This is a genomic window from Aestuariibaculum marinum, from assembly GCF_014596975.1.
Classification (GTDB): Bacteria; Bacteroidota; Bacteroidia; order Flavobacteriales; family Flavobacteriaceae; genus Aestuariibaculum; species Aestuariibaculum marinum.
Map to the genome: position 1 here is coordinate 57,672 of NZ_JACVXD010000004.1, position 115,343 is coordinate 173,014.

Annotated in this window: 122 protein-coding genes (2 of these 122 cut by a window edge); 68 read left to right on the forward strand and 54 right to left on the reverse strand. The window is 34.9% G+C overall.

The window, feature by feature from the left end:
* Both ICJ85_RS08990 and ICJ85_RS08995 read right to left on the reverse strand, forming a co-directional pair.
* Positions 1-472: the start of a mechanosensitive ion channel domain-containing protein gene (locus tag ICJ85_RS08990; RefSeq protein WP_188223465.1), read on the reverse strand. 2,033 nt of this gene lie to the left of the window's left edge; the window shows 472 of its 2,505 coding nt (coding positions 1-472); its start codon is at positions 470-472; the stop codon falls past the left edge of the window.
* A gap of 57 nt (positions 473-529) precedes the next feature.
* Positions 530-1,417 (reverse strand): dienelactone hydrolase family protein, encoded by an 888-nt coding sequence (locus ICJ85_RS08995; RefSeq protein ID WP_188223466.1) that lies wholly within the window; start codon positions 1,415-1,417, stop codon positions 530-532.
* 76 nt (positions 1,418-1,493) lie between these two features.
* Here ICJ85_RS08995 and radC point away from each other — a divergent pair, with 76 nt between their 5' ends.
* The 4 genes from radC (at position 1,494) to ICJ85_RS09015 (ending at position 5,198) form a co-directional block, all read left to right on the forward strand.
* Entirely contained in the window at positions 1,494-2,192 is a 699-nt protein-coding gene (gene radC / locus ICJ85_RS09000; RefSeq protein ID WP_188223467.1) for a RadC family protein, read from the forward strand.
* Positions 2,193-2,222: 30 nt separating this feature from the next.
* The gene (locus ICJ85_RS09005; RefSeq protein ID WP_188223468.1) at positions 2,223-3,524 is read left to right on the forward strand and encodes a polysaccharide deacetylase family protein; all 1,302 of its coding nucleotides are present in this window, start codon (positions 2,223-2,225) and stop codon (positions 3,522-3,524) included.
* Positions 3,514-4,203: a YjjG family noncanonical pyrimidine nucleotidase gene (locus tag ICJ85_RS09010; RefSeq protein WP_188223469.1), complete on the forward strand. Its 690-nt coding sequence runs from the start codon at positions 3,514-3,516 to the stop codon at positions 4,201-4,203. The genes ICJ85_RS09005 and ICJ85_RS09010 overlap by 11 nt, the downstream gene beginning before the upstream one ends.
* A 137-nt stretch (positions 4,204-4,340) precedes the next feature.
* Entirely contained in the window at positions 4,341-5,198 is an 858-nt protein-coding gene (locus ICJ85_RS09015) for a hypothetical protein (protein WP_188223470.1), read from the forward strand.
* A 45-nt stretch (positions 5,199-5,243) separates the two neighbouring features.
* Here the strand turns inward: ICJ85_RS09015 and ICJ85_RS09020 are convergent, their stop codons facing one another.
* Positions 5,244-6,521: a replication-associated recombination protein A gene (locus ICJ85_RS09020; protein WP_188223471.1), complete on the reverse strand. Its 1,278-nt coding sequence runs from the start codon at positions 6,519-6,521 to the stop codon at positions 5,244-5,246.
* 202 nt (positions 6,522-6,723) lie between these two features.
* On the opposite strand from ICJ85_RS09020, the gene ICJ85_RS09025 reads away from it, so the two are divergent.
* Complete coding sequence (locus ICJ85_RS09025; protein WP_188223472.1) at positions 6,724-7,464, forward strand: rhomboid family intramembrane serine protease; 741 nt, start codon at positions 6,724-6,726, stop codon at positions 7,462-7,464.
* A 1-nt stretch (position 7,465) separates the two neighbouring features.
* Here the strand turns inward: ICJ85_RS09025 and rlmB are convergent, their stop codons facing one another.
* From rlmB to ICJ85_RS09065, 8 genes are all read right to left on the reverse strand, one after another.
* A complete protein-coding gene (gene rlmB / locus ICJ85_RS09030) occupies positions 7,466-8,203 on the reverse strand; it encodes a 23S rRNA (guanosine(2251)-2'-O)-methyltransferase RlmB (protein ID WP_188223473.1) in 738 nt (245 codons plus the stop codon).
* A gap of 65 nt (positions 8,204-8,268) precedes the next feature.
* On the reverse strand, positions 8,269-9,069 hold the full coding sequence (locus tag ICJ85_RS09035) for a hypothetical protein (RefSeq protein ID WP_188223474.1): 801 nt from the start codon (positions 9,067-9,069) through the stop codon (positions 8,269-8,271).
* Between the two features lie 32 nt (positions 9,070-9,101).
* Positions 9,102-10,514 carry a SusD/RagB family nutrient-binding outer membrane lipoprotein gene (locus ICJ85_RS09040; protein WP_206688037.1) on the reverse strand — a complete coding sequence of 471 codons (1,413 nt, stop codon included), beginning with the start codon at positions 10,512-10,514 and terminating at the stop codon, positions 9,102-9,104.
* Between the two features lie 63 nt (positions 10,515-10,577).
* The gene (locus ICJ85_RS09045) at positions 10,578-13,745 is read right to left on the reverse strand and encodes a SusC/RagA family TonB-linked outer membrane protein (RefSeq protein ID WP_188223476.1); all 3,168 of its coding nucleotides are present in this window, start codon (positions 13,743-13,745) and stop codon (positions 10,578-10,580) included.
* Positions 13,746-13,969: 224 nt separating this feature from the next.
* The gene (locus ICJ85_RS09050; RefSeq protein ID WP_188223477.1) at positions 13,970-14,698 is read right to left on the reverse strand and encodes a hypothetical protein; all 729 of its coding nucleotides are present in this window, start codon (positions 14,696-14,698) and stop codon (positions 13,970-13,972) included.
* A 24-nt stretch (positions 14,699-14,722) separates the two neighbouring features.
* Positions 14,723-16,339 carry a RagB/SusD family nutrient uptake outer membrane protein gene (locus tag ICJ85_RS09055; RefSeq protein WP_188223478.1) on the reverse strand — a complete coding sequence of 539 codons (1,617 nt, stop codon included), beginning with the start codon at positions 16,337-16,339 and terminating at the stop codon, positions 14,723-14,725.
* Between the two features lie 28 nt (positions 16,340-16,367).
* Positions 16,368-19,496: a SusC/RagA family TonB-linked outer membrane protein gene (locus tag ICJ85_RS09060; protein ID WP_188223479.1), complete on the reverse strand. Its 3,129-nt coding sequence runs from the start codon at positions 19,494-19,496 to the stop codon at positions 16,368-16,370.
* Between the two features lie 164 nt (positions 19,497-19,660).
* Positions 19,661-21,355 (reverse strand): POTRA domain-containing protein, encoded by a 1,695-nt coding sequence (locus tag ICJ85_RS09065; protein WP_317173066.1) that lies wholly within the window; start codon positions 21,353-21,355, stop codon positions 19,661-19,663.
* Positions 21,356-21,533: 178 nt separating this feature from the next.
* Between ICJ85_RS09065 and rpsL the strand changes: the two genes are divergently transcribed.
* From rpsL to ICJ85_RS09245, 36 genes are all read left to right on the forward strand, one after another.
* Positions 21,534-21,908: a 30S ribosomal protein S12 gene (gene rpsL / locus ICJ85_RS09070; RefSeq protein ID WP_027138488.1), complete on the forward strand. Its 375-nt coding sequence runs from the start codon at positions 21,534-21,536 to the stop codon at positions 21,906-21,908.
* A gap of 22 nt (positions 21,909-21,930) precedes the next feature.
* The gene (rpsG, locus tag ICJ85_RS09075) at positions 21,931-22,407 is read left to right on the forward strand and encodes a 30S ribosomal protein S7 (RefSeq protein ID WP_188223480.1); all 477 of its coding nucleotides are present in this window, start codon (positions 21,931-21,933) and stop codon (positions 22,405-22,407) included.
* 6 nt (positions 22,408-22,413) lie between these two features.
* A complete protein-coding gene (fusA, locus tag ICJ85_RS09080) occupies positions 22,414-24,540 on the forward strand; it encodes an elongation factor G (protein ID WP_188223481.1) in 2,127 nt (708 codons plus the stop codon).
* Positions 24,541-24,551: 11 nt separating this feature from the next.
* Positions 24,552-24,857: a 30S ribosomal protein S10 gene (gene rpsJ, locus ICJ85_RS09085; protein ID WP_188214800.1), complete on the forward strand. Its 306-nt coding sequence runs from the start codon at positions 24,552-24,554 to the stop codon at positions 24,855-24,857.
* 128 nt (positions 24,858-24,985) lie between these two features.
* Positions 24,986-25,603, forward strand: coding sequence for a 50S ribosomal protein L3 (gene rplC / locus ICJ85_RS09090; protein WP_188223482.1), 618 nt, complete (start codon positions 24,986-24,988; stop codon positions 25,601-25,603).
* Positions 25,603-26,232 carry a 50S ribosomal protein L4 gene (gene rplD / locus ICJ85_RS09095; protein ID WP_188223483.1) on the forward strand — a complete coding sequence of 210 codons (630 nt, stop codon included), beginning with the start codon at positions 25,603-25,605 and terminating at the stop codon, positions 26,230-26,232. Before rplC ends, rplD begins: the two co-directional genes overlap by 1 nt.
* A 5-nt stretch (positions 26,233-26,237) precedes the next feature.
* A complete protein-coding gene (rplW, locus tag ICJ85_RS09100) occupies positions 26,238-26,528 on the forward strand; it encodes a 50S ribosomal protein L23 (RefSeq protein WP_188214803.1) in 291 nt (96 codons plus the stop codon).
* A 10-nt stretch (positions 26,529-26,538) separates the two neighbouring features.
* On the forward strand, positions 26,539-27,363 hold the full coding sequence (rplB, locus tag ICJ85_RS09105; RefSeq protein ID WP_188223484.1) for a 50S ribosomal protein L2: 825 nt from the start codon (positions 26,539-26,541) through the stop codon (positions 27,361-27,363).
* Positions 27,364-27,366: 3 nt separating this feature from the next.
* The gene (gene rpsS, locus ICJ85_RS09110; protein ID WP_188223485.1) at positions 27,367-27,645 is read left to right on the forward strand and encodes a 30S ribosomal protein S19; all 279 of its coding nucleotides are present in this window, start codon (positions 27,367-27,369) and stop codon (positions 27,643-27,645) included.
* A 6-nt stretch (positions 27,646-27,651) separates the two neighbouring features.
* On the forward strand, positions 27,652-28,059 hold the full coding sequence (rplV, locus tag ICJ85_RS09115; RefSeq protein WP_188223486.1) for a 50S ribosomal protein L22: 408 nt from the start codon (positions 27,652-27,654) through the stop codon (positions 28,057-28,059).
* 9 nt (positions 28,060-28,068) lie between these two features.
* The gene (rpsC, locus tag ICJ85_RS09120) at positions 28,069-28,785 is read left to right on the forward strand and encodes a 30S ribosomal protein S3 (RefSeq protein ID WP_188223487.1); all 717 of its coding nucleotides are present in this window, start codon (positions 28,069-28,071) and stop codon (positions 28,783-28,785) included.
* A gap of 19 nt (positions 28,786-28,804) precedes the next feature.
* Positions 28,805-29,224, forward strand: coding sequence for a 50S ribosomal protein L16 (rplP, locus tag ICJ85_RS09125; RefSeq protein WP_188223488.1), 420 nt, complete (start codon positions 28,805-28,807; stop codon positions 29,222-29,224).
* A 13-nt stretch (positions 29,225-29,237) separates the two neighbouring features.
* Positions 29,238-29,429 (forward strand): 50S ribosomal protein L29, encoded by a 192-nt coding sequence (rpmC, locus tag ICJ85_RS09130; protein WP_188223489.1) that lies wholly within the window; start codon positions 29,238-29,240, stop codon positions 29,427-29,429.
* Between the two features lie 12 nt (positions 29,430-29,441).
* Positions 29,442-29,699, forward strand: coding sequence for a 30S ribosomal protein S17 (gene rpsQ / locus ICJ85_RS09135; protein WP_044637136.1), 258 nt, complete (start codon positions 29,442-29,444; stop codon positions 29,697-29,699).
* Positions 29,700-29,701: 2 nt separating this feature from the next.
* Positions 29,702-30,070, forward strand: a complete 369-nt coding sequence (gene rplN / locus ICJ85_RS09140; RefSeq protein WP_188223490.1) for a 50S ribosomal protein L14 — start codon at positions 29,702-29,704, stop codon at positions 30,068-30,070.
* 15 nt (positions 30,071-30,085) lie between these two features.
* Positions 30,086-30,397 (forward strand): 50S ribosomal protein L24, encoded by a 312-nt coding sequence (gene rplX, locus ICJ85_RS09145; RefSeq protein WP_188223491.1) that lies wholly within the window; start codon positions 30,086-30,088, stop codon positions 30,395-30,397.
* 2 nt (positions 30,398-30,399) lie between these two features.
* Complete coding sequence (rplE, locus tag ICJ85_RS09150) at positions 30,400-30,951, forward strand: 50S ribosomal protein L5 (RefSeq protein WP_188223492.1); 552 nt, start codon at positions 30,400-30,402, stop codon at positions 30,949-30,951.
* Between the two features lie 3 nt (positions 30,952-30,954).
* A complete protein-coding gene (gene rpsN / locus ICJ85_RS09155; RefSeq protein ID WP_188223493.1) occupies positions 30,955-31,224 on the forward strand; it encodes a 30S ribosomal protein S14 in 270 nt (89 codons plus the stop codon).
* A gap of 72 nt (positions 31,225-31,296) precedes the next feature.
* A complete protein-coding gene (rpsH, locus tag ICJ85_RS09160) occupies positions 31,297-31,695 on the forward strand; it encodes a 30S ribosomal protein S8 (protein WP_188223494.1) in 399 nt (132 codons plus the stop codon).
* Positions 31,696-31,706: 11 nt separating this feature from the next.
* Positions 31,707-32,249, forward strand: coding sequence for a 50S ribosomal protein L6 (rplF, locus tag ICJ85_RS09165; protein WP_188223495.1), 543 nt, complete (start codon positions 31,707-31,709; stop codon positions 32,247-32,249).
* Positions 32,250-32,259: 10 nt separating this feature from the next.
* Positions 32,260-32,616, forward strand: a complete 357-nt coding sequence (gene rplR / locus ICJ85_RS09170; RefSeq protein WP_188223496.1) for a 50S ribosomal protein L18 — start codon at positions 32,260-32,262, stop codon at positions 32,614-32,616.
* Positions 32,617-32,621: 5 nt separating this feature from the next.
* A complete protein-coding gene (rpsE, locus tag ICJ85_RS09175) occupies positions 32,622-33,146 on the forward strand; it encodes a 30S ribosomal protein S5 (protein WP_188223497.1) in 525 nt (174 codons plus the stop codon).
* Positions 33,147-33,158: 12 nt separating this feature from the next.
* Positions 33,159-33,338, forward strand: a complete 180-nt coding sequence (gene rpmD, locus ICJ85_RS09180) for a 50S ribosomal protein L30 (RefSeq protein ID WP_188223498.1) — start codon at positions 33,159-33,161, stop codon at positions 33,336-33,338.
* A gap of 16 nt (positions 33,339-33,354) precedes the next feature.
* On the forward strand, positions 33,355-33,807 hold the full coding sequence (gene rplO / locus ICJ85_RS09185) for a 50S ribosomal protein L15 (protein ID WP_188223499.1): 453 nt from the start codon (positions 33,355-33,357) through the stop codon (positions 33,805-33,807).
* 15 nt (positions 33,808-33,822) lie between these two features.
* On the forward strand, positions 33,823-35,166 hold the full coding sequence (gene secY, locus ICJ85_RS09190; RefSeq protein ID WP_188223500.1) for a preprotein translocase subunit SecY: 1,344 nt from the start codon (positions 33,823-33,825) through the stop codon (positions 35,164-35,166).
* A 10-nt stretch (positions 35,167-35,176) separates the two neighbouring features.
* Positions 35,177-35,392, forward strand: coding sequence for a translation initiation factor IF-1 (infA, locus tag ICJ85_RS09195; RefSeq protein ID WP_007094967.1), 216 nt, complete (start codon positions 35,177-35,179; stop codon positions 35,390-35,392).
* Positions 35,393-35,396: 4 nt separating this feature from the next.
* Positions 35,397-35,513 (forward strand): type B 50S ribosomal protein L36, encoded by a 117-nt coding sequence (gene ykgO, locus ICJ85_RS09200; protein WP_013305171.1) that lies wholly within the window; start codon positions 35,397-35,399, stop codon positions 35,511-35,513.
* Positions 35,514-35,621: 108 nt separating this feature from the next.
* Entirely contained in the window at positions 35,622-35,996 is a 375-nt protein-coding gene (gene rpsM, locus ICJ85_RS09205; RefSeq protein WP_188223501.1) for a 30S ribosomal protein S13, read from the forward strand.
* 98 nt (positions 35,997-36,094) lie between these two features.
* Complete coding sequence (gene rpsK / locus ICJ85_RS09210) at positions 36,095-36,487, forward strand: 30S ribosomal protein S11 (RefSeq protein ID WP_188214822.1); 393 nt, start codon at positions 36,095-36,097, stop codon at positions 36,485-36,487.
* Between the two features lie 175 nt (positions 36,488-36,662).
* Positions 36,663-37,268 carry a 30S ribosomal protein S4 gene (gene rpsD, locus ICJ85_RS09215; protein ID WP_188223502.1) on the forward strand — a complete coding sequence of 202 codons (606 nt, stop codon included), beginning with the start codon at positions 36,663-36,665 and terminating at the stop codon, positions 37,266-37,268.
* Positions 37,269-37,375: 107 nt separating this feature from the next.
* Positions 37,376-38,368 carry a DNA-directed RNA polymerase subunit alpha gene (locus ICJ85_RS09220; RefSeq protein ID WP_188223503.1) on the forward strand — a complete coding sequence of 331 codons (993 nt, stop codon included), beginning with the start codon at positions 37,376-37,378 and terminating at the stop codon, positions 38,366-38,368.
* 61 nt (positions 38,369-38,429) lie between these two features.
* Positions 38,430-38,903, forward strand: a complete 474-nt coding sequence (rplQ, locus tag ICJ85_RS09225; RefSeq protein ID WP_188223504.1) for a 50S ribosomal protein L17 — start codon at positions 38,430-38,432, stop codon at positions 38,901-38,903.
* 89 nt (positions 38,904-38,992) lie between these two features.
* Entirely contained in the window at positions 38,993-40,099 is a 1,107-nt protein-coding gene (gene carA, locus ICJ85_RS09230) for a glutamine-hydrolyzing carbamoyl-phosphate synthase small subunit (protein ID WP_188223505.1), read from the forward strand.
* A gap of 152 nt (positions 40,100-40,251) precedes the next feature.
* A complete protein-coding gene (gene eno, locus ICJ85_RS09235) occupies positions 40,252-41,541 on the forward strand; it encodes a phosphopyruvate hydratase (protein WP_188223506.1) in 1,290 nt (429 codons plus the stop codon).
* 180 nt (positions 41,542-41,721) lie between these two features.
* Complete coding sequence (locus ICJ85_RS09240; protein WP_188223507.1) at positions 41,722-43,008, forward strand: citrate synthase; 1,287 nt, start codon at positions 41,722-41,724, stop codon at positions 43,006-43,008.
* Positions 43,009-43,082: 74 nt separating this feature from the next.
* Positions 43,083-43,997, forward strand: coding sequence for a dimethylarginine dimethylaminohydrolase family protein (locus tag ICJ85_RS09245; RefSeq protein WP_188223647.1), 915 nt, complete (start codon positions 43,083-43,085; stop codon positions 43,995-43,997).
* Here the strand turns inward: ICJ85_RS09245 and ICJ85_RS09250 are convergent.
* Complete coding sequence (locus ICJ85_RS09250; RefSeq protein WP_188223508.1) at positions 43,987-44,889, reverse strand: cation diffusion facilitator family transporter; 903 nt, start codon at positions 44,887-44,889, stop codon at positions 43,987-43,989. The genes ICJ85_RS09245 and ICJ85_RS09250 overlap by 11 nt on opposite strands.
* Before the next feature lie 154 nt (positions 44,890-45,043).
* On the opposite strand from ICJ85_RS09250, the gene ctlX reads away from it, so the two are divergent.
* On the forward strand, positions 45,044-45,979 hold the full coding sequence (gene ctlX, locus ICJ85_RS09255; protein ID WP_188223509.1) for a citrulline utilization hydrolase CtlX: 936 nt from the start codon (positions 45,044-45,046) through the stop codon (positions 45,977-45,979).
* Here ctlX and ICJ85_RS09260 read toward each other — a convergent pair whose 3' ends face one another.
* Complete coding sequence (locus ICJ85_RS09260) at positions 45,980-48,049, reverse strand: tetratricopeptide repeat-containing sensor histidine kinase (protein ID WP_188223510.1); 2,070 nt, start codon at positions 48,047-48,049, stop codon at positions 45,980-45,982. It abuts the gene before it with no gap.
* Positions 48,050-48,535: 486 nt separating this feature from the next.
* On the opposite strand from ICJ85_RS09260, the gene argS reads away from it, so the two are divergent.
* Entirely contained in the window at positions 48,536-50,320 is a 1,785-nt protein-coding gene (argS, locus tag ICJ85_RS09265) for an arginine--tRNA ligase (RefSeq protein ID WP_188223511.1), read from the forward strand.
* A gap of 388 nt (positions 50,321-50,708) precedes the next feature.
* Here argS and ICJ85_RS09270 read toward each other — a convergent pair whose 3' ends face one another.
* The 6 genes from ICJ85_RS09270 to rsfS form a co-directional block, all read right to left on the reverse strand.
* Positions 50,709-50,978 carry an acyl-CoA-binding protein gene (locus ICJ85_RS09270; RefSeq protein ID WP_188223512.1) on the reverse strand — a complete coding sequence of 90 codons (270 nt, stop codon included), beginning with the start codon at positions 50,976-50,978 and terminating at the stop codon, positions 50,709-50,711.
* Complete coding sequence (locus ICJ85_RS09275) at positions 50,971-51,627, reverse strand: phosphatidylserine decarboxylase family protein (protein ID WP_188223513.1); 657 nt, start codon at positions 51,625-51,627, stop codon at positions 50,971-50,973. The genes ICJ85_RS09270 and ICJ85_RS09275 overlap by 8 nt, the downstream gene beginning before the upstream one ends.
* Positions 51,617-52,435, reverse strand: coding sequence for a phosphatidate cytidylyltransferase (locus ICJ85_RS09280; protein ID WP_188223514.1), 819 nt, complete (start codon positions 52,433-52,435; stop codon positions 51,617-51,619). Before ICJ85_RS09280 ends, ICJ85_RS09275 begins: the two co-directional genes overlap by 11 nt.
* Position 52,436: 1 nt before the next feature.
* Positions 52,437-53,045, reverse strand: coding sequence for an LUD domain-containing protein (locus ICJ85_RS09285; RefSeq protein WP_188223515.1), 609 nt, complete (start codon positions 53,043-53,045; stop codon positions 52,437-52,439).
* A 118-nt stretch (positions 53,046-53,163) separates the two neighbouring features.
* On the reverse strand, positions 53,164-55,107 hold the full coding sequence (ftsH, locus tag ICJ85_RS09290; protein ID WP_188223516.1) for an ATP-dependent zinc metalloprotease FtsH: 1,944 nt from the start codon (positions 55,105-55,107) through the stop codon (positions 53,164-53,166).
* Between the two features lie 5 nt (positions 55,108-55,112).
* The gene (gene rsfS / locus ICJ85_RS09295) at positions 55,113-55,484 is read right to left on the reverse strand and encodes a ribosome silencing factor (RefSeq protein WP_188223517.1); all 372 of its coding nucleotides are present in this window, start codon (positions 55,482-55,484) and stop codon (positions 55,113-55,115) included.
* A gap of 94 nt (positions 55,485-55,578) precedes the next feature.
* On the opposite strand from rsfS, the gene ICJ85_RS09300 reads away from it, so the two are divergent.
* Positions 55,579-56,310 carry a biotin--[acetyl-CoA-carboxylase] ligase gene (locus ICJ85_RS09300; protein WP_188223518.1) on the forward strand — a complete coding sequence of 244 codons (732 nt, stop codon included), beginning with the start codon at positions 55,579-55,581 and terminating at the stop codon, positions 56,308-56,310.
* Here the strand turns inward: ICJ85_RS09300 and ICJ85_RS09305 are convergent.
* Together ICJ85_RS09305 and pyrE are read right to left on the reverse strand one after the other, a co-directional pair.
* A complete protein-coding gene (locus ICJ85_RS09305) occupies positions 56,307-56,702 on the reverse strand; it encodes an SRPBCC domain-containing protein (protein ID WP_188223519.1) in 396 nt (131 codons plus the stop codon). The two genes, ICJ85_RS09300 and ICJ85_RS09305, sit on opposite strands and share 4 nt — an antisense overlap.
* 34 nt (positions 56,703-56,736) lie before the next feature.
* Entirely contained in the window at positions 56,737-57,381 is a 645-nt protein-coding gene (pyrE, locus tag ICJ85_RS09310) for an orotate phosphoribosyltransferase (protein ID WP_188223520.1), read from the reverse strand.
* 134 nt (positions 57,382-57,515) lie between these two features.
* On the opposite strand from pyrE, the gene ICJ85_RS09315 reads away from it, so the two are divergent.
* The 3 genes from ICJ85_RS09315 to ICJ85_RS09325 all read left to right on the forward strand — a co-directional run bounded on the left by ICJ85_RS09315 (position 57,516) and on the right by ICJ85_RS09325 (position 60,366).
* Entirely contained in the window at positions 57,516-58,100 is a 585-nt protein-coding gene (locus tag ICJ85_RS09315) for an NUDIX hydrolase (RefSeq protein WP_188223521.1), read from the forward strand.
* A gap of 126 nt (positions 58,101-58,226) precedes the next feature.
* Positions 58,227-58,622, forward strand: a complete 396-nt coding sequence (locus ICJ85_RS09320) for a hypothetical protein (RefSeq protein WP_188223522.1) — start codon at positions 58,227-58,229, stop codon at positions 58,620-58,622.
* A gap of 76 nt (positions 58,623-58,698) precedes the next feature.
* Entirely contained in the window at positions 58,699-60,366 is a 1,668-nt protein-coding gene (locus tag ICJ85_RS09325) for a SulP family inorganic anion transporter (protein WP_188223523.1), read from the forward strand.
* An 88-nt stretch (positions 60,367-60,454) separates the two neighbouring features.
* Here ICJ85_RS09325 and coaD read toward each other — a convergent pair whose 3' ends face one another.
* Together coaD and ICJ85_RS09335 are read right to left on the reverse strand one after the other, a co-directional pair.
* Positions 60,455-60,910 (reverse strand): pantetheine-phosphate adenylyltransferase, encoded by a 456-nt coding sequence (gene coaD, locus ICJ85_RS09330; RefSeq protein ID WP_188223524.1) that lies wholly within the window; start codon positions 60,908-60,910, stop codon positions 60,455-60,457.
* Between the two features lie 31 nt (positions 60,911-60,941).
* Positions 60,942-61,916 carry a D-alanine--D-alanine ligase gene (locus ICJ85_RS09335; protein WP_188223525.1) on the reverse strand — a complete coding sequence of 325 codons (975 nt, stop codon included), beginning with the start codon at positions 61,914-61,916 and terminating at the stop codon, positions 60,942-60,944.
* Between the two features lie 228 nt (positions 61,917-62,144).
* Here ICJ85_RS09335 and ICJ85_RS09340 point away from each other — a divergent pair, with 228 nt between their 5' ends.
* From ICJ85_RS09340 to ICJ85_RS09355, 4 genes are all read left to right on the forward strand, one after another.
* Positions 62,145-62,699 (forward strand): PASTA domain-containing protein, encoded by a 555-nt coding sequence (locus ICJ85_RS09340; RefSeq protein WP_188223526.1) that lies wholly within the window; start codon positions 62,145-62,147, stop codon positions 62,697-62,699.
* A gap of 3 nt (positions 62,700-62,702) precedes the next feature.
* A complete protein-coding gene (locus ICJ85_RS09345; protein ID WP_188223527.1) occupies positions 62,703-63,761 on the forward strand; it encodes an RluA family pseudouridine synthase in 1,059 nt (352 codons plus the stop codon).
* 124 nt (positions 63,762-63,885) lie between these two features.
* Positions 63,886-64,644: a peroxide stress protein YaaA gene (gene yaaA / locus ICJ85_RS09350; protein ID WP_188223528.1), complete on the forward strand. Its 759-nt coding sequence runs from the start codon at positions 63,886-63,888 to the stop codon at positions 64,642-64,644.
* 106 nt (positions 64,645-64,750) lie between these two features.
* Positions 64,751-65,479 (forward strand): PLDc N-terminal domain-containing protein, encoded by a 729-nt coding sequence (locus ICJ85_RS09355; protein ID WP_188223529.1) that lies wholly within the window; start codon positions 64,751-64,753, stop codon positions 65,477-65,479.
* A 4-nt stretch (positions 65,480-65,483) separates the two neighbouring features.
* Here ICJ85_RS09355 and ICJ85_RS09360 read toward each other — a convergent pair whose 3' ends face one another.
* A complete protein-coding gene (locus tag ICJ85_RS09360; protein ID WP_188223530.1) occupies positions 65,484-65,618 on the reverse strand; it encodes a 30S ribosomal protein THX in 135 nt (44 codons plus the stop codon).
* A gap of 177 nt (positions 65,619-65,795) precedes the next feature.
* Here ICJ85_RS09360 and ICJ85_RS09365 point away from each other — a divergent pair, with 177 nt between their 5' ends.
* Entirely contained in the window at positions 65,796-66,389 is a 594-nt protein-coding gene (locus ICJ85_RS09365) for a DUF502 domain-containing protein (protein WP_188223531.1), read from the forward strand.
* A 53-nt stretch (positions 66,390-66,442) separates the two neighbouring features.
* Positions 66,443-66,985 carry a membrane lipoprotein lipid attachment site-containing protein gene (locus ICJ85_RS09370; protein ID WP_188223532.1) on the forward strand — a complete coding sequence of 181 codons (543 nt, stop codon included), beginning with the start codon at positions 66,443-66,445 and terminating at the stop codon, positions 66,983-66,985.
* A 68-nt stretch (positions 66,986-67,053) separates the two neighbouring features.
* Here ICJ85_RS09370 and ICJ85_RS09375 read toward each other — a convergent pair whose 3' ends face one another.
* On the reverse strand, positions 67,054-67,860 hold the full coding sequence (locus ICJ85_RS09375) for a transporter (RefSeq protein WP_188223533.1): 807 nt from the start codon (positions 67,858-67,860) through the stop codon (positions 67,054-67,056).
* An 83-nt stretch (positions 67,861-67,943) separates the two neighbouring features.
* The gene (locus ICJ85_RS09380) at positions 67,944-68,288 is read right to left on the reverse strand and encodes a potassium channel family protein (protein WP_188223534.1); all 345 of its coding nucleotides are present in this window, start codon (positions 68,286-68,288) and stop codon (positions 67,944-67,946) included.
* A gap of 366 nt (positions 68,289-68,654) precedes the next feature.
* On the opposite strand from ICJ85_RS09380, the gene ICJ85_RS09385 reads away from it, so the two are divergent.
* The 11 genes from ICJ85_RS09385 to ICJ85_RS09435 all read left to right on the forward strand — a co-directional run bounded on the left by ICJ85_RS09385 (position 68,655) and on the right by ICJ85_RS09435 (position 88,123).
* Positions 68,655-69,212, forward strand: a complete 558-nt coding sequence (locus tag ICJ85_RS09385; RefSeq protein WP_188223535.1) for an RNA polymerase sigma factor — start codon at positions 68,655-68,657, stop codon at positions 69,210-69,212.
* 86 nt (positions 69,213-69,298) lie between these two features.
* Positions 69,299-70,486, forward strand: a complete 1,188-nt coding sequence (locus ICJ85_RS09390) for a FecR family protein (protein WP_188223536.1) — start codon at positions 69,299-69,301, stop codon at positions 70,484-70,486.
* A 161-nt stretch (positions 70,487-70,647) separates the two neighbouring features.
* A complete protein-coding gene (locus tag ICJ85_RS09395; RefSeq protein WP_188223537.1) occupies positions 70,648-74,256 on the forward strand; it encodes a SusC/RagA family TonB-linked outer membrane protein in 3,609 nt (1,202 codons plus the stop codon).
* 13 nt (positions 74,257-74,269) lie between these two features.
* Positions 74,270-75,703, forward strand: a complete 1,434-nt coding sequence (locus ICJ85_RS09400) for a RagB/SusD family nutrient uptake outer membrane protein (protein ID WP_188223538.1) — start codon at positions 74,270-74,272, stop codon at positions 75,701-75,703.
* Between the two features lie 12 nt (positions 75,704-75,715).
* Positions 75,716-76,852, forward strand: coding sequence for a hypothetical protein (locus tag ICJ85_RS09405; protein ID WP_188223539.1), 1,137 nt, complete (start codon positions 75,716-75,718; stop codon positions 76,850-76,852).
* 15 nt (positions 76,853-76,867) lie between these two features.
* A complete protein-coding gene (locus tag ICJ85_RS09410; protein ID WP_188223540.1) occupies positions 76,868-78,355 on the forward strand; it encodes a hypothetical protein in 1,488 nt (495 codons plus the stop codon).
* Between the two features lie 27 nt (positions 78,356-78,382).
* A complete protein-coding gene (locus tag ICJ85_RS09415) occupies positions 78,383-81,112 on the forward strand; it encodes a M16 family metallopeptidase (RefSeq protein ID WP_188223541.1) in 2,730 nt (909 codons plus the stop codon).
* 168 nt (positions 81,113-81,280) lie between these two features.
* Positions 81,281-82,525 (forward strand): thioredoxin family protein, encoded by a 1,245-nt coding sequence (locus ICJ85_RS09420; RefSeq protein WP_188223542.1) that lies wholly within the window; start codon positions 81,281-81,283, stop codon positions 82,523-82,525.
* Positions 82,526-82,544: 19 nt separating this feature from the next.
* A complete protein-coding gene (locus ICJ85_RS09425; protein WP_188223543.1) occupies positions 82,545-83,885 on the forward strand; it encodes a thioredoxin family protein in 1,341 nt (446 codons plus the stop codon).
* 18 nt (positions 83,886-83,903) lie between these two features.
* Positions 83,904-85,232 (forward strand): thioredoxin family protein, encoded by a 1,329-nt coding sequence (locus tag ICJ85_RS09430; RefSeq protein WP_188223544.1) that lies wholly within the window; start codon positions 83,904-83,906, stop codon positions 85,230-85,232.
* A gap of 86 nt (positions 85,233-85,318) precedes the next feature.
* Positions 85,319-88,123, forward strand: coding sequence for a M16 family metallopeptidase (locus ICJ85_RS09435; protein WP_188223545.1), 2,805 nt, complete (start codon positions 85,319-85,321; stop codon positions 88,121-88,123).
* A gap of 78 nt (positions 88,124-88,201) precedes the next feature.
* On the opposite strand, the gene ICJ85_RS09440 is transcribed toward ICJ85_RS09435, so the two are convergent.
* The 21 genes from ICJ85_RS09440 to ICJ85_RS09540 form a co-directional block, all read right to left on the reverse strand.
* Positions 88,202-88,615, reverse strand: coding sequence for an MFS transporter (locus ICJ85_RS09440; protein WP_188223546.1), 414 nt, complete (start codon positions 88,613-88,615; stop codon positions 88,202-88,204).
* A 23-nt stretch (positions 88,616-88,638) separates the two neighbouring features.
* Positions 88,639-88,902, reverse strand: coding sequence for a hypothetical protein (locus ICJ85_RS09445; protein ID WP_188223547.1), 264 nt, complete (start codon positions 88,900-88,902; stop codon positions 88,639-88,641).
* A 212-nt stretch (positions 88,903-89,114) separates the two neighbouring features.
* A complete protein-coding gene (locus tag ICJ85_RS09450; protein WP_188223548.1) occupies positions 89,115-89,540 on the reverse strand; it encodes a hypothetical protein in 426 nt (141 codons plus the stop codon).
* Positions 89,541-89,687: 147 nt separating this feature from the next.
* Positions 89,688-90,305, reverse strand: a complete 618-nt coding sequence (locus ICJ85_RS09455; protein ID WP_188223549.1) for an alpha-ketoglutarate-dependent dioxygenase AlkB family protein — start codon at positions 90,303-90,305, stop codon at positions 89,688-89,690.
* Positions 90,306-90,308: 3 nt separating this feature from the next.
* Complete coding sequence (locus ICJ85_RS09460; protein WP_188223550.1) at positions 90,309-90,812, reverse strand: GNAT family N-acetyltransferase; 504 nt, start codon at positions 90,810-90,812, stop codon at positions 90,309-90,311.
* A 5-nt stretch (positions 90,813-90,817) separates the two neighbouring features.
* A complete protein-coding gene (locus ICJ85_RS09465) occupies positions 90,818-91,219 on the reverse strand; it encodes a hypothetical protein (RefSeq protein ID WP_188223551.1) in 402 nt (133 codons plus the stop codon).
* 112 nt (positions 91,220-91,331) lie between these two features.
* Positions 91,332-92,636 carry an APC family permease gene (locus ICJ85_RS09470; RefSeq protein ID WP_188223552.1) on the reverse strand — a complete coding sequence of 435 codons (1,305 nt, stop codon included), beginning with the start codon at positions 92,634-92,636 and terminating at the stop codon, positions 91,332-91,334.
* A 3-nt stretch (positions 92,637-92,639) separates the two neighbouring features.
* A complete protein-coding gene (locus ICJ85_RS09475) occupies positions 92,640-93,677 on the reverse strand; it encodes an HAD family hydrolase (RefSeq protein WP_188223553.1) in 1,038 nt (345 codons plus the stop codon).
* A gap of 88 nt (positions 93,678-93,765) precedes the next feature.
* Positions 93,766-94,116: a DUF2200 domain-containing protein gene (locus ICJ85_RS09480; RefSeq protein WP_188223554.1), complete on the reverse strand. Its 351-nt coding sequence runs from the start codon at positions 94,114-94,116 to the stop codon at positions 93,766-93,768.
* Between the two features lie 4 nt (positions 94,117-94,120).
* Positions 94,121-94,762: a YdeI/OmpD-associated family protein gene (locus tag ICJ85_RS09485; protein ID WP_241739521.1), complete on the reverse strand. Its 642-nt coding sequence runs from the start codon at positions 94,760-94,762 to the stop codon at positions 94,121-94,123.
* 92 nt (positions 94,763-94,854) lie between these two features.
* On the reverse strand, positions 94,855-95,481 hold the full coding sequence (locus ICJ85_RS09490) for a hypothetical protein (RefSeq protein WP_188223555.1): 627 nt from the start codon (positions 95,479-95,481) through the stop codon (positions 94,855-94,857).
* A 138-nt stretch (positions 95,482-95,619) separates the two neighbouring features.
* On the reverse strand, positions 95,620-96,144 hold the full coding sequence (locus tag ICJ85_RS09495) for an outer membrane beta-barrel protein (RefSeq protein WP_188223556.1): 525 nt from the start codon (positions 96,142-96,144) through the stop codon (positions 95,620-95,622).
* A 137-nt stretch (positions 96,145-96,281) separates the two neighbouring features.
* Positions 96,282-97,115, reverse strand: a complete 834-nt coding sequence (locus ICJ85_RS09500) for an endonuclease/exonuclease/phosphatase family protein (RefSeq protein ID WP_241739522.1) — start codon at positions 97,113-97,115, stop codon at positions 96,282-96,284.
* 176 nt (positions 97,116-97,291) lie between these two features.
* Positions 97,292-98,671 carry a S41 family peptidase gene (locus ICJ85_RS09505; protein ID WP_188223557.1) on the reverse strand — a complete coding sequence of 460 codons (1,380 nt, stop codon included), beginning with the start codon at positions 98,669-98,671 and terminating at the stop codon, positions 97,292-97,294.
* A gap of 204 nt (positions 98,672-98,875) precedes the next feature.
* Positions 98,876-99,346, reverse strand: a complete 471-nt coding sequence (locus tag ICJ85_RS09510; RefSeq protein ID WP_188223558.1) for a DinB family protein — start codon at positions 99,344-99,346, stop codon at positions 98,876-98,878.
* Between the two features lie 323 nt (positions 99,347-99,669).
* Positions 99,670-100,167: a GNAT family N-acetyltransferase gene (locus ICJ85_RS09515; protein ID WP_188223559.1), complete on the reverse strand. Its 498-nt coding sequence runs from the start codon at positions 100,165-100,167 to the stop codon at positions 99,670-99,672.
* Positions 100,168-100,394: 227 nt separating this feature from the next.
* Positions 100,395-101,459, reverse strand: coding sequence for a ribosome small subunit-dependent GTPase A (gene rsgA / locus ICJ85_RS09520; protein ID WP_188223560.1), 1,065 nt, complete (start codon positions 101,457-101,459; stop codon positions 100,395-100,397).
* 215 nt (positions 101,460-101,674) lie between these two features.
* Positions 101,675-102,100 carry a PH domain-containing protein gene (locus ICJ85_RS09525; RefSeq protein WP_188223561.1) on the reverse strand — a complete coding sequence of 142 codons (426 nt, stop codon included), beginning with the start codon at positions 102,098-102,100 and terminating at the stop codon, positions 101,675-101,677.
* A 166-nt stretch (positions 102,101-102,266) separates the two neighbouring features.
* Positions 102,267-102,974, reverse strand: coding sequence for a DUF1963 domain-containing protein (locus tag ICJ85_RS09530; protein WP_188223562.1), 708 nt, complete (start codon positions 102,972-102,974; stop codon positions 102,267-102,269).
* Positions 102,975-103,128: 154 nt separating this feature from the next.
* The gene (locus tag ICJ85_RS09535) at positions 103,129-103,668 is read right to left on the reverse strand and encodes a hypothetical protein (RefSeq protein WP_188223563.1); all 540 of its coding nucleotides are present in this window, start codon (positions 103,666-103,668) and stop codon (positions 103,129-103,131) included.
* A gap of 171 nt (positions 103,669-103,839) precedes the next feature.
* On the reverse strand, positions 103,840-104,406 hold the full coding sequence (locus ICJ85_RS09540; RefSeq protein ID WP_188223564.1) for a hypothetical protein: 567 nt from the start codon (positions 104,404-104,406) through the stop codon (positions 103,840-103,842).
* A gap of 454 nt (positions 104,407-104,860) precedes the next feature.
* On the opposite strand from ICJ85_RS09540, the gene ICJ85_RS09545 reads away from it, so the two are divergent.
* Positions 104,861-105,505: a DUF6266 family protein gene (locus tag ICJ85_RS09545; protein ID WP_262891403.1), complete on the forward strand. Its 645-nt coding sequence runs from the start codon at positions 104,861-104,863 to the stop codon at positions 105,503-105,505.
* Positions 105,506-106,074: 569 nt separating this feature from the next.
* On the opposite strand, the gene ICJ85_RS09550 is transcribed toward ICJ85_RS09545, so the two are convergent.
* The 4 genes from ICJ85_RS09550 to ICJ85_RS09565 all read right to left on the reverse strand — a co-directional run bounded on the left by ICJ85_RS09550 (position 106,075) and on the right by ICJ85_RS09565 (position 111,631).
* Positions 106,075-106,290 carry a helix-turn-helix domain-containing protein gene (locus ICJ85_RS09550; protein WP_188223566.1) on the reverse strand — a complete coding sequence of 72 codons (216 nt, stop codon included), beginning with the start codon at positions 106,288-106,290 and terminating at the stop codon, positions 106,075-106,077.
* Positions 106,291-106,494: 204 nt separating this feature from the next.
* The gene (locus tag ICJ85_RS09555) at positions 106,495-108,069 is read right to left on the reverse strand and encodes an arylsulfatase (RefSeq protein WP_188223567.1); all 1,575 of its coding nucleotides are present in this window, start codon (positions 108,067-108,069) and stop codon (positions 106,495-106,497) included.
* A 238-nt stretch (positions 108,070-108,307) separates the two neighbouring features.
* Positions 108,308-109,861 carry an arylsulfatase gene (locus tag ICJ85_RS09560; protein ID WP_188223568.1) on the reverse strand — a complete coding sequence of 518 codons (1,554 nt, stop codon included), beginning with the start codon at positions 109,859-109,861 and terminating at the stop codon, positions 108,308-108,310.
* A gap of 231 nt (positions 109,862-110,092) precedes the next feature.
* Positions 110,093-111,631, reverse strand: coding sequence for an arylsulfatase (locus ICJ85_RS09565; RefSeq protein WP_241739523.1), 1,539 nt, complete (start codon positions 111,629-111,631; stop codon positions 110,093-110,095).
* Between the two features lie 326 nt (positions 111,632-111,957).
* On the opposite strand from ICJ85_RS09565, the gene ICJ85_RS09570 reads away from it, so the two are divergent.
* From ICJ85_RS09570 to ICJ85_RS09580, 3 genes are read left to right on the forward strand one after another with little or no spacing between them, the layout of a single operon-like run.
* Positions 111,958-113,235, forward strand: coding sequence for a DEAD/DEAH box helicase (locus ICJ85_RS09570; RefSeq protein ID WP_188223569.1), 1,278 nt, complete (start codon positions 111,958-111,960; stop codon positions 113,233-113,235).
* 41 nt (positions 113,236-113,276) lie between these two features.
* Positions 113,277-113,492: a DUF6500 family protein gene (locus ICJ85_RS09575; RefSeq protein WP_188223570.1), complete on the forward strand. Its 216-nt coding sequence runs from the start codon at positions 113,277-113,279 to the stop codon at positions 113,490-113,492.
* Positions 113,492-113,719, forward strand: coding sequence for a VF530 family protein (locus tag ICJ85_RS09580; protein WP_188223571.1), 228 nt, complete (start codon positions 113,492-113,494; stop codon positions 113,717-113,719). The genes ICJ85_RS09575 and ICJ85_RS09580 overlap by 1 nt, the downstream gene beginning before the upstream one ends.
* A 316-nt stretch (positions 113,720-114,035) precedes the next feature.
* Here ICJ85_RS09580 and ICJ85_RS09585 read toward each other — a convergent pair whose 3' ends face one another.
* The 3 genes from ICJ85_RS09585 to ICJ85_RS09595 form a co-directional block, all read right to left on the reverse strand.
* A complete protein-coding gene (locus ICJ85_RS09585) occupies positions 114,036-114,446 on the reverse strand; it encodes a DUF805 domain-containing protein (RefSeq protein ID WP_188223572.1) in 411 nt (136 codons plus the stop codon).
* Between the two features lie 104 nt (positions 114,447-114,550).
* On the reverse strand, positions 114,551-114,958 hold the full coding sequence (locus ICJ85_RS09590; protein WP_188223573.1) for a DUF805 domain-containing protein: 408 nt from the start codon (positions 114,956-114,958) through the stop codon (positions 114,551-114,553).
* A 107-nt stretch (positions 114,959-115,065) separates the two neighbouring features.
* On the reverse strand, positions 115,066-115,343 hold the end of the coding sequence (locus ICJ85_RS09595; protein ID WP_188223574.1) for a bifunctional GNAT family N-acetyltransferase/carbon-nitrogen hydrolase family protein. The gene runs 1,246 nt beyond the window's last position; only the last 278 of its 1,524 coding nucleotides appear in the window; its start codon lies off the right edge, out of view; its stop codon occupies positions 115,066-115,068.

Sequence of the window (115,343 nt, forward strand, 5' to 3'; positions counted from 1 at the left end):
CAATCGTTTCAAGTAAGCGGGTGTTGCGTGAAACAAAGTTATTAACATCATCTTCTATACCTGTTAAGTAAATTCGATTTCCATTCCATTTGGTATATAGGTTTTCAATTTTCTGTCTGTTTGGATTTGAAGCGAGAACTTTTTCAGTTTGTTCCTGTTGTTTATCAATATATGTGGCATAAGTAGGGTATAAAGAATCTACTTTATGCACAGCTTTGTTAGCCTCCAGCTTACGTTCAATAAGTTTTAAATCATCATTGGTTTTTTGAATGTTTTGAATAATTGCTGTTAACGGTATAGCCTTGGGAGCATTAACAATTATAGAGTCGATGGTATTGTCTGAATCTTGTGCCTGTATGTCATTAAAACTGAAACATAGCACAATGAATGAAGTTAATAATGTTTTAAGCGAAACCGATGATAAAGAAAAATGCATAAAGTTATAGTTGACTTGTGCTATAAATTTATGCATAAAATGTAAATAAATTAAATGATTTTTAACTTATAAAAGTCGACATAGAATTCTATGTTATTGCAGTTTTTCTTTAAAAAAGTCTATCGTTCTTTTCCATGCTAAAGTAGCTGTAGCCTCATTGTATCTTGGAGTTGTATTATTATGGAAACCATGGTTAACTTCAGGGTAGATATGTGTTGTGTATTCGATGTTATTTGTTTTTAAGGCGGCTTCATAAACCTCCCAACCTGCATTAACGCGAGTATCTAATCCTGCATACTGAATGAGTAAGGGTGCTTTAATGTTAGCCGTTTCTTCAGTTGAAGGTTGCCCGCCATAAAATGGCACAGCTGCAGATAAAGAAGGCACTTTAACCGCCATCATATTGGCAATCCATCCGCCAAAACAAAAACCGACCACACCAACTTTTCCGCTACAATCATTATGTTTTTTTAAATAGTTGTAAGCTGCAATAAAATCTTCCAGCATTTCATTGCGATCTCGTTGCCGCTGCAAAGCACGTCCGTCATCATCATTACCAGGATATCCTCCGAGTGGGGTTAGTGCGTCTGGAGCTAAGGAAATAAACCCTTCTAAGGCTGCACGCCTGCCAACATCCTCAATGTATGGGTTAAGTCCGCGATTTTCATGAACCACTATAATTCCAGGTAGTTTACCTTTTGCTTTTTTAGGTTTAGAAAGTAATCCTTTGATGGAGCCACCGCCGTTAGGAGATTCGTAAGTAATAAATTTGGAATCTAATTTAGGATCATTGGGGTTAACCAATAATGTATCGTTATAGTTAGGTGTTATAAAACTTAACAGCGAAGACACGGTAATGCCTCCGACCGCAAAAACCGATAACTTTTCAACAAATTGGCGTCTGTTTATTTTATTGTGTGCATAATCATCGTATAAATCGTAAATGTCCTGATTGATATCTTCTTTTTTTAATGGTTTCATTTAGTTGATGTGTTAAGGTTTGATTTTCAGTGGTTCAAATGTTGAAATATAAATTTACAATATTTATATTTACTCTATGCACGAAAAATCAACATCGTTTTCTATTAAAAGCTGGAGTCAGGACGATCGGCCCCGCGAAAAATTACTCTACAAAGGAAAATCAGCTCTGAGTGATGCCGAATTGGTTGCCATTTTAATTGGTTCGGGTAATCGAGAAGAGAGTGCTGTGGCTTTGTGTAAACGTATATTGGGAAGTGTAGATAATAATCTAAGCGCACTTGGGAAACTGTCGGTGAAACAATTAATGCAATTTAAAGGTATAGGAGAGGCTAAAGCTGTTACAATTGCTGCAGCGCTGGAGTTAGGGCGGCGACGACGTGGAGAGGAAGCTTTAGAGAAAAAGCAAATAAGTTCCAGTCGGTCTGTTTTTGAAGTGATGCAGCCCGTTATTGGCGAACTGCAACACGAAGAGTTCTGGATTATTTATTTAAATAACTCCAATAAAGTGATTCAAAAGAATCAGTTAAGTAAAGGAGGTATTACAGGAACGCTGGTCGATGTACGTTTGGTGCTAAAAACGGCTTTAGAAGTTGGAGCTACCGGGCTTATTTTGGCACATAACCACCCGTCGGGAACGTTAAGACCAAGCGAGGCTGATAAGCAAATCACGGAAAAGTTAAAAACTGCTGCGCAAAGTTTAGATATTAAAGTCTTAGATCATCTTATTATAACAGAAAATGCATACTTTAGTTTCGCAGACGAAGGAATTCTATAATTTAGCCATAAATACTGCTCGCTATTACGTATGCTTTTAGTTTATACACATAAAATCACACCACGTTTAAAGTATGTTTTTAAACATATATGTACACGTATTTTAGGTGTTGAGGTCGATTTTACAACACAGATAGAAAGTTTCATTGCGCATGATAGTTTAAAAATGTCGTATACCAAACAACAGTTGGGTAACGAGTTTTTTATTAAAAGTCATGATATGTTGTTTGAACAGGGTTTAAGCGATGTAGAGGTGAATGTACAACCTTGGGAAGAGACTAAGAGTTTCTTTTCAGCAGGCGATAAAAGTGCTATTCCGTTCGATATTTTTGCGGCATCCTTTTATTTGTTATCGCGATACGAAGAGTATTTACCACATGTAAAAGATGAATATGGCCGCTTTTTAGCCACGGAAAGTATAGCTTATAAAAATGGATTTTTAGAACAACCAGTTGTAGATATCTGGGCATTTAAATTCAGAGATGCACTTCAGCTACAGTTTGAAGATTTTAGTTTTCCTGAGCGCAAATACAGTATCAAACCCATTATAGATGTACCGACAGCATATCATTTTAAATTAAAAGGTGTCATGCGTGGTGTTGGCGGAACATTAAAAGAATTGTTTCAGCTAAAGTTTAAGGCGCTTTACAATAGGTTTATGGTTAAATTCGGTTTACAGCATGATCCTTACGATACCTTTAAGTATATCATAAACAAACAAAAGCAGAGTAACTATAAGTTTTTGTTTTTCTTCTTATTGGGAGACTTTTCAACTTACGATAAAGGTACCAATCCCAATAGTAAACATTTTATATCACTTATAAAGCATGTTGCCGATTATTGTTATGTCGGGCTAAAGGCCTCTTATTTTGCGCTCGAAAATTCCGATGTGTTAAAGAAGGAAAAGATGCGCATGGAAGATATTTTAAATGTCCCTCTGAAGGCATCGCGCCAGTCATTTTCAAAATTAAATCTTCCGGAATCTTACAGAAACTTGATAGAACATGAGATTTTAGAAGACTATACTATGGGATATGTCAATTACATGGGCTTTCGCGCGGGAACCTGCACCCCTTTTCTGTTTTACGATCTAGATTATGAAGTGCAAACACCTTTAAAAATTAATTCGTATCACCTTATGGATTATACCTTACTCAAGCAGCATTCGTTGTTAGATAAAAAGAAGGCCTTAAATAAAATAATTAGTGAAGTTAAAAAGGTGAAAGGAGAATTTATACCGGTATTTCATAATTATACGTTTAGTGATGTAGAACGATGGAAAGGTTTTAAAGAATTATTCAATATTATTTTAGATTCTCCAGATGAAGATTAACGGTATTACAGATATTTTTTTTGATTTAGATCATACGTTATGGGATTTCGACAGGAACTCAGAATTGGCTTTTGGAAAAATTTTAAAATTAAATCAAGTTGAGGTCGATTTACAGGAGTTTTTAACTCATTATAAAGCGATTAACTTACAATACTGGAAATTATATCGTGATGAAAAAGTGGATAAGGCATTTATGCGCTTCGGAAGATTAAACGATACGTTTAACGCATTAAATGTGGTGGTAGCAGAAGAAGTAATTCATCAGTTAGCAGAAGATTATATAACGTATTTAACCGATCATAATTTTTTGTTTGATAATACGGTTGAAATTTTAGAGTATTTGTCGGTTAATTATAATTTACACATCCTATCGAATGGGTTTGAAGAGGTGCAAACTAAAAAACTTATTAAGTCAAATATCGATCACTTTTTTAAAACAGTAACCAACGGAGAGACTGTGGGTGTTAAAAAGCCAAACCCTAAAATTTTTTATCACGCCATAAAACAGGCCAATACCTCTGTAGAAAAAAGTATCATGATAGGCGATGGTTTTGAAGCCGATATTCTAGGTGCTTTGGGGATAGGTATGGATGTTATTTATTTCAATGAATTTGATAAGGAAGTCGAGGCGCATTTAAAACAAGTGAAAAACTTATTGGAGTTAAAAAAATATTTATAACGTTTCAAATTATGCGATTTTAATATTTTTTACGTTTCAAAAAATAGAAGTAAATAACAAAACGTATATTTACTCAATTATCAAAAACAATAATGTATACGAAATTTATAATTTCAATTAAATTAGATATTACAACAATGAAAACTAAATTTTTATCACTTTTAGTAATGTGTTTAGTGGCGGGGAGTTTGTTTGCGCAGACCAATTTAAACGCTTATAAATATGTTATCGTTCCTAATAAATATGATTTTTTAAAAGAAAAAGATCAGTATCAATTGAATTCGTTAACCCAATTTTTATTTGAAAAATATGGGTTTACAGCTTTAAAGGAAGGGGAAGCCTACCCAGACGATTTGGTTAAGAATCGTTGTTTAGCCCTTAAATCTGATGCAATGAAAGATCCTGGGTTGTTTAAAACTAAATTAACAGTAGAGCTAAAAGATTGTAATGATGCCGTGGTATACACTACAAAAGTGGGGGAGAGTCGCGAAAAGGATTTTTACAGAGCTTATACTGAGGCTTTAAGAGATGCTTTTACCGATATTGAAGCATTGAATTACAAGTATGAGCCAAACTTAGCGGCTACAACAACAACAACTACAGTCGTGGCAGCAACAAATACAAATCAGGAAATACAGGAATTAAAAAATGAAATTCAAGCTTTAAAAGAAAAGGAGGCCCAACAAGCTGCTAGCGTTGCTGTCGTTCCGGTTGTTGCTGCTGAAAAAGTAGAAACGGCTAAGGAAGCAAAAACTATGGAAGCAGAAGTTAAAGAGGTTATGAATAGTGTGTTGTATGCTCAGGAAATAGAAAATGGCTATCAGTTAGTAGATGCAACACCTAAAGTGGTTTATAAAATTACTAAAACGGCACAGCCTAATTTATATATGGTAAACGGTGAAAATGCCATTATTTATAAAAAAGGAGATACTTGGTTGATCGAGTTTAATACTTCAGAAGGAACCAAGCAAAAAGAATTGAATATTAAGTTTTAAATCATAATAAAAAATGGAAGCAATTGCTTCCATTTTTTTATTGGGTTAATACCCATATTTATCTTTCCATCGTTGTTTTAAAAATTCGCGATGCGCGTTTTCTCGAGCATTATTACCAGGTTCGTAAAATTTGGTGTTTTTAATTTCATCAGGTAAAAACTCCTGATTCGCAAAGTTGTTTTCGTAGTTATGGGCGTACTTATAGTTATCGCCATAACCTAGTTCTTTCATAAGTTTGGTTGGTGCATTTCTAATATCTAATGGCACCGATAAATCCCCGGTTTGTTTCACCAGTTGTTGCGCCTTACCAATAGCTGTATAGGCAGCATTACTTTTTGGTGAGCATGCTAAATACGTTGCACACTGACTTAAAATGATTCGTGATTCCGGATAACCAATTGTTGAAACTGCCTGAAAGGTATTATTCGCAATAACCAGTGCTGTGGGGTTGGCATTGCCAATATCTTCACTGGCTGATATTAGCAATCGCCGGGCGATAAACTTTACATCTTCACCGCCTTCAATCATTCTGGCTAACCAGTATACAGCACCATTTGGGTCACTACCACGAATTGATTTTATAAAAGCTGAAATAATATCGTAGTGCTGGTCGCCGGTTTTATCGTAACGAACCGTGTTGTTCTGAACCTTTTGTAAGACACTATCGTCAGTAATAATAATATTATCTGATTCCTCTGAATTGATGATGAGTTCAAAAATATTAAGTAATTTTCTGGCGTCGCCACCAGAGAGTTTCAAAAGCGCATTAGTCTCTTTAAGGGTAATCTTTTTGTCTGATAATTGTACATCTTCTTTAATAGCCCGTTGTAAAAGTGTTTCTAAATCGGCTTTTTCAAAAGGTTTTAAAATATAGACTTGACAACGTGATAGCAATGCCGAAATTACTTCAAAACTGGGGTTTTCAGTTGTTGCACCAATTAAGGTAACCCAGCCTTTTTCAACCGCTTGAAGTAACGAATCCTGTTGCGACTTACTAAAACGATGAATCTCATCGATAAATAAAATAGGATTTTTTGTTGTAAACAGTCCACCACTTTGTTTGGCTTTATCAATGACTTCTCGAACATCTTTTACACCAGAACTTATGGCACTTAACGTATAGAATGGTCGGCCTGATTCTGTCGCAATGATATTTGCTAGCGTGGTTTTTCCAATACCCGGTGGTCCCCAAAAAATTATGGAAGGGATTAAGCCTTGTTTTATTTGATTGGTTAAAACGCCATGCTCGCCAACCAAATGTGTCTGGCTAACGTAGTCTTCTAAGGTTTTTGGTCTTAAACGTTCTGCTAAAGGTTCATTCATGACTGTAAAATTAAAGGAAATTTTTAAGTTTTTGCTGTGACCTTGCAAAAAAGAAAGTCGGTCTTGTAGTCTATCCTGAGCGCAGTGGAAGGGCTATATTTTTTTCATATTAAAAAGGATGCAGCTTCTATACCTTACCCAAGAGGTCTGCCATTTTAGCACTAAGTATAATATTGGAAAACTATTTGCTATATTTAGTACAATGAAAAAACACAAACATTTCCATTTTTCAACAGGTGTTATCGCTTACCCTTTATTTTTTGTGCTTTTTATTTGGGTGATATTTTGGGCAGAGGTGCGTTTTGGATTCCGGTTGAGTAAATATGGAATCTATCCACAAAGTCTAAAAGGATTGAGAGGTGTTTTATTTAGTCCGTTTATTCACGGAAGCATAAAACATTTAGCGCATAATTCGGTGCCTTTATTGGTGCTTAGTACTGCCTTATTTTATTTCTACAGGTCAATCGCTTGGAAGGTGCTTGGTTATGGTATTCTTGTTTCTGGTTTTTTAACTTGGTGTATAGGTCGACCATCCTATCATATTGGAGCCAGCGGACTTATATATGTGTTAGTGAGTTTTATTTTTTTTAAAGGTGTTTTTGCTAAGCACTACCGGTTGATTGCATTGTCGCTTTTAGTCGTCTTTCTTTATGGAAGTATGATTTGGTATACTATGCCAATAGAGAAAGGTATTTCATGGGAAGGGCATTTGTCAGGGTTAATTACAGGTTTGTTATTCGCTTTTATTTTTAAAAAGTCGATTGCCAAGCCCAAAAAATACGTTTGGGAACAACCCGATTATAACGAAGATGATGATCCGTTTTTAAAGCATTTTGATGAGAATGGAAATTTTATAGAACATATTGAACCCGAAGTAGAGGAGGAGCAAGAGTCCATTATTATCAGTTACTCATACAAAGAGCAGAAAAACGAGGAAAATTAATTTACTTTAAACGTTGTCTAACGGCTTCGTATAAAAATGCACCACAAGCAACAGATACATTTAACGATCCTATTTCACCTAATAAAGGTAATTTAGCTTTAGCATCAACTACTTTTAAAGTAGATGGATTGATACCGCGATCTTCAGACCCCATAATTATAGCACAAGGTTCAGTAAAATTTACATCGTAGAGTGTGTCGTTTGTTTTCTCGGTGGCAGCAACAACTTTAATACCTGATGCCTGCATATAGAAAACCGCGTCTTTAATGTGGTCTACCTTGCAGATAGGAATTTTAAAAACCGCACCAGCACTGGTTTTAATGGTATCACCATTTACAGGTGCACCACCTTTCTTCTGAATAATAATGCCATCAACTCCTGTACATTCGGCTGTACGGATAATAGCACCGAAATTTCGAACATCACTTAACTGATCCAGCAAAAGGAATAAAGGCGTTTTACCAGATTCGGTTACTTGCATCACTAAGTTTTCTAAATCGTGAAAAGCTATAGGTGATATTTGAGCAACCGCGCCCTGATGATTGCCTTTGGTAAGGCGATTTAATTTTTCAACAGGAACATATGACGAATTAATAGCGTTTTGACGAAGCACAAATTCTAACTCGGCGAATAAGTCTCCTTTTAAACCTTTTTGAAGGAAGACTTTATCAATAGTTTCGCCTGCATTTATAGCTTCTATAATCGCTCTAATACCAAATATTTGTGTTTGTTCTTGCATGGCGCAAAGGTATAAAAAAACCACTTCAAAAATGAAGTGGTTTTAAGTAGTTTATGTGAAAAAAATTAGTTCTTAGTAAATACAAAGTTATAGCTTCCAAAACTTCCTTCATCAACAGTTATTGCGAAAGACATTTCAAAGGTTCCTGTACAAGATTTATATAATCCACTTGTAGGTGTATAATAATAATTCGTGTATGCTCCCCATGGTGCACTAGGGCCTAATAGTGTTTTTTCTCCTGTTACATTAAAGTTACTTGGATTAATGTTTAGGTATAGGATATTGTCGTTAGGTGCACCACCTTCCATTTCGTATATACCAGCTATCCCAATTAAAAAAGGATTGTTAGGATCTGCGGTTATTGTAACATCACCTTCAACTTCCCAATCTTCGGAAACCACATGGTAGCTTCCTGAGGCAAGAGCAGGATCGAATTCACAAGTAACAAATACTTTAAGAGCTGCGGTTGAACGACTTGAAACACCATTTTTGGTTGTTACTACATGGTAAAGAAAGAAATCATCAATTTCAACATCACTTTCAGATATGCCTAATGCCTCAATAGCATCAAGCGCAGGAATCGTTATCGTTGCAGGAAACGATTCAATGTCCTGTAGTACAGCTGTCTCTCCATTAAAGGTAACTTGTACTTCGGCAGCATCGACGGTGTCACCATCTTCTAAATCGACATTGAATTCTACATAAGAAGCTTCTAAGTTTGAAGTGTAGAATGCAGGATCGATATTAGATATAATTGGTACAATCGCAACACCTCTTGAGCCAACAAGGTTGTCGTTAGTATCTTCACATCCACAAAATGCTAATGTAAATGCAAATAATATGGCTAATATTTTATATTGTTTCATGTTTTTTTATTTTAAAAGTTTGTATAGAATGATTAGCGTGAACCTCCTGCCCACCATACATTTTCTGAATAAACATAGGTTCCATTTCCGTATGCATCCCTCACGTTAACATTAGTTGTAACGTCATCCGAGCCATAAGTAAATCTTAACGGGAATCCTATAGTACTATTTAGAGGATTATCAAGCTGAATAAAATCTTCACCCATGGCATTCAATCTTCTAATATCATTATAAGCTTCAACAGCCTCTTCTTCAAAGAAAGCAATATATTTTTGAACCATAATTTCTTCTAAAGCAGCATCGCTATCTGTTAGTTTAGGTTCGAGTTCGTCAGTGTAATAGGTTTCAGCATCTGCTGTAGCTAATCCTACATTAACCTTAGTAAAAGCAGCTGTAATAGCATTTTTTAAAGCAGTTTTTGCATTTTCAAGCTGATCAAGTCTGGCGTAAGCTTCAGCTTTAAGAAATTCAATTTCATGATAGCTCAGTAAGTATGTTGGAGCCATTATATCTGTAATTCCAGAAATGGCATATTTTCCTTGGGCTTGTTCAGGTTCTCCATTAGGAGCAAATAAAATTCCTTCAGAACTGTCTGGGTGTTCAATAAAAAAGATATCGTCACGTGGGTCGTTTCTAGAAACTAATTTATTGTGTAAACTAGTACTAGCTCCAAAATAATCTCTATCATCATAAAATTGTTGAAAAGGACTTGTAGAGGATGTACCATTATAATCAAATTGACACTGTTCTGATGCGCTAGAGAATGAATTATTCGCAAAGGAAATTACACTAGCGTAATCTGGAGATTTTAAAGATAAACGCATTGTATGTCTAGCTTTTAAACCATAAGCCATTTTTAACCATTTTTCTTCATCTCCACCATAAATAACATCTTGTGCTCCTAATGAACCAAAAGTACTATCTTTTTGTAAATTAGTGATGGCAGAATCTAATAGTGTAAATAATTCAGTGTAAATAGCTTCTTGACTATCTAATATTGGCGTGAAAATAATTCCAGGTTGTAATGCTTCACTGTAAGGAACATCACCCATTACATCTGTTAATATACCTAAATTATAAGCTGTTAGGATTTGAGCAATTCCTAAAGTGTGAAAGTTCCCTTCTTCAGAACCTCCAGCAGAACATTTATTAATAATATCCTTTAGGTTTAATAGATTTGTGTAAATACTGCCCCAACTATTGTTGTATGTGGTACTACTTGTTGGTTGAGCAACTCGTATTTCTGCTTGATTCATCTGTCCAAAAATACCAACATTGTGCTCGATATAGGTACTAGCGTAAAAAGCTAAATCACTACCTACTACACTGAATGCTGAATTAACCATGACATCAGTAATGATTAAAGAAGAACCTACTTCTGAAGGATCATTGACATTCTTGTTGATATCATCGAGTTTGTCCTCTGAACAAGAATATAATGCCATTGCAATAAAGGCTATTATTAATTTACTTATATATTTTTTCATGTTAATAATCATTTGTTATTATTAAAATTTGATTTCTAAATTCATACCAAAGCTCGTTGCTTGTGGCATAGAGAATCTTTCGAATCCTCCAGCTATATTGTTATTACCTTGTGAACTTTCAGGATCAAAATTTGGTAATTCTGTCCATAGTAAAATGTTTCTTGCAAAACCTGTGATTGATAAATCAAGGGAAGGAAGAAGCTTTTTAGGTACATCATATCTAAGCGAAATTTCCCTTAATTTAAGGTATGAATTTCCAAAAATGTAATATTCATCAATGTTAGCTAGGACATCATTGTATAGAGTTTGTACGGCATTAGGATCATTAGGCCCTCCTCTTACAATGTCATTAGGTGTGCCATCTGCTTTGTATCCTTGATAAATAAAAGTTGACTCTCTATCTTCTGTTCTTTCAGACATTCCGTATAAGTCTAATAAACCATTAGATCCAGAATACATATTTCCTCCACTCTTCAATTCAAATACAGCTCCTAAAGAAAAAGCTTTATAGTTAAAATTTGTTGTAGCTCCAATTATATAGTCAGGAGAGATTTCTCCAAGAACACCTGGTTCTCCAACCATTGGCATACCGTAATGAGGTGAATTTGGATCTTCATTAACAAGTATTTGACCTTGATCATTTTTTGCAAACTGATCTCCGTAAAGAACAGGATATGTATTACCTATACCTGCTCTTACTTGAGGAGTGGTAAACCCTCCAAGGAAAATACTTTCAACACCGTCTGCTAGTTCATCAACAACATTGTCGATTTGTGTATAGTTTAAATTAATATCCCAAGAAAAATCTTCGGTTTGAATTGGGGTTACATATAACATTAACTCATGAGCATCTGTATGTACAGATCCTCCATTTGTAAGTAAACTTGTGGCTCCAGTTGAAGCCGCTAAAGGCACAGTAAAGATTTGGTCTTTAACATTTTGTCTAGAGATGTTGTAGTCAATTCCTAAGCGATTATTAAAAAACTTCAAATCGATACCAAACTCATAAGATTGAGTGTTTTGAGGTTTTAAATTAGGATCATATAAAACACTATTTGGCGTATATGAATTAATTCCATCTAAAGGGTAAGTAATAGGTTCTCCATTCCAAAATCCTCCACCGTAAGTTGGTTTAGTGTAATTATTTGGTAAATACCTTCCTGCTTGCCCAACTTCAGCATAAGAACCTCTTAGTTTAGCAAAGCTTATCCATGAAGCATCTTTCATAAAGTCTAATTCTGATAAGACAAATCCTAAACCAACAGATGGATAAAAGAAAGATCTGTTGTTTCTTGGCATAGTAGAAACGATATCTCTACGACCAGTGGCGTTTAAGAATAACATATCTTTCCATGATAAAGAAACACTAGAAAAAAGCCCTACAAGTCTGTCCTCTCTTTGAGTTTCATCAGCAGTAACAATATTTGCATTGCCGATATGGTTCCATCCTCCAAAATTAAAATCTTGACCAAATTGAGAATAAAACTTTTGTTTGTTATGATTCAACTCATTACCTAGAACAACGTTTAACTGTAAATCTTCAGAAATATTCCAATCATAATTAGCTGTTAAAAGGGAATTGTAAGTTAATTGTGAAGCTCCATAATTATCAATAATACCATTATCTCCTTTACTACCATAGCCAAATATGTCTTGATAATGTGTAGAATAACTGTCTACACCTAATTGGTACTTAACTCTTAAGTTCATGTCCTCGCCAAGAGGAGTTGCATAACTTACGAATCCGTTTCCAAAGAAACGGTCTGTAGCTTCATTGAAAGTGTTGTTTTTTGCAATCCAATATGGATTATCAAAAGTTAAGGAACGATAATAAATTTGTGTGTAAGGATCTCCTGGTTCGCTAGAAGGAATCCCTTTTAAGTTGTAACTCGATGGAGCAGAAAGTACTCCTGCAAGTGATCCGTCGTTTGCTCCTGTTAATTTGTCAAGAGTATTAGTTGAAAAGTTAGTGGAGAAACCTGTAGTAAAGTGTTCATTGAATTTGCGCTCAGCATTAGCTTTTCCATTCCAACGAGTCATCCCTGTATTTAAAGCTATACCTTCTTGTGTGGTATTGGCTATTCCTACAGAAAAATGACCGTTTTCTCCTGCCTGGCTAACATTAACTGACGTTGTTGATGTATGACCTGTTCTAAAGTAATCATCCCAATTGTTATAAGCTTGAGGTTTAACCCAAGGGTCTAAACCTGCTCGCTCCAACTGCGGTACTCTGTACATGCCTTCATAACCATTTCCATTTCCTCCATAAGTAGGGTCGTCAGGCAAATCGGTTATTCTAGGACCCCAAGACATTGAAGTGGTTGGATTAAACCCTCCACTAAAACCTTGTGCCCAAGTAGTTTGGTAGTCAGGGGTACGTGATACTTTTTCGAAACTAGTAGTTTGGTTAATGGTAACTACAGGTTTGCCTATAGGACCTCCCTTTCCACTTTTTGTAGTGATGAGAACCACACCGTTAGAAGCTCTAATACCATATAAAGCTGAAGCTGCTTGTCCTTTTAAAATATTTATAGATTCGATATCGTTAGGGTTGATATCTAAAGCTCTATTAGAAATATCAGCTCCTGTAACACTATTTCCCGTTGAGTATGATGCTGTGGAAGCTACAGGCATTCCATCAATTACATATAAAGGAGTATTATTTCCTGTAAATGATCTAGCTCCTCTAATAGTTATTTGAGAAGACGCCCCTGGCATACCACTTGACACTTTAATATCTACACCTGCAACTTTACCTTGTAAAGCTTTTGAGAAATCTGATTGGTTTGTTTTTACCAACTCTTCGGATTCAACACTTTGAGTGGCAAAACCCAGAGCTTTTTCGCTTCGACTTACACCTAAAGCAGTAATAACAACTTCCTCAAGAGCCGCGGCATCTTCCGACATTGTAATGTCTATCGTGTTAGAAGAGCCAACGATAACCTCTTGCGTAGCATAACCAACAAAGCTAAAAACCAAAGTAGCACCTTGATTAGCCCGTATTGCATATTTACCGTCGAAATCTGTAGAGGCACCCGTTGTTGTTCCTTTAACAAGCACAGTTGCTCCTGGAAGCGGCAAGCCGAAGTTATCCAAAACTGTACCTGAAATCAATTTTTCTTGTGCGAAAGTTAATTGCACGACAAACGCTAGTAATAGCGTTAGAATTCCACTAAACTTTGTTTTCATTTTATAATTATTTGAATTAGTCAGGTTCAAAAATCAAAATAAAAAGTTAAATAAACAATAAATTAAGGTTAAAATTTTTTGATAAGCTTTGTATTTATCTAGGATTATAGTTTAAATAGTCGAGGATTTGACTGTAGATTTCGTGTTTATTTATGTCTTAAAAAAATAAAAGGGAACCCTTTAAAAGGGTTCCCTTAATTTAAGAAATCAAAGTTTTTAAATTTTTATTTTGTATCGAATGCGGTAGATACTTCAGCATCAAATTCACCATCATTAGAGATTTTAACTTCACCATCGATAGATAAAGTATAAGACCCTAGATTAGCACCATCAAACATACCGTCTCCAAAAGCATCGAATATAGTTAATGTGTAATCGCGTCCTGAGCATAATGTAAGACTTTCTGAAGCTGTACCTGCGCTACGAGCATATGGTCCGCCTGAAAGAACAACACCTCCGAGGGCATCTGTTATTTCCCAAGACGTTTCATCTGAAAAGGTGTCAAAAACAAAATCTAAAGTACCTGTAACTTCTGTACAATTTTGGATGTATTCTACAGTAGTAGAACCTCCATTGTCGTATCCTGACGTTACATCAGTGAAGCTTAATTCAATTCTGTTAATACCTATCCCTAAATCGACGTCAGATAAAGTAAGGGTAAATTTACCTTCGTTACTTCCGCTAGGCACAGTAACCGATGTTGGGATGCTATAAGAACCATCGGCAGCTCCAGAAGCATCAGCTTCAATATTAAAAGTAACATCAGAACTTACTTTTGATGATGTATAAACGTATACATCAATGGTATTTGATCCTCCTACGTCTACACCGGTAGAATACGTAGTGTCTCCAAATGAAACATAATTAAGTGATGACTCAAATTGATCCTCATCACAGTTCTGTAACACTACAAAGGAGATTATTAGTAAAAATATATTGATTGTTTTTTTCATAATTTCAATGTGTTAAGTTAAACCTTAGTTTTGGTCTGCTTCGGTTAAGAATGGATTTGCATCAAGTTCATCTTGTGGAATTTGGAAAATCCAGTCGTCGTTAACAGATGGTTTGTCTTGCATAAATCCTGCTTGATAAAGTACCTCTGAAGCACCAGAATTTGTTTGGTCTAAACCTTCGTCCCATCTAATGTTATCGTGGTAACTAAAGCCTTCTCCCCATAACTCAACACGTCTTTGCCATTTAATTTCATCCATAAGTTGGGCTTGCGTAGTAAAAGCTGTTTTGTCAAATGCAGAATCTCTTGCAGAACCTAAGATGTCTAAGGCATTTTGAGCACCGCCAACGTCATTTAACATGGCTTTAGCTTCGGCTTCAATTAAAACCATTTCAGAAGAACGCATATAGATAACATCGTCAGGATCTATACCACCTGGATTTTTTTGTTTGAATTTAACATTCATATAAGGGTGGGTGTTGTGTCCTGAAGTAGCTCCGTATTCGGTAATGATTGCTTCCCATGCATCCCAGAAATCATCTTCGTTGTCATAATTCGGGTCTGTTTCATAACTTCCTCCCAAATCGTTAGAAGCGGCAGGGTTTGTGTTTGGTGCTAATGGTAACCAACCTTTGTTTCTGTAATCTGTAGAAGGGATTCTGTCGTATAGCTCTTTACTGATTAACTTAGGATTACTTCTGTTTTGACTTCCGTTGAAAGCGAAAGCAACATAATAGAAGTATGATTGATAGTAATTGGTTTCCGTATCAATTACGTAACCACCCCAAATAACTTCAGATAAATCGTTGGTATTAAATCCAGATAACCAACCGCTTTCATCAAGTAAAGGGTATCCGTTTCTAGCTAAAGCTGCGTTATCAGCTGCGATTTGCCAGTCACCTTTTGATAAAGCCACACGTGCTTTTATGCCGTATGCTGCATTTATTGAGATATGAGATTTGTCTTCAGGAGCACTCGCTTTTCCTAAATAGGAAATTGCTGTATTAATGTCTGAATAAATTTGAGTGTAAACATCTTCAACAGTACCTCTTGGACCACCTTCGTATGGAGCTCCTTCATTTAAAAGTATAGGTACACCTGGGTCGGTACTAGGGTTTCCAATTAGATATCCTTTAGAGAAGGTTGTAACTAATCTCCAGTATGCCCAAGCACGGTAAGCGTAAGCTTGTCCTAAAACATTATTTAGTTTTTCTGTTTCGGTGAAATTGCTGCCTGCTGCTTTATTAATGATGGCATTAGCTACTTCAATAAAATGGTAACGTTGAAACCAAAGATTAAAACCAGTTGTAGCATTGGCATTGGTGTGAGAAGTCCATTTTAAATCTGACGTCATCCATCCGTTACCCGGAGAAGAGTGAATTATACTACCACCAACAGCATCAAACATTGGAAGGAAGTGGCTTTCACCAGAGCGACTTGATTCACCTCCTGTTAATTGATTTTGACCATACATCATTCTGTGAAGTCCGTTAACTACAAGGTACATGTTATCCTCGTTAGAAAGCGCAGTTGATTCAGAAATCGAATCGGTTGGAGCTGTCTCTAAATACTCTTCAGTACAGCCTACAAAGACCATTGCCGCAAAAGCAAGTAGGAATATATATTTTTTATTACGTATCATGTCTATTTTTTTTATTATCTAATTAAAATTAAAATGCCACATTAACACCTAAAGAAATTACTCTATTCGGGTTGTAGTCGTTACCAGATGGAGTACCAGAAAGGTTGTATTGTGGATTTAATCCTGTTCTTTTAGCAAACATTGCTAAGTTTTCTCCTGTTACAAAAATTCTTAATTTATCAACACCAATTTGATCTGCGGTTGAAGAACTTAGGTTGTAAGCCAGGTTTATGTTTCTTAATGCTAAATAAGATGCATCTGTTAGCCATCTAGAAGATAAACTTGGAGCTAACAAAGTATTTCCATTCTCTAGTCTAGGTACGCTAGTAATGTCTCCCGGGTTTTTCCAAGCTTTTAAAGCATCTGGATGAAGTGATTCACCATATTCTCCCTGATGCATCATATCTGCATAACCGTAATCTAAAATATCCCCTCCAATTTGGTAGGTGAATAAGAAATTAAGATCGATGTTGCCAAACGAAAAGCTATTAGAAATTGAACCAATTAAGTCTGGTACAGCACTAGCTCCTACGTATCCTTTTCCTGCATCTAAATAATCATTTGTTGTAGCATGAGTACCATTGTCGTTTAATACAGGAACCCCAACAGCGTCTTCTGTTTCTTCATACATATAGAATAAAGCATCACCATTACTTGGATCAACTCCGGCATAGTCGTATACGAAGAAATCGAATCTTGAACGTCCTTCTTCCCAACGTTTAGAGCCGTCTATGAAAGGACTAGGAAGGTAGGTAATTTCATTTTTAAGGGTTGAAGCATTGATTCCTAAGTTCCATGTGAAGTTCTTCTTGTCTACTATTAAACCGTTTAATCCTATTTCAAGACCTTGGTTGAATAAATCTCCTACGTTATCCGGAGCTTCAATTTGTCCTTCAGAAGGAGGAATTGGCACGTTGTATAATAAATCAGATGATATTTTTTTGTAGAACTCGAAAGCACCTGTTAAGCGGTTATTGAATAATCCAAACTCTAAAGCAACATCCCAACTTTCAGATGTTTCCCATTGTAGGTCTGCATTACCTGTAGTATCCCAACGAAGACCAGGAGTTCCAGCATTTGGGTAAATAGCGTAAAGGGGTTGAGAAACATAGTAATTACCTAATTGGTCGTTACCAACCTCTCCATAAGATCCTCTAAGTTTCAAATTGTTTACAAATGAAACATCTTTCATGAACTCTTCCTGGCTAATTCTCCAAGAACCTCCAAAAGAGTAGAAGGTACCCCATTTATTATTTGTAAATACAGAAGATCCATCTCTTCTTGCAGAAGCACTTAAATAATATTTATCTGCAAAGTTATAATTAAGTCTTCCAAGGAAACCTTCTAGTTTGTAATCTGTGCTACTACCACTAGCGTCTAATACAACTGAGAAGTTGTCCAGTTCGTAAATTCCTGAAATAGTCTCAGTGCTTTTAAAGGCGCTGTTTTCAGTGAAGTTTCTGTCGAAACTTTCATGACCTAAGGTTAAATCGAAATTATGATTTCCTAGCGATTTGTTATAAGTAATTAACTGGTTGAAGTTTTCAACAGTTCTTCTAAATCTGTTGTCTTGAAAACGAGCTGTTGGTGCTCCATCACCAACCTCAGGGTTTTCGTAGCTTTTATTGTAACTATCTTGAATATCCTGACCGTAAATTAAACTAACTTTTAAACCTTCAATAATGGTGAAATCAGCATTATATCTGAAACCGTAATTGTTTCTTTTTGTCAATTCGTTGTTTAGGATCGCTTCTTCTAAGGCATTACGACCAACATTTGTAGGTCTGGATTGTATGCCTAATGAAGAAATACTTTCACCGCGATCCCATCTTATGTTTCCTGCTTCATCATAGATATAATCTCCGGTAGTAGGATCTAATAAATATGGAGAATAAATAGATCCCATGTTTTTAGCAAAACCAAAAACGTTTGCAATAGAGCTACCTCTAGAAGGAGAACCTGTGAATTTTTCACTTGCAAAGTTTACATTACCTCCCATAGATAACCAATCGGTAGCGTTGAATGTTCCACTTAAACGACCAGTGGTTCTATCGTAACCACTTTGAATAACATAACCTTTCTCAGCTAAGTTAGAGGCTGAGAAAAACACAGAGTGGTTTTCACCTCCACCAGAAACGTTTACAGAGTGGTTTTGTCTACTTCCTGTACGCTCAAGTGCATCATACCAATCTAAATCTTTGGCAATTAGATTAGCATTAGGATTAAGATTACCATCAGTGTCAACAATTTGATCGTTTGGAACATCGAAAGGGTTTCTTCCTAAACGGTTAAAAATAGTCGCCGAAGCTTGAGCCGCAGCAGCTGCATCTCCTCCTAATGAATTTTTGTACGACTGCCACATTAATTCATAGTATTCACCTGGATTAACCGCATCGTATTCGTCTATTCCTTTAGTTATTACACCAAATTGACTTGTTGCGTTAACCGTAATACCAGATGCTTTTTTTCCTTTTTTCGTAGTAATAATAACAACACCATTTGCAGCACGAGATCCGTAAAGAGATGTTGAAGCTGCATCTTTTAAAACTGTGATAGACTCGATGTCATCCTGATTTAATGTGCTTAAGCCTCCTTGGAAAGACACACCGTCTACAATATATAGTGGATCTGTGTCTCCATTTAAGGTTCCAACCCCTCTAATTACAATGCTGGGAGAAGATCCTGGTGATCCTGATGCTGATAAGAATTGAACACCAGTTGCATTACCTTCGATGGCAGCTATAGGCGATGTTAAAGGTCTCAACTCAAGACTTTCTGCCTCAACTACACTAGCAGAGCCGGTAAACGCTTCTTTAGTTGTAGTACCGAAAGCAACTACTACAACTTCTTCAAGTGCAGCAGCGTCCTCTGTCATTGTTACGTTAATGGTGCTAGAAGCACCTACAGTAACTTCTTCAGAAGTGTATCCTACAAAGCTAAAGACCAAGGTTGCTCCTTGGTTGGCTTGTATAACATACTTTCCATCGAAATCAGAAGAGGTCCCTGATGATGTGCCCTTTACAATAATAGTTGCTCCAGGTAAGGGTAGACCATAGCTGTCTATAACTGTACCTGAAATAGTTTTTTCTTGTGCATAACTTAAATGCACGACAAACGCTAGTAATAGCGTTAGAATTCCACTAAACTTTGTTTTCATTATTTATAATTATTTGAATTAGTCGGCACTAAAATGATAATTAAAAGTTAATAAAACAATAAAAATTCGTTAATTTTTAGGTGGCACTATAAGTGTCTTAATGACTGTAATTGTTGTAATTACTGCGTGAGAGAGTGGTTTGTTTTGAGGGGTTTGTGTTTTTCTTAAAAAGAAGCGATTAAACTTATGTGAATCTTAGAATTTGATATTTTAAATGCGGTATTCTCATTTTTTCCGTTTGCGTAATTGAGCTTTAGGAGACCGGCTTTTGTGAAGATTCCTAAACCAAAACCAAAACCATAGAGTTTTTCTTCGGTATCTGTAATTTGATTTTCATAATAGGCGATGTCTGTAATGGAGTGAATATAAATAGAATTGCTGAGTTGGTAACGGTATTCGGTGTTTAAAACATTGAATAGAGATGCGTAGATACTGTTTTCTTCAAAACCTCTAATAGAGTTAATGCCACCAAAGCGCATCAATTCATTTTCTAGATAGTCGTCTGAATTTAAAATACCTCCAGTTAGTTTGAAGTATACGGAGTTTTTTAAATTGATGTTTAAAATTTTAAAAGTGTCTATATTAAAAAGTGATTGCTTCTGGTTGTTGTTGTCCTGTTTCCGTGAACCAAAATTGCTTTCTATATAAAGTTTGGTGTTTAAAGGGAAGAGTAAATTGTTAGGTTGGTAGGTTATAAACTCGTAAGCTAATGTATAGTAATTGGTTGTGTAATCTATTAAAGTGGTGGGGATGTTTGTTGAAAGTAAATTGTTGGATTCAGTTAATGTTATACCTGTATAAATTTTGTGTTTTGGGTTTATTTGATAATGTAGCTTGGCAGCTTGATTGACTGCGGTAAAAGAGGAATCTTTTTTGAAAATCCTTAAAAGAAGGTCTAAGCCAATAGGTGTTTTAAATAAATAAGGAAGAGAGGCGTTGGCTTCAAAAGTTTTTTGTTCGTTCTCATCGCTCTTGTATAATAGGCGTAAAGTTTCTCCGTAATTTAAATTATTGGTCAGGTTTAAATTTAAATACCCGTCAAATTGCAACTGGTTGGTGTCTTCGTTGGTTCCGAAACCTAAAAAACCATCAAACGCATTGCTTTTTGTTTTTTCGAGGTAGAGATACAGGGTCGTAGAATCTTTTGAGAAAAGAACTTCAGGCGATTTTGTTTCGGTTGCAAATCTTAAGTTATTCAGTTGAGATGTTTTTTCTTTGATTTCAGTAAGATTAAATAATTGTCCGGGTTTTATTTTCAGGAAATGTTTTAAATAGGATTCTGGGAATTTCTTGTATCCTTTAATGATGATATTACTAATCTGTCGCTTTTCCGTTTTCTGAGCTGTGATTAACGTTGCTTTTAGAGTAGTGGAGTTTTTAATAGTGATTTCCGAAAGCTTGAGTTGTGAAAACGGATAGCCTTCTTCCGTTTGTTTTTTATTTATAAAATTTAAAGTGGTTTCAATGTCTTTAAAAGCAATTGTAAAATACTCTGGTGTAATATCTCGGGATATATATGTTAATACTTTCGGAGTAATATTTGTATTGTTATAGTATATATGTATAGACTGATATTGATTTTTCAGATTAAAAATCGTTGAAAATGTAGAGTCGTTTGATTTAAGAATTTCGGAATGCTCGTTTTCTATAAATCCTATTTTTTGAAGGGAATTTTGTAAAGAATCGATTTCTCTTTTTATCGATAAAAAATTAAGGTGCGACGTGTTGTAGTTTAAAGCCTCTAAAACTTTGGTTTCGGTTTCATTACTTCCTTTAATAGTTAAGTATAAGTTTTGGCTAATCAGATTGGTAGCTAAAACAGATTGAAAAACGAATAAGATGATAATTTTTTTTATCACAGTAAATGAAGGCGGTTTTTTAATGTAAATCTAACTGAAAAGCCACACATAAATTTTATGATGTCATATTTTTTTAAATTCTATTGAAAATTAATGATTTAGGATTTGAATTTTTAAATTTAATTTCTACCTTTGCAGCCCTCTTAGAAGAGGATTGAAAATTTTATATATAATTTATATGCCAACAATTTCACAATTAGTAAGAACAGGAAGAGCCAAAATAACCAAGAAGAGTAAATCGGCTGCTTTAGATTCTTGTCCTCAAAGACGTGGAGTATGTACGCGTGTTTACACTACAACACCAAAGAAACCAAACTCAGCAATGCGTAAAGTTGCAAGGGTAAGGTTAACAAATGGTAATGAGGTGAACGCTTATATCCCAGGTGAAGGACACAATCTACAAGAGCACTCGATAGTATTGGTTAGAGGTGGAAGGGTAAAAGATTTACCAGGAGTTAGATATCACATCGTTCGTGGTGCTTTAGACACAGCAGGTGTACAAGGTAGAACACAACGTAGATCTAAGTATGGTGCTAAACGCCCTAAGAAGTAATTTAAAACTTTAAGAAGAAGACATGAGAAAAAGAGCAGCAAAAAAGAGACCGCTTTTACCGGATCCGCGTTTTAACGATCAGTTAGTGACTCGTTTCGTTAACATGATGATGTGGGATGGTAAGAAGTCTGTAGCTTTTAAAGTATTCTATGATGCTATTGATATTGTAGAGTCTAAAAAAACTGACGAAGAAAAAACAGCTTTAGAGACTTGGAAAGATGCTTTATCTAATGTGATGCCTCACGTAGAAGTACGTAGTCGTCGTGTTGGTGGTGCAACATTCCAAATTCCAATGCAAATCCGTCCAGATCGTAAAGTTTCAACTGCTATGAAGTGGTTAATCGGGTACGCTCGTAAAAGAAACGAAAAATCTATGGCACAACGTTTAGCTTCAGAAATTTTAGCAGCAGCTAAAGAAGAAGGAGCAGCGGTTAAGAAAAGAGTAGATACTCATAAAATGGCGGAAGCTAATAAAGCATTCTCTCACTTTAGATTTTAATAAGAAATGGCAAGAGATTTAAAATATACAAGAAATATTGGTATTGCGGCTCATATTGATGCTGGTAAAACAACAACAACAGAGCGTATACTTTATTATACTGGAGTGTCTCACAAAATTGGTGAGGTACACGATGGTGCAGCAACTATGGACTGGATGGAGCAAGAGCAAGAGCGTGGTATTACTATCACATCTGCAGCTACAACTTGTACGTGGAAATTTCCAATGGAAAATGCACAGCCATTACCAGATACTATGGATTATCACTTCAATATTATTGATACTCCTGGTCACGTTGACTTTACTGTAGAGGTAAACCGTTCATTACGTGTATTAGATGGTTTAGTATTCTTATTTAGTGCAGTAGATGGTGTTGAGCCACAATCTGAAACTAACTGGAGACTTGCAGACAACTATAAAGTGCCACGTATTGGTTTCGTTAACAAGATGGACCGTCAAGGATCTAACTTCTTAGCAGTATGTCAACAAGTAAAAGATATGTTAAAATCTAATGCGGTGCCAATCGTATTAAACATTGGTGACGAGGCAGATTTTAAAGGTATCGTAGATTTAGTTAAGAATAGAGCTGTTGTGTGGCATGATGAAACACAAGGAGCTACTTTCGACGTTGTAGATATTCCAGAAGATATGAAAGAAGAAGCACGTAAATACCGTGCGCTTTTAATCGAGGAAGTTGCAACTTACGATGAGAACTTACTAGAAAAATTCATGGAAGATGAAGATTCTATTACAGAAGATGAAGTGCACGCTGCACTTAGAGCTGCTGTAATGGATATGGCTATCATTCCAATGATTTGTGGTTCTTCATTCAAAAATAAAGGTGTTCAGTTCTTATTAGATGCTGTATGTCGTTATTTACCTTCTCCATTAGATAGAGATAATGTAGTAGGAACAAATCCTAACACTGGTGACGAGGAAACACGTAAGCCATCTGTAGATGAGCCGTTCGCAGCATTAGCATTTAAAATTGCTACCGATCCTTTCGTAGGTCGTTTAGCATTCTTCCGTGCTTATTCTGGACGTTTAGATGCGGGTTCTTATATCTTAAACAACCGTTCAGGTAAAAAAGAGCGTATCTCTCGTATCTACCAAATGCACTCTAACAAACAAAACGCTATCGAATATATCGAAGCTGGAGATATTGGAGCTGCAGTAGGATTTAAAGATATTAAAACTGGTGATACTATGTCTGCTGAAAATGCACCTATAGTGCTAGAATCTATGGAGTTCCCAGATCCAGTAATTGGTATCGCAGTAGAGCCTAAAACAAAGGCTGACGTAGATAAAATGGGTATGGCTTTAGCAAAATTAGCTGAAGAAGATCCAACATTTACAGCAAGAACAGATGAAGCTTCTGGACAGACTATTATTTCTGGAATGGGTGAGCTTCACTTAGATATTATTGTTGACCGTCTTAGACGTGAGTTCAAGGTAGAAGTAAACCAAGGACAACCTCAAGTAGAGTACAAAGAGGCTGTTACTCAAACTGCTCAACACCGTGAAACTTATAAGAAACAATCTGGTGGACGTGGTAAATTCGCAGATATCGTATTTACTTTAGAGCCAGCAGAAGAAGGTAAAGATGGTTTAGAATTCGTTTCTGAAATTAAAGGTGGTAACGTTCCTAAAGAATTTATCCCTTCAATTGAAAAAGGATTCAAAGAAGCTATGAAGAATGGTCCATTAGCAGGATACGAAGTTGATGCTATGAAAGTAACATTAACAGACGGTTCTTACCACGATGTGGATTCGGATCAATTATCATTCGAATTAGCTGCGAAATTAGGATTTAAAGCTGCTGCAAAAGCTGCGAAAGCGGTAATCATGGAGCCAATGATGAAACTAGAGGTAATTACTCCAGAAGAAAACATGGGTGACATTGTAGGAGATTTAAATAGAAGAAGAGGTCAAGTAAGTGACATGAGTGATAGAGCAGGAGCTAAAGTTGTAAAAGCTATCGTTCCGTTATCAGAAATGTTTGGTTATGTAACTACATTAAGAACATTATCTTCTGGTCGTGCAACATCTACTATGGAATTCTCACACTACGATGAAACTCCTTCAAACATCGCTGAAGAAGTAATCAAAGCAGCTAAAGGAGTTGAAGCTTAAAATCTAAGAAAATGAGTCAAAAAATTAGAATAAAATTAAAATCATACGATCACAACTTAGTAGATAAGTCTGCTGATAAGATTGTAAAAACAGTAAAAAATACTGGAGCTGTAGTAACTGGACCAATTCCATTACCTACAAACAAAAAGATCTTTACTGTTTTACGTTCTCCACACGTAAACAAGAAGTCAAGAGAGCAGTTTCAATTAAGCTCTTATAAGAGATTAATGGATATTTACTCTTCGTCTTCTAAAACAATTGACGCTTTAATGAAACTTGAATTACCAAGTGGAGTTGAAGTTGAGATTAAAGTTTAAGTAGAACAATCGACATGTCCTTAACGACTGGTTAGGGAAAAACGGAAAAATACAATTCAAGGCTGAAATGTATTTTTGGCCTTGAGTTTTTTTAATAACAAATAGTAATAATTAATAAATAATTTAATATGTCTGGGTTAATTGGAAAAAAAATCGGTATGACCAGCATTTTCGATGAAAATGGGAAAAACATTCCTTGTACAGTAATCGAAGCGGGTCCATGTATCGTTACCCAAGTCAGAACCAACGAAGTTGATGGGTATGAAGCTCTTCAATTAGGTTTCGATGACGCGACAGAAAAAAGCGCAACTAAAGCTGACCTTGGTCATGCTAAAAAGGCTGGAACTTCTGTAAAGCGTAAAACCGTTGAGTTTAAAGGTTTTGGTGAGGAGTACAAATTAGGTGATGCGATCACAGTAGATCATTTTATCGAAGGAGAGTTCGTTGATGTTTCAGGAACGTCTAAAGGTAAAGGATTCCAAGGGGTTGTAAAACGTCACGGTTTTGGTGGTGTAGGTCAAGCGACACACGGTCAGCACAACCGTTTAAGAGCTCCAGGTTCTATTGGTGCAGCTTCATATCCTGCGAGAGTATTCAAAGGAATGAAAATGGCCGGAAGAATGGGGAATGATCAAGTGAAAGTTGAAAATTTAAGAGTTTTAAAAGTAGTTCCAGAAAAGAACTTACTTGTAGTTAAGGGATGTGTTCCTGGACACAAAAACGCTTATGTAATTATTAGAAAGTAATGGAAGTAGCAGTTTTAGATATAAACGGAAAAGATACTGGAAGAAAGGCAAACCTTTCTAACGAAGTATTTGCTATTGAGCCTAATAATCATGCAGTATATTTGGATGTTAAGCAATACTTAGCAAACCAAAGACAAGGAACTCACAAGTCTAAAGAAAGAGGTGAGATCTCAGGAAGTACTCGTAAGATTAAAAAGCAAAAAGGAACAGGTACTGCTCGTGCGGGTAGCATCAAGTCTGGAGTGTTTAAAGGTGGTGGACGTATGTTTGGTCCAAGACCAAGAAACTATAGCTTCAAACTTAACAAAAACGTTAAACGTTTAGCTCGTAAATCAGCGTTAAGTATTAAAGCAGGAGAGCAATCAGTAGTTGTATTAGAAGATTTCAACTTTGAAACTCCAAAAACTAAGAACTTCACTGCAGTGCTAAAGGCCTTAAACTTAGAGAATAAAAAGTCTTTATTTGTGTTGGGTGCGTCGAATAATAATGTATATTTGTCGTCACGCAATTTACAAGGCTCTGAAGTTGTAACTGCTTCAGAATTAAACACTTACAAGATTTTAAATGCAAGTCAAGTAGTTGTTTTAGAAGGCGCTTTAGAAGGAATTGAAACAAATTTAAGTAAATAGAAACCATGAGTATCTTAATTAAACCTATAATCACAGAGAAAGCGACTGCAGATAGCGAGTTAAGAAACTGCTATACTTTCGCAGTGAACACAAAGGCGAACAAGATAGAAATCAAGAAAGCGGTAGAAGCTGCTTACGGTGTTTCTGTTGAAAAAGTTCGTACTATAAATGTCCGTCCAGAAAGAAGAACTCGTTATACAAAAACAGGTCTTCAACATGGTAAAACAAATGCTGTTAAAAAAGCAATTGTACAACTGGCGGAAGGTGAAATGATTGATTTATACAGTAACATGTAATTAAAGACAAATGTCAGTAAGAAAATTAAAACCAATCACACCAGGGCAGCGTTTTAGAGTAGTAAATGGTTATGACGCCATTACTACTGATAAGCCGGAGAAAAGTTTATTAGCTCCGAAAAAAAGGTCTGGTGGTAGAAACAGTCAAGGAAAAATGACCATGCGCTACATTGGTGGTGGTCATAAAAAGAAGTATCGTATTATCGATTTTAAACGTAACAAAGCGGGTATCCCTGCTGAAGTTAAAACTATCGAGTACGATCCAAACAGAACCGCTTTTATCGCATTATTGAATTATCAAGATGGCGAGAAAAGATATATCATTGCTCAAAACGGTTTACAAGTAGGTCAAACTGTGGTTTCAGGAGAGAATGTAGCTCCAGAAATTGGTAATGCAATGCCTTTAAGTCAAATTCCTTTAGGAACAATTATTTCTTGTTTAGAGTTACGTCCAGGTCAAGGAGCTGTTATGGCTCGTAGTGCTGGTGCTTTTGCTCAGTTAATGGCAAGAGATGGTAAATTTGCAACTGTAAAATTACCTTCAGGCGAAACAAGATTAATTTTAGTTAACTGTTTAGCAACTATTGGAGCAGTATCTAACTCAGATCACCAATTATTAGTAGGTGGTAAAGCAGGTAGAACTCGTTGGTTAGGAAGAAGACCACGTACCAGACCAGTAGTGATGAACCCGGTTGATCACCCAATGGGTGGTGGTGAAGGACGTGCTTCAGGTGGACACCCACGTTCTAGAAACGGCGTTCCTGCTAAGGGTTACAGAACGCGTTCTAAAAAGAACCCAACAAATAAGTATATTGTAGAACGTAGAAAGAAATAAGACATGGCAAGATCATTAAAAAAAGGACCTTACGTTCATTATAAATTAGAAAGAAAAGTAGCTGCTAACGTTGAGTCTGGTAAGAAAACAGTAATTAAAACTTGGTCTCGTGCCAGTATGATTACTCCAGATTTCGTAGGACAAACAATCGCAGTACACAATGGCCGTCAATTCGTTCCAGTATATGTTACTGAAAACATGGTAGGTCATAAATTAGGAGAATTTTCACCAACACGTTCATTCCGTGGACATGCAGGTGCTAAAAACAAAGGTAAAAAGTAGTAAGCTATGGGAAGTCGTAAAAAACAAATGGCAGACGCTATTAAGGAAGAGAAAAAGCTAGTTGCTTTTGCTAAGCTTAATAATTGTCCTACGTCACCAAGAAAAATGCGCTTAGTAGCCGATTTAGTAAGAGGTGAAAAAGTTGAGAAAGCACTAAACATATTAAAATTTAGCCAAAAAGAAGCTTCAAACCGTTTAGAGAAATTGTTATTATCTGCAATTGCAAACTGGCAAGCTAAAAACGAAGATGCAAGCATCGAAGACGCTGAATTATTTGTAAAAGAGATTAGAGTAGATGGCGGATCCATGTTAAAAAGATTACGTCCAGCTCCTCAAGGTCGTGCACACAGAATTAGAAAACGTTCTAACCACGTAACTATCGTTGTTGGAGCTAACAATAACACACAAAGCTAAGATAGAAGTATGGGACAAAAAACAAATCCAATCGGAAATCGCTTAGGTATTATCAGAGGATGGGAATCTAACTGGTACGGTGGTAATGACTACGGAGATAAGCTTGCCGAAGATGATAAAATTAGAAAATACGTTCACGCGCGTTTATCTAAAGCTAGTGTAAGTAGAGTAATTATTGAGCGTACTCTAAAACTTGTAACCGTTACTATCACTACTGCTAGACCTGGTATTATTATCGGTAAAGGTGGACAAGAGGTAGACAAGTTAAAAGAAGAGCTTAAGAAAATTACTGGAAAAGAAGTTCAGATTAACATCTTTGAAATTAAAAGACCTGAACTTGATGCATATTTAGTAGGAGCAAGTATTGCTCGTCAAATTGAAAACCGTATTTCATACAGACGTGCAATCAAAATGGCTATCGCTGCTACAATGCGAATGAATGCTGAAGGAATTAAAATCGAAATTAGTGGACGTTTAAACGGTGCTGAGATGGCACGTTCTGAGCACTACAAAGAAGGTCGTATTCCTTTATCAACCTTTAGAGCCGATATTGACTATGCTTTAGTTGAGGCACACACTACTTATGGTAGATTGGGTGTTAAAGTATGGATCATGAAGGGTGAAGTATATGGTAAAAGAGAGCTTTCTCCGCTTGTTGGGTTATCTAAGAAGCAAGGAAAAGGTGGAGCCGGACGTGGAAACTCTAAACCTCGTCGTAGAAAGTAATTTTTTAAAGTAAAGAAAAATGTTACAGCCTAAAAGAACAAAATTTCGTAAGCAACAAAAAGGACGTATGAAAGGTCTGTCTCAAAGAGGACACCAACTTTCAAACGGAACTTTTGGAATAAAAGCATTAGACGCTGTGTTTATCACGTCTCGTCAAATAGAAGCTGCACGTATTGCTGCTACCCGTTACATGAAAAGAGAGGGGCAACTGTGGATTAAAATTTTCCCAGACAAGCCAATCACTAAAAAGCCTTTAGAGGTACGTATGGGTAAAGGTAAAGGTGCTGTTGAATATTGGGTGGCAGTAGTTAAACCAGGAAGAGTATTATTTGAAATTGGAGGTGTGCCTTTAGAAGTAGCGCAAGAAGCGTTACGTTTAGCAGCACAAAAACTTCCAGTAAAAACTAAGTTTTTAATTGCTCGCGATTACGAAGCATAATTTATTTGATATTATGAAACAATCAGAAATTAAAGAATTATCAGTAGCCGAGTTACAAGAGAAACTTGGTGAAACAAAAAAGAGTTATTCAGACCTAAAATTAGCTCATGCAATATCTCCTTTAGAGAATCCAATTCAATTACGTTCTTTAAGAAGAGACGTAGCAAGAATTGCGACCGAATTAACTAAAAGAGAATTACAATAATTCTGCTAAAAGATGGAAACAAGAAATTTAAGAAAAGAACGTATAGGAGTTGTTACTAGTAACAAAATGCAGAAATCTATTGTAGTTTCTGAGGTTAAAAAAGTAAAACACCCTATGTATGGTAAGTTCGTGTTAAAAACGAAAAAATACGTTGCACACGACGAAACAAACGATTGTAACATTGGAGATACTGTAAGAATCATGGAAACACGACCTTTAAGTAAATCTAAATGTTGGAGATTAGTTGAAATCATAGAAAGAGCTAAATAATTATGGTACAGCAAGAATCAAGATTAAAAGTAGCAGACAACACTGGAGCAAAAGAAGTTTTGGTAATCCGTGTTCTAGGTGGTACAAAAAGAAGATATGCTTCTGTTGGAGATAAAATTGTAGTTTCTGTAAAAGATGCTACTCCTAACGGAAACGTAAAAAAGAAAGCGGTTTCTACTGCGGTTGTTGTACGTACTAAGAAAGAAGTAAGAAGACCAGACGGATCTTATATTAGATTCGACGATAATGCTTGTGTATTATTAAACCCAGCGGGTGAGATGAGAGGTACACGTGTATTTGGTCCTGTTGCTAGAGAGCTTCGTGATAAACAATTCATGAAAATAGTATCATTAGCACCAGAAGTGCTTTAATACATTAAATTAAAGATGACAAAGCTTAAAATAAAAACTGGAGATACTGTAAAAGTAATTGCTGGAGACCACAAAGGTACAGAAGGTAAAGTACAAAAAGTATTAATAGAAAAGAACAAAGCGATCGTTGAGGGGGTTAACTTGGTTAAGAAACACACTAAACCAAGTGCCCAAAATCCTCAAGGTGGTATCGTAGAGAAAGAGGCTCCTATTCATATTTCAAACTTAGCGTTGTTAACTTCTAAAGGAGAAACAACAAGAGTAGGTTATAAAGTAGAAGGCGATAAAAAAGTAAGATTTTCTAAAAAATCTAATGAAGTATTATAGTTATGGCATATTCACCTAGACTTAAAGAAGAGTATAAAAGCAGAATAATTGCTGCTCTTACAGAAGAATTTGGATATAATAATGTAATGCAAGTTCCTAAACTAGAAAAGATAGTAATATCTAAAGGTGTGGGAGCTGCAGTTGCAGACAAAAAGTTAATTGACTACGCAGTAGAAGAGTTAACAACTATATCTGGACAGAAAGCGGTAGCAACTTTATCTAAAAAAGATGTTGCAACGTTTAAATTACGTAAAGGGATGCCAATTGGTGCAAAAGTAACTTTACGTGGAGAAATGATGTACGAATTTTTAGATCGTTTAGTAACATCTGCTTTACCTCGAGTAAGAGATTTTAACGGAATTAAAGCTACAGGATTTGACGGACGTGGTAACTATAACTTAGGAATCACAGAGCAAATCATTTTCCCAGAGATAAATATTGATAAAGTTAATAGAATCTCAGGAATGGATATTACATTTGTAACATCAGCTGAAACCGATAAAGAAGCAAAATCATTATTAACCGAATTAGGATTACCTTTTAAAAAGAACTAAGTTATGGCTAAAGAATCAATGAAAGCCCGCGAGGTAAAAAGAGCAAAAACAGTAGCAAAGTATGCTGAGAAACGTAAAGCTTTAAAAGAAGCTGGAGACTACGAAGCATTACAAAAGTTACCAAAAAATGCTTCTCCTATTCGTAAACATAATAGATGTAAATTAACAGGAAGACCTAGAGGTTACATGAGAACATTTGGTATCTCACGTGTAACGTTTAGAGAAATGGCCAATCAAGGTCTTATTCCTGGTGTTAAAAAAGCAAGTTGGTAATATTATTTTAAATAATCAGATTTAAGGTTCGGCTACCAACGCCGAAAACCAAAATCGCAAAATCAATTCATTATGTACACAGATCCAATAGCGGATTATTTGACAAGAGTTAGAAATGCTGTGCGTGCAAACCACAGAGTGGTTGAAATCCCAGCATCTAACTTAAAGAAAGACATCACTAAAATATTATTCGAGCAAGGATATATTTTAAGTTACAAGTTCGATGATTCTACAGTACAAGGAACTATTAAAATAGCCCTTAAGTACAACAAGGAAACAAAAGAGCCTGTAATCAAGAAGATTGAGAGAGTAAGTAAACCAGGTTTACGTAAGTATGCAAGTTCAAAGGAACTTCCTAGAATTCTTAACGGTCTTGGTATTGCCATCGTTTCTACTTCTCACGGAGTAATGACTGGTAAACAAGCCAAGAGAGACAATGTAGGTGGTGAAGTTTTATGTTACGTTTACTAAAAATATAAGATATGTCAAGAATAGGTAATAACCCAGTAGTAATTCCAAACGGAGTTACAGTTGATGTAAAAGACAACTTAATTACAGTAAAAGGAAAGTTAGGAGAATTAACTCAAACTTTCGAATCTGTAGATGTTAAAGTTGAAGATACTAATGTTTTAGTAACACGTTCTGCTGATTCTAAAGACCAAAAGGCAAAACACGGTCTTTACAGAGCTTTAGTAAACAACATGATTAAAGGTGTTTCTGAAGGTTGGACAAAAGAATTAGAATTAGTAGGTGTAGGATATAGAGCTAGCAACCAAGGTAACAAACTTGAATTAGCTTTAGGTTTTTCTCATAATATTGTAATGGACTTAGCTCCAGAAATTAAGGTTGAAACAGTATCTGAAAAAGGGAAGAATCCATTAGTGAAACTAACATCTCATGACAAACAACTTGTAGGACAAGTAGCTGCGAAAATTCGCGGATTTAGAAAACCAGAGCCTTACAAAGGTAAAGGTATCAAGTTTGTTGGTGAAGTTTTAAGAAGAAAAGCAGGTAAATCAGCTTAATAAGTAAGTTATGGCATTGACAAAACACGAAAGAAGAATAAGAATTAAAAACAGAATTCGTAAGATTGTTTCTGGAACAGAAGCAAGACCAAGATTAACTGTTTTTAGAAGTAATAAAGAAATTTATGCTCAAATTGTAGATGACGTAACTGGTAAAACTATCAGTGCTGCATCTTCAAGAGACAAAGATATTAGTTCTGTAAAAGCTACTAAAATAGAATTAGCTAAGTTAGTAGGTAAAACAGTTGCTGAGAAAGCTATGAAAGCAGGTATAGAAACTATCGCTTTTGATAGAGGTGGATATTTATACCATGGTAGAGTAAAATCGTTAGCTGAAGGGGCTAGAGAAGCAGGACTTAAATTCTAAAAATTATGTTTCAAAAATATAAAAGCGCAGAGTTAGTAAAACCAGGTGGATTAGATCTTAAAGATCGTTTAGTTGGTGTACAAAGAGTTACCAAAGTAACTAAAGGAGGTAGAGCATTTGGTTTTTCAGCAATCGTAGTAGTAGGTGATGAGGCTGGTGTTGTAGGTCAAGGTTTAGGAAAATCTAAAGACGTTGCAACAGCTATCGCTAAAGCTGTAGAAGATGCAAAGAAAAACTTAGTGAGAATTCCATTAAAAGGAAAAACATTACCTCACGAGCAAAAAGGTAAATTCGGAGGAGCTAGAGTAAACATCATGCCTGCTGCAGAAGGTACCGGAGTAATTGCTGGTGGTGCTGTAAGAACAGTATTAGAGGCAGTTGGTGTACACGACGTATTATCTAAATCTCAAGGATCATCTAACCCTCATAACGTGGTAAAAGCAACATTTGATGCTTTATTACAATTAAGAGATGCTAACGCGATCGCTAGAGATAGAGGTATTTCACTTGAACAAGTTTTTAAAGCTTAAAAATTTAAAGAGATGGCAAAAATTAAAGTTACAAAAGTTAAAAGCGCTATCAACAAGCCGCTTAGACAAAAAAGAGTACTTGAGTCTCTTGGATTAAAAAAGATTGGTCAAGTAGTAGAGCATGAAACCACACCAAGTATCCTTGGTATGGTTGCTAAAGTTTCACATTTAGTTTCTGTAGAAGAAGCTTAAAAATATAAACTGAAAAATGGATTTAAGTAATTTAAAACCTGCAGAAGGTTCTGTAAAAAACCAAGGGAAAAGAGTAGGTAGAGGACAAGGTTCTGGTAAAGGTGGTACTGCTACACGTGGTCACAAAGGTGCTAAGTCTCGTTCTGGATACTCTAAGAAAGTAGGATTTGAAGGTGGGCAAATGCCAATTCAAAGACGTGTTCCTAAGTTTGGTTTTACTAATATTAACCGCGTAGAATATCAAGGGATTAACTTAGATACTTTACAACAGTTAGTAGATGATAACAAAGTTACAGATACAGTAGATTTTGAAACTTTATTCGCTAACCGTTTAGCTGGAAAAAATGATCTAGTTAAAATTTTAGGACGAGGAGAGTTAAAAGCAAAATTAAAAGTATCTGCACACAAATTTACTGCTTCAGCAAAAGCTGCTATCGAAGCTGCAGGAGGTGAAGCTGTAACATTATAAGACCTTATTACAAGTATGAAGTTTATAGAATCGTTAAAGAATGTTTGGAAAATAGAAGAACTAAGAAACAGAATTACCGTTACACTTGGTTTGTTATTAGTTTATCGTTTTGGTGCTCAAGTAGTACTTCCTGGTATTGATGCCGCTCAATTAGAAGGATTGAGTGACAGTACAGACGGAGGTTTATTAGGATTACTAAATGCCTTTACAGGGGGTGCCTTTGCAAATGCATCTGTATTTGCTCTTGGTATCATGCCTTACATTTCTGCTTCTATTGTAGTACAGTTAATGGGAATCGCTATTCCTTATTTACAAAAACTACAAAAAGAAGGCGCAAGTGGTCAAAAGAAAATTAATCAAATTACACGTTGGTTAACTATTGCTATATGTTTATTACAAGCTCCAGGTTACCTGGCAAGTTTACCGGCATTAGGGATTCCTACAAGTGCATTTTTATTAGGTCAAGGACCATTATTCTATTTCTCATCAGTTTCTATCTTAGTAACCGGATGTATCTTTGCGATGTGGTTAGGAGAAAAAATTACGGATAAAGGTATAGGCAATGGTATTTCACTATTAATTATGGTGGGTATCATTGCTCGTCTACCAGCCGCTTTTCTTCAAAACGCAGCCACTAGATTAGAAGGGAATAACGTAATGTTAATTCTTTTCGAACTAGTTATTTGGTTCGCAATTATCTTAGGTGCTATCATGCTTGTTATGGCTGTTAGAAAAATAGCCGTAGAATATGCAAGAAGAACAGCAAGCGGTGGCTATGAAAAAAGCGCTGTAGGGTCTAGACAGTATATTCCATTAAAGCTTAATGCTTCTGGAGTAATGCCTATCATATTTGCACAAGCAATTATGTTTGTTCCTAGTTTAATTGGAGGATCGTCTTTCTTAAAGGAGACAGCTACAGGAATCTGGTTACAAACAAACTTTGCAGATATATTTGGACTTTGGTACAACTTAGTATTTGCCTTTTTAATTATTGTATTTACATATTTCTATACGGCAATTACAGTACCAACAAACAAAATGGCTGACGATTTAAAACGCAGTGGAGGTTTTATTCCAGGTATTCGTCCTGGTTCAGAAACTTCAGAATATCTAGATAAGATAATGTCTCAAATTACCTTACCTGGTTCATTATTCTTAGCATTAATAGCTATATTTCCAGCATTCATTGTTAAGTTAATGGGCGTACAACAAGGATGGGCATTATTCTTTGGTGGTACCTCACTAATCATTTTAGTAGGTGTTGCGATAGATACTATGCAACAGGTAAACTCTTACTTGTTAAATAGACATTATGATGGCTTGATGAAAACAGGTAAAAATAGAAAAGCAGTCGCTTAATTATTATACTATGGCAAAACAGGCAGCAATAGAACAAGACGGAACAATTATAGAAGCATTATCAAATGCCATGTTCCGTGTTGAATTAGAAAATGGTCACATTGTGACAGCACATATCTCTGGTAAAATGCGTATGCACTATATAAAACTTTTACCGGGAGATAAAGTAAAATTAGAAATGAGTCCTTACGATTTGACTAAGGCTCGCATAACTTATAGATACTAATACGATGAAAGTTAGAGCATCCGTTAAAAAAAGAAGTGCAGATTGTAAAATCGTGCGTAGAAAAGGTAGACTTTACGTGATAAACAAGAAGAATCCTAGATTTAAACAAAGACAAGGTTAAAATTGTACATGAGTTATTAGGGCTTAGAAGTTAGATGAGAATCTGTTCGAAATAGAAATGTTTAGGATTCTAACAACTAAAAACTAGCAACTAGAAACTAAAAACAATATGGCAAGAATTGCAGGTGTAGACATACCAAAAAACAAAAGAGGAGTTATCTCTTTAACTTATATCTACGGAATAGGTAGAAGTAGAGCAAAAGAAATATTAGCACAAGCTAATGTTGACGAAAGTATTAAAGTTCAAGATTGGAACGACGACCAAATCGCTGGTATTCGTGAAGCTGTTGGATCTTATACTATCGAAGGTGAGTTACGTTCTGAAACTCAATTAAACATTAAACGTTTAATGGATATTGGATGTAACAGAGGTATTCGTCATAGAGCTGGACTTCCGTTAAGAGGTCAACGTACTAAGAACAACTCTAGAACTAGAAAAGGTAGAAGAAAAACTGTTGCTAACAAGAAAAAAGCAACTAAATAATTAAAAGTCATTAGTATTTAGCTGTTAGATGAATCTGTTTGAAATGTAAAAGTTTAGGATTCTATCACTAACAACTAACAACTAGAAACTAAAATAATATGGCAAAATCAAATACAAAAACTACTAAAAAACGTAAAGTTATAGTAGATTCTGTTGGTGAAGCGCACGTTACGGCTTCTTTCAACAACATTATCATCTCATTAACTAATAAGAAAGGTGACGTAATTTCATGGTCATCTGCTGGTAAAATGGGATTTAGAGGTTCTAAGAAAAACACTCCTTATGCTGCTCAATTAGCTGCGGAAGACGCTGCTGCAGTTGCATCAGAAGCTGGTTTAAAGAAAGTAAAAGTATACGTTAAAGGTCCTGGAAATGGTAGAGAATCTGCTATCCGTTCTATCCATAATGCTGGTATCGAAGTAACAGAAATTATCGATGTTACTCCATTACCACACAATGGATGTAGACCTCCAAAACGTAGAAGAGTATAATTACTCTTAAAAACATATTTATAATAAAAATAATATCAGCTATTTATATAGTTGGTATTATTTTTTTATGTAAATTTGCAAACTGAAAAATTAACAAGTATTAACGGGAGATTAACGATTATCGGAGGATAAGATTAAGACCTTAATCCATAATCACTCTCAAAAACAATTAGAAATGGCAAGATATACTGGTCCTAAAACTAAAATCGCTCGTAAATTTGGTGAAGCGATCTTCGGAGATGACAAATCTTTCGAAAAAAGAAATTACCCTCCTGGGCAACATGGTAACGCTAGAAAGCGTGGTAAAAAATCTGAGTATGCTATTCAATTAGCTGAAAAGCAAAAAGCTAAATATACCTACGGAATCTTAGAAAGACAATTTAGAGGTTTATTTAAAAAAGCTAGAGCTGCTCAAGGAATTACAGGTGAGGTTCTTTTACAATTATGTGAATCTAGATTAGATAACGTTGTTTACAGAATGGGAATTGCTCCTTCAAGAAGTGGTGCAAGACAGTTAGTGTCTCACAGACATATCACTGTAAACGGAGAGTTAGTAAACATTCCTTCTTACCAATTAAAAGCTGGAGATGTTGTAGCGGTAAGAGAGAAATCTAAATCTCTTGAAGTTATCGAAAGATCATTATCAAACTCAAGTAACGTTTACGAATGGATTACTTGGAATGATGATACTAAACAAGGAACTTACGTTTCTGTTCCTGCAAGAATTCAAATTCCAGAGAATATCAACGAGCAATTCATCGTCGAGTTATACTCTAAATAATAAAAATAAATTATTAACCACATTGGTATTTGGCCAAAGGGTTTGTTCGGACTTCTTCAAACTTATAAACCGCGCAACCAAGTAACAATTAAAACGAAGAACAAAAAATGGCAGTATTTAATTTTCAGAAGCCCGACAAAGTAATCATGATTGATTCAACAGATTTTGAAGGGAAATTCGAATTTCGTCCTTTAGAACCTGGATACGGTTTAACAGTTGGTAACGCTTTAAGAAGAGTACTTCTTTCTTCATTAGAAGGTTTTGCAATTACTTCTGTAAGAATCGAAGGTGTAGATCATGAGTTTTCAACGATTGCTGGGGTAGTGGAAGATGTTACAGAAATCATCTTAAACTTAAAGCAAGTACGTTTTAAAAGACAAATTGAAGATATCGACAACGAGTCTGTATCAATCTCAATTTCAGGTCAAGAGCAAATTACTGCTGGAGATTTCCAAAAGTTTATCTCAGGATTCCAAGTGTTAAATACAGAGTTAGTAATCTGTAACTTAGATCCGAAAGTTAACTTTAACATGGAAATCACAATTGAAAAAGGTAGAGGATATGTACCTGCAGAAGAAAATAAAAAAGCTGCTGCACCAATAGGAACAATCTTTACAGATTCAATTTACACACCAATAAAAAACGTTAAATATAGTATTGAGAACTACCGTGTAGAGCAAAAAACAGACTACGAAAAGTTAGTATTTGAAATCATCACAGACGGTTCTATCACTCCTCAGGATGCATTAACTGAGGCTGCTAAAACGTTAATTCACCACTTCATGTTATTCTCAGATGAGCGTATAACATTAGAAGCTGATGAAATTGCACAAACTGAGACATATGATGAAGAATCATTACATATGAGACAGTTGCTTAAAACTAAGTTAATCGATATGGATTTATCGGTTCGTGCACTTAACTGTTTAAAAGCTGCAGAAGTTGATACTTTAGGAGACTTAGTATCATTTAACAAAAACGATTTAATGAAATTCAGAAACTTCGGTAAGAAGTCTTTAACTGAGCTTGAAGAGCTTGTAAGTGTTAAAGGTTTAAATTTCGGAATGGATTTAAGCAAATACAAATTAGATAAAGATTAATTTCTTCATAGTTTGCTCCTCAGTAGTGGGTTGAGCAAGATGAAGTTTAAAACCAAAAGTCATGAGACACGGAAAAAAAGTAAATCACTTAGGTAGACAAACTGCTCACAGAAAAGCAATGTTAGCTAATATGGCATGTTCTTTAATCGAGCACAAACGTATTAACACTACAGTTGCTAAAGCAAAAGCTTTAAAACAATTTGTTGAGCCTTTAATCACTAAGTCTAAAGAAGACACAACTCACAACAGACGTATTGTTATGTCTCGCTTAAGACAAAAAGAGGCGGTAACAGAATTATTTAGAGATGTTGCAGCTAAAATAGCAGATCGTCCAGGAGGTTATACAAGAATTATTAAACTTGGTAATCGTTTAGGTGATAACGCTGATATGGCTATGATTGAGCTTGTAGATTACAACGAGATTTACACTGCTGGTAAACCAGAGAAGAAAGCAACTCGTAGAAGTAGAAGAGGTGGTTCTAAACCAGCTGCTGCTCCTGCTGTTGAAACTCAAGCTTCAAACGAAGAGGAATAAATGTTAGATACATTTTCAAATATTAAAGGATAAACTATTTTAGTTTATCCTTTTTTTTGTGCAATTTTGCAAAACTTTTTTAGTGAAACATGAAATATCAAAAAAGACAAAAAGCCATCATTCTTTTAGCAGATGGTACCATTTTTTATGGTAAGGCAGTTGGAAATAAGCAAGGAACAGCTTTTGGAGAGGTATGTTTTAACACTGGTATGACCGGATACCAAGAGATTTTTACAGATCCTTCTTATTTCGGACAAATTATGGTGACTACCAATGCACACATTGGTAACTACGGAACTAATGCAGAAGAAGTAGAATCAGATTCAGTAAAAATTGCTGGTCTTGTCGTTAAGAACTTTAGCTACGAATATTCTAGAGACGCAGCAGATAGTTCTTTAGAGGAGTTTTTAGATAAAAACAATTTATTAGCTATTTCAGATGTAGATACTAGAGCATTAGTAAGCTACATTAGAGATAATGGAGCTATGAACGCTGTTATTTCAACTGAAGTTGATAATATTGAAGGTTTAAAAAAGCAATTAGCTGAAGTGCCAAACATGGAAGGTTTAGAATTAGCTTCTAAAGTATCTACTAAAGAACCTTACTATTTTGGTGATGAAAATGCAACATACAAGATTGCAGCTTTAGATATTGGAATTAAAAAGAATATCTTAAGAAACTTAGCAAAACGCGATGCTTACATTAAAGTATTCCCGTACAATTCTAAGTTCGAAGATTTAGAAGCGTTTAATCCAGATGGATATTTCTTATCTAACGGACCTGGGGATCCAGAACCATTAGCTGAAGCTCAGGAAGTGGCTAAAGAAATCATCAAAAGAAATTTACCGTTATTTGGTATTTGTTTAGGTCATCAAGTAATCGCTTTAGCAAACGGTGTGTCAACTTATAAAATGCATAATGGGCATAGAGGTATTAACCACCCGGTTAAGAATATGGTAACTGGAAAAGGGGAGGTAACATCACAAAACCATGGGTTTGCTATTAACAGGGAAGAGACTGAAGCCCATGAGGATTTACAAATTACACATGTACATTTAAATGATAATACTGTTGCAGGTATTGCCATGAAGAGTAAAAATGTGTTCTCTGTACAATACCACCCGGAAGCTAGTCCTGGGCCACACGACTCGTCATATCTTTTCGATCAGTTTATAGAAAATATCAAAAATAAATAGTACGAAATCCTCAAAAAACATTAAGTTTTTTTGAGGATTTTCTTTACTAAAACGTTTTAGCTGTTATTTTGAATATTTCTTAAAAAACTTCATAAATAAAATAAGATTAAAGCGTAAATTTGAATAAATAAAAGATTAAAAAATAACCAATTATGAGTGTAATAATTAATATTCACGCAAGACAAATTCTTGATTCTAGAGGGAATCCTACTGTTGAAGTAGATGTAGTTACTGAAAATGATGTTTTAGGAAGAGCTGCTGTACCGTCAGGAGCCTCAACAGGAGAACACGAAGCTGTCGAGTTACGCGATGGAGGTAATGCATATATGGGTAAAGGAGTTTTAAAAGCTGTAGAGAACGTAAACTCTATCATTGCTCCTGAATTATTAGGGGTTTCAGTTTTCGAACAAAACCTTATCGATCAAATTATGATTGATTTAGATGGTACTAGTAACAAATCTAAATTAGGAGCTAATGCTATTTTAGGTGTGTCTTTAGCAGTTGCTAAAGCAGCAGCTGGAGAACTAGGCTTACCGTTATACCGTTATGTAGGTGGTGTTTCAGCAAACACATTACCATTACCGATGATGAATATTATTAATGGAGGTTCTCATAGTGATGCGCCTATCGCATTCCAAGAGTTCATGATTATGCCTGTTAAAGCGAAAAACTTTACACACGCTATGCAAATGGGAACTGAAATCTTCCATAACCTTAAAAAGGTATTACACGATAGAAATTTAAGTACAGCTGTTGGTGACGAAGGTGGTTTTGCTCCAACTTTAGACGGAACAGAAGATGCTATTGAAACAATTGCAAAAGCTGTTGAAAATGCTGGTTACAAATTTGGTGAAGAAGTTAAGATAGCTTTAGACTGTGCTTCGGCTGAGTTCTACGAAGATGGTGTTTATAACTACGCTAAATTCGAAGGAGATACCGGAGTAACAAGATCAAGTAAGGAACAAGCTGAATATTTAGCAGAGTTAGTTTCTAAATACCCAATTATCTCTATCGAGGATGGTATGGATGAGAATGACTGGGAAGGTTGGAGTTACTTAACAGAATTAGTTGGTGATAAAGTACAGTTAGTAGGTGACGATTTATTCGTAACTAACGTAGAGCGTTTATCAAGAGGTATCGAGAACGGTATTGCAAACTCAATTCTTATTAAAGTAAACCAGATTGGTACTTTAACTGAAACTATTGCAGCTGTAAACATGGCTCATAATGCAGGTTATACGTCTGTAATGTCTCACCGTTCAGGTGAAACTGAAGATAATACTATTGCTGATTTAGCAGTAGCATTAAATACAGGTCAAATTAAAACAGGATCGGCGTCTCGTAGCGATCGTATGGCGAAATACAACCAATTACTTAGAATTGAAGAAGAGTTAGGCGATGTAGCTTACTTTCCTCAAGAAAAAGCTTTTAAAGTGAAGTAAAAAGGTCAAAGAATATTCAAAAAAAGGCGATTATTGTTTAATAATCGCCTTTTTTTATACTTAGATTCTAAACAATATGTTAATTGATGAAATCTTTAGTTTGATCTCCTTCTAAAGTATATAGATATTTATTAAATTAGCGATCCAATAAAATTAAATTAAACAATCATTAAAATACATATGGCTAATACTGCTACCATTGAAATAAACGGTGAGAAACATGAATTTCCATTAGTGGAAGGAACAGAGAAAGAAGTTGCGATAGATATTACAAAATTAAGGGCAGCAACAAAAGGTGTAATAACTATAGATCCAGGTTATAAAAACACTGGATCATGCGAAAGTGGTGTAACTTTTCTAGATGGAGAGCAAGGTATTTTAAGGTATAGAGGTTATAGCATTGAAGAATTAGCAGAGAAAGCAGATTTTTTAGAAGTTGCTTATCTTTTAATTTTTGGAGAACTTCCAACAAAAGCACAGAACGAAAAATTTCACGAAGATATTAAAGCAGAGGCTGTAGTAGATGAGGATGTAAAGAAAATTGTTGAAACATTCCCAAGATCTGCGCACCCAATGGGAGTTATTGCTTCTTTAACAAGTGCTTTAACAGCGTTTAATCCTTCTTCTGTAAATGTTGATTCAGAAGAAGACATGTACAGAGCTATAGTTAAAATTTTAGGGAAATTCCCTGTCTTAGTAGCTTGGACATTACGTAGAAAACAAGGGTTGCCTTTAAATTACGGAAGTGATGAAATAGGTTACGTAGAGAACATTTTAAAAATGATGTTTGAAAAACCTAATCATCCTTACGAACAAAACAAGGTCCTTATCAATGCTTTAGATAAATTATTAATCTTACATGCCGATCACGAACAAAACTGTTCCACATCTACAGTAAGAATTGTAGGGTCATCTCATGCTGGTTTATTCGCATCGCTTTCTGCCGGTATTTCTGCGCTTTGGGGACCATTACATGGTGGGGCTAACCAAGCGGTATTAGAAATGTTAGAAGGTATTAAAGCAGATGGTGGAGATACTAAAAAATACATGGCAAAAGCTAAAGATAAAAATGATCCATTCCGTTTAATGGGATTCGGACACCGTGTTTATAAAAACTTCGATCCTAGAGCAAGAATTATTAAAAAAGCTGCAGATGAAGTATTAGGAGATTTAGGTGTGCAAGATCCTATTTTAGACGTAGCTAAAGGATTAGAAAAAGAAGCTTTAGAAGATAGCTACTTCGTAGATAGAAAATTATATCCAAACGTAGACTTCTATTCAGGAATTATCTACAGAGCAATGGGTATCCCAACGGATATGTTTACAGTAATGTTCGCCTTAGGACGTTTACCAGGTTGGATTGCACAATGGAGAGAAATGCGTTTACGTAAGGAGCCAATTGGTAGACCAAGACAAGTTTATATTGGTGCAACCGAAAGAAAGTTTGTTCCTATAGAAGAGAGATAATATTTTTACAATATTAGTGTATAAAAGAAAAGGCTTCATAAGATTTACTTATGGAGCTTTTTTTATATTTGCGCATGCTAAAACTGAATATAAAAGACGAGACATCGAGACTTAAAGCTGTGGTACTTGGAACAGCAGAAAGTAACGGACCTATACCTAAGGTCGAAGAATGTTACGACCCTAAAAGTATAGAACATGTACTAGCCGGAACATACCCTAAGGAAGCCGATATGATTCAGGAAATGGATGCCGTAGCTAAGGTATTTGAAAAATACGGTGTTCAGGTTTTTCGTCCGGAGGTTATAAAAGATTGTAATCAGATATTTTCTCGCGACATAGCTTTTGTTATTGAAGACAAAATGATACGAGCTAATATCTTGCCTAATCGTGATCAAGAAGTACATGCTATAGATTATATATGGAATCAGGTTGAAGAAGACCATAGAATAATTCTTCCTGAAGAATGCCATGTAGAAGGCGGCGATGTTATGCCTTGGAATGACTATATTTTTGTAGGAACCTATTCTGGAGATAACTACTCAGAGCTTATTACAGCGCGCACCAATATTGATGCGGTTATAGCATTGCAGGAATTATTTCCTGAGAAAATGGTTAAGTCATTCGAACTAAGAAAGTCTAATACCAATGCCAAAGAAAATGCGTTACACTTAGACTGTTGTTTTCAACCTTTAGGAAAAGGAAAAGCAATCCTTCATAAAAATGGTTTCTTAATCGAAAGAGAATATGAATGGTTAGTAGACTTTTTCGGAAAGGAAAATATATTTGAGATTACTAAAGACGAAATGTATAATATGTACAGTAATGTCTTTTCAATTTCTGAAGACGTTGTAATTTCAGAGAAAAACTTTACGCGTCTAAACGATTGGCTGCGTTCCGAAGGATTTACCGTAGAGGAGGTATCGTATTCAGAAATAGCAAAACAGGAAGGTTTGTTACGTTGTTCAACAATGCCTTTAATCAGGGCGTAATATGTTTACAGCTATCTAAGCTGCAATCATTTGGTTCAATGTGAATAGAAATATTTCCCAGATTGGGAAGCTGGCTATGCAGATAGTCTTTCAGTTTGTGCGATAAGTCATGACCTTCTTTTACGGTTATATTGCTGTTTACCACGGCATGTAAATCCACATGATAACGCATCCCCGATTTTCTGATATAGCATTTTTCGGTGCCTAATATTCCGGGAACTTCAAGCGACTTTTTTCTAATGTCAAGAATTAAATCGTCGTAAAGGTGTTCGTCCATAATTTCACCCAAAGCAGGTCTGAAAATCAAATAACTGTTGTAAAGAATAAATCCTGATGCGAGTAATGCTGCCCAGTCATCGGCAGTTTCGTAACCCTCACCAAAAATAAGCGCAATTGAAATACCCATAAAAGCCATGACCGAAGTTATGGCATCACTACGATGGTGCCATGCATCGGCCTTTAAAGAAGAACTATGAGTTTCTTTACTTTTCCTTATAACAATTTGAAACGAAACTTCTTTCCAGATGATTATTGCACCCAAAACAATTAACGTCCATGGTTTAGGTGTTTTGTGTGGCGTTTGAATATGTTCGATACTTTCGTAACCGATAATGGTTGCCGAAGTCACTAAAAAAGCAACTACAATAAAAGTAATAAGGGGTTCTATTTTTCCATGACCATACGGGTGATTATCATCGGCAGGCTTTTTTGCATATTTAAGTCCGAGTAATACCAATGCCGACGAAAATATATCGGTAGTCGATTCTATGGCATCGGCAATCAAGGCATACGAATTGCCAAACACACCAGCCAATCCTTTTAATAAGGCTAAACAGGTATTTCCTATAATACTAAAATACGTTGTCTTTATGGCTGTCTGTTCGTTGCTCATTCGTTTGAAATAAAACTTTTCTTAAAAGCGATAAGTTTAGAAAAACGAAGTTAAATTTTTTATAATTAAAACGAGGATTCTTCTATGTTAAATACAAACACAGATGTGATTTTATCCTGTAAATAATTCTATTTTTGTGATGAAATTTATCAATATGCAACAGACAACAAATACTATTTTAATGATTCGTCCAATAAATTTTAGGATGAATGAACAAACCGCGGTGAATAATTACTATCAAAAGGTTTTAGATGATTTATTACCAGATACCGTAAATGCAAAAGCACAGCGGGAATTTGATGCTTACGTTGAAAAATTACGAGGCATAGGTTTAAACGTAATTGTTGTTAATGATACAAATGAATTTGATACACCAGATTCAATTTTCCCAAATAACTGGGTGTCCTTTCACGAAAACGGAACCATAGCTTTATATCCTATGTTTGCTGAAAACAGACGTTTAGAACGTCGTGAAGAAGTATTGTTGGCCGTTGAAGATGCTGGTTTTATAATTCATGATGTAGTGGATTACACGGAAGCTGAAATGGAAGGTGTATTTTTAGAAGGTACCGGAAGTTTGTTGTTAGATCGAGTAAATCGAAAAGCATATTGTGCATTATCGCCTCGAGCAGACGAAGAGTTGTTTATTGAGTTTTGTGAAGATTTTGAATATTTCCCTGTACTATTTAATGCAAATCAAACTGTAAACGGTGAGCGAAAAGCTATATATCACACCAATGTTATGATGTGCCTGGGAGAAACGTTTGCTGTAGTTTGTTTAAGTAGTATTGATGATAAAAAAGAACGCAAAAATCTATTAACGCATCTTAAAGCCGATGGTAAAGAAGTGGTTGATATTACCGAAGATCAGGTTAATAATTTTGCAGGTAATATGCTTCAGGTGAAAGGAGCAAACGATGAACGTTATTTAATTATGAGTGCCGCTGCCCATGCTTCTTTAACGCAACAGCAAATTAGTAAACTTGAAAAGCATACAAAAATAGTATCAAGTTCTTTAGATACTATTGAAGCCTGTGGCGGAGGAAGTGCACGTTGTATGATGGCAGAAGTATTTTTGCCAAAAGCTTAATTATACGGGTTTAGATTTAGGTAGTTGAATGTAGAATGTCGTTCCGACATTTAAGGTGCTTTCAACCCAAATTTTACCGTTATTGAGTTCTACCAGTTCTTTACAGATAGAAAGTCCTAGACCAGTACCTTTTTCGTTATTGGTTCCCAAGGTGGTGAATGAGCTGTTTTTAAACAGTTTATCCATATTTTCCTTTGAGATTCCTATACCGGTGTCGGCTACGCTAATAATGCAACTTCCGTTGCTAATATGGTTTGAAACGGTAATGGTATCTCCACTTTTACAAAATTTAAGGGCATTTGCTAAAAGGTTCTGAATAACAATTTCAATCATACTTCTATCAGCGTAAGCAAAGTCACGTAAAGAATGATCGACCAATTCAATGCCTTTGCTTTCCAGGCGTTGTTCAATAAGTTTTACTTTATCTTCAAAAACTTCCTGAATATCAAATAGCGAAGGTTTCGGGTCTAAGGACTGCATTTGCGATTTAGACCAGTTTAGTAAGTTAAATAAAAGTAAAGAGGCATTATTGGCGTTTTCGCTTAATTCGGGAATCAAGTTATCGAATTCTTCACGTGTTAACGAGCCTTCTTTCATTAAATTAATAAAGCCATTTATAGAAGATAAAGAGTCTTTTAAATCATGAGATATAATTGAGAACAACTTATCCTTTACGTTATTCACGTTTTCTAAATGCTGAGTTTGCTCGGCAAAGGCTTCGTTTTGTAATTGGATTTTGATGTTCTTTTCTTCTAACTCCTGCGTGTATTTTATATTGCTATTACGTTTTACATATATAAGTATTAAAAACGTAGAGACAATAGCTAAGGCGGCTAGTAATCCATAGAGAACAACTTTGAATTTATTAACTCCAGAATATGTTTCCTGAGGTTGACTTTTAAAGTTATTAACAGGTTCTTCAATGGTTCTTGAAATTTCTTTATCGAAATCTGGATTAAACTCTAAATCCGAAGCCTTTAATGGTTTACTATCTATTATATCAGTTTGATCGAGACTGTTTTTTAAATCGTAGTATTCACGTTGCCAAACATAAGCTCTGTCAAACCTACGTTTGGTAGAATCCAGGTCTTTCATCAGTTTGTAATAGGTTAGCAACTCTCTGTTGTTATCAATGCTTTTAGCAATTGTACCTGCTTCATATAGTTGCTGCTCAGCAAGCTGTAATCTGTTTAAGTGCAAATTAAGGTCTCCTAAACCATTTAAAGCCAGTAGTAAACCGGCTTTATCATTAGATTTTCTGTTAAGTGTTAATCCTTCAAGAAGGTATTGAGAGGCTTTGTCGTAATCATTAAATTTTAAATATTCCCGACCGAGTTTTGGGTAAACCCTGCCCCGAATAGAGTCGTTGGATTTACTCGCTCGATTGAGGACGGTTTCATAAAACTCTATAGACTTTCGGTATTCTTTGTTGCTAGAATATAGTTCTGCTAATTGCAAGTTGGTTTTTAAAATGGCTTCTTTCTCATTTAACTGTTCTAGTACATCGAGTGCCTTTAAATTAAATTTTATAGCGTAATCTGTAGCGCCAATTTTAGAATAGGCTTCGGCTAAATTGGTATATGCGAGAGATAAATCATTCTTTAGATTCAACTCTTCTAATACTTTAATAGCTGCTAAACAATACTGTAAACCTTCAGAATAATTACCACGTTTAATTTCCAGTAACCCAATGCTATTATTCACTTTAGCAATACCGGTAGTGTCATTATGTTTCTGGAAAATGGATTTTGATTTATGGTATCCGTTTATAGCGTTAATATAGTCGCCTTTTTGAGCATAAATTAAAGACTTGTAGTAGGTGGTTTCAGCAATGCCTTTATCGTAGTTTAGACTGTTAGATAACTTTTCACTTTCAATAATGTACTTTATAGCCTTATCGTAATTTTTATTGTTATAAAGTAGTTCAATAATTTTAAGCGAGGTTTCAACTTTTAAAGAATCTTGAGTTTCGAAAGCTAATTGTATGGAAAGACTATCTAACTCTTGAGTTTGTGAAAAACCAAGCAGTGTAGATATAGCAAGTGCAATTAAAGTAATTATTCTCCTCATACAATATTCAAATTACAAAAATGAATAAAGCAGTAACTAAAGTCATCTTAATTGAGGGAATTAAAGATTGCTTTATTAAGCTGTAATGTTATTATGTTAGATTTTTTTGTTTAGAGTCTAAAAAAAGGACTTTGGATTAATAGCTTTACTTAACAAAATTAGAAAATGCTATGTTATAATCTAATTTCTCTGTTTTATTACCAATATTTTAGATAAACAGACATGATACTTTTTTGAAAAACATCGACGAATAGATGAACGGTAAAAATCATAGAAAAACGACATGTTTATCGATGAAATGCATGTGTTTTTATTACTGCAATCGGGTGTCTTTAGTAATTGTTTGTAATATAGAGTTTTGAGGTGTTTTGGTGTTTGAAATTGATAAATTTAGATTATAAATGGAAAGCTGAATTTTTAAAACCAATTTATGATTAAATGCTTTAAGAAAAGTTTTATCTTTGCTGACCTAAAAAATGACCATAAATGAGCCTTCAACAGACTTTACAAGACCAAGTAAAACAAGCCGTTTTAGCATCTTTTGATGTATCGATTGATACCGTAGAATTTCAAGCAACGCGAAAAGAATTTGCAGGAGATATTACTGTAGTTATTTTCCCTATGTTGCGCTATATAAAAGGAAACCCATTACAAATAGGGGAGACCATAGGGAACTATCTTGTAGAACATGTAGATGAAGTGAAAGCGTTTAATGTAGTAAAAGGGTTTTTGAATGTAGAAATCAGTGATGGGTATTACATGAACTTTTTTAAAGGCATTAAGAAAGATTCAAATTACGGTTTTGTAGTACCTAGTCCTGAAGATAAAGCTATCATGGTGGAGTACTCTTCACCAAATACCAATAAGCCTTTACACCTTGGGCATATTAGAAATAACCTTTTAGGGTATAGTGTAGCCGAAATTTTAAAGGCCTCTGGAAAGAAGGTTTATAAAACTCAAATTATTAACGACCGTGGAATTCATATTTGTAAAAGTATGCTGGCATGGGAGAAGTTTGGTAATGGAGAAACACCTGAAACTAGTGGATTAAAAGGTGATAAACTGGTAGGTAATTACTATGTGAAATTCGATCAGGAATATAAAAAAGAAATAGAGACATTAGTTGCTGGAGGTAAAACCGAAGAAGAAGCTAAGAAGGAAGCACCATTATTATTGGAAGCTCAGGATATGTTACGTAAGTGGGAGTCTGGTGACGAAGAAACTGTGACTCTTTGGAAAACCATGAATGGCTGGGTGTATGATGGTTTTGCTGAAACTTATACTAACATGGGTGTAGATTTCGATACTTTGTATTATGAAAGTAACACCTATTTATTAGGAAAGGAATTTGTAGCAGAAGGATTAAAATCAGGTGTGTTCTTTAAAGAAGGGGATGGCTCTGTATGGTGTGATTTAACCGAAGAAGGATTAGATAAGAAGATTGTACAGCGTGCCGATGGAACTGCTGTTTATATGACACAGGATATTGGTACAGCGATTCAACGTATTAAGGATTTTCCCGATGTTGGCGGTATGGTTTATACCGTGGGAAACGAGCAGGATTATCATTTTCAGGTGTTGTTCATTATTCTCAAAAAGTTAGGATTTGAATGGGCTAAAAATCTCTATCATTTAAGTTACGGGATGGTAGATTTACCAAGTGGTAAAATGAAGAGTAGAGAAGGAACAGTTGTTGATGCCGATGATTTAATTGATGAGATGGCTTCTACTGCCGAAGAGATTTCGGAAGAGTTAGGTAAGCTTGATGGTTATACAGAAGACGAGAAAAAGGCCTTATATAAAACCATCGGTTTAGGGGCTTTAAAGTATTATATTTTAAAGGTCGATCCTAAGAAGCGCATTTTATTCGATCCTAAAGAGTCTATCGATTTCCAAGGGAATACAGGACCTTTTATTCAATATACTTACGCCAGAATACAAGCCATTTTAAGAAAAGCTGATTTTGATTATTCTAAAGATTTAACGGCTTCAGAAATTACTTTACATGAAAAAGAGAAATCACTTTTAAAGCAATTAGAGTTATTTCCAGAAGTTATTCAGAATGCAGCAGCCCAACATAGCCCGGCATTGATAGCAAATTATACCTACGATTTGGTAAAAGAGTTTAATTCATTTTACCAGAATGTGTCGATTTTAGGAGCAGATAATGAAGATGAGAAGATCTTTAGGGTACAACTTTCGCAGCAAGTAGCAAATACTATTAAGAATGCATTTAGCGTTTTAGGGATTCAGGTTCCTGAACGTATGTAGTTTAATAAAAGAATATTAAAATAAAAAAGGAACCAAATTGGTTCCTTTTTTATTTTATGCAATTAAATCCATTAGTGTCTTATTTGAAAAGTTGGTTTTTATTGTCAATTTATGGGGATAAAATAATCAACCTGATTTTTATATTTTGAAAACTATAAAGTGTTTACTTTCTTTAAGTTAGAAAATTATATGATGAAAGTTGTTCAAAACATATAGCAAAGCGTCACGTTCGAAATCAGTAACAAAAGTTTTGATACACCCTATATCAAAATTAATTTTTCATAAAAAGAAAAGAAGGAAAATCTACTGGATTATAGCAATCATCGTATCAATTCTGATTATAGTTTTGATAGGTTGTTGTGTTTATAATTTTGGAATGTAAAACGAACTATTTTCCGTATAAAAAGTAATGATTAACCAAGTCAATGTATTTGCGTTTGGCTTCATCTTCACTTATGTTTTTTACCTGAAATAAAGCATTGGTTTTGAATGCGTTTATAATGGCTTTTTTACTATTAGGTTTGCTGTAAGAGTTTGTTGCCTTTTTGTAATAGGCATAAAGACTTAGAAGGATATCAGCTGGAAAGGGATCGGTGTGTGAATTTACACGATCTACAGCTTCTTGAAACTCTTTATCTAATGCTCCGGTATTACTCATTGGTCTCTGCAATAATGCTTTCTCCACCTTTTACTTTTTGGTTTAATTTTACTTTAATGTTGGTGTCTAGAGGTAAAAACAAATCGACTCTAGAGCCAAATTTTATAAATCCTGAATCGGCACCTTGAGTTGCGGTATCATCTACTTTAGCGTAGTTTACAATGCGTTTCGCTAAAGCCCCGGCAATTTGTCTGTAAAGTACTTGTCCGTAAGTTTTGTTTTCAACAACAACTGTGGTACGCTCATTTTCTTCGCTGGCTTTTGGGTGCCAGGCAACAAGATATTTACCAGGATGGTATTTACTAAAAATAACTTTGCCTCCAATAGGGTAACGGGTAACGTGAACATTTATTGGAGACATAAATACACTTACCTGAAGACGTTTTTCATTAAAAAACTCTTTTTCGAAAACTTCTTCGATAACGACAACCTTTCCATCTACTGGCGATACTACCTGTTTTTCGTTAGGTTGTGTGTGTCGTTTAGGATTTCTGAAAAACTGAAGTATAAGAATTAAAAATACTAAAAGAACAAGTTTTAATGCTAATCGAAGCCAATCGATAGTTACAAAATTATCCACTAATACCGTACCAGAAATTACCAGTATAAACGTAACAATAATTATCTTATAACCCTCTTTATGAAACATATTGTAACAATCTTAAAAATAAATATATAAACGGGGCAGTAAATATTATGCTATCTAATCGGTCTAATAATCCACCATGTCCAGGCATAATAACACCGCTATCCTTAACGTTAGCTTGTCTTTTAAATTTAGACTCTACTAAATCGCCTAAAGTACCAAAAACACTAATAATTATGCTTAATACTAACCAGCTTGTAAAGTTTAAAGTTTCCGCAAAGGTACTAATAAAATAACTTGCTATGCACGAAAAAAATAGTCCACCCATAAAACCTTCTACAGTTTTTTTAGGAGATATTTTTTCAAAAAGCTTTTGTTTACCAAAATTTTTACCAACTAAATAAGCAAATGAATCGTTAACCCACACAAGGAGAAAGGCTCCCAATAAAATGTTTGAGTTATATGTATCGTGATAATCTGCTATTAAAATTAGAAATACAAAGGCGCTGGATAGGTAAAACGTAGTTAAAAGGAAACGCTTAGAGCTAAAAAGAGGTATTGTCTTTTCTGAAAATAAATCCTTAATTAAAAACAGGTTGACAAAAATGCTTAACACCATAAGTATTTGTGTAGCTTCATCGAGACCTTTAGCGTCAATAATTAAATGCCAATAGCCAAAAATAGTGTACAGTACAGCAAAAATGATGTAGGGTATATAACTCTTTAACTGAATGAGTTTATTAAATTCACCCAAACAGATTAAACCAAAAATAAAGAATAAGCCTATTAACAAATGCTCGAATTGCATACAAACAAGCAAAAGCAAGACGTAAAGTACGCCAGAAAGTGATCTAGTTAGAATTTCCTTCATTCTATAAATCTTCTAAAAGGAGTAAGTATAAGTTTTTAGCACTGCTACCATAGCTAAGAAAATCTTTTTCCTGACTCGATTTAAAATGTTTTATGGTGGTAATATTTGTAGGTATTTTTTGTTTGTTTTTAGCTTTAATACCTCTTAAACCTTCACCTATGTTTTCTACAATTTGGCTGGTAGTGGCAAATACTACAAAATTTTCGGGTAGTTCGGGTAGTTTCTTTTCGAAAATTTGCTTTGAAGAAATTAATAAAGAACCGTCGTTGGCAATTAAGTTCTCGCAAGTTGTCAGGAAAAAAGAAGCTTCACTTACTTTATTTGATGCATTAAAATTAAAATTTTTAAATTTTGAAATTAAATGTTCGTCGACAACTAAAGCGGTTTTGTTTTCCCAATCGTTTTCTTCAAGGATGTTTTGCAGATTTTGAAAAATCTCATTCAGGTTCTCGCAGTAAAGAAATTTACCTCCGTTTGCTTTAAAGTTTATGGTAAACCTTTCATCTATAGGAAGTTTAATTTCAGGCATATACTTGCCTCTTTCTTCAGACTTTAGTTCGTCGTCAGACTGATTAGATTTTGAACCAAAAATTTTTCTAAAAAGACTCATTAGTAAGCTTGCTATTAATACATTTTTCCTTGAGGACAACCAAATATAAAAAAACTTAAATTAACCGTACGGTTAATTTAAGTTTTTTGGTAAAACGTTTATAAAATAAGGCTAAAGCCTACTCTTGCTTCGTTTCAACTTCTTCCGTTTCAAACTGACGTTCTCCAAATATTTTTTGAAGATTATCTTTGAAAATAACCTCTTTTTCCAGAAGAACTTCAGCGAGTTCGGTAAGTTTATCTTTGTTTTCTTCAAGTAATTCTACCGCTCTTTTGTATTGCTTTTCAATGATATCTGAAATTTCTTTGTCAATCAATTCGGCAGTCTGTTCACTATAAGGTTTTGTAAAACCATATTCATTTTGTCCTGAAGAATCGTAATATGTTAAGTTACCTACTTTATCACTAAGGCCATAGATAGTAACCATAGCTCTAGCTTGCTTAGTAACTTTTTCTAAATCACTTAATGCTCCTGTTGAAATTTTTCCAAAGATAACCTGCTCGGCAGCACGACCACCAAGAGCAGCACACATTTCGTCTAGCATTTGTTCAGGTCTAACAATTAAGCGTTCTTCAGGTAAGTACCATGCAGCGCCTAATGAACGACCGCGAGGGACAATAGTTACTTTTACAAGTGGCGCAGCATGTTCTAACATCCAGCTTACCGTAGCGTGACCAGCTTCGTGGAAAGCAACAGCACGTTTTTCACTTGGTGTGATAATTTTATTTTTCTTTTCTAAACCACCAATAATTCTATCGACAGCATCAAGGAAATCTTGCTTATCAACCGACTTCTTACCATTTCTGGCAGCAATTAAAGCCGCTTCGTTACAAACATTAGCAATATCCGCTCCAGAGAAACCTGGTGTTTGTTTTGAAAGAAAATCTAAATCTAAATCTTCAGCTTTTTTAAGTGGGCGTAAATGTACTTCGAAAATTTCTTTACGCTCACGAATATCCGGAAGGTCAACATAAATCTGTCTGTCAAAACGACCGGCACGCATTAACGCTTTATCTAATATATCTGCACGGTTGGTTGCTGCTAACACAATTACGTTAGTATTAGTACCAAAACCATCCATTTCTGTTAGTAATTGGTTTAAGGTGTTTTCACGTTCGTCATTACTTCCAGACATGGCGTTTTTACCTCTGGCACGACCAATAGCATCAATTTCATCAATAAAAATAATAGACGGTGACTTTTCTTTGGCTTGCTTAAACAAATCTCTAACGCGAGACGCCCCAACACCTACGAACATCTCAACGAAATCAGATCCTGATAACGAGAAGAAAGGTACTTTGGCTTCACCAGCAACGGCTTTAGCTAATAAGGTTTTACCGGTTCCCGGAGGTCCTACCAGTAAAGCACCTTTAGGAATTTTACCTCCTAGTGTGGTGTATTTTTCAGGGAACTTTAAGAAGTCAACAATTTCCTGTACTTCTTCTTTAGCGCCTTCTAAACCAGCAACATCTTTAAAAGTGGTTTTAACTTCGGTGTTTTGATCGAACAATTTAGCTTTCGATTTTCCGATGTTGAAAATCTGTCCGCCTGCTGCTCCACCTGCACCACCAGACATACGTCTCATAATGAAAATCCAAACCGCAATTAATAAAATAAACGGAAGAATACCCATTAAAAGATTAGTCCAGGTGTCATGCTCTTGATCGAATGCAATAACAGGAACTTGACTTAAGTTCTCTTTAGCTTTATCTATGTCTTCTTCAAACTTGTTAAGGCTACCAAATTTAAAGGTGTAGTTTGGTAACTTGGTTGCCGAAGGAATAAAACTTGTTGATTTAGAGTTTTTATGAATGTCTTTTTGAAGCGCTTCATCGGTAAGATATACTTTAGCCGTACCCGTATTAGTAATAACATCTACTTTTTCAATATCTCCATCTTGCAAATATTTAAAAAAGTCACTAGGTGTTATTTTTTTACCTTCGTCGTAACCACTGTTTCCGAATAGTTGAAACCCTAAAAAAAGAGCTATTAATATACCGTAAATCCAGTACGGACTGAATTTAGGTTTGTTTTCTTTTGTATTTTTTTTGTTGTTTGCCATGCGTTTTAGTAACTCGTTTCTATAACTGTTGTTTTTGCATCTCCCCAAAGACTTTCAATGTCGTAATATTGTCTGATTTGTTTTTGGAATACGTGTACAACAACGTTAACATAATCGATTAATACCCATTCAGCATTGTCTACGCCTTCAACATGCCAAGGGTTATCTTTAAGTTCTTTGCTTACTTTTTTCTGAACAGAATTTACTATAGCGTTTACTTGCGTATTTGAAGTACCTTCGCAAATTATAAAGTAATCACAAACCGTATTTTCAATTTCTCTTAAATCTAAGATACTAATACCTTGTCCTTTTACGTCTTCGATACCACTAATTATAACCGATATCAACTGGTCTGCGCTTATGTTTTTTTTCGCCATTAAATTATTTTGAGTTTATGCAAAGTTATTATTTTTTTATTTCTTTATGCCCTAAAAAAGTATTAAGATTTTATCTAATAATAATAACCAATACATGCATATAATCAAACTTAGTGCCATCGACTCTACAAATACTTATTTGAAGACGCTTTGTGCCGAAATGCCTGTTGATGATTATACCGTGGTTATTACAGAAAATCAAACTAAGGGGAGAGGTCAAATGGGGAGTGTTTGGAACTCTCAATCTTCTAAAAACCTTATCTTTAGTGTGTTTAAGAGTCTTTCATGTTTTGAAATTCAGTATCCTTTTTATATTAGTATGGTGGCTTCCCTAGCAGTTGTGAAGGCATTAGAAGGTTTTGATATACCTAAATTAAATGTGAAATGGCCTAACGACATTTTGTCAGAAAACAAGAAGGTTTGTGGTATTTTAATTGAAAATGCCATAAAACAGGGGCGATATGCCAGTTCAATTATTGGAATGGGGTTGAATGTGAATCAAACTGAGTTTGAAAATTTGCCTAAGGCGTCGTCCTTAAAATTAATTACAGGTAAAACGTTTGATTTGGAAGAACTTGCACATCGTATTATCAAACAATTACAAACATATTTTGAACTTTTAAGACAAAGTAAGTTGGAGGTGTTAAAAGAGGAATACGAAAGTTACCTGTTTAGAAAAAATAAACCTTCAACATTTAAAAATGCTGAAGGTTTTATGTTTTCTGGTATTATTAAATCGGTTTCAGATACAGGAATGCTTCAAGTTGCACTGGAAGACAACCTTATAAAAGAATTCGATTTAAAAACGATTACGTTATTGTATTAAATTGAATTTGGAATGCTTGTGGCAAGCGTTTCAATAAACTTTTTTATTGGGCCTTTAATCATCATAGCCATCATAGGGTTAAAGTCGCCGCTAAATTCCAATTGTACTTCACTAGATGCTTCATCAACTTTATTGATGTTTCCCACAAGAGAAAAATCTATTTTTCCGCCGGCAGCACCTAAAACAATTTTGTTTGGAGGAGTTACTTCTTTTTTCTTAAGCGTAATTTCTGGCATACCGCTTAAAGCAAAAAGAAAGGTGTCGTCACTTAATACTTCAAATTTACTAATGTTTTCAGGCATTAAAGATTCGAAGTTTTTTATGTTTTCTAAAAAGTTAAAAATGTCTTCCGGAGATTTATCAACTTTAACTTTTGGTGATTCTAAATTCATAGGTTGTCAATTTTTTGAAGAATAAGTTTAATACTTATTCAGCATTCCACTCACTTGGGTTAGAATTCCACACAGAAAGTGTCGCTAAGTCTTTTTCTGAAATGTAGTTGGTTTCTAAAGCCTGCTCTAAAAGGGTTTCGTAGTTACCAAGTGTTTGTAAAAACACATCTTCTTTTTCAAAATTTTCCGTCGCTACATTAAAACCATAAGTAAAGATAGCAATCATGCCTTTTACGTTAATACCAGCATCTCTTAAGGCTTTAACAGCATTTAAACTACTTTTTCCAGTACTAATAAGATCTTCTACAACAACAACGTTTTGGCCATGTTCAATAAAACCTTCTATTTGGTTTTTTCTTCCGTGACCTTTAGCATCAGGTCTTACATAAATAAAAGGAAGCCCTAAATACTCGGCAACAAGCATACCAATACCAATAGCACCAGTAGCAACACCAGCAATAGCATCGGGTTTGCCATATTGTTTTTCGATTTGTTTTGCCATGGTTTCGCGAATGTAGTTGCGAATTGGCGGAAAAGATAAAATAATACGGTTATCACAGTAAATAGGTGATTTCCATCCTGAAGCCCATGTAAAAGGCTCTTTTGGACTAAGTTTTATGGCATTAACCTGCAATAAAACTTCAGCCGTTTTTTTGGCGGTATGTTTATTAAATATCATAGCAGCAAAAATAATGATAAATTTAAATTTTTACGGGATATGTTTCATAGTAATGAAAAAATATTTTTCCGGATTGTAATACGTTGTATGTAAAATTGATATTTTTACCGAACAGTAACACAATAAAGTATTGTATGTATAAAGTTTTTGTTGGCGATAAACCTATAATTTTAACCACTCAAATCGAGGAGGAAACCAACTTTAAAAATTATTTGCTGGACACTGTAAATATTAGAAAAGTTATTAAGGAACTTAATACTTCTAATTTACAGGAAGTGCGTTTGATACATAAAAAGGAAGAAAAGCTCTTAAAAAAGTTTTTAAAAAAGCTACCTAATGTTGTTGCCGGAGGAGGTAAAGTATATAACGACGATAATGAAATTCTATTTATTTATAGAAACGATAAGTGGGATTTACCTAAAGGAAAAGTTGAAGGCGCTGAAACGATTGAAAAAACAGCGGTTAGAGAAGTAGCCGAAGAAACAGGAGTTGCAGGTCTTGAGATAACAAAACCTTTAGAAACGACTTACCATATTTTTAAACGTAACGGACGTTATAAAATAAAAATCACCTATTGGTTTGAAATGAAAACCAGTTTTAGAGGTAATTTATATGCTCAGGAAGAAGAGGGGATTACCAAAGTAGCCTGGTTAGACCCAAAACAAATAGATGAAGCTTTACAGAATTCTTACGCTAATATTCAGACTTTAGTGCGGTAGCTGAAATTTTATTTGTTTTTGTTTTTAAAAAGTAACTAGATTTGCCTGAGGTTACTTACCGTAATATTGCTGTTATTCTACGTTGATAGTAATGAATTAAAAAGTCTCTCGATTATAAAATATTAAATGAAAAGTTACAGACTTTCGTTTGGTGAAATTATTATTCATGATAGTAGTTTAGCCGAAGTTATTGTGCGTGAAGGTGAGGTTATGTGTGAGCAAAAGGTTGATGAATATCACGATTTCTTGCTTAGTAGTTTAGTGGCGCCATTTAAAGTGTTGATTAATAAAACTAATGCTTATAGCTATACTTTTGAAGCGCAGAAGGTAATTGGAGGTTTACAGGAAATCGTAGCTATGGCTGTAGTGATAGCTTCTCAGGCAGGTTTGATGTCTACCGAAACCCTAATGAGTGTTAATAATGAAAGTAAGGCGTGGAATATTAAATTCTTTAGAAGTAGAGACGCTGCGTTATATTGGTTGAAATCTCTGGAGGTTTGCGCAAACGTTATAGTAGTTTAGTAACTTAATTATAGGAGTATACTGTTGCTTATCTGTATTTAAGCTGTAAATTTGCACCCTTAAAAACCGACAACGCATGACAGATTTTATAAGAAAAATCACTCCAAATTCTAAAGATGATGTTCTAGCAGGAATCACCGTATCATTAGCTATGATACCTGAGGTGGTTGCCTTTGCCTTTGTAGCGCAGATAGATCCTTTAGTGGCACTTTCAGGAGCATTTATTATTGGTTTAATTACTGCTATTTTTGGTGGTAGACCAGGTTTAATATCTGGGGCAGCCGGTGCTGTGGCTGTAATTTTTGTGCACTTAATTTCAGAGGGGCATACTAAAGGCATGTTATTCGATCAACCCATTGAAAATATGGGATACTTCTATTTACTAGCTGCAGTTATTCTCATGGGGATTATTCAGATTCTCGCTGGGGTTTTTAAATTAGGACGATTTGTTCGATTGATTCCGCATCCTGTAATGCTTGGCTTTGTAAACGGTTTGGCCATTGTCATTTTTATGGCTCAGGTGCGTATGTTTTCACATAAACAATTAAATATAACAGCTGAAGGCGTAAAGGAATACATAAACATTCCTATGCAAGGTGCGGAGTTGTGGACCATGATTGGTTTGGTAGCGTTAACAATGGGAATTATTTGGTTGTTACCAAAGGTTACGACAAAACTTCCCGCTGCGTTAACAGCTATTTTAGTAACGACAGGAGTTGCCGTACTTGGAGGTTTAGATGTAAGTACTGTAGGGTCTTATATAGTTGAAGGTGGTGGAAATGGTTTAAAAGGCGAATTCCCAACACCAAATTTAGAATTATGGCAAAATCTTCCGTTTAATTTAGATACATTAAAATTCATTTTACCATATGCGTTTTTAGCGGCTTCTGTGGGGTTAATAGAGTCTTTAATGACTATGAATTTAGTTGATGAATTAACGGAAACCAGAGGAAACGGAAATCGTGAGTGTATTGCTCAGGGTGCAGGAAATATGGTGAGCGGATTGTTTGGCGGAACAGGTGGTTGTGGAATGATTGGGCAAACCGTAATTAACATTAATGCCGGTGGTCGTGGTAGATTATCAGGTATTATGATGGCAGTAACCTTACTAACGTTTATTTTATTTACCGATAAATATATCGAGCAAGTACCAATTGCAGCTTTGGTAGGAGTCATGTTCATGATGGTTATCGAAACTTTTGCTTGGTCTAGTTTCAGAATTATTAGAAAAATACCTGTTGCCGATGCTGTCGTTTTAGTTATTGTATCTGCGGTAACGGTAATTTACGATTTAGCGATTGCTGTATTTGTAGGTGTTATTATTTCAGCGCTAGCGTTTGCCTGGGAAAATGCCAAGCGTATTCGTGCCAGAAAGCGTTTTTCTGAAGATGGTAAAACCAAAACTTATGAAATCTGGGGGCCTTTATTCTTTGGTTCTATAACCGCTTTTAATGAAAAGTTTGATGTGAAAAATGATCCGGAAGAAGTGGTTATCGATTTTGTAGAGTCTCGCGTTAGTGACCATTCAGCGTTAGAAGCCATTTTTAATTTGGTTCAAAAATATGAAGCTGAAGGAAAACGTATTCAACTTAAACATTTAAGTGAAGATTGTAAAGTCTTATTGTATAAATCGAGTCCGAAGTTTAAAGAAGTTATTGTAGAAGATGTTGATGATCCACGCTATCATTTAGCTGAGAATCCTGAAAACTTCCCCAAACCATTATCGGAATACAAGTTTTTTTAACTCGATAATCGAGATTTAAATAATTTAGCCACGCATTTGCAAATGAAGTTTACCTGAAAACATTTGTGAATTTGTGGCTCTATTTTTTTTAGTTTATTCGTACACTATCTGGAACAAACTTTGTATAGTCTCCTTCGTTTTTAATTACATCGCGAACTATTGATGAGGATATAAACGATGTTTTTGCAGAGGTTAATAAGAATACCGTTTCAATAGTGGCCATACGTCTGTTGGCATGCGCAATGGCTTTTTCAAATTCGAAATCGGCAGGGTTACGTAAACCGCGAAGGATAAATTCGGCTCCAATTTCATTACAAAAATCAACCGTTAATCCGGTATAGGTTACCACTTTTACTTTAGGCTCGTCAGCAAAGGCCTCTTCAATAAAAGCTTTACGTTCGTCCAAAGAGAACATGTATTTTTTATCTGAATTAACTCCAATAGCTACTATAACTTCATCAAAAAGGGTAACACCTCGTTTAATAATATCAAAGTGCCCCAAAGTAATAGGGTCGAAAGAACCGGGAAATAAAGCGCGTCTCATTTTTAATACTTTGTATAAAGATAGTTATAAATTATTTTAAAGCTTCTTCAATAGCATTGTCGAATAATTCGCCTAAACTAATTCCGGCTGCAGCGGCTTGCTGAGGTAAGATGCTTTCTCTGGTTAAACCAGGAATGGTGTTCATTTCTAATAGATGGGGTTCACCGTCCTTGAAGATATATTCACTTCGGCTAAAGCCTTTCATTTTTAATATCTCGTACACTTGTTTAGCAACAGTAGTTACTTTTTGTTCTTCTTCGGGTGTAAGCCTTGCAGGAGTGATTTCCTGAGATTTTCCTAAATATTTGGCTTCGTAGTCGAAAAAGTCATTTTCACTAACAATTTCAGTAATCGGTAATACTTTGGTGTCTCCTTTAAAAGAGATAACGCCGACAGAAACTTCTTTACCGTCTAAAAACGATTCAATAATAATTTCATCGTCTTCTTTAAAAGCAACCTCTATCGCGTTTGGTAAATCTTCTTTTTTATGAACTTTTGTAACACCAAAGCTACTACCTGCTTTGTTGGCTTTTACAAAACATGGTAATCCAACTTTGGAAATAATGGCGTCTTCATTAATAGTATCACCTAAATTCAAATAGAAAGATTCGGCTGTTTTAATTCCGTAAGGTTTTAATACACTTAAGCAATCTCTTTTATTAAATGTTAAACTAGCCTGATACATGTCGCAACTGGTATGCGGAATATTTAAAAGTTTAAAATAGCCTTGCATAAAGCCGTCTTCGCCGGGTGAACCATGAATAGCATTAAAAACACAGTCGAAAGTAATTGTTGTGTTGTTTACAGAAATCGAAAAATCATTTTTGTTTACCGTAAATTCTTCATTATTGCCATCGACATAAACCCATTTATCTTTAAAAATGTGAATTCGGTAAGCGTTATATTTTTCTGGGTTTAAGGTTTCGTAAACCACGTTTCCACTTTTTAATGAGATTTGATATTCGCTAGAATAGCCTCCCATAATAATGGCAATATTCTTTTTCATGTGTTGATATTTACTGTTGTTTTAAGGTAACATGGAACACTAAATAACAATTTGCTTTATGATTAAAGTTTAGCATTAAGTGTTTCATTCAGGTATAAATAGTTAAGGTGTAAGTCTAAATATGTATAATAAAACGTATCTATTATTAGTTAAGCTAAAATATCACTTAAATTGCAAAAGAAAAAACAGTTCTGTTTTTATATATTTGCCTAATTGAAAATTTTATAAATGAGCCTTATCAAATTTCTAACAAGTAGAGCATTTTTAATGCAAATACTAATCGCAGCGGTTGCCGTTTTTGTAATTGTTTATCTAAGTTTAAAGTGGTTAAATGTAACTACTAATCATGGTAAATTTGAAACCGTTCCGGAGTTAAAAGGAAAGTCTATTAGTATAGCCGAAATGGAGCTAGAAGATAATCGTTTGGTAATGCAAATTCAGGACTCGGCAAATTATAATCCCGATTACCCAAAGTTTTCAGTAATCGATCAGGAGCCACCGGCAGGGAGTAAGGTTAAAGAAAACAGAAAAATATATATCACTTTAAATCCGTCAGGATATCGCAAAATTGCGGTACCAGATTTAAAGGAGCGTACTTTAAGGCAAGCAAAACCAACCTTGGAAGCCCTTGGTTTTAAAGTAGGTAAATTAACTTATGTTGATAACATCGCTAAAGATGTGGTTTTAAAAATGCAACATAAAGGTGAATTATTAAATCCAGGAGATCAGTTACCTAAAACCTCTACAATTGATTTGGTTTTAGGAAATGGTAACAGACCATAATTTATGCAAGATTATACACCAGAGAATTTTGATGAGGAAAGCGAAATGTATGAACATTTTGCATTTACGGTAAAGGAGGGACAAAAGCCACTTCGTGTCGATAAGTATTTAATGAATTTTATTGAAAACACAACCAGAAGTAAAATTCAGGATGCGGCAAAAGATGGCGGTATTTTTGTGAATGATGTTGCAGTAAAATCGAATTATAAGGTAAAACCCGGTGATAACATTCGCGTGATGTTCGCTCATCCAACCTACGAAAATTTATTGGTGGGTGAAGATATTCCTTTAGAAATTGTTTACGAAGATGACGATGTTTTGGTGGTTAATAAGCCGGCAGGAATGGTTGTGCATCCAGGGCATGGAAATTATTCAGGAACCCTTATTAATGCTTTAATTTACAGATTCGATAATTTGCCTAACAATTCCAGCGACCGTCCGGGGTTGGTGCATCGCATAGATAAAGATACCAGCGGACTTCTTGTAGTTGCCAAAACAGAAGAGGCTATGACGCATTTGGCAGCGCAGTTTGCTGAGAAAACCAGTGAACGTGAATATGTGGCTATTGTTTGGGGGAATATAGAAGAAGATGAAGGTACTGTAGAAGGCAATATTGGTCGACACCCTAAAAATCGATTACAGAATACCGTATTTTTAGATGAAGAAGCCGATAAAGGAAAACCAGCTGTAACCCATTATAAAGTTCTAGAGCGTTTAGGATATGTTACCGTTGTATCTTGTAAACTGGAAACCGGGCGTACCCATCAAATTCGTGTGCATATGAAACACATCGGTCATACACTATTCAATGATGAGCGTTACGGAGGTGAAAAAATACTTAAAGGAACGACCTTTACGAAGTATAAGCAGTTTGTTGAAAACTGTTTTAAAGTGTTGCCACGTCAGGCACTGCATGCTAAAACCTTAGGTTTTGAACACCCACGTACTGGAGAGTTTTTAAGGTTTGAAGCTCCTATCCCTCAAGATATGGTAGACTGTATGGAGAAATGGCGTGTATATGCGAAACATCAGTCTTTAGAAACCGATTCGGAAGAGGCTTAAAATAAATGTCAATAAGATATTTCTATAGTTATATCATAAATAATTGTTGTTTCTTATTTTCAATATGGAGCAGTAATTGTAAATTTGATGTGAAATTATAAGTCATAAAAATAGATTTAAACTGATGAAATTAGTCATATCTCCAGCCAAGTCGCTTGATTTTGAAAGTGAATTACCAACCACAAAAAGTTCAGAAGCTCAATTTTTAAAACAGTCAGAGCGTATCAATAAGCTTTTAAAGAAGAAATCTGCTAAAAGCCTGTCTCAACTTATGGGTATTTCTGATGCTTTGGGGCAATTAAATTACGAACGTAATCAGGCCTGGGATTTACCTTTTACAACCGATAACGCAAGACCAGCGGTTTATGCGTTTAATGGTGATGTTTATAAAGGTTTAGATGCTTATACTGTTGATGAAGATAAACTAGATAACCTTCAAAATACCGTGCGTATTCTTTCAGGTTTGTATGGTTTGTTAAAACCTTTAGATTTAATTCAGCCATATCGGTTAGAGATGGGAACTAAATTTCCTGTAGGCACAAAAAAGAATCTTTACGAGTTCTGGAAGAAAGATATAACTGCGGCCTTGAATGAAGAGTTAGAAGATGATGAGTTATTTTTAAATCTTGCGAGTAACGAGTATTTTAAAGCTATTGATAAAAAATCATTAAAGGTTCCGGTAATCACAGCGAATTTCAAAGATTTAAAAAACGGAGAATACAAAGTCATTTCATTTTTTGCAAAAGAAGCACGTGGCTTAATGGCGCGATATGTTGTGGATACTAACGCAAAATCCGTAGACGATTTAAAAGGATTTAATTACGGTGGTTATGGTTTTAGTGAAGCTATGTCTACCGATACCGATTTGGTTTTTATCAGATAAACAATTGTAAGGAAAAGCCTTTTTTTTATTGAAATAATCTTTTAATTTAGAGAGGAAATTTAAGGTTGGTTACGACGCTTAAATTTCCTCTTATTATTTTATTTCAATGTTATACTATCTTATTCTAGCCTTTCAGGCATATTGTATTTATCATTTGTTTAAAAACGGAAATGCTTATTACTGGGTGTTTGTTATTCTGTTTTTGCCGGTGCTGGGTTCAATCATTTACTTAGTAACTCAGGTATACAACAAGCGGGATGCTGAAAAGATTCAGGATGGTATCGTGTCTATGGTTAATCCTACTAAAAAGATAAAAGATTTAGAAAAGCGACTTCGTTTTTCTGAAACCTATCAAAATCGGGTAAACCTTGCTGATGCGTATTTGGCCAAACAAGACTTTTTTAGCGCTATTGCTCAATACGAAGAGGCGCTAAAAGATAAATCTCAGAATCACTTTTATATCATTACAAAGCTTATTGAAGCGTATTTTAAAGTTGAGGAATTCGATAAAGTTATTGCCTACGCAGAAAAGATAAAAGATAAGCATGAATTTGATAAATCGAGAGCACAATTTGTATTTGGTTTAGCGCAGGACAAATTAGGAAATTTTGAAGCAGCTGAAGCAAATTTAAAACAAATAGATATCCGGTATTCGTTTTATGAAGAGCGCTTGACCTTGGCTAAACTTTTAATAGAACGTCATAAGGCTGATGAAGCCAAAGAAATTCTTCAGGATATTGTAACCGAATCCCAAAACATGACCGCTCCAAATAAGCGTATGTATCGAAATACTGTGCATGAAGCTAATAAGGTCTTGTCGGAAATTGAGGTTTAAAACCTTATTTTGCAATCGCCTTTTTGTTAATATCTATTTTGGTTTCAACAGAAGGTTTCTTTTTTATTCTTGGTCGTCTAACACCAAAAGTCCCTCGATTTATTTTTCCGCGTTTTGTTTTTTTATCTCCTTTTCCCATAATTTGAATTTGTTTACCGTATTATAAGAAATTAACACGTGATTTCCAAAGAAGATGTGCTTAGAGTTTTTGTAATAAAAGTTTTATTAACATGTTTGTAGGTGTAATTAAATATGTATATTTATTTATGTTAATCTGTTGCTAGTTAAATTAATAGATAACTATAGTTAACTTCTTATGGCTAAATTTAAAACACCCTCACGTTCGCTTATTATAGGAGGACTTTTTTTTCTCACTCCTGTATTGTTTATTATTTTATTAGGTACAAAAGCTATTGCGTTAATAACGCCTTTAGCCGTTAAAATAACTGAGGCTTTTGGGTTGCATTCTGTGTTTGGCGGAGCTGCCGTTTTAATTGTCTGTCTCTTAATAATTATCGCAATTTGTGTTATTAGTGGTTATTTCATTCAAAAGGGCGTTTTTAAAAAATGGAGTACCAATATTGAAGAAAAGTTATTTGTTCATTTTCCTTCGGTTCAGATTTTAAAATATCGTATGATTGGTGATCAGGAAATGGTTATTAATGAATTTTGGGATGCTATTATTTTAGAAGAAGATAAAGATCGGTACAATATTGCTTTTATAACGGCAACAACAGATAAATTTATAACGCTATTTATTCCAGATGCTCCAAGGTTGGATGCTGGCGAGGTGCGTTATGTTCCCAAAGAATCGATAAATTACTATCCAATATCTATGAAACAGGCTATGGCGGGTTTGTATAGTTTTGGTAAAGAAATAGATATAGAAACTGTTATTAATAAAAAGTAAAGCGTTTCGAGTATTATGCGTTTAAGTTGAATTGCAAAAAAAAAAGAGACAGTATGAAAAAAATAGTATTTTTTTTAGTGTTGATGTTTTCAGTATCTGCTTGCGTTTGGGCTCAGGAAGAATCTGAAGAAGAATTTAAGCATCAAATAGGTTTTTTATTAGGGCACGCCCATGTGCCAAGTTTATATGCTGAGGGTAAAAAGGAGTGGAAAGCGCTTCCGTCGTTCACCTTATATTATAATTATTGGCTAAACGAAAAATGGGCGGTAGGGTTACATACCGATATTATTATAGAAAACTTTGTGGTTGAAAAAAATTTAGTTTCAGAGGAAGGAGAGGCTGCCTTTTTAGAAAGAGAAAAACCAGTTGCTCCTGCATTAATGGGGGTTTATAAACCAGGAGAACATTTTAGCTATTTGCTTGGGCTAGGAGGTGAATTTGCTAGCGGTGAAAATTTATTTCTAATTCGAGCCGAAGTAGCTTATGCTATAGAAATGCCGAAAGAATGGGAGTTTGAAATATCTCTCGGAAACGATTTTAGATGGGATGCCTATAATACCATTAATTTAGGTTTCGGAGTTTCAAAGAAGTTGTAAATAATACATTAGGATACAAAAAAGCACCTAAAATATAGGTGCTTTTTTTTTTATTTAGAGCATTAGGTTTATGATTTTGTAGGAAATAATAGTGTGATTCCAGCACGTATACCCCATTCGGCGGGATTGCCATTACCGTAATGAATTCTGGGACCTGCAAATATCTGAGTCATTTGTGAGCCAAAAGATACCACTTTAGAGGCTACAATGTGAAATGTACCCGAAGTCGCGTCGTAATCCCAGTTTTGGGTTAATTCTGTATTAAAAGCTAAAGCATAGCCTCCAGAAAAGTTTTTAGCAATAAACGGTTGAAAGAATGTAGCGTTTACATCGGCACGATCATCTTTTCCTGCAACTGACCATATATGGTTTACTAAACAGCCAATGGTCACCGATTTTATTTGTTTTAAAGCCACTGCTGTAGGACCTAAACCAAATTTTTCGGAGCCTAATTCATCTTTTGTTGCTGTAGGTGCTAAGATAGCAGGTCCCACACCCCAAATTAGTCCGCCTTTGGTTGGGGCTTTAGGAGAGAAAAAGCCACTAATCACGGCATCTCCTAGTCCACTCTGTTTTCCGCTATTAATGCCTACATCACATTGCTTTACAATTGGAATAATAGCACGACCAATAAGATTCCAGTTCTCACTAATGCTAATTGGAATAACCGGCTGTACATTAGTTAAGAATTTTGTTCCGTCTTCAGGGCCAACGTTTAAATCGTAATTTCCTTGAAAGGGGACGCTAATTAGATTTGCTACTGGGTTTTGAAGTTGCTTTGCTAAATCATCAGCTCCGCTTCCATCTTGGGCAGTAATTTCAATAGAACCTAGAGAAAGTACTATGAGTAATAAAATCTGGTAAAAACTTTTCATATGATTTATAATTAAAAGTGTTTCTGTTTTTTGTAAATAGTTTACTACCAAGATAGTGAAAAAACATGATTTTAAAGTTAATTTTAGGTCTTCTGTTTTTTTTGTCGTTTGTTGTAGAACATAATGGTTACTATTTTAGCAGTGAAAGCAACAAAGGCACCTATGGCTAAAAAGGTGTATACCATGGTAAATATTTTTCCTAAATCAGTTTTTGGGGTAAGGTCGCCATATCCAACGGTAGCCATGGTCATTACCGAAAAATACAGGGCGTCAAGAATAGACCAGTTTTCTATTTTTGAATAAAACATAGTGGCACCGATAAGAAATAAAATAATGGAAACGAGAAGAAATCTAAACTCATAATCCTGTTTAATACCTTTAAATACAATTTTACTTAATCGGAGAATATTAACAAAGAAAGCTATCATAGTAATAAAACAGTATTGGCTTGATTCGACTAAAAATAATGATTATTTTATTAATATACCTATGAAGGGTGATTAAGGGTCTTTCGGATAGGGATTTCCTTTATGCTTGTACTTTGGTAAAATTCAATTTGTAAGATTTTAATGAATCTAAAGGCAATGATTTGTAGTTTGGAAACCGGTTGGTAGTGAGTCTTTTAGTTTTAAGATAAACTTCACAAAATGTCATGATATTCTAAATAACTTTGCTAAACTTGCAATAATTTTACAAAGAGTTAATATATAGGTAAATTGCTTAAAAGAAGAAAGCTTTTAAGTGTTTGTTTTTAAGTTGTTTATGTGTGTTCAGGTTTTTGGAAAAGAACAATAATGAAAGTTTCAGGTAAAACGATTCAGTATAACAGTAAGGAGTTCAAAGCTATTTTTGAGCGCCTTTTTCCATCGATGTACATTCTGGCTTCACGCATTTTAAAAAGTGAGGAAAAAGGAAAGGATATTGCTCAAGAAGCCTTTGTGAAACTATGGCAAAAAGATACTGAAGATTTTACTAGTGAAAAGGCTTTACAAGCCTACCTGTATGTCTTGGTGAAAAATGCTTGCATAAGCCAATTAAGAAAGGAGAAGAAAATCTCAAACACATCCTTAGATGAAGGTCTAACTATTGCTCAAAAATCTTTTTTAAACGAAATATTACGGGAAGAAACGTATAAGTTGTTGCATAATGCAATAAAAGAATTATCTCCTCAGGCTGAACGTGTAGTGATGTTAACATTAGAAGGTTATCGCAATCAAGATATTGCTACCGAATTAGAAATTACCATAAATTCTGTTAAAACTGTTAAAAAAAGAGCTTATAATAGGCTAAGAGAATTGCTTGGTTCTCAGTTTGTTGCTATTGTTTTGGGTAATTTTATTCAATTTTTTTAGTTTTTTTTAACAAAACTGTCACTCCCTTTTAAAAATCGTGCGTCCTTATTATATACAACATATCTGTTTGTTGTAAATTTAAGGATATGGAAGACATCAATAAGCAAATAAATCATTCAAAACTCTTAGTTGGGAAAGTTTTTGATTCTTTAACTAACGAACAAAAGGAAGTTTTTCAAGAATGGGAACAGCAAGGTAATAATAAAGAAATCGCAGATGATATTTTGAACGCTTATTCTTTTAAGGAATGGCAAGAGAAATTGAATGCAATCGACACTACGGAGGAGTGGGCCTCTTTTTTAGAGAATATGGAGAGCGATTCCGAAAAACCCGGTAAAGTTTTAAGATTAAAAACCATTAAATGGATGTCTGCAGCAGCAGCTGTGCTTGTTGTGGGCTTTGCTGTTTTTACATTTTTTAAGATTACAAATTCAAATTTAAAATCAGTAGAAGATTCTAGTATTGCTCCAGGTACAACTCATGCCGAGTTGGTATTGTCTACAGGAGAAGTTGTAGATCTTCAACAGTCACAAGATAGTAAGATGCAAGAAGGTAGTGTAGCTCTTGAAAATATAAAGGGTGTACTACAATATAATTCCGGTTCGTCTAAACACGATGGTGAAATAAAAACAAATACATTAAAAGTGCCTAGAGGAGGAGAGTATCAAATTGTGCTTTCTGATGGTACTAAGGTATGGTTGAATTCAGATACGGAGTTAACCTATACTGTTCCGTTTATTGGTTCAGAACGTCGTGTTGCTCTGGAAGGGGAAGCGTATTTTGATGTAACACCAAATAAAGAACTGCCTTTTATTGTTACTTCCGGAAATCAGGAGGTTCAGGTTTTAGGGACAGAGTTCAATGTGTCGGCGTATAGAGGAGATAACATGATTACTACAACTTTAGTTGAAGGTAAGGTTCAGGTTTCTGATAATGTTTCAAACGATAAAGAATATTTATTGCCTAATGAGCAATCTGTTCTAAATAAACAGTCCGATAATATAAATAAAAAACGTGTAGATGTTTATCCATATATAGCATGGAAGGAAGGACGTTTTGTATTTAATAATGTAACACTTGAAGAATTTTTAGATAAAGTGTCTAGATGGTATGATGTTGAGGTGTTTTATGATGATGACAGTTTAAGAAAATTAAGCTTTACCGGAGATCTACCAAGGTATAGCGACATGACAAGTATCTTAAAAATTGTAGAGGCAGAAATGTCTGTTCATATCGATATAGAAGATAACAAGAAGATTTACGTGCACGAGTAAATTTTAATAAAATCAGAGTTAGGAAGTGTTGAGTCTAACTTTGGTTTTGGTCACTTCATTCAAGAAGTACTATTTAATCAACTTGAAATTATTATGAGAAAAAGGATTTTATTAACTAATGCTTTTCAGTTTACTGAGGCTAAAAAAGAACAATGGTAAGTATGAGGTTATCCATTATTTTGATTTTTAGTGCTGTATTTACAATAAATGCAGCCACCTATTCGCAGGCGAGGCGAGTAAGTTTAAGTTTAACCAATGTAAGTTTTTCGAAGTTATTTGAGGAAATTAGAAAACAAACGGACTATAGTTTCTTTTTTAATGATGAGAAAATTAATGAGTTAGCAGAAATATCTGTGAATAAAACAGATGCATCTGTTGAGGAGATTTTAGATGAGGTTTTAAAAGGAACCAATTTATCTTATAAACTTGTAGATGGGGTTATTGTAATTGTAGAAGATGGCAAGGTTGTTCCTGTTCAAAACATTGTTGTAGATGGAGTCGTTCTTGATGAAGCTACAAATGAAGTTATTCTAGGAGCTAATGTTTTAGTAAAGAATAGCGTTTTAGGAGTTGTAACAGATTTTGATGGGAAATTTAAAATTAATTTACCTAAAGCATCAACTTTAGTAATCTCTTATTTGGGGTACGAATCTCAAGAAATTACAGTAGAAAGTTCTGCTACTTTAAAAATTAAATTAAAACCTACTGTAGAAAATCTTGATGAGGTGGTTATCAATACAGGTTATACCAAAATTGATAGAACAGTAAACACCAGTTCGGTAGCTACAATAGAAAATGAAGAGATGAATATTACTGGAGCTATAACTATCGATAAAATGATAGAGGGTAAAGCCACAGGTCTTTCAGTAACAAATCTTAGTTCTACTCCTGGTGCTGCTGCAAAAATTAGAGTTCGTGGTGGTAGTACCTTTACAGGGAATCAAAGTCCGCTTTGGGTAGTAGATGGTGTTATTTATGAAGACCCAGTACCATTAACGGCTAGTGATATTAATAGTTTTGATAATGTAAATATTATTGGTAATGCCTTAACAGGTATCAACCCAACAGATATTCAAAAAATTGATATTTTAAAAGATGCTTCGGCAACGGCTATCTATGGTACTCGTGCTGCAAATGGGGTAATTGTAATTACAACAAAAAGAGGTAAGCAAGGAAAGCCGCAATTAAGTTATTCTACAGGGCTTAGTTTTGTACAGGCTCCACAGTATTCAGATTTAAATTTAATGAATTCTCAAGAACGTATTGATGTTTCAAGAGAAATGTATCAACGTAATTTAGGGTATGGACAGTCTTACGATAATATAGATCGTATAGGTTACGAAGGAGCTTTATTGAATTTATGGGATGGTACGTATAGTCAACAGGAGTTTGTAAACCAAGTAAGTTATTTAGAAACTTTAAATACCGATTGGTTTGGTGAATTATATCGCGATAGTTTTGTTCAAACACACGCTTTAAGTGCTTCTGGAGGTAGTGAAAATGCTAAGTATTACTTCTCTCTAGGATACGACGATCAAAAAGGTGCTGAAAATAATGTAGGTTTAAATCGTATTACAGCACGTTCTAACATTGATTTAGATGTAAGAGATAATGTGAAGTTGTCGTTTAGAATGAATGGGTCTATTCAAGAAGCAAATTATAATCATGGTTCTATAAATACATTTAATACAGCATATTACACAGCCAGAACAATTCCTGTTTATAATGAAGATGGTAGCTATTTTATGCAAAGTCAGGATATTGGCAACTATAATACTCAACGTATTTATGCGGGGTATAATATATTAAATGAAATGAACGAATCGGCTAATAATGTTACAAATAAAGGTTTAACATTAGCGGCTAATTTAAATTGGGAATTTTTAAACGATTTTAGGTTTAATAGTCAGGTAAGTTATAGAAATACGACGAACTTAACAGAAGAGTGGATTACAGAAAACACCTTTTATGCAGCAAATTTACGTACATACGATGCGTTTGAAGATTTAATTGAAGATTTTCAAAGTTCTGATGGATTCTTACCATTTGGAGGTGTTTATAATGGAGGAATGGTAAGTCAAGATACCTATTCCATTACTAATCAATTAAACTATAATAAAAAGTTAGGTAAGCATCAGTTTAATATTAACTTGTCTCAAGAAGCGCGTTCAGTAAACTATTGGGGAGCTACAGGTTTTACAACGCCAGGTTACAACCATTACCAAGGTAGAGGCTTTGTTGCCCTTCCAAGAGTAACTAATATTGTTGGTGAAGAAAACAGTTATGATTATGGCAATATGATTAACTGGTTAACAACAGATGGAGATTTAAATGTTTATCCAAGTGTTACCGACAGAGTAAGTAACTTCATGTCTTGGTTTGGAATCTTTAATTACGTTTACGATTCGCGTTATATTTTAAACTTTAATATGCGTAGTGATGGGTCTAACCAGTTTGGCCAATATGAAAGATATAAATTTAAACCAACCTATTCGGTTTCTGGACGTTGGAATTTACATAATGAAAGCTTCTTAAGAAATTCTACAGGTGTAGACGAATTAGCACTTAGAGCTTCTTATGGTGTACGTGGTACAATGCCTAATGCAAGTCCGTATTTAATTATAACTAATTACGGGAAAAACAATGCGACGTATTATCCTGAAAATACAGCTAGTTTAAGTGATTTTCCAAATGCAAACTTACGTTGGGAAAAAACAACTACTACAGATCTTGGGCTTAACTTTAGTTTTTGGGGAGGTCGCTTAAGTGGTGCTTTAGATTATTCTTACTCTAAGAGTGAAGATTTATTGCAAAGCCGTCCAATTTCATTGGTAAACGGTTCGGCAGTACAACAATTTAACTCAGGAAGTAAAGATGTAAGTAACTATGAGTTAAGTTTAAGAGGAGTATTGTTAAAGCAAAAAGATTTAGGTATTAGTGCGAATTTAAATTTCTCATATAGTAAAGATCGTGTTTTAGAAGGATTTGAAGATGGTGCTCGATTAGGGCTTACAGTTAACGATTATTTAGCGGGAAGTATATATAGATCTGGGTTCCCAACCAACGGGTTCTTTGCTTATCAGTTTGATGGACTTAACGAAAATGGGTTACCAACTTTTAAAAATTTAGTGATGGAAGGCGCTTCGCCTGAGAAACAGTTAGAAGCAGCTTTATCATATCAAGGTAGTCGTGTGCCATTATATTATGGGGGGTTTGGAACGCAAATTCGTTCAGGTAATTTTACCCTTTCGGCGAGTTTTACTTATAAATTGGGATATAAAACCAGATTGTTAAGTTTATATAATGGTAACCAAAACTTACCATTACCTTACGAAAACATGTCGGGTGAGTTTAATAACCGTTGGAGACAAGCTGGAGATGAATTAACAACAGATATTCCTGCGATTTCAAATTATAATCAAAGTTTTACCAATGATCCAACTGCAGACGGTTTAGATAAAATTTACGTTACAAATTATGGTTACGTGGTTCCAAACGGTAGAAATGCTTGGTGGATGTATGATAGAAGTGATGCCAGAATTGTTAATGCAGACCATATTCGTTTCCAATCCTTAACATTGTCATATAATTTACCAAAGGTGTTATTAGAGCCTATAGGTATTAAGTATGTGAATCTTGGTGTTCAAGGGAGTAATTTAGGTTTTATAGCTTTCGATAAAGATCTTAAAGGGCAAGACCCAGAACAAGTATCTGGAATTGGTATGCCAACCTTACCTACATATAGTTTAAGTCTAAATGTTAGTTTCTAAATAAAAAAGAGATATGAAAAAAATAATATATACACTATTACTAATACCTGTTTTTGGATGTAGTGATTTTTTAGATGAAGTTGATCAGGATAAGCTTATTCCTGAAACAACAGATCATTATGCAGCCTTGTTGCTTAACGAATTTAGTTTTGATTATCCTGTTTTTTCGTCTATTGATCATATGACAGATAATATGGTTGAGGACCCAAAGGGACTATCATCTGAAAAGTGGGGTAGAAAAACAACCTTTACTTGGCAACGTGAAATAGAAATTGATGAAAATGGAAATGAATTAGGTTCTATTAATAATGCATGGGAACAAACTTATGAAGATATCGCCATTACTAACTATGTTATCGAGTTAATCGATGAGGCATCAGGGGAGCAAAGTGAAATAGATAATATAAAAGGGGAGGCTTATTTTGTTAGAGCTTTAAGTTATTTCAATTTATTGAATTTATACGGTAAGCCTTATAATCCTGAATCCGCTGATGTAGATTTGGGTGTGCCATTAAGAGATGATATAGGCGTTGAATCGACATATACCAGAAACTCCGTAGCTGAAGGCTATGATCTTGTTGAAAGCGATTTGTTAAAAGCTATAGAGTTTATTAGTGCGAGTGGTATTACTAAAAGTGCTTGGCACCCAAACCTAGCAACTTGTAACCTTTTAATGTCCAGAGTTAAGTTGTACCAAGAAAAGTGGGATGAAGTAATATCGTATTCAGATAAGGTTATTCAGGCAGGAACATTAACCAAAATGTCTAGCACGGTGCCTTTTGTTAGAGATAACAATGCTGAAATTTTATATTCTTACTATACAACAAGACCGATACATAATTTGTATAATTTTAATTCAATTATATATAGTCCCTATCGAGTTAATAACGAGTTGATTAATCTTTATGATGCTAATGATCTTAGAAAAGATGTTTTCTTTTTAGGGGTTGATGACGGTACAGGTAAATTGTTTTACCGAACAAAAAAATACGAAACAGGGAGATATACAGATTTAGGTTTTGCCAATTTTAGAGTTGCTGAAGCGTATTTAAACAGAGCCGAGGCTTATGCGCAAAAGCAAGAGTATGCCAATGCTTTAAACGATATTGAAACTTTACATGCAAGTCGTTACAGTAATGTTTCAGGTATTGTTTACCCAACTGATGACAGCGAAGTGTTAACATATGTATTAAACGAAAGACGTAAAGAGCTTTGTTTTGAAGATCACCACAGGTGGTTCGATTTAAGACGTATGGATAACCGTCCTGAAATAAAACATGTTTATACTATTGTAGAAGATGATAATACGGTAACTGGAACTGAAACGTATACTTTATTACCAGACGATTTAAATTATACATTACCTATTCCTTTAAAGGAAAGAGAGAACAATCCGCTGATTTATAATAATGAGCGCTACGAAAAAATACCTACCATAGAAGACTAAAAATTTACGCATATGAAAAATAATATATTAATACATCTTGCCTTAGTAGTATTTTCTCTAGTGGCTTGCGACGTTGATGAGTATGTAACAGCATCAAATGCAGATGAGGATAGAGTCTTATCTCAAATAGATTTTTCTAACCCAAATATTAAAATGTTGTACGACGAGTATAACATGGGGTTATTATTTGAATACGAAAAGGCTTTAGATTTTGCATACGATGCAGGCTCTGTTGGTCAAGTTAATATTTGGAGAGGTATCGATATGCCTCAAATTCAAACTAGATTCGAGGTAGATAGTGTTTTAACTCCTGAGGGAAAAGTTGAATACGAAGCGTATAAAGCGGAAGTAACTACCTTTTTAGTAGAAAACCTATTTAACTACTTTAAGCCTAATAGCACAATTGCTACGTTAATGCCTTACAAAGTATTGGTGAGTAATAGTCTGTTTAGTGAGAGCTCAGTTCGTGATGATGCTGGTGATATTTTAACAGAAAGTGAAGAAAGATTATCTAGCTCTGCTGAAAATAACTTACGTACTGTATTCAATAAACACTCAATTGTGTTTTCTGTAGACCTAGACCAACTTTCCACATCGTCAAGGATAGAAGAGTTTACAAAAGATAATTTCTATATTTTACTAAGTAGAATTATGGGAATGCATAATCTTTACGATCTAGTTCCAGATGAGTTTTATGCTGGTAAAGAGGACTATTACGGATTAGAAATGGATGAACCTTTTATTACAGAAACAGGTAAAGAAGATTATGCAAGAATCGATTTTATCGAAAAAGACTGGTTTTACGAAAAAGGGTTTATAGATGCAAAATATTTCTATGGTTTTTCTAGTGGTTTAAGAAATTTTAATCAGTACTATGATCAAGAAACAGGAGAACTTTTTGATCAGTCTGTCACAGGGTACAGATATATTTCTCACCCAAAGGCACTTCAGGATGGTTATGATTTTGTAGCAAACAGAGAGGAAGATGTAAGAGCTTATATAAATGAATTAATTTTTAGAGATGCTGATGAACTTTTAGCATTTCCAGAAAATATTCAAAATAATTTAAAAATTATTTTAGGCTTGTTAACAGAATGGGGTGTAGATATTTTAGCAATTAACCCTGATTTGGAAGTGTTAAATCAATAATTAATTAAAGTGTAAATGATGACAAAGAATTTATTATATACAGTATTGATAGGCATATTTGGACTTTTAATGTTTCAAGCCTGTCAGGATGATCCAACTTTTCCAGATCCAGGTTTTGAAATTTCGGACCAACGTGTAGAGGTACGTCGTGATACCGCAGATTACTATAATGTGCATATGAGAATGACGGTACCTAACAAGGTGAAAGAAATTCTTGTTTTGGATGGGTTAGATTATAATTTAGTCGAAACCATTACAGAATACAATGGAGAAACGAACTTCGATTTTGATTATGTAGTCGATTTAACAGAAATAACAGAGGAAACAGTTTTAAACTATATTATTAAAGTAACCGATGAGGATGGAAGAAGTTTTAATAGAGGTATTAGAATCGTTGTGCAACCATTCTCGTTTCCAACAATCGATTTAATTGGAGGTAACAATGTGGCGATTGTCGCTCCAGCCTATAATGTAAAAGGAGATATTAACACAGGGTTGAATACCATTGCATTAGTGCAGGTAATTTATAATGACCAGGTGAGTTATGAATATCAGCCAAACCAAGGTGAAGAACTTAATGAGATGTCATTAAAAGCCTTGGTTTTAATGGGGGAGTTAGAAGTGGGGCAGGAATACCCAATCGAAATTTTTATTAGAGATAGTGAAGGTCAAGAATCTACTACAGTTGTAACAATAACCAAAACAGATGTTCTTAAAAAACCAACAAGAATAAATTATATAAACCGAACAGGAACTATTTGGTATATTATTCCAACCTATGATGCAGACGGTAATATAATTCAAATTGATTATCATACGCCTTCCAAATCTACTTGGAATATTTGGGAGTTCACTTATAACGATATGGGAATGGTTGAAACAATTGTTCAAAATCCGTTGTATAGTGATGGAAGTCCTCGTGATTATAAAAACTTCACTTTTATTAATTATGTGCCAGCCAGTTCGCAAATTAGTTCTGTTCAATCCAGAAGTAATGATTACGACGAAGATGGAAATTTAGTCAGTGAAGGCGATCTTGATGATGAACGTTTCGATATTGTTTACAATGCATCAAATGAAATAGAATCGTTTGGGTATAGTCGTTATAGTGTAGATGAAGTAGTGTATCAAGATCCATTTGGTTTAGGAGAAAGTGTTTTTTCTATGTGGTGGCAATCAGAAAGCTACATGAGGGCTAGTGATAGAAGACAAAAAGTAAAAGCCTTCGATCCTGTATTAATGCCAACCTTTATGGAAGGCTTCCCTCCAATATGTAACCATATAAGTTTAGATGATGTAGCTAATGATATTTTATGGTATAAATACGTGCCTACAACAGTTGTGTCTACCGATGATGAAGAAAATCCTTATCAGTACTTAAATTTACCAAAGTTCACGTATGAGACCGATGAAGACGGGAATGTGATTGAATTAGTTAAAACATTCACAGGTTACAGAGAGGGGGATGTTGAAACTTACCTGTTCTTCTACGACGAAGAATAACAATTTAAATTTTAAAACAATAGGAAAGTGAATAAAGGAATTTTAAACTTTCTAAGCATAATTTTAATTTCTGCCCATTCTTATGGGCAGAAATTTTTTATGCCAGAAGGTATTACGTATAAAAAATTAGAAAACGGGTTTAGATATTATATTGTCCCTAATGGAGAGCCTGGTAAAATAGGAATATATCTCTTGTCCGATACTGGTAGTTTTGTTGAAAAACAAGAGGAACGTGGTGTAGCTCATTTTTTAGAGCATATGGTATTTAAGGGGAGTAAAAACTACCCCGGAAATGAAACCTCAGAAGCTTTAGAGCGTATGGGTTTAAGAATAGGACGTGACTATAACGGTTCGGTGAACGATACCCATACAGAATATCGTGTTTTTATTCCGGAAAACAACAAGGAGACTCTAAAACAAACACTTCGATTAATGAACGATTGGTGTTTTAATCTTCAGATGGACTCCACTGATTTAGAGGTCGAGAAGAAAGTAGTTATTGAAGAAATAAAACTTAGACGAGGAGGAGGGACGCCTTTTGTTATTGGTACTTATCTGGAAGGTCATAATGGCTTAGGTTCTAAAGAGCAGATTAATAGTGTAACATCCAAAGACGTTAAAGATTTTTACCACAAGTACTATACCGCAGATCAATTAGCACTTGTTATTTACGGTAAAGTTGATGAAAAAAAGGTGTCCAGATACATCCATAAATTATATGGAAAACTTCCTAGAGCAACGGATAAAACGGATAATAAATATTTGGACCTAAGTAGGGAAACGATTGTTAATGGGAACTACCAAAATGAAAACTCTGAAATGTTAGTTTTAGGGTTTAAAACCCGAGATTTTCCTGTTGTAGATTTACCTTCTTATAAAAAGGATTTGATTTATAAGGTATTTTGCGAAATGCTCGAAAATAGGATAAACCAATTATCTAATTCAGATTTAGAAAGAGTGAGAGCAAATATAGCTGTGCCTTTTACTGGTAATTTATGGTTTAATTTTAGACTTGAAGCCAAAAAAGATGCCAGTTATAATAATATGCTAAAAAACTTTAATTATGTAATTGCGCAAGCCAGGCGTTTTGGGTTTTTACAGGAGGAAATCAACTTTTTTGTAAATAAACTATTAAAACGTTATACCAGTGCTTTAGGTAGTGCAGATAATTATTTCGGAGCTGCACAATTACATTTTTTTAAAGGGGAAATGCCAATTTCAACTCAGGATAAAGTAAAGTATACGCAGGAAATTGCTAATACAATTACCCCTAGAGATTTTATAGAAGTGCTTAACAGTTTTACAGACTTAAATAAAACTATTTTGTTTGATAAACATGCAAACGCTTTTCAAGCAGGGTTTAATGAGGCTTATATATTAGGCGCAATCAAGCAAATTGATAAAAATACTAAGGTTGCACCATATCAATTTTCAGAGCCATCTAATCAATTTGAAATAAGAAATAATACAAACTTACCTGAAGTTAGAATTGAGAATTTAAATCCGAAATCAATAAAAAAAAAGGTAAAACTTGGCGATTATCTATATTTATTAGAGTACGATAATGGGATCAAAGTCGTCGTGAATAATGCTCCAAATTCGCAAACGCAAATTAAAATTGTTAGTAAGCATGGTTTGAACAATATCCCTGAAAAGGATCGAGCATTGTTTAAGTTTACTGCCGATTATTTAGATGAAGCATTTGGCGATTACAACCAAGAGGAGGCCAGAGATTTACGCCGAAAACTTAGAGTTTATAAAAATCTGGAATTAGGAAATACTGATTACGAGTTACAATTAAAAGGATCAAATCAAAATTTTCAGCAGTTAATTAAAGTTTTTAATCTTATTGTAAACAATCAACCCCAATTAAAGGTAGATGAGGTGCAAAAACGCATAGATCGCTTTTATAAGTCACCTAACAATTCTAATGACACCTATCAAGGTTATACAAACAAAATCTTAGGTAAAGGACTTGACACACCTTCAATTGAAAAACCAATTATAGATGAGAATATTATAGGACGCTTTTTAGAATATAATCAATGGTTTAAACGCAGTTTAAAAGATGCATACATTTATGTTGGCGGAGAGCTTCCTGAAGATGTAGATGAATTGATTTCAACATACATTGCCACAATTCAGCCCGTGGTATTTAATACAAAAATTGATGAAACACAACCACCTTTAAAAACTGAAAAACCCGCAATTAAAGATATCAGTTGGAATAAAAAATCCACCAAGTCAAGTTTTATGTTTGCAAGTGTAAGCAGTAAACCAATTACTTTTAAAGATCAATTAATTAGTGAGGGTATTGCAGAATACGGGTATAAACGCATGTTCCAGATATTGAGAAAAAAGTATGGATATGTTTATTCTTTAGGTGCTTCAAGTCATACTAATGTTTCTAAAAACTTATCAGCATTGAGCATACGGTATATTGTTGAAGACGAGGCTAATGTAGAGGCAGCTCAAAAAGCAATGATTGATGAGGTTTTGTATCCTATGAGTCAAGGGGAGTTATCTGATGATGATACTACAATTATTAAGGCGCTATTAGAGAAAGATTATGTGGCTTCATTTTATGAAACCGATCGTGTAAGTTCAGATTATTTACGGTGGGGACTTGATTATGGTAAATTATACACAATGAAGGATTTTCAAAAGATGGTTCGAAAAATATCTAAAGAAGATATAGAACGGTATATGAAACGATTAATCAATTTGGAGGCGTATTTTATTCTGGTACAAAAGTAAATCTTTCAAATATATAGTGCTTTAGCTATCAGGTTTGTAATGGAATTTAAAAGCTGTTATCTTTAAAGATAGCAGCTTTTTTAGTTGTTATGTCACTCTAAATGCCGAAAAATGCGTCTTATTAATATGTAGCCAACTTAGGCTATTTCCTAAACTTAATAAAAAAATATGAAAAAAAATGTATTAACTCTTATGGCAATCGTCTTATTAGGAGTTTTTAATTTATCTGCTCAGGGCATAGAGTTTCAACACATTTCTTTAGAAGAAGCGCTAGAAAAGGCAAAAGCTGAAGATAAATTAGTGTTTATTGATTTTTATACTACCTGGTGTGCGCCTTGTAAGGCTATGGCCAAAAATGTATTTACCTTGCCAGAGGTAGGAGCTGTCTATAACAAAGAATACATAAACATAAAGCTTGATGCTGAAAAGGAAGGCTTAAAATCGGCAAAAAAATATTTGGTAAATAGCTATCCTACTTATATTTATTTAAATGCGAATGGCAATATAGTTTATAAAGAAACAGGAATGCGCCTAGCTAATAATTTTATTCAGTTAGGACGTGATGCAGTGGCGTCAGAAAATAGTCAGTTTAGTCTGGAAAAATTACGGGCTAAATTTCCAAACAAGCAGGATGATGCAGGTTTCTTAAAAATTTACTTTACTAAAGTACAGGAATACGGGCAGAATCCAACAGAAGGTATTAATGCCTGGTTAAAAGTACAAACTGAAATAGAGGAAGACGATGTCGATATGATGGAGTTCTTGCTAAAGAATAAAGATTATATTATACTAAAATCTAAAGGCGAAGAAATCTTAAAAGTCAATTTCGATGAGTATATGGACATTGCAACGCGCAAGGAAGAAAAGGAGTTGCAAATTTTCGAAGAAGTTCGGTTAGCCCAAAATACCAAAAACTACGCTTTAGAGACCAAAAACCCTGAGTTGTGGTTCACCTTTATGCAAGCCTTCAATACATTACCAGAAAAATACAAGAAAAGAGGGAATTACCTAGAGTATAAAATAACATATTATGCTTTACTTAAAGATTCTGAATCTTATAAAATGGCGGTTGAAAATTACGTAGATAGCTTAATGGTTCAAAACACTTCAGGTAAAACCAAATCAGGAGCCATTGTCCAAGACCTTAGCAACAAAGGGGAAGCGTATTTAAAATATGCAGATTCTAAAAGTGATTATAAAACATTAGAAAACTGGATAGAATACGGAAATGAATTAGGCGCAAGTATTTATTATATGGATAACCTAATGGCTGATATGTTCTATAAAAAAGGAAAAAGGAAAAAGGCCTTAGATTACAAAGAAAAAGCCATAGCCAACTGGCCTAAAGGCGATAAAAAACTATCGACTAAAAAGTACGAATTAGAGCAAATGAAAAAAGGTGAATTAATCTAAACACGTTATTTTACAAATTATGATAAACAAAAAAATAGTAGTATTTATTCTTTCTCTTATGCCATTTTTGGGGATAGCACAGGGAATGAATTTCGAACATATAACCCTAGAAGAGGCATTAAATAAAGCTAAAGCCGAAAACAAATTAGTGTTTATAGACTTTTATACAGCTTGGTGTGGGCCTTGTAAAAAAATGGCTCGAGAGATATTTCCACTATCAACAGTAGGAGAGATGTATAATAAAAACTTTATAAACTTAAAGTTAGATGCCGAAAAAGAAGGCGAAGCTATTGCTAAGCAATATAACGTAACAGGTTATCCTACCTTTTTGTATTTAGATACAAATGGTAAAGTGCTTTTAAAAGATAGCGCTTACAGACCAGAGGATATGTTTTTAGATATGGCACAAAGAGCTATATCATCTTTAGACAGCGAGTATAGTTTAGAAAACCTTAAAAATGAATTTCCAAATAGGCTGAATGACGAACAGTTTCTTAAGATGTATATTAAGAAAATGGATGAATTCGGACAGGATATTTCAGAAGGAGTTGATGCCTGGTTAAAAGTACAAACTGAAATGGACGAGTCGAGCCCTGAGATGTTAAAATATTTGCTTAAAAATTCGAGAAATATTTTAATAGGAGGAAAAGGTGAACAGATTCTTGATGAGAACTACGACACCTATATGAAACAAGCCTCTTCTTTTGAAGCTAAGATGTTATCAAGAATAAAGACTCAAATTCTCAATGGAACCTTCGATACTGCTGTCCGTAATAAAGACGCTGAGTTAATGAAAGTTTATATTGAAGCCTATAAACAGCAGCCTGAAAATCGTATTAAAGAAGATGATTTATTAGAAGCAGAATTAATCTATTATGAAATGCTTGACGATGATACATCCTATAAAACCATTACAGCCAATTATATAAATAACCTTATAGAGCAGACTTCGATAGAAGAGATTAAAACCGCCGACGAGAAAAGTTATAATATGTATAAAAAAGCATATGATAATGATCCTAAACCAGCGAGAGAGCGTATGCTACAGGCTTCAAAAGAAGGGTTGAAAGCTTCAAAACTTCTTAAAGAGTTGAATGAATTAAGTAAAGGGTATTTAGAAAAATCAACTTCTAAAAAAGAACTTAAAGCTATTGGAAAATGGATAAAGTTTGGTTATAAAGTAAAAGAAGATAACTGTTTTATGGACGATCTTCAAGCTGAATTGTTTTTCAAAAAAGGAAAAACACAAAAAGCCTTAGAGCTTAAGGAACGAGCAATAAAAAACTGGCCAAAAACAGATAAGAAGTTCGTAAATAAAGCATACGAACTTGAACAAATGAAAAAGGAAGCTTCTATTTAAATTATTAAAGATTATTTCATGATTAATAAAAAATCTATTTTATATACATTACTTCTATTACCTGTTTTCGCTATTGCACAGGGTATTCATTTCGAAAAAGGAAGTTTTCAACAAGCCTTTGATAAAGCAAAAAAAGAAAATAAAGTGTTGTTTATTGATGGGTATGCCGACTGGTGTGCTCCCTGTAAAAAAATGGCAAGAACAGTTTTTATGGAAGAAGCGGTAGGTACCTATTTCAATGAGCATTTTGTGTCTTATAAATTGAATATTGAAAAAGGTAACGGACCAAAACTAAAGGAGAAATACGGTATTCAAGGTTTACCTAGCTATGTGTTTATAGATGCCAATGATGATGTGGTTTACAGATCGTCTAGTGCTATGCCTACCGAAGAGTTTTTGAGTGAAGCAAAAGCAGCATGGGCATCAGCGAAAGATCCAAACAGCTTAGCGCGTTTATCTGAATTATATAGTAAAAACAAAAATGATGAAGCTTTAATAGCAAAATATTTAGATAAACTTCTTGAGGTAAAATCTCAAGAGAACTATACAGATGTGCTTGAGCAATACCTGAATATTCAAAAAAGTATTCCGGATTCTAGTAAAGCTATGGTTATGTTATTGGCAAACCATCATAAGCAATTAGTTTATGGAGGTGAGGCAGATCGAATTATTGAAAATAATAAGAAAACTAAAGCCTGGAAAAAATATGTTCGTAAGGATGTAAGAGAAACTTATCAGAAAGTTCCAAAGGAAATGATTACCACAACTACAGAGTATGCTATCGTTACCCGCGATACATCGTATCTGGAACTGGCTATAAAACATGCAGAAGAGTTAGGTTATAGAGCGGATGAAAAACAGCGAAAAAAGACCTACACCTATTACTATTTAAAAACGGAGCAAGGAGAAAAATACAAAGCTTTGGTTCATGATGATATTGTGAATTATGTGACTGAAATTGATAAAGAAAGTTTGAGAAGTTACTACTTAGAATGGTTAGATAGAAAGGCGGCAGGAGATCAAAAAGCTCTTAGAGAAAGACCTTTTTCTCTTCGTAAAAGTGAAGAAATTTATTACATGGTTAAAGACTATGTAGGTTTTGTAAATACCAAGGAAGAGAAAAAGGAAGTGTTATCATGGATGGAAGTAGCTTATTATATTCGTCCAAATTCAGCTGAAAACACCAGTAATTATGCTAATATTCTATATGTTGTGGGTGACAAAAATCAGGCTATAGAATTAAAGGAAGAAGCTTATAAATTAGGACAGGAAGAAAACCTTAAAAGATTATCGGCTATTAAAGGAGAATTAGATTTAATGAAGGCAGGCGAAGACATTTTGCTTTAAGCTTTTAAATTTATAGAATTATAAAAAATCAAAAGGCAATATGTTTATTTCAACCATAAACATGTTGCCTTATTTTATTGAAAAACATGCGTAAATTTTTAATATTCATTTTAACAGGAATTATTTCCTTTTCAGGGTTTTCACAAAACACTTTAGATTTAACTCAGGAGGTTCCGTTCGATAATACGATAAGAAGGGGAGTACTTTCAAACGGATTAACCTATTACATTAAACATAACGAACTACCAAAAGATAAAACCAGTTTTTATTTGTATCAAAATGTAGGTGCCGTTTTAGAAAACGATAAGCAAAACGGTTTGGCTCATTTTTTAGAGCATATGGCTTTTAATGGAACTACACATTTTCCGGGCAATACAGTAATAGACTGGTTAGAAAAAAAGGGAGTGAAGTTTGGTAAAGAAATTAATGCCTATACATCAACCAACGAAACGGTGTATAATTTAAGTGAGGTACCTACAGTTAATGAAAAGGTTATTGATTCCTGTTTGTTGATTTTAAGCGACTGGTGTAACGAATTATCATTAACAGATGAAGAAATCGACGCCGAGCGTAAGGTGATTCAAGAAGAATGGAGACAGCGTTACAATGCGAATTACCGATTAGATAAACAGCTTAAAGGTGTTAAGTATAATCATAGTATTTATTCAAAGCGTGACGCTTTAGGCAGTATGGATGTGGTTAAAAGTTTTAAGTATAAAGCTTTAAGAGATTTTTATCACGATTGGTACCGTACCGATTTACAGGCGATTGGTATTGTAGGTGACTTTGATGTCGATGTAATGGAAGAAAAAGTAAAAACCTTGTTTTCTAAAATCCCCGCCATTAAAAATCCTAAAGAGCGTAAATATGTGACTATCCCGGATAACGAAAAACCATTATATAAAGTTGCAACCGATAAGGAAGTTAAAAATGTAGGATTGACTTTAGAAATCAGACAGTTTTATAAAAAGGATAATTCACTAGCACAGCAACGCGAAAATTTTGTGCATACGTTTTTTAACAGTCTAATGAATGCGCGTTATAAAGAAGCCATTATGAAAGGTAAAACATCTTTTAAATCAGCTCGTGCATTGTATGGAGATTTTGAGAAAAATTACAAAGCCTTTAATTTAAATCTTTCAGCGAATGAAGGTGAAGTAGAAAATGCTTTTAAAGCAGTATACACCGAATTGCATCGTGTGGTACAACACGGTTTTACTCAGGGTGAAATAGACCGTTTAAAGGCTAAAATGCTTCAAAATAATGAAAATTGGTTACTGAATGGGGAAACGACAACTTCCGATAGCTATGCCAAGCGTATTAAAAATACGTTTTTAGATGGTTTAGCTTTTCCAACCTACGAGTTTGGATATAATTTTTCGAAATCAGTAATTCCAACCATTAGCAAAGAAGAAGTATCGGCATTAGCAAAGCAATACTTAACAGAAAAAAACCGTGTGTTTACAATTACCGCACCCGAAAAGGAAAATCTACAAGTACCTACGTTGAATCAAATTCAGTCTATTATGGCTGAGGTTGAAAATAGTAAATTGGAGCCTTACGTCGACCAGTTTCCAACAGATATGGTTTTGTTGGACTCTTTACCTGCAGGTGGAAAGATTATTGGAGAAAAACTTAATAGAGGATTTAAGGCTGTAGAATGGCAATTGTCTAATGGGGCTAAAGTGGTTTATAAGTTCAATAATGCACATAAAGGACACATCGAACTTAATGCCGTTAGTCAAGGAGGAGCTTCTGTGTACGATGTTAAAGATATTCCGTCGTTACAGGCGGTAAGTTTGGTAAACAGGTTTGGTATAGGTGATTTAGATCCGTTAACCTACAGTAAGGTCATGGTCGATAATTCAGCAAAATCTAATGTGAGTTTAGAAACCTATAACGAGCGTATTACTGCTAGTGCATCAATAAAAGATGTGGAATCCATGTTTCAATTGGTTTTCATGCGTTTTGAAACTCCTAGATTTGATGAGGCTAAGTTTAATGAATTGATGACTGGTAATTATAATAGTTTAAACAGTCCTGTTCAAAATCCGAATACGGTAATGAACAATACCTATAAAACATTAGTGGCAAATGGCGATCCGCGTTATTTTGAGTTCAATAAAGCATATTTGGATCAAATTCATTTCAATAGAATGAAAGAAATTTATGGAGAACGCTTTAGCAATGCAGCCGATTTCACCTTTTATTTAATTGGAGATGTGCCTTTCAATACCGTTAAGACGATGGTTGAAACCTACATTGGTGCTCTTGAAGGAAAAAATAATAAAGAAACTTATAAACCATTAGACGATTATTTTCCGAAAGGATTTAATAAACATCGTGTGGAGATACCAATGGAAGCGCCAAGAGCTATGGTTGTTATAAAAATGGAAGAGAATGTCGATTATGATCGTGAAACCATCATGCATCACAATATTTTAGGAGATATTCTTAATATCCGTTTTATTGAAAATATCCGGGAAAAGGAAGGTGGCGTGTACACCATTTCGGTAAACGCCGGAGATACTCGTTTGCCATCACCTAAATTAAATATGGATATATCATTTAGTTGTGATCCAAATAATGCCGAACATTTAAATGATTTGGTGTATAATGAATTAAAACAGATTCAAAATGAAGTAAAACAATCCGATTTAGATAAGGTGGTCGAGAATTTAAAGAAAACCAGACCACTTATGAAACAGTCAAACGCATATTGGATGAAAACTTTGGAAACCTATTATAATTACGGTGAAAACATGATGGCTCCAGAATATTATGATGCCATTTTAGACAAAGTAACAACCGATGATATTAAGAAAGCTGCACAAAGCTTTTTTAATAGCGCTAATACTTTAGATATTATATTTATACCAGAAGATAAGTAGTTTATAAATCGTTTAATCGTAGTTGACAAAAAAAGCCAGTGCATTTGCACTGGCTTTTTTGATTTTGTTTTTAGCAAATTAAAGTGCTTTATGATTAAGTTCTTTAATTATACGTTCTTTTGTAGGGTGCAACAGAATTAAATAAAACACTATAAGTATACCAAACAGTATAAAATCTTCCTTTAATATTAATATTATGAAAGCAGCACCTTCAAGTATAGCCCAACGAACGATGGCTGCTGTTTGATATATGGCCATATTATCTTCTAACTTAGGTTTTAGCTCAGCCGATTTTAATTGCGATTTAAAAAGGAAGTTACTTAAAAGGTATGCGCCAATAGGTACTAATAGGTATAAAATTGAATTTTGATTAATTTCCGGTAGCTCGAAAATCTTAGTAGAACTCCAGTTGCCTAATACGTAATACGCTACTATAACACCTGCACAAATGCCAAAATGTATAATTTTAATCGTCTTTAACTTTTCATTCATGGGATATTGAGTTATGTTACTTATTAAGCAGATATACTTTCTTTTTTCAAGGCTTTATTTGCAGCTTTAAAACTTAATCCAACAAATATTAAAATAACACCAAAAGTTAAATAATCCCAGTTAGCAGGTAAACGGTTTCTTCCCATTTCTGAAAATAATACATTTAAAATATTTCCAATGATAAAGCCAAACCCAGAGATAAAAAATAACTTGTTCAACAAAATTAATAGTAAATTGATTTCCACTTTGGGAGCGTTATCTACTTTGTTAATAAACTTATCTTTCAAAAAATTGATGATAAGAATAATGGTATAAATTAAAATTACTGCAATAACAAGTTTTACAAAAAGGAGGGTGTAAGTGTTTAAAATATTGCTATTTAGATTGAATGCTTCCGAAGTTTTCATTAGTTGTATTGAAATTTCATGATTAGTTAAGCCAACTAATATAGGATAATTTTAGAATGTAGGAATTGTTTCTTGTACAAAAAGGAAAAACCTTAATTTTTAAAAAGACTTTTAATGATATTTATTGGGTAGACTATTTGGCTAAAAAGTACAATAAACGAAACCAGATAAATGGCATTAGTTAAATGGTCGCCAGCATTGTATTGCATAATAGAAACTCTAAGGCATATGGATATAATCCAAATGGTGAATATGCCTCCAAATGTTAAGGTTATGTGCAGAATACTTAAGGGTTGGTATAAGCATTTTTCAGCTTTATGCATAATCCAGTATCCTAAACCCATAAATGCAAAAGCAATAGTTATTGATAGAAATAATTGAAAGCGACTGAAAATATAATAGGTGTCGTATACATTAAACTGCATGGTATCGTTTCTACTATATGCTGCGTTTAAAATAATGATTGGTATTGAAAGCCAAAATACCAGATAGGGTCGGTCTAATAGTTTGTACAACATGTCAAGTAGGTTTTGGTTAGGGTTAGGGGTGTTTGATTTTATACATTCACAAACCAAAAGTAAAAAACACGACAGTATTTTCGTATAATATGTTAATATTTTCGTTAAACGGTAGATAGTAACATCGTTAAGATGTAATTTGTTGAATTATTTCAGGTTTTCAACAATGGTACGAAAGGTTAAATTTACCCTTGGAGTTTTAATGAGTTTAGTCGGTGGAAGTCTATGTAGCCAGTGGGTTTGTGTGTCATCTTTCATAATGAGTAAGCTGCCATGTTCTAAAATCAATTCAATTTTTTTCTTAGTGTCTTTGTGCTTAAAAGCAAATTTACGCTCGGCACCAAAACTTAAAGAGGCAATAGCGCCGTTCTTTTTTAAATCTTTTTCACCATCGCTATGCCAGGCCATGCCTTCACTGCCGTCGTGATAAAGATTAAGTAGGCAGGAGTTAAAGGTTTCACCTGTTTTTTGTTCAATTAAGGTTTTTAAGTCTAATAAACTTTTAGTCCACGGTAGAGCATGTTTTGTGGTATTCGAATACGTGTAAGAAAATGTTTTTTCGCCGTACCAAGCTACTTTGCGTTTAGTTATAATCCGTTTTCCAAAAATAATAGCTTCATCGTTTCGCCATTCTATATCCTCTAAAAGATGGTTTAGATAGTTGTCGGCAGCTTTTTTATTTAAAATATAGCCATAGTAGTTTACGGTTCCATCGTATGGAAGCCAGTTTTTAGAATGGTTTATTTCTGGTTCAAAAAGATTCATAGCTTATAAAATAGTCTTCTCATATAGATTATAAGTCGAAAGCGGTAAGGTTTTCTCACCAACTTTATTAAAGCCTAAGTTTTCGTAATATTTGCAGAGTTTCGGGTTTTTAGAATCGGCATCCAAACGAAGAAATTTACGTTGCTTACTTTTTGCCTGTCCTGCAACAGCTTCTAAAACTAGTTTACCCAGGCCAGAACCATTATAGGCTTCTTTTACTATTAACGAATGCACATACAAAGCAGGTTCCTTTTGTTCTCCCCAATATAAAATATCTTCATTTAAAATACGAACCATGCCTATTGTAGCATGGTTCGTATTTTTTATAAAAAAGTATTCGTTCTTGTTAATACCGTCTTGAACCCATTCAGTTTTTTCAGCTGGTGGATTTTTCCAATATTGCCAATGATCGATGTGTTTCTTGGCAATTTTTTCAGCAGCCTCTTTAAATAAGTTTAAAACGGTTGGTAATTCATCATGGAGCACTTGATGAAAGGTTATTGTCATTTAAGTTATTTTTTCTTGTTGCCTTTGCCAGGATTGTTCTTTTTATCGTTACCGGAACTGCCTTTAAACTTTTTGCCTTTATACTTTACCAGATGGTCGTTATTGTATTTTTGTGGCGAATCGCTATTCAAATCTAACTCTATTTTAGCCGCTCTACCTAAGTCGAAACTAGCATATAACGAAGGTAACTTAGCACTTACACGCCAATTATCACCACTTAAATAAATATATGAATTCTTCTGTAAATCGTAATAGAAGTTACGGTCTGGAAAGTATATGTGTCTGGTTTTTGCATTATACCCATGTGCCGGAGCCCATTTTGGTGGCTGGCTGTAGCCTTCAAAAGAGAAGGAGAGGGTTAAAGCTAAAAAGAAAATAAATGTAAGTAATCCGTGTTTTGTTTTCATTTTCTGTTAATTTTATGGGGTTAACTGTTTTTTTGTGGTTACAATATTTTAATTGTATTACCTGTAACATCTAAATTTGGGGCTTTAAATGGAAAAACTAAGATAGTTAATTTTAATGTATTTTTTGGCTTAGCCGTTTTTCAGTTTTCTTGTAAAGGTATTCCATAATAAAACATACGGCAATAATGGTAATAGCGATAATAACACCTATGAGGTTAGAATTGAATTGCTGACTAATTAAAATTACAAGGGCAACCATGCAAAGGATGAAGCCTAAAAAAGGAATGATTTTATTTCCGTTAATGGCTTTCGAAAGTTTAAAACCTACATAATTAACCACTCCAAAAATGAGTAGGAAACCAACGCTTCCAGCAGTTGAAATACTTTCAAGTTTTAATACGTTTACTAAAATTAAAGTGCTTATAGAGGTAATTAGTAACCCAATAGGTTGATTCCAGAGTTTCGATAAAAAGTGATGAGGTAGTTCGTCGTCTTCAGCAATTTCATAATTCACGCGACTACCACCATACAATGAGGCATTAATAGCAGAAAAGGTTGAGATTAATGCAGCAATAGTTATGATGCTAAACCCTATTTTACCGAGCATAGGTTTGGCAGCTTCAGCTAAAGCATAATCTTGTGCATCGGCAATTTGTTTAAAAGGTAAAGATCCAACTGTAACGAAAGCAATAATAATATACAGGATAATGACAAAAATAACCGAGTAATAATAGGCTTTCGGTATGTTTTTAACTGGGTTTACAATATCGGGAGCAGCATTAGCAATCAGTTCAAAACCTTCATAAGCCACAAAAATAACCATGCCTCCTGCAAATAATTTTACCGGAGTTTCCCATTCAGAAATCGCTAATTGTGTCATATTGGGGTTTCTAAATAATCCATAGATACCAATACCAATAAAGCCAAGAAGTATAATGAGCTTTATAATAACAGCATAAGATTCTATTTTGCCAACCACAGTAATACTGTAATAATTTATAGCAGTGGCTAAGGCGATTATGGCACTTGCGTAAATATGAAAATCTAATATTTTACTGGTTGTTAAGGTGAAAAGGTTAGGGGCATGCGAACCAAATGCCGAAGCATAGAGCGAGAGCATGATAATATAACTTACCCAAAGTAAATTATTCATAGCACCACTAAAGACCGATTTACCAAACCCTTGATTTATGAACTTAACCGTACCGCCGCGGTCAGGATAAGCTTTAGAAAGGTTAACATAACTATACGAGGTGATTAATGCCAATAATCCAGCCAGTAAAAAGGCAACAGGTGTTCCGCCTTTAGCCAAAGATACGGCAAGCCCTAATACCGCAAAAATACCACCGCCTACCATACCGCCTATACCAATAGATATGGCTTCTTTAAGTCCAATGTTAGTCTTAGACTTTCCCATTATTTAGTCATTAGGGTAGACTTTATTCCATTCGGTTTTCATATCAATAATGGTCCATCCGCGTCTCAAGGCGACTTCCATGCCTTTTTCTAACGTTCCCATAGCGGTATGTTCATCGTATAAAAACTCGCGATCGCCATCGGTATGATTTACATAAATTAGGAGATGAGGTAACGGATTTGCAGTGTCACAATACTGCATCATTTCCAAATCCCCATCAGAGTTTCCTCCAATTAATATGGGTTTTTTACCAATAAACTTACTAATGGCAATCACTTTACCTTCATGGTCGTCGTTGAAGTCAAAATCTCTCGTTTGTACCACCGTTATAGAATCTCCTTGTTTTAAAACGTCTCTTTTAAAGGAAGAACCAATAATCTGTTCTTTAGGAATACCATAAATCTTAGGGGCCCATGCTCGCATAAATTCCTGACTGCCACCTGAAACAATGTATATTTTAAATTGATGAGCCCTCAAATAATCTAATAGCTCCAGCATGGGCTGATAAACCAGTTCTGTATATGGTTTTTTCATAACCGGATGTTTCGCAGAGGACAGCCAATCGGTTACAACGGTATCAAAATGATCTACATTTTGTGTGGCCTGTGCGGTACCTACAAGTTTAAGAACATCTGCGGTATGAAATGTTTTTATAGTTTCAAGGTCATCTTCAATAACGGCTTTAAAAGGCATTTCATTGCTCCATTCCGGATGATCTTTAGCTAATTCCTTAATTCTATCTAACACAAAAAAGATTTGGGAAGGTAATGGTTGTTCTACCCAAAGCGTACCATCATTGTCAAAACAGGCAATACGGTCTTCCGGTTTTACATAACTATTACTTGTAGAGTCTGAAATAGTTTCTACGAACGTAATAATATCAGTTTTTGAAGTGCCTTCGTTAAAGGATGGCAAGGCGTCAATTACTTCTGTAACTGTGTTTGTACTGTTGCTTTTATTTTGTTGTTTACAAGACCAATTTAAATGTGATGCTGCCAGTAAAACAAAAAGTAAGATGGCATTTTTAGAAAAGGATTTCATGATTTTTATAGAATAGGTATTCCATAAAGATAAAAGAAAAATAAGAATTAACCTATACTCTTTGAGGACTATACGCTGTATGCTTAAATTATGTTCTTAATATTTTTTCCATGGACTTACCTCTGGCGAGTTCATCAATAAGCTTATCGAGATACCGAATTTTTTGCATTAAAGGGTCTTCAATATCCTCCACGCGGTAACCGCAAATCACTCCGGTAATTTTAGAAACATTTGGATTAAGCTGAGGTGCTTCATTAAAGAAGGTCTCAAAATCGGTTTTGTTCTTTAGTATGTTTTCGAAATCAGTGTTATTATAACCTGTTAACCAGAAAATAATAGTGTCCACGTCTTCTTTGGTGCGTCCTTTTTTCTCGGCCTTATTTATATAGTGCGGATAAACACTGGCAAACGCCATAGAGAATATTTTATGCTTGTTCATGGTTTTATCTTTTTCTTGATGAATATTTATCGTGAAGCCCAATGCCATTTAGAATATTATCAGCACATTTTTCAATACGTGATAATCGTGTTGCAGACTGTTTAGCTCCTGAAAAGTAAAGAATATAACCGCGTTGCCTGCCAGGGGTTAACGATTCAAATGCTGATTTTAATACCGGATCTTCATCAAACTTTTGTTTGAGTTCTTCCGGTAGTGGCTCCGGCTCCTTTTTGAAGGGAATGCTTAAACCTTGTTTTTCAATTTCTATAGCTTCAAAAATATAAGCTTTAATATCAGGTGCCAGAGTTTTAACTTGCTCGTTATCCGTAAATTTTAAGAGTCGAACAGCTTGTGAGTTTGGGCCGGGAGGAACCAGCAAACTTTTGGTGTCTTTTATTAAAACGCCTTTAAAAAAACTTATGCAGCAAAAGTTTTTATAAGCACTTAGCATGATAACGTTAGTGTTGTTGTAGGTGTAACAGGGTACACCCCATTTACAGGTTTCGGTTAATCCACATTCTAAAATAATATGACGTAATGCGATAAGTTCGCTATCCCAATTATGGACTTTACAATCCGGAGTGCTCGCAAGTGAGCATCTACCGCAGCCATCAATAAAATAGGTTTTTACATCGGTAGTCATCATGATTTGTAGTATTTGAAAACTAAGATACTAACTTAATCACTTATAAAAAAGCCTTAATGGGAGTAGAGATATGGCTAAAAACTTTATAAAACTTATTTTGTCATTTCCTGTGTTAACAAACTGTCTATAAACTGTTGTTCGGTGTATTTTTGATCTTTAGGAGAATGACTGTTAGACATGTATAAATATGGGATAGAATCTCCTTGGTAGAGGTAATAACTATTATCTTCAAATCCGCCATTCCAGCGATCTGGTGAAAAGATGCGAATCTTGTTGCTAAGGTATAACGATTGGTCTAGGTGTATCACATTTTCATTTGATTTTAATTCTTTACTAAAGAGGTCTGTTTTACTAAATCTATCCATGGAATTTTCTTTAACATCATAAATAATTAAAATATACTCTTTGTCGGATGTAAAATGAATATCGTTAGTGCTATTCATGTATTTAAAACCAATATAACCTACAGTACATAATACTAACTCGATTACAAAAATGATATGGTAAGGCGTACTTTTAATGAAGAATCGATCTAAAACATACACGGCAAAAATAAAAACCACAATAGGAATGACCATAATGGGATAAAGAATCATCGGGCTTTCATACGTGAGTCCTATGTAAATAGATTGTATTGCGACTGCGATGCCTAATAATGTAACGATGGTGAATGGGGTAACCGGATAAACCCAGGATTTAAGTCTTTTTAAAGCTGCCATGACTTGTTATATTTAGCATGAAACTAACCCCCTATACTAAAGGTACGAAATATAGAGGAGGTTTACTATAAAAGAGGTATATTGTTTCTGGTGAGTTTATACGAATTAATGTGATTTTTTAAACATTACTTCATGTTATTAAAACCAGAAATTTACACCTAAACTTAAGGAAGCTGCTTTGTAATGTTTTTGGTTAATATGTGCATAAGAGGCTATTAAGGCTAGTTTTTCCTTAAAATAATAACCAATCACAGGTCGTAAATAGATGCCTCCCGTACTATCCTCCTCAAATGCGCTACCAAAATAAGTTCCAAGATTACCGTCTATAGCGTAGCCTAAATCGAAACCAGCCGCCCAGTTTGTATTTAGTTTAACCCTTCCACTGGCAGCAATTGGAATATAAAAAGCTGGTAATGAATCAAAAGACTCAGGGAAATCCTCTTCAAATAAATATATAATACCGATTGTTGGTCCTATATAAATCTTATCAGATACTTGCCAGGAATAGTAAAAGTTACCCTGAAGTGCAAATGAGTAAAAATCGCCGGAATCGGCTAAAGGCACCCCAACATTAGCTTCAAATTTAAAGCCTTCTTGTGCGTTAAGGCTTAGCGAAGAACAAAACAGGAAAAAGACTGCGAGACATAGCCACGTACTTTTCATAATAGTCATTTTGCAAGTAATGAAGTCAGGCAGTTAAGGCTTGCTTAAAGATACGATAAAAAAGATTATGGAAATCTTAAAAAGTTTCTTAGAATCAAAAAATAAGTGCTAATCAAGGCGTTTTTTTATCATTAGTGTTACTTCAGTTCTACAAATACCGGTAAGTGGTCTGAAACACAAAGGCCGTTAGTGCGTTGGTCGTCTATATGACGGTAATTAAGTACCGTTGCATTTTTAGTAAAAATATAATCGATGCGATTTTCTAAAGTAGCCTGAGGGTCAAAGTTGTTGAATGTTCCCAAAGGGCCGTAAAACGGACTTTCAGCGGTTTCTAATCCGTCATCAAGTTTTGTTTTTAAGGTTTGTATTGGGGCACTGTCTGGTATGCTGTTTAAATCGCCCATCACAACCAGCTTTTCTTTGGTAATACTTAATTCTTCAATAGTTTTTAAAATGAGTTTCGCTGACTCTTCCTGCGCTTTGGGGCCTATATGGTCGAAGTGCGTGTTAAACACATAGATGATTTCTCCAGTATACCTGTTTTTAAACAGCCCATAAGTGCAGATACGTTCCATAGACGCATCCCAGCCTACTGAAATCTGTTCAGGGGTTTCCGAAAGCCAGAAGGTATTTTGTTGAAGTACCTGAAACTTGTTGCTGTCATAGAATAATGCCGAGTATTCGCCTTGGGTTTTGCCATCGTCACGGCCTACACCAATGTAATGGTAGTTCGTCGTGTTGTTTTTTATAAAGTTTACCTGATGATGTAAGCCTTCCTGTATACCTAGAAAGTCGGGATGGTAATAGTCAATAAGTTTCGCGACTTCTGTTTTACGGTGTTCCCACCAGTTCGCTTTATCGTTGGCCGTATCGTAACGGATATTAAAAGACATCACGGTGGTTTGTGCCTGTAACGCCCATGCGGTAAATAGAAAGGTGAATGTAAGAAGCGTGGCTGTTAGTGTTTTCATAAGAAATCGGACTTTCTATATTATAGATTTTGATGAAAGCCCGATAAAGCTACATAATATTTTTTGTCCTTGAGTTATATTTTTATTAACGATAGTGTTCTAATCAGTAATGCTTAATTCTTTTTCTAATTGTAATTTTCTATGATTCAATTATAAGAGTTTATAAAATGCGGTGCTTAGTGCGTGTTATCAATTTGCGTTAATAGGCCATCTAGTATTTCATCTTTTTCATCCAGAAGATGATCTTTTATGTACATATCAGGAATGACACCTTCGGCTTTTTTACTTCCATTAACTCGTGTAATATAACCTTTTGAAATTTTCACTTCAACTCCTGTTTTAGGTAAGTTATAAGCATACTGTGAGGCATATAAACTAGGGAAATCTCCAGTTTCTTCTCCAACAATTACGGCAAATTTGTAATCCTGAATTTGAGCAGCTGTTACAGCGGCTTGCGAATGTGACTGCCTATTAACCAATACATAAACTTTTCCGTTGTATCTTTTGTCTTTTGGTTGTGGCTGATATTCGTTAAACTTATATGGATAAATACTACCATTTTCGTGCTCTAAAACACTTTTCCAGTATGGGTTAGTGATATCATAATTCTTTCTTACGTGGCTTTTTAAAATGGCACTGGTTTTCATTGTAAATTCAGAACACCAACGAAATGGTTTTTTAGCAATGTATGATACCATATAGTCGCTAAAAGCGTCATCTCCACCAAGGTTATTTCGGAGATCAATAATAAGATTGGGGACTTTCTTTTTGTTAATTTCTACAAAAGATGAATCTATAAATCGTTTATATTTTTTCTCATCACCGCTAAAATTCCCTGGTATTAAATAGGCAGTTTTATTAATAAACTGCAGCGCTCTGTTTACAAAAGAGATCTCTTTTCTTTTATATTCATAATCTTCAATAAGGCCTATCGATTTTAATTGATAGTCTTCTATAATACCATTTTTCTTTACTGAAACTGTAAAGTTTTTTTGTTCACCAAAGGCCTGCCAATAAAGTCTAGGGAAGGTGGTAAGTTCTAGTTTTGCAAGTTTAAAATACCGCCTTTCTGCCGAAATTAAAGGATATATTTTTGCTAATACCTCTGCTATTGGTTTATTGTTAATACTAATAACTTCCGTGCCAATTTCAAGCGAATCATTATTTGACCAATTTTTTCTAATAAGTGCTTTGCCATTTTCAAAGGCAAGTTCTAAAGGGAAAAGTGTGCCGTTAGAGTAGGCGAATTCGGTATAGGCTGCAGCCGGGAAGGGAATTTCAGTATGGCCGTTATTTGCTTTCGAAATTACTGACTGAAATAAAGAAGTAACTTCCAGTAGTGAGAGACTATCTTTGGTTATGGAAGATTTTATTTGTTCAAAATTTTCATTGAATGATTCCTTGGTTATATAGGTATATAAGTTGTAGTGGGCCTGTTCCAAAGATTCACGTAAAAAGTTTAAGTCTTCTATAACTTCTTGTTTGAAAAACATTTTTTGCCCAAAAGATTGAACCGTAAATGCAAGAGTTATAATAATTAAATATATGTTTTTCATAAACAGTATGGTCTTTTTTATTTTGTTTAAATTTTAAGTGTAATGTATAGATTTTCTTCTTATAATGGCTAAGATAAAACTAACTAACATATTTTTCATCTTTATGTTTTGTCTAATATAAGAAGTCCAAATAAGTTAAAGTTAGTGGTTTTTGATTGGGGTATTGCTAGAGATGGATTTTAAGGCCATATTGCTGTTGTTATTTTAATCCCATATTTCGGGACGGTTAAGTTCCATAGCTCTTAAATAGGAAAGGAATTGCCCTGAATGAACAGATTCATGATATCCAATTCGTAATAAATATTGCGAAAGAGGTTTCTTCTCACCATTGCCAGGATGAACGATTTTTGTTTCATTTAATTCTATTTCCGAAAACCGACTAACGCTTTCTAAAAATATTTTTCTGTAAGGCTCATAAAATTCGAGTTCCTTGGCTACACTAATAAAGGGTCTTTTACTATCCCAAGGTGTTTTATAATGGGCCATATCTTGTTGATTAATAATCATATTCCATCCATAATCAGCTTCCAGTACATGTCGTATCATTTCTATGGCACTCATGGCATTATTGTCGGGTTTCCAATGGTAATGTGTTTGGGGTAGTGCATTCCAGAGTTTTATACTTTTTCTTCTTATTTCTGTAAAATTTAAAATTATAAGTTCAGATGCTGTCATTTTCTTGAGTTATAGTATCGTAGTATGGTTATTACTTAATTTATCGAGATAGGGAATTTATGAGGATTTTAATGCAAACGAACTTGCCGCAATTGTGATTATATATTGTAAGCAAACGTTTTTATATTCATTTAATTTCAAGGTCTATAAAAAAATGAGTTTCATTAAAATTATGGCCCATAGCAATACATTTTACAAGAAATACATTTTTCTTTATAGCTACAGCCCATAGTAGACTAGTCCATCAACTGCCGGTTCAGTCAATACGGCGTTCTTGTTTGGCCGTAACGACTACACGAATGCTTAGTTATTGGCACAGTTTTTTATTTTTTCCACTCATCTTTATTTATGCACATATTAATAGCAATCCATTTTTCTTCTCCTAATTTAGCCTCTGTGGTAATTCCTTTGTTTATTTTCATTCCCGATTTTTCATAACATTTTATTGCTCCAATATTCCAATCGAAAACATTTAGGTTTACTCTGTTAACTTTTAATTCCTCAAAGGACATTCTTAATAATTCATTAATAAGTTTCTCTCCAATTCCTTTTCCTCTAAATTTTGTGTTACCAATCAATATTCGGCAAAGTCGAGCGTTAAATTTATCCTCTAAATATATTTCAGCGTGTCCAATTACAGTTTTACCATAAACTACTTTAAAAACAAATCTATTACTATCATTTAGGTAATTTACAATTTGAGTTTCTGTTATTGGATATGAAAACATGTCTCCAGCGAACTGAAATAAATCCTTTTCATTGTCAATCCATTTTGATAAATATTCTAAGTCTTTGGATTTAAAATGTGCCAATTTTATCATAATAATTCGGTTTGTCTAATTGTAGCTTACATTTCGGCTGAGGCAAGTGGTCAGATCAAGGAATTTTTCGTTTTAAAAGCCAAATTCAAAAGACTTGGCGGACTTAGTGAATAAACCTAAGTTATTAAATTTAGCGCTTTTTGTTCCATATGCTATTGGTGTAGTTAGAAGCTTTTTTTAATTATCTTCTTTTCAAATTTTAAGTCCGGTTTATTATCAATTTGTACTTAGTTCTTTTTATAATTACGCTTTTTGTAATTCTTTATCATTTTGCCAAAATCCTTATCCTTCTTCCGTTTTTCTGCAACTGTCGCTTCAAAGTGTTCTTTTTCTCGCTCCATTTTCAAGAAGTTTTCGTAGGATGAATGGTCTATGTCGCCACGTTCAACAGCGCTTAAAACTGCACAGCCTGCTTCAACGGTATGCGTACAATCTTTAAACTTACAGTCTTTAGAATATGCAATAATTTCATTAAACGTCATTTCTAAACCTGCTTTAACATCGGTAATCCCAACTTCCCGCATGCCGGGGTTGTCAATAAGTATTCCGCCATGTTCAAGAATAACTAATTCACGGTGACTCGTAACATGCCTGCCTTTATTTGTACTGGAACTAATGGTATTGGTTTTCATCAACGCTTTGCCCGATAAGTTGTTTAACAGACTTGATTTCCCTACGCCCGATGAGCCTAGCAAACAATAGGTTTTACCTTTTTTAATATGCGTTTTAAGTGCTGTAAGTCCTTTTTTAGAGGCGTTGCTTATGGGAATAATTGGGACGTTTTTTATTCTTTCCTGAATGTTGTTAACTACTATTGATAACTCGGTGTCTGAAATCAAATCGATTTTATTAAGCACAATAATCGGACTTACGTTAGAGGTGTGGCATATGGTTAAATAGCGTTCCATTCTATTCACGTTAAAGTCTCTGTCAACGGCTTGAACAATAAAGGCGTAATCAATATTTGTAGCGATAATTTGTTTTTCTCCGTGTTTTCCAACGGCTTGTCTCTCAATACTGGTTGTCCTTGGAAACACCGCATGAATAAGTACTTTATCAGCATCATATTCAGATATGGCTACCCAATCGCCAACAGCAGGAAAGTCAGATCTGTCCTGTGCCGTAAAGCGTAAATTTCCAATAATTTCAGCGTCATATTCGCTTTGTTCTGTTTTTACAACATACCTTTCCTTATGCTCTGAAATCACCCGACCCACTTCAAAAGCATCAAGATGCTGGCTTTTCCTAAATTGTTCCAGTGCTATGGTATATCCTAAATCTTCGAGCGTCATTGGTTTCTTGTTGTATTAAACACAATGGTTTGTATAACCGTTAGTTACTTGATTAAAGTTAATGATTTTTGGTATAAGATAGTTCGATTTTAAGGGAAGCTTACAAATCACATTCAAAAACAACAAACGCCCTTAAAATGGGCGCTTATGCATCATGTTTTTACAAAATTATGGGCTTGTGCAACGGCTACTGGTGTTGTAAGCAGGCTTTTTTTTTAAGTAGTAATTTTTATGTCCGAGTTTAGTTCTAATATTTTCTTTATAAAAGATTCATTTGTTTTTGGGCTAATATAAATCTCTTCGTATTTATTATATTTTATAATCAATCCGTCTGGCGCAGTCGCAGGTTTTATCCCAACCCAAAGAGTTTTTCCTTTTACAATTTCATGAATATTAGCAATAATAATCGACCCAAATATTGGACCACTTTTATACTTTAGTTCTTTTTCAGTCAATTTATAAGATGTTCCAAAATGTATCCATAAAAGTAATCCAATAACTAGAACTAAAATTAAATCAAGCCATTTGAAGGTATAACTTGTATCGTAATCATTACTTAGAAAAATGTGTATGCAAATAATCCCAATTATTGAAAAAATTAGGGTAGTAAACAACGGTTCTTTTCTGCTTTTAAATTTCATATGGTATTGTTTAGCTTGCTTACAACGGTCTCGGCTATGAACAGTTGGGGATTTTTTGTCCTAACTTTTCAGTTTGGCTCCGACCTTTGTTTTATGTTTATACTTACGTTTTATCACTTTCGCCCCAATTGTTTATAGCCATTGTTGCCAGTAGTTTTTTAGTTGCTTAGTAAAAATCATAATATAAACTCCATTCATTGGTTTGATCATTTTTCGCAAACATTAAACTTCCGCTGTCTATAATATTTAGGTTTATTTTTTCGTCAGACGTAATTTGAAATATAAATTCAAATCCGTTACCAAATCCTTCGTCTATTCCAATTCCAGATTGACAATAGGAAGGAAATCCACCAATTTTATGTTCATACTGATGAAAATCAGCTATGTCATAATAGCTTTCAATTTCGCCACTATTCTCAAGTTCAAGTATTTCATCTTCCATTTCAGAAGACAAACCACCACCATCCCAAATTGGACAATCCTTTTTCATTTCCGCCTTTAATGGAAATTGTTTGATGAAAGATTTTGGGTTTGATAAATCTTTTACAATAATATCATCTAAATTTTCATATTCTCTAATCAACCAATTTTCTCCCATTTTCTCCAAACATTCTGGATATTCATTTGAGATAAAAACGGTCAAAATTTTTGTGTTCAGTAATTTAGTATGTATAAAAGGTAAATTCGGAATATAAATTTGAGCTAAAGGAAGCATCAGTTCTCCATTTTTGTCAGTCGGAATAGTTTCTTCATCTCTATAAACTGAAACTTTTCCAATCCAACTTTCTTGAATTGTGTTTTCAGGTCTAAATCCGCCTACTTTAAAAATTGTAGCGTCTTTGGATATTTTCTCTTTAATTTCTTCGCTTTTCAATTTCGTTTGTTTTCAAATTACTGGCAACGGTTTGTGTATAGTTTCGTTGCGTGAAAATCCGCAGGATTTTCAGGTTTAAGAAACTAAGATAGCAAAGTTGCGAGGATTTTCCGTGAGGAAAATCGGAAGCAATGAATTATACACTGTGTTGTGCTTAGTTTTTTTTCAGTTCTGGTTGGTTTTTCGTTTGGTTTTTCAAGTTTTCCAACAATAATTCTGCACTTTTTGTTGCATTTAATTTTCCTGCTTGAAATTCTGAAATGATCGCAAAGTTGGGTAAAATCTGCAAATCATCTGACGGTTGTAGCAAGGAATCAATTTTCGTTTTGGTATTTAATTCCGTTACAGTATTTAGTTTATTTTTCAAGTCAGTTTTTGCGTATTCAAACCGTTCAGCTATTTTTTTCTTTTCTAAGTCATTTTCCCCAATTAAATTGAGTTTAATAATTAGTGAATCCACAATTCGATTATGTTTAATTGTGGAATAATAAATCAGAGCAGAATTCTCTCCTTCAGATTTTTTTATTCGTTTTGAGTTAATTTCATTGAAATATTTTTCGATTTTATTTTCTTTAATTTTATTCAAACTATCTAGCTTAATTCCGATAGTAGAAAATGAGCTCTCAACTTCATTTGTGAGTTGATTGCATGAAATCAAAGTCAGGATTAATAATGTTAGAATTATGTTTTTCATAAATTAAGCACAACGGTTTGTGTATAGTTTCGTTGCGTGAAAATCCGCAGGATTTTCAGGTTTAAGAAACTAAGGTAGCAAAGTTGCGAGGATTTTCCGAGAGGAAAATCGGAAGCAATGAATTATACACGGTGTTGGCATGTCGTTTTTTATTAATTTTCACACAATACTTCAAGGACGTGAACCAACTATGATTTCAATTCGTTCTGTCGAAAGATCTGTTTTTTCTACTACTCGAGTGTTGATATTATTTTTATTAAATGTTTCGTTTATGACATTGCCAGTTGAATCTTGTTTTAAAGAATTTTCACGAATTATTACGCCAGAGCCAACTCCGCCAATTATTATTTCCTCCCAGACACCATCAACTTCCCAACCAGCTTCAATTAAGACATCTTTTATTGTATTTGCAAATCTAATAGATTCTCTATCGCCTTGAATACCCATTAAAACCACTTTTGTAATTGGAAGATTTTTCAAGTTTTCTAAAAGCAAATTTCTTTGATTTGGTTTAAGTGTTCTTCCTACTTGTTCGTCTTCTAATTTCTTTAAATATTTCGATTGCTTTGAATTATCTATAGCGGTAATAATTAATCCAATTACAAGCATTAAAGCAGAAAAAATGTCGAGGTGAAAATCATTGATTCCAATAAAAAATGACTTTATCAAATCACGTAAAAGACCAATTCCAATTAAGCCTCCAAAAAGTGCAATAAAAAATCCTAACCAGAATCTCATTTTTAAAGTTATATTTTTAGTGTTGTATTAAATGCATGCCAACTTGTTTATATGCGTTATTATTTGTTTGATAATATCCTAACGAGGTAGGATAACAACATATTTCAGGTTTTAAATATAACGCTTATTCTTACATTTTTAAAACGAAGTTACGCACAGTTATAAAGACTTATTAACAGTTGTGCATAGTTTGTATTCCTGTTTAACAGCAGTCTTATACCACCCATGTTCAGCTAAAGCTGTTTTTTAAAAATATAACCCTGAGCGAGAGCTGAACAAACCTCGAACAAAACTGCAACAAAACCCCTGTTTTTTTGGCTTCAGTCTCAAATCGTCCCAAACTGTCTCAAATGGTCTCATGCTGTGTCAATGTGTGTCAAATGGTGCCACAGGTTTGTGAATCAGGTGGTTGTGTGCTAGTTTCGAGCTGTTTAACCCCTAAAAATCATATATCATGGGAAAATTTAGTAAAGGCATCCTTGGAGGGTTCTCCGGAAAAGTAGGTAACGTGGTGGGTGCACGTTGGCGCGGACAAGATATTATGCGCAGTTTGCCGCAGCGCGGTAATTATGTACCAACAGCAGCACAGCTCGATCAGCGGGTGCGGTTTAAAACGGCTATAGGTTTTGTAACGCCTATTAAAACTATCTTGTCGGCGTATTATGGTAAACAGCAGGGCGATAAAAGTGCTTTTAATCTGGCTACGGGTTATGTGTTAAAAGAAGCTTTGTTACCCGATGGGTTGGGCGACTATACCATTGATTACCCTAAAGTACTTATTGCGAAAGGTGATTTACGCGGACTGGCCAACGGGGCAGTGGTAGCCGCAGCCAGTCAGGAACTCACCATCACCTGGGATGATAACAGCGGACAGGGTAATGCCACCACTACCGACGAGCTGGTGGTGGTCGTGTATTGCGAGTCGCTCGATTTGTTTGAAACGGCTAATCCGGCAGGGACACGCGATTTAACGACCGTACAAATGCCACTGCCACCATACTGGGCAGGGCAGCAGGTTCAGGCCTGGGCAACCTTTGTAACAGCTGATAAGCAACTGGCTGCGACGAGTACGTTTTTAGGTGCGGTGACGGTATCGTAAGGAGTAAGACGTATGTCGTGAGACGTGAGTTGTAAATAGTGAGGGGTGTTGTGCTTCTCACTTTTTTATTTATTTCTGCGCAGACATGACAGTTGTGGTGGTGTCACCCTGAACTTGATTCAGGGTCTGGCCACAAGGGGTAGAGATGCTGAATCAAGTTCAGCATGACAGGGGGATTTTGTCATTCCGAACTTGTTTCGGAATCTATCAGATAAACCACTTTGTGCTGACTAACTAATGTTGTTACTTTACTTGATTCAGGGTCTAACTGGAAGGGTGGCTATAGATGCTGAAATGAATTCAGCATGACAATGGGGAGTTTGTCATTCCGAACTGGTTTCGGAATCTATTAGATAAACCACTCTGTGTTTGCTAACTATTGCTGTTACTATACTTGATTCAGGGTCTAACTGGAAGGATGGCTATAGATGCTGAAATCGAAGATTCAGCGAAGCTAAATGAATTCAGCATGACAGAGGAAGAGTATGGTAAACAAGCTCAGCATGACAATGAGGAGTATGTCATTCCAAACTGGTTTCGGAATCTCCATCTTTGGTTTCCACAGCTACCTACAAATCTTCCCAACGCATATTATGCTGCATCAAATTCAGGGTAAAATACTTCGGGTAGTAGCGCGTGCCTCCCATAGTGGTGTAAGGCAGTTGTTTTTGTTTGCACCAGCGGTATAAAGTGCTTCGGCTAATTTTAAAGAAGCGTTGTACTTCATCGGCGGTCATCCAGTGCTCATCTTTAAAAGCATGTTTTTTAGGGTGTTCAGGTTTCATAATAGAGGGCTTTGGGTACTTGTGTAACGACATTTATGTCATAAATACATGGATTAATGAATTGTAAATCACATAGTTAATAAAAATCTTATAATTAAAAAATACTTACTTCTACGTATTTTTTGATGAACGTATTCTGTTGCAAACAAAAAAAAACACCCGAACCAAGGGGCCGGGTGTTTTGTATTTAATATGGTAAAGTAATTATTGTCTGGTGTCAGATTTTAAAATGGCATCAATAGCCTTGTTAATATCTAACGAAGCAGCTGCCTGACGTGGCGGAAACTCTTTAAATGTTGCCAGGTGCTCGCTCAATAAACCAATAGCAGGTTGCATAACCCAAGATTTCTCCATAATTAAATGGAAACCAGTAATATCGTCGTATTTTTCAAATGGGTCTTTTCTTAAATTGAATAGTTGCGGCATGGTATGGCTTACCATATCGTCAAAATAACGCTCTTTGGTTGCAAAGTGCATTTTCCATGGACCTACACGCATAGCCGTTAAACCAGATTCGTAGTAATAAAAGAAATAGTTTCTGGCAGACTTATCAGCTTTACCTGTCCAGTAGTCTAGATTCTGGAATCCGTCTACATAAACTTTATAAGTCATATCGCCGGCTTTATAGCCTTTCTTTAAATCGTCTTTAATGTTTTCTTTACCTACAGCTGCCATAAGGGTAGGTAACACGTCTTCGTGAGCAGAGATACCGTTTCTAACTAAGCCTGCAGGAATATTTTTAGGCCAGCGTACCATAAATGGCGAACGTACACCACCTTCGTATGTGGTCATTTTTTCGCCTCTAAACATAGTAACCCCTGCATGTGGGAAGGTACTTTGCTCTGGGCCGTTATCGGTTGTGTAAATAACAATAGTATTTTCATCTATTCCTAAATCTTCCATATAATCTAACAGTTGCCCTACGTGCCCGTCGTGCTCCATTAAACCAGAACCAAATAAGTCCATATCGGTACTAATTGGTGTGGCAAGGTTTCGAGATGCTTCTTTTAAGTGCGTGTACACATGCATACGGCTGGTAGCATGCCAGATAAAGAATGGCTTTTTAGCATCTTTAGCACGTTTCATGAAATCTTTGGTTTTAGCTACCAATTCTTCATCAAAGGTTTCCATACGCTTAGACGTTAGTTTACCAATATCGGTAACCTTTTGTTTACCAATAACGCCAAAGCGCGGATCTTCGGTGCTGTCATAAGAGTCTGTAGCATAAGATTCGATAATACCTCGAGGCCCATATTTTTCGTAGAAGGCTTCGCTTTTTGGGTAATCGGCTTGTTCTTCTTCTTCCGATACATTTAAGTGGTACAGGTTACCAAAGAACTCATCGAACCCGTGAACTGTTGGTAAATGCTCGTTACGGTCTCCTAAGTGGTTTTTACCGTACTGAGCTGTCATGTAGCCCATAGGTTTCAATAATTCTGCCAGGGTAGGGTCTTCTTTTTTAAGTCCCAGAGGGTTACCTGGTTGCCCTACGGTGGTTAATCCGGTACGTACTGGTTTTTGTCCGGTAATAAAGGCGGCACGCCCGGCAGTACAACTGGGTTGTGAGTAGTGGTCGGTAAATATCGCACCTTCTTTAGCAATACGGTCGATGTTTGGCGTTGGGTATTGCATACCTAAACTGTAGCACCCTAAGGAGTTAGGCGCCACGTCGTCTACCATAATAACTAAAATATTGGGTTTGTCTTGTGCAAGCGCAAATAAAGGAAGTGCAAATACCAATAAAAGTATTCGCTTAAATAGAGGGGTGTTTTTAATCATAATGTTGTAAAAAGTTAAAGGTTAATAATTAAATTTTCCGGTATAACCCTTGTAGAAATAATTGGTTTGTAATGGTTTTTCTAAAGATACGAATATTTGTGTAATTTACTGATAGTTAATATTTCTTTGTGTTATGGATACATGAAATTGAAATACCATGTATTTGTTGGTTGTGAAGGTAAAGCAATAAAAAAGCCCGAGATTATAGTCTCGGGCTTTCTAATGTTATGAGGTTTTTTTATTGTTTACCTTCTCCCAGTTGTTTTACCAGTTCGGAGAAATCAAGAGTAGCTGCTTTTTGTACAGGCGGATATTCCTGAAGAGATTTAATATGTTCTCCAAGAATTTCCTGAACAGGTTCATTTACGAATTGTTTCTTCTGTATAATATCTGAACGATCCGTTAGGTTGTCAAAACTTTCAAAAGGATCAAAATGGATGTTGTACATAATAGGAAACTTTTGTTTTTCATAAGGTGCGTAATAGTTTTCACTGGTTTCAAAGTGTAATTTCCATTGATTAATTCGAATAGCTCTTATAGTAGATTCGTGATAATATATGAAATTATTACGCTCACTTTTGTCGCTTTTGCCTAACCAATAATCAAGGTTATTAACTCCGTCGATATATTGTTTTTTCTCTTTCATCATCTTATCAGCAACATCTGGCACACCTGCTGCGGCTGCTAAGGTTGTAAAGATGTCCATGTGCGATTGAATACCTCTAAGTGTTTGGCCGGCTGGAATATGATCCTTCCACATCACCATCATAGGTACACGAACACCACCTTCGTAGGTTGTCATTTTTTCACCTCTAAACGGTGTGGTACCACCATGTAAGCGTGCGCTATGTTCCGGACCGTTATCGGTAGAATAGATAACTATAGTGTTCTCTAAAGCCCCCATTTTTTCAAGTTTATCTAACATTTCGCCTATCATCATATCATGTTCCATCATACCGCTACCATACATATCGTGCTCGGTAGTATGCTCAAGTGCTAAATAGCGACTCTCAGGTTTTAAATGCGTGTACATGTGCATTCTACTTGGATTAAACCAAACAAAATACGGTTTATCATCATCTTGTGCTCTTTTAATGAAATCTAAAGAAGCTGCCATAAACTCTTCGTCTACGGTTTCCATACGTTTTCTTGAAAGTTGTCCGGTATCTTCAATACGTTGTTTACCAACCTTACCAAAGCGAGGATCTTCAGTCGTGTCATCTTTATCAGTCGCCCAGGTATGTAAAACCCCTCGAGTACCAAATTTTTTAAAGAATTCAGGGTCCTGTGGATAATCTTTTTGCTCGAATTCTTCCTGAGTGTTTAAGTGATATAAATTTCCAAAGAACTCATCAAAACCATGAACGGTTGGTAAATGCGAATTAAGATCACCTAAATGGTTTTTACCAAATTGCCCTGTGGCGTAACCTTGTTCTTTAAGCACTTCGGCAAGGGTTGGCGATTCTTTTTTTAATCCTAACGGACCACCAGGTCTACCAACGGTGGTCATACCACTTCTAATAGGGTATTGTCCGGTAATTAATGCGGCACGCCCCGCTGTACAGCTTGGTTGCGCGTAGTGTTCTGTAAACATGGCACCTTCTTTAGCAATACGGTCTATATTAGGTGTTGTATAACCCATAACGCCATTGCCATAAGCACTTACGTTACTCCAACCTACATCATCCGGAAAGATGATTAAAATGTTGGGCTTGTCTTGTGCTAGTGTAACTAACGGTAATACAAATACCCCAAACAGTATTCGTTTAATTAAGTGTTTAGTTTTAATCATAATTATAAAAATTAAGTGTTAATCATAATTTGTAGAGTAATTCTTAAAAATACGTATAATAATAATTCTAGGCAACAGCATATTGATTGTTAAATTGTTAAAATTTAACATGAATGTTAAGCATAGCAGGGATCTTTAAAAGGATTGAATAAAAAACGCCTGAGAAAAATACTCAGGCGTTTTTGTTAATTTTGTTTTACGTATTATAATTAATACCGTTTTTAGAATGTTTTAGTTTTTACTTGTCGGTGTTAATTTTCTTAACTCTTCATCAATATCGAACTCCATACTTTTCATTCGCGGCGGATATTCTTTTAAAGATTGCATAAACACACTTATTTTTCCAAATGCTGGTGCATATGTCCAGGCACGGTCTTCTAACCATTCGTTATAGCCGCGAGATTCTATAAAACGTTCAAAAGGGTCTAATTTAAGATTAACAACAATAGGAGTTACCATATCTTGTTGTACACCATTAAACCACTTGTCTTGTTTTTTGAATAAAAACTTGTAGTCTCCATAACGAACACCATGTAAAGTAGTTTCTGTAAAATAGAAGAATTCTTTACGTTTGGAAGGTCCTTTTTTCGTGATAAGATCTGTTTGGTCGTACCCATCTAAATGGATTTTTTCGTAGCTTCTTTTTCCTGCTTTATAGCTGTCAAGCATTTTTTCTTTAAGGTCAGGCTCTCCTAATTGAGACATAATAGTTGGTAACCAGTCTTCCATAGTCATAAATTCTCCGGTAGTTGTTCCTTCAGGAATTACGCCAGGCCATTTTACCATCATAGGAACTTTAAAGCCACCTTCATAGCCACCTACACCTTTTTCACCACGAAACGGATGGTTACCACCATCAGGCCATACAAAAGAGTAAGCACCGTTATCAGTAGAGAACATAACAATGGTATTGTCGTCAACATCTAATTCTTCAAGTAAACTTAAAAGCTCGCCAACAATATCGTCCATTTCCTTAACACCATCGGCATACAAACCATAGCCAGTAACGCCATCGTATTTTTCAGAAAGGTGCGTATGCATGTGCATACGGGTTAAGTTATGCCAAACAAAAAACGGCTTATCGTCTTTTACGGCATCGGTTATAAAACGTTTAGATTCTTTTAAAATCTCCCAGTCCAATGTTTTTTGACGTTCAGCACCAAAGCCACCTTTATCTTCTATTTTCTGACTACCATCTGCTTGTGCCCAGGAATGAATAACTCCACGTTGCGCAAATTGTTTTGCTACTTCAGGGTCTTTAGGGAAATCGTAAAGCTCTGTATATTCACCAGCATTTAAGTGGTATAAAATTCCGAAGAACTCATCAAACCCATGATTGGTAGGTAAATGCTCGTCGCGATCGCCTAAATGGTTTTTACCAAATTGTCCGGTAGCATAGCCCATTGGTTTTAATAGTGTCGCTAATGTTGGGTCTTTTTCACTCATACCTTGAGGAGCGCCAGGTAAACCTACGGTTGCTAACCCTACACGTATAGGGTATTGTCCAGTAATAAATGCGGCACGACCAGCCGTACAGGACGGTTGTGCATAATGGTCCATAAATAACATACCTTCATCGGCAATTTTATCGATGTTAGGTGTAGAGCCTCCCATCATGCCACGGTGGTAGGCACTTAAGTTCCACATACCAACATCGTCACCCCATATAATAAGGATGTTTGGTTTTTTCTTGCTTTGAGCAGAGGCGAATAAAGGAAGCACCAATGCCATGAGAAGTATTCGTTTTAATAAAAGTTTGGTTTTAATCATAAGTACAGAAATTAAAGTTTAAAAATTAAGTGTTAATCATAATTTGTAGAGTAATTCTTAAAAATACGTATAAAAATGAACTTAGACAACAGTATGTTGATTGTTAAATTGTTAAAGTTTATAGCAGCTTGTTAGGTGAGATGTTCAGGAATACATAAGAAAAGCCTCTTTGTTATGTACGGTTACAGAACTTAATATTGAGGTTTTACAAATAAATCCTGTGAAGCCATAAATTAGCTGTACCTTTGTGCCTTAACAAAACGAGGTGGTCTACAAGAATGCATGTTCATCTCAACAACCCGAAAAGGGTTTACTAAATTATTTTTATGTCATTTACCACCTTAGGCTTATCTGATGCCTTGCTAAAAGCAATTAGCGAAAAAGGATACACAACCCCAAGTCCGATTCAACAAAAAGCCATTCCACCAATATTAGAAGGGCACGATGTTTTGGCTTCGGCACAAACCGGAACCGGTAAAACCGCTGGATTTACCTTACCCTTATTACATACCTTATCGGAAAACCCTAAGGAAAAATATCGTCCTATTCGCGCCTTGATTTTAACACCAACCCGAGAGCTTGCCGCACAGGTATACGATAATGTTAGAGCATACAGTGCTCATTTAAACATACGCAGTGCTGTTATTTTTGGTGGTGTAAACCAGAAACCACAGGCCACGACTATAAGGCGAGGTGTAGATGTGTTGGTGGCGACACCGGGACGTTTGTTAGATTTACAACGTCAGGGCTTAGTGTCTTTAAAGCGCGTGGAGATTTTTGTGCTTGATGAAGCCGACCGTATGCTGGATATGGGTTTTTTACGTGATATAGAACGTGTGATTAGCATCATGCCGGAGAAGCGCCAAAACTTAATGTTTTCGGCAACCTTCTCACCTGAGATAAAAAAATTGGCACATGGAATTTTAAGACACCCTGTGCAGGTGGAGGCTACACCCGAAAATACGACAGTCGATGCTATTAGTCAAAAAGTATATCGTGTTGCCAAAGGTTTAAAGGCTGGGTTATTAACCAAACTGATTTCTGATGGAAAATGGAAACAGGTTTTGGTGTTTACCAGAACCAAGCACGGCGCCAATAAGTTAAGTGAAAAATTGAAAAAGGCTGGAATAACGTCTGCAGCCATTCATGGTAATAAAAGTCAGGGGGCACGTACTAAAGCCTTGGCCGGATTTAAAAGCGGTAGCGTTCGTGTATTGGTAGCAACCGATATTGCGGCTCGTGGACTGGATATTCCGTTATTACCTCATGTGATTAATTACGAGTTACCAAACGTTTCTGAAGATTATGTACATCGTATTGGGCGTACTGGTAGAGCCGGAGCGCAAGGGGAAGCTTTATCTTTAGTAAGTGCCGATGAAACGACCTATTTAAGAGATATTGAAAAGCTAATAGGATTAAAGATTCCCGTATCAATTGAAGCGGGGTTTGAGCCCGACCCAAATGCATCGACCAAGCCAGAGAAGCGTCAGCAAGGTAGACGTAATCCTGGGAAGGCAAAGTCTGAAAACAGTGCACAAAAGGGCAATACCGATAAAAGTCAGGCGCGTGGCAGACGTACCCGTAACAGAAGAAGCAATTCTTAAGTTTATAAATATTAAGTCAGTAGATAATTCAATACTGGAGTATGCGTCAAAGTTTAAAAGACATTATAATAGATGTTTGTAATAAGAAGATAGCAGCCAAAGGCGATCAGGTTGGGATATCTTTTTATGCGTTTTTTAAGAACAAAAATGACAATCCGGAGTTATTAATGGAAGCCGCCACTTGGTGGATACAAACCCATAAACTGGATCATTTTGAAAAGGCATTGAAAGTAAAAAGTTTAATAGAGCACTCTTGATGGAAGCACAACCTAATAACCCGATGCATGGTGTTAAGCTGGAGCAAATTATTAATGATTTGGTGGCGTATTATGGTTGGGAGTATATGGGGCATACGGTAAACATTAATTGCTTTAAAAGTAATCCGACGGTTAAATCCAGTTTGAAATTTTTAAGACGTACGCCCTGGGCAAGAGCTAAGGTTGAGGCGATGTATTTGAATATGCTGAAACAGAAAAAGCGATAAAAAATAGAGTTATCTAAAAAGTGATTTATAGAACGTTATTATGAGGAGGATATGATGAAGTATTGATTAGTCTTCGATTTTTAGATTAGGTTTACGGCAGGCTTGTTTAGAATAGGACTTCGACAGGCTCAGTCTGACAATGTTTTTTGCTTCACACTTCACCAATTATGTTTTTAGTTGTTACAATAAAAGAATCGTCATTACGAGAAATTTATATTTCGAAGTAATCTCATAATCAGAATCTTGATTTTTAAAGATTCCTTCATTTCATTCGGAATGACGACTTTTTGTTCTTTATTTTTATTGAAGCAGTACGTTAGTCTACCTGCACCTGACCAATCTGGTCTATCTCTTCTATATTTTCATTTTTAGGATCCGGACCATAGTTGTTAGATCCGCGTTCACCTTCGGTTATTAATAAGAATAACAACCAGAACGGTCCTACGAGTGGAATAAAGTAAATGAAAAAGTACGATCCGCTTTTGCCAAGGTCGTGTAGGCGTCTCACCGTTACTGCCAAGCCTGGAATAAAAGTCGCAAGGGCATAAATTATGTATAGAGAAAGAAAACCTGGAGCATCAGATGAGATGCTGATTGCCAAAGAGATGGCGATTAGACCAAATAAGATAAGCATATGGATTAAATTAAACATCCAATACTCTTTGCGGCGCGCACGACCATCAAAATTTGCGTAATTATCTTTTACGACTTTTAAATACCAATTCATAAAAATTTGGGGTTAGTTAGTAAATTAATTTTGACAGTAAATATATTCAAATTACCATTTAACATACAACTTATCTGTCATGAATTATATTAAAAACCTTTAATTTATGATTGTTGCTCACGTAATTCAATAATGTCGTTAATATAATCTTTAATGGTTTCATGACATTCCTTTTTAGGGTCCTCGCCATATTTGTTGGTTCCGGTTTCTCCAGCCGATACCGCCAGTATAAAGCTATAAACAGGAATAAGTAAAAACCAACCGGGTTTACCCACATCGTGCATGCGGCGCACCCCAACGGCAACAGATGGAATGGCGACAGCGATGAGGTAAATAATAGGTAACCACATGAAGTGAATAAAGTCTGTGAGTTCAACCAGTATACTTGCTATATAAGCAATACTGTAGGCAAAGAGTAAATTAAATGCGAAGAAAATCCAGTAGGCTTTACGACGGGCTCTGCCATGAAAATTGGCATAGTTGTCTAAGACGGTTTTTAGATACCATTTCATAATGTTAGGAGTTGGTTAATACATAGATTTGGATTAACAAGATAGTCAATTTATTTTTAAATCTATGTATTAACCTTCCGTTATTGTAGTAAAATACTTCTCAAGTCTTACTGTTTCTTATGTAAATTAAAAATATCCTTACGTCTGTCTTTTAGGTTTTTAACGCTTCCAAACTGGTTGAGTTCACGTAACAGGTCGATATCAACATCAGCAATAAGTATCATTTCGGTATTGGGCGTGGCTTCTGCTTTAATACCATTGGTTGGGAAGGCAAAATCACATGGGGTAAACACCATAGATTGTGCGTATTGAATATCCATATTCTCTACTTTGGGTAAGTTCCCAACACTACCGGCAATGGCCACATAACATTCGTTTTCTATAG

What these genes read in the sequence shown, in the direction of transcription:
- rpsN (WP_188223493.1), top strand. Translation starts at nt 30,955, where the DNA reads ATGGCTAAAGAATCAATGAAAGCCCGCGAGGTAAAAAGAGCAAAAACA.
- ICJ85_RS09555 (WP_188223567.1), bottom strand. Translation starts at nt 108,069, where the DNA reads ATGATTAAAAACACCCCTCTATTTAAGCGAATACTTTTATTGGTATTT.
- ICJ85_RS09585 (WP_188223572.1), bottom strand. Translation starts at nt 114,446, where the DNA reads ATGAATTGGTATTTAAAAGTCGTAAAAGATAATTACGCAAATTTTGAT.
- ICJ85_RS09385 (WP_188223535.1), top strand. Translation starts at nt 68,655, where the DNA reads ATGAAAGTTTCAGGTAAAACGATTCAGTATAACAGTAAGGAGTTCAAA.
- ICJ85_RS09340 (WP_188223526.1), top strand. Translation starts at nt 62,145, where the DNA reads ATGAGCCTTATCAAATTTCTAACAAGTAGAGCATTTTTAATGCAAATA.
- carA (WP_188223505.1), top strand. Translation starts at nt 38,993, where the DNA reads ATGAAATATCAAAAAAGACAAAAAGCCATCATTCTTTTAGCAGATGGT.
- yaaA (WP_188223528.1), top strand. Translation starts at nt 63,886, where the DNA reads ATGAAATTAGTCATATCTCCAGCCAAGTCGCTTGATTTTGAAAGTGAA.
- argS (WP_188223511.1), top strand. Translation starts at nt 48,536, where the DNA reads ATGAGCCTTCAACAGACTTTACAAGACCAAGTAAAACAAGCCGTTTTA.
- ICJ85_RS09525 (WP_188223561.1), bottom strand. Translation starts at nt 102,100, where the DNA reads ATGAAATTTAAAAGCAGAAAAGAACCGTTGTTTACTACCCTAATTTTT.
- rplP (WP_188223488.1), top strand. Translation starts at nt 28,805, where the DNA reads ATGTTACAGCCTAAAAGAACAAAATTTCGTAAGCAACAAAAAGGACGT.
- ICJ85_RS09425 (WP_188223543.1), top strand. Translation starts at nt 82,545, where the DNA reads ATGATAAACAAAAAAATAGTAGTATTTATTCTTTCTCTTATGCCATTT.
- rplD (WP_188223483.1), top strand. Translation starts at nt 25,603, where the DNA reads ATGGAAGTAGCAGTTTTAGATATAAACGGAAAAGATACTGGAAGAAAG.
- rpsH (WP_188223494.1), top strand. Translation starts at nt 31,297, where the DNA reads ATGTACACAGATCCAATAGCGGATTATTTGACAAGAGTTAGAAATGCT.
- ICJ85_RS09250 (WP_188223508.1), bottom strand. Translation starts at nt 44,889, where the DNA reads ATGAGCAACGAACAGACAGCCATAAAGACAACGTATTTTAGTATTATA.
- ICJ85_RS09400 (WP_188223538.1), top strand. Translation starts at nt 74,270, where the DNA reads ATGAAAAAAATAATATATACACTATTACTAATACCTGTTTTTGGATGT.
- ICJ85_RS09510 (WP_188223558.1), bottom strand. Translation starts at nt 99,346, where the DNA reads ATGACAGCATCTGAACTTATAATTTTAAATTTTACAGAAATAAGAAGA.
- ICJ85_RS08995 (WP_188223466.1), bottom strand. Translation starts at nt 1,417, where the DNA reads ATGAAACCATTAAAAAAAGAAGATATCAATCAGGACATTTACGATTTA.
- ICJ85_RS09325 (WP_188223523.1), top strand. Translation starts at nt 58,699, where the DNA reads ATGACAGATTTTATAAGAAAAATCACTCCAAATTCTAAAGATGATGTT.
- ICJ85_RS09505 (WP_188223557.1), bottom strand. Translation starts at nt 98,671, where the DNA reads ATGAAAAACATATATTTAATTATTATAACTCTTGCATTTACGGTTCAA.
- ICJ85_RS09570 (WP_188223569.1), top strand. Translation starts at nt 111,958, where the DNA reads ATGTCATTTACCACCTTAGGCTTATCTGATGCCTTGCTAAAAGCAATT.
- ICJ85_RS09015 (WP_188223470.1), top strand. Translation starts at nt 4,341, where the DNA reads ATGAAAACTAAATTTTTATCACTTTTAGTAATGTGTTTAGTGGCGGGG.
- rpsL (WP_027138488.1), top strand. Translation starts at nt 21,534, where the DNA reads ATGCCAACAATTTCACAATTAGTAAGAACAGGAAGAGCCAAAATAACC.
- ICJ85_RS09460 (WP_188223550.1), bottom strand. Translation starts at nt 90,812, where the DNA reads ATGACAATAACCTTTCATCAAGTGCTCCATGATGAATTACCAACCGTT.
- ICJ85_RS09010 (WP_188223469.1), top strand. Translation starts at nt 3,514, where the DNA reads ATGAAGATTAACGGTATTACAGATATTTTTTTTGATTTAGATCATACG.
- ICJ85_RS09480 (WP_188223554.1), bottom strand. Translation starts at nt 94,116, where the DNA reads ATGAACAAGCATAAAATATTCTCTATGGCGTTTGCCAGTGTTTATCCG.
- ICJ85_RS09485 (WP_241739521.1), bottom strand. Translation starts at nt 94,762, where the DNA reads ATGATGACTACCGATGTAAAAACCTATTTTATTGATGGCTGCGGTAGA.
- ICJ85_RS09320 (WP_188223522.1), top strand. Translation starts at nt 58,227, where the DNA reads ATGAAAAGTTACAGACTTTCGTTTGGTGAAATTATTATTCATGATAGT.
- ICJ85_RS09300 (WP_188223518.1), top strand. Translation starts at nt 55,579, where the DNA reads ATGCATATAATCAAACTTAGTGCCATCGACTCTACAAATACTTATTTG.
- rpsG (WP_188223480.1), top strand. Translation starts at nt 21,931, where the DNA reads ATGAGAAAAAGAGCAGCAAAAAAGAGACCGCTTTTACCGGATCCGCGT.
- ICJ85_RS09490 (WP_188223555.1), bottom strand. Translation starts at nt 95,481, where the DNA reads ATGGCAGCTTTAAAAAGACTTAAATCCTGGGTTTATCCGGTTACCCCA.
- ICJ85_RS09355 (WP_188223529.1), top strand. Translation starts at nt 64,751, where the DNA reads ATGTTATACTATCTTATTCTAGCCTTTCAGGCATATTGTATTTATCAT.
- ftsH (WP_188223516.1), bottom strand. Translation starts at nt 55,107, where the DNA reads ATGGCAAACAACAAAAAAAATACAAAAGAAAACAAACCTAAATTCAGT.
- ctlX (WP_188223509.1), top strand. Translation starts at nt 45,044, where the DNA reads ATGCAACAGACAACAAATACTATTTTAATGATTCGTCCAATAAATTTT.
- rpsM (WP_188223501.1), top strand. Translation starts at nt 35,622, where the DNA reads ATGGCAAGAATTGCAGGTGTAGACATACCAAAAAACAAAAGAGGAGTT.
- rplC (WP_188223482.1), top strand. Translation starts at nt 24,986, where the DNA reads ATGTCTGGGTTAATTGGAAAAAAAATCGGTATGACCAGCATTTTCGAT.
- ICJ85_RS09575 (WP_188223570.1), top strand. Translation starts at nt 113,277, where the DNA reads ATGCGTCAAAGTTTAAAAGACATTATAATAGATGTTTGTAATAAGAAG.
- ICJ85_RS09370 (WP_188223532.1), top strand. Translation starts at nt 66,443, where the DNA reads ATGAAAAAAATAGTATTTTTTTTAGTGTTGATGTTTTCAGTATCTGCT.
- ICJ85_RS09285 (WP_188223515.1), bottom strand. Translation starts at nt 53,045, where the DNA reads ATGAGTCTTTTTAGAAAAATTTTTGGTTCAAAATCTAATCAGTCTGAC.
- ICJ85_RS09560 (WP_188223568.1), bottom strand. Translation starts at nt 109,861, where the DNA reads ATGATTAAAACTAAACACTTAATTAAACGAATACTGTTTGGGGTATTT.
- rpmD (WP_188223498.1), top strand. Translation starts at nt 33,159, where the DNA reads ATGGCAAAAATTAAAGTTACAAAAGTTAAAAGCGCTATCAACAAGCCG.
- rplR (WP_188223496.1), top strand. Translation starts at nt 32,260, where the DNA reads ATGGCATTGACAAAACACGAAAGAAGAATAAGAATTAAAAACAGAATT.
- rplV (WP_188223486.1), top strand. Translation starts at nt 27,652, where the DNA reads ATGGGAAGTCGTAAAAAACAAATGGCAGACGCTATTAAGGAAGAGAAA.
- ICJ85_RS09035 (WP_188223474.1), bottom strand. Translation starts at nt 9,069, where the DNA reads ATGAAACAATATAAAATATTAGCCATATTATTTGCATTTACATTAGCA.
- rsfS (WP_188223517.1), bottom strand. Translation starts at nt 55,484, where the DNA reads ATGGCGAAAAAAAACATAAGCGCAGACCAGTTGATATCGGTTATAATT.
- ICJ85_RS09360 (WP_188223530.1), bottom strand. Translation starts at nt 65,618, where the DNA reads ATGGGAAAAGGAGATAAAAAAACAAAACGCGGAAAAATAAATCGAGGG.
- rplF (WP_188223495.1), top strand. Translation starts at nt 31,707, where the DNA reads ATGTCAAGAATAGGTAATAACCCAGTAGTAATTCCAAACGGAGTTACA.
- ICJ85_RS09475 (WP_188223553.1), bottom strand. Translation starts at nt 93,677, where the DNA reads ATGAAATCCTTTTCTAAAAATGCCATCTTACTTTTTGTTTTACTGGCA.
- ICJ85_RS09410 (WP_188223540.1), top strand. Translation starts at nt 76,868, where the DNA reads ATGATGACAAAGAATTTATTATATACAGTATTGATAGGCATATTTGGA.
- ICJ85_RS09005 (WP_188223468.1), top strand. Translation starts at nt 2,223, where the DNA reads ATGCTTTTAGTTTATACACATAAAATCACACCACGTTTAAAGTATGTT.
- ICJ85_RS09050 (WP_188223477.1), bottom strand. Translation starts at nt 14,698, where the DNA reads ATGAAAAAAACAATCAATATATTTTTACTAATAATCTCCTTTGTAGTG.
- ykgO (WP_013305171.1), top strand. Translation starts at nt 35,397, where the DNA reads ATGAAAGTTAGAGCATCCGTTAAAAAAAGAAGTGCAGATTGTAAAATC.
- rpsD (WP_188223502.1), top strand. Translation starts at nt 36,663, where the DNA reads ATGGCAAGATATACTGGTCCTAAAACTAAAATCGCTCGTAAATTTGGT.
- ICJ85_RS09020 (WP_188223471.1), bottom strand. Translation starts at nt 6,521, where the DNA reads ATGAATGAACCTTTAGCAGAACGTTTAAGACCAAAAACCTTAGAAGAC.
- ICJ85_RS09060 (WP_188223479.1), bottom strand. Translation starts at nt 19,496, where the DNA reads ATGAAAACAAAGTTTAGTGGAATTCTAACGCTATTACTAGCGTTTGTC.
- ICJ85_RS09275 (WP_188223513.1), bottom strand. Translation starts at nt 51,627, where the DNA reads ATGTTTCATAAAGAGGGTTATAAGATAATTATTGTTACGTTTATACTG.
- ICJ85_RS09500 (WP_241739522.1), bottom strand. Translation starts at nt 97,115, where the DNA reads ATGAAAACACTAACAGCCACGCTTCTTACATTCACCTTTCTATTTACC.
- rsgA (WP_188223560.1), bottom strand. Translation starts at nt 101,459, where the DNA reads ATGACGCTCGAAGATTTAGGATATACCATAGCACTGGAACAATTTAGG.
- ICJ85_RS09055 (WP_188223478.1), bottom strand. Translation starts at nt 16,339, where the DNA reads ATGATACGTAATAAAAAATATATATTCCTACTTGCTTTTGCGGCAATG.
- ICJ85_RS09565 (WP_241739523.1), bottom strand. Translation starts at nt 111,631, where the DNA reads ATGATTAAAACCAAACTTTTATTAAAACGAATACTTCTCATGGCATTG.
- ICJ85_RS09390 (WP_188223536.1), top strand. Translation starts at nt 69,299, where the DNA reads ATGGAAGACATCAATAAGCAAATAAATCATTCAAAACTCTTAGTTGGG.
- ICJ85_RS09375 (WP_188223533.1), bottom strand. Translation starts at nt 67,860, where the DNA reads ATGAAAAGTTTTTACCAGATTTTATTACTCATAGTACTTTCTCTAGGT.
- rplN (WP_188223490.1), top strand. Translation starts at nt 29,702, where the DNA reads ATGGTACAGCAAGAATCAAGATTAAAAGTAGCAGACAACACTGGAGCA.
- rpsE (WP_188223497.1), top strand. Translation starts at nt 32,622, where the DNA reads ATGTTTCAAAAATATAAAAGCGCAGAGTTAGTAAAACCAGGTGGATTA.
- ICJ85_RS09335 (WP_188223525.1), bottom strand. Translation starts at nt 61,916, where the DNA reads ATGAAAAAGAATATTGCCATTATTATGGGAGGCTATTCTAGCGAATAT.
- rpsC (WP_188223487.1), top strand. Translation starts at nt 28,069, where the DNA reads ATGGGACAAAAAACAAATCCAATCGGAAATCGCTTAGGTATTATCAGA.
- rpsS (WP_188223485.1), top strand. Translation starts at nt 27,367, where the DNA reads ATGGCAAGATCATTAAAAAAAGGACCTTACGTTCATTATAAATTAGAA.
- infA (WP_007094967.1), top strand. Translation starts at nt 35,177, where the DNA reads ATGGCAAAACAGGCAGCAATAGAACAAGACGGAACAATTATAGAAGCA.
- ICJ85_RS09435 (WP_188223545.1), top strand. Translation starts at nt 85,319, where the DNA reads ATGCGTAAATTTTTAATATTCATTTTAACAGGAATTATTTCCTTTTCA.
- rplX (WP_188223491.1), top strand. Translation starts at nt 30,086, where the DNA reads ATGACAAAGCTTAAAATAAAAACTGGAGATACTGTAAAAGTAATTGCT.
- ICJ85_RS09040 (WP_206688037.1), bottom strand. Translation starts at nt 10,514, where the DNA reads ATGGCATTATATTCTTGTTCAGAGGACAAACTCGATGATATCAACAAG.
- rpsQ (WP_044637136.1), top strand. Translation starts at nt 29,442, where the DNA reads ATGGAAACAAGAAATTTAAGAAAAGAACGTATAGGAGTTGTTACTAGT.
- rpmC (WP_188223489.1), top strand. Translation starts at nt 29,238, where the DNA reads ATGAAACAATCAGAAATTAAAGAATTATCAGTAGCCGAGTTACAAGAG.
- ICJ85_RS09220 (WP_188223503.1), top strand. Translation starts at nt 37,376, where the DNA reads ATGGCAGTATTTAATTTTCAGAAGCCCGACAAAGTAATCATGATTGAT.
- ICJ85_RS09025 (WP_188223472.1), top strand. Translation starts at nt 6,724, where the DNA reads ATGAAAAAACACAAACATTTCCATTTTTCAACAGGTGTTATCGCTTAC.
- rplE (WP_188223492.1), top strand. Translation starts at nt 30,400, where the DNA reads ATGGCATATTCACCTAGACTTAAAGAAGAGTATAAAAGCAGAATAATT.
- rlmB (WP_188223473.1), bottom strand. Translation starts at nt 8,203, where the DNA reads ATGCAAGAACAAACACAAATATTTGGTATTAGAGCGATTATAGAAGCT.
- ICJ85_RS09440 (WP_188223546.1), bottom strand. Translation starts at nt 88,615, where the DNA reads ATGAATGAAAAGTTAAAGACGATTAAAATTATACATTTTGGCATTTGT.
- ICJ85_RS09045 (WP_188223476.1), bottom strand. Translation starts at nt 13,745, where the DNA reads ATGAAAACAAAGTTTAGTGGAATTCTAACGCTATTACTAGCGTTTGTC.
- ICJ85_RS09315 (WP_188223521.1), top strand. Translation starts at nt 57,516, where the DNA reads ATGTATAAAGTTTTTGTTGGCGATAAACCTATAATTTTAACCACTCAA.
- rpsJ (WP_188214800.1), top strand. Translation starts at nt 24,552, where the DNA reads ATGAGTCAAAAAATTAGAATAAAATTAAAATCATACGATCACAACTTA.
- ICJ85_RS09395 (WP_188223537.1), top strand. Translation starts at nt 70,648, where the DNA reads ATGAGGTTATCCATTATTTTGATTTTTAGTGCTGTATTTACAATAAAT.
- ICJ85_RS09535 (WP_188223563.1), bottom strand. Translation starts at nt 103,668, where the DNA reads ATGAAAAACATAATTCTAACATTATTAATCCTGACTTTGATTTCATGC.
- ICJ85_RS09305 (WP_188223519.1), bottom strand. Translation starts at nt 56,702, where the DNA reads ATGAATTTAGAATCACCAAAAGTTAAAGTTGATAAATCTCCGGAAGAC.
- coaD (WP_188223524.1), bottom strand. Translation starts at nt 60,910, where the DNA reads ATGAGACGCGCTTTATTTCCCGGTTCTTTCGACCCTATTACTTTGGGG.
- ICJ85_RS09550 (WP_188223566.1), bottom strand. Translation starts at nt 106,290, where the DNA reads ATGAAACCTGAACACCCTAAAAAACATGCTTTTAAAGATGAGCACTGG.
- ICJ85_RS09455 (WP_188223549.1), bottom strand. Translation starts at nt 90,305, where the DNA reads ATGAATCTTTTTGAACCAGAAATAAACCATTCTAAAAACTGGCTTCCA.
- rplB (WP_188223484.1), top strand. Translation starts at nt 26,539, where the DNA reads ATGTCAGTAAGAAAATTAAAACCAATCACACCAGGGCAGCGTTTTAGA.
- ICJ85_RS09495 (WP_188223556.1), bottom strand. Translation starts at nt 96,144, where the DNA reads ATGAAAAGTACGTGGCTATGTCTCGCAGTCTTTTTCCTGTTTTGTTCT.
- ICJ85_RS09420 (WP_188223542.1), top strand. Translation starts at nt 81,281, where the DNA reads ATGAAAAAAAATGTATTAACTCTTATGGCAATCGTCTTATTAGGAGTT.
- secY (WP_188223500.1), top strand. Translation starts at nt 33,823, where the DNA reads ATGAAGTTTATAGAATCGTTAAAGAATGTTTGGAAAATAGAAGAACTA.
- ICJ85_RS09430 (WP_188223544.1), top strand. Translation starts at nt 83,904, where the DNA reads ATGATTAATAAAAAATCTATTTTATATACATTACTTCTATTACCTGTT.
- ICJ85_RS09540 (WP_188223564.1), bottom strand. Translation starts at nt 104,406, where the DNA reads ATGAGATTCTGGTTAGGATTTTTTATTGCACTTTTTGGAGGCTTAATT.
- rplW (WP_188214803.1), top strand. Translation starts at nt 26,238, where the DNA reads ATGAGTATCTTAATTAAACCTATAATCACAGAGAAAGCGACTGCAGAT.
- radC (WP_188223467.1), top strand. Translation starts at nt 1,494, where the DNA reads ATGCACGAAAAATCAACATCGTTTTCTATTAAAAGCTGGAGTCAGGAC.
- ICJ85_RS09465 (WP_188223551.1), bottom strand. Translation starts at nt 91,219, where the DNA reads ATGAAAACAAAACACGGATTACTTACATTTATTTTCTTTTTAGCTTTA.
- rplQ (WP_188223504.1), top strand. Translation starts at nt 38,430, where the DNA reads ATGAGACACGGAAAAAAAGTAAATCACTTAGGTAGACAAACTGCTCAC.
- eno (WP_188223506.1), top strand. Translation starts at nt 40,252, where the DNA reads ATGAGTGTAATAATTAATATTCACGCAAGACAAATTCTTGATTCTAGA.
- ICJ85_RS09240 (WP_188223507.1), top strand. Translation starts at nt 41,722, where the DNA reads ATGGCTAATACTGCTACCATTGAAATAAACGGTGAGAAACATGAATTT.
- ICJ85_RS09590 (WP_188223573.1), bottom strand. Translation starts at nt 114,958, where the DNA reads ATGAAATGGTATCTAAAAACCGTCTTAGACAACTATGCCAATTTTCAT.
- ICJ85_RS09515 (WP_188223559.1), bottom strand. Translation starts at nt 100,167, where the DNA reads ATGATAAAATTGGCACATTTTAAATCCAAAGACTTAGAATATTTATCA.
- ICJ85_RS09450 (WP_188223548.1), bottom strand. Translation starts at nt 89,540, where the DNA reads ATGTTGTACAAACTATTAGACCGACCCTATCTGGTATTTTGGCTTTCA.
- ICJ85_RS09345 (WP_188223527.1), top strand. Translation starts at nt 62,703, where the DNA reads ATGCAAGATTATACACCAGAGAATTTTGATGAGGAAAGCGAAATGTAT.
- ICJ85_RS09380 (WP_188223534.1), bottom strand. Translation starts at nt 68,288, where the DNA reads ATGATAGCTTTCTTTGTTAATATTCTCCGATTAAGTAAAATTGTATTT.
- rpsK (WP_188214822.1), top strand. Translation starts at nt 36,095, where the DNA reads ATGGCAAAATCAAATACAAAAACTACTAAAAAACGTAAAGTTATAGTA.
- fusA (WP_188223481.1), top strand. Translation starts at nt 22,414, where the DNA reads ATGGCAAGAGATTTAAAATATACAAGAAATATTGGTATTGCGGCTCAT.
- ICJ85_RS09260 (WP_188223510.1), bottom strand. Translation starts at nt 48,049, where the DNA reads ATGAGGAGAATAATTACTTTAATTGCACTTGCTATATCTACACTGCTT.
- rplO (WP_188223499.1), top strand. Translation starts at nt 33,355, where the DNA reads ATGGATTTAAGTAATTTAAAACCTGCAGAAGGTTCTGTAAAAAACCAA.
- ICJ85_RS09270 (WP_188223512.1), bottom strand. Translation starts at nt 50,978, where the DNA reads ATGAGTAATACCGGAGCATTAGATAAAGAGTTTCAAGAAGCTGTAGAT.
- ICJ85_RS09580 (WP_188223571.1), top strand. Translation starts at nt 113,492, where the DNA reads ATGGAAGCACAACCTAATAACCCGATGCATGGTGTTAAGCTGGAGCAA.
- ICJ85_RS09245 (WP_188223647.1), top strand. Translation starts at nt 43,083, where the DNA reads ATGCTAAAACTGAATATAAAAGACGAGACATCGAGACTTAAAGCTGTG.
- ICJ85_RS09405 (WP_188223539.1), top strand. Translation starts at nt 75,716, where the DNA reads ATGAAAAATAATATATTAATACATCTTGCCTTAGTAGTATTTTCTCTA.
- ICJ85_RS09365 (WP_188223531.1), top strand. Translation starts at nt 65,796, where the DNA reads ATGGCTAAATTTAAAACACCCTCACGTTCGCTTATTATAGGAGGACTT.
- pyrE (WP_188223520.1), bottom strand. Translation starts at nt 57,381, where the DNA reads ATGATATTTAATAAACATACCGCCAAAAAAACGGCTGAAGTTTTATTG.
- ICJ85_RS09545 (WP_262891403.1), top strand. Translation starts at nt 104,861, where the DNA reads ATGGGAAAATTTAGTAAAGGCATCCTTGGAGGGTTCTCCGGAAAAGTA.
- ICJ85_RS09280 (WP_188223514.1), bottom strand. Translation starts at nt 52,435, where the DNA reads ATGAAGGAAATTCTAACTAGATCACTTTCTGGCGTACTTTACGTCTTG.
- ICJ85_RS09470 (WP_188223552.1), bottom strand. Translation starts at nt 92,636, where the DNA reads ATGGGAAAGTCTAAGACTAACATTGGACTTAAAGAAGCCATATCTATT.